We start from the raw sequence: 115,343 nt of genomic DNA, 5'->3' as shown, positions 1-115,343 counted from the left end.
CTGTCCTCGCCTGGGAAGTGGGGTGGGCGTTCATTCTCGCCGACCGGGTCAGCTGGTGAAGCCCGCCGCCTTGAGCCAGTCGCGGGCGACCGTCGCGGGCTTCTGCCCGTCCACGCTCACCTTCTTGTTCAGGTCCGTGAGCGTCGCGGTGTCGAGCTTCGCCGCGATCGGCGCGAACACCTGCTCCAGCTGCGGGTACTTCCGCGCCACCCCGCTCGCGATCGTGATGGCCGGGTTGTACGTCGGGAAGAAGTGCTGGTCGTCCTCGAGCACCACCAGGTGCTGCCCGGCCACGCGCCCGTCGGTGGCGGCGACCTCGCCGAAGCCGCACGTGTCGCCCTTGCCGACCGTCGGGTAGATGACCGCGTCGTTGAGCAGGTGCTCCTGCGGCGCGGGCAGGTCGAACCCGTAGGCCTTCTCCAGCCCCGGGAACCCGTCGTCGCGGCTCTTGAACTCCGGGCCGATGCACGTCGAGGCCGCGGCCGGGTCGCGTTTCGCCAGCGCCGCGTAGTCCGACAGCGTCTTGACGCCCGTCCGTGCCTGCGTCGCCGGGTTGACCGCGATCGCGTAGGTGTCGTTGGCGGGCGAACGAGCCCACCACGTGACGCCGTTGGCCGCATCGGCCTGCTTCACCGCGTCGTACTGCGCCTGCGGGTCCGCGATCGGCTTGGTCTGCTTGAGGTAGCTGATCCACGCGGTGCCGGTGTACTCCCAGTACAGGTCGACCGCGCCGCTGGTGAGGGCCTGCCGGACGTTGCTCGAGCCGGTGATGTTGGTCTTGTCCTGCGGGCTCGCCCCGGCCGCCTGCAACGCGACGAGCGCGATCTGCCCGAGCAGCAGCTGCTCGTCGAACTCCTTGGAGCTGACCCGGATCTGCGCGCCGCTCAGCGCGTCGATCTTCTTGATGGACCCCTCGCCCACCTGCGTGCCCGCGTCGTCTTTGCCGATCGTGCACCCGGCGGCCAGTGCCGCGACCATCGCGAGAACGGCGGCTGTCGTGCGTCGCATGAGTTTGTCCTCCTCGGTTTCACAGTCCCCGCGGGTGCAGGACTTCCTCGGCGAGCAGCCCCAGCCAGTCGGCGAAGAGCGCCAGTGCGGCGACGACGATGCCGAAGGTCAGGCTCAGGACCGGGCGGTACAGCCCGATCCCGGCGACGAGCCCGCCGCCCAGCCCACCGCCGTCGATGAACGTCGCCAGCGTCGCGCTCGCGACGGTGAGCACCAGCGCCGTCCGGATTCCGGCCAGGATCACCGGGACCGCCAGCGGCAGCTCGATCCGCCACAGGATCGCCGTCCCGGTCATGCCCATCCCCCGCGCGGCGTCGACGAGCGTCGGGTCGACGCCGTCGAGCCCGACGATCGTGTTGCGCAGCACCGGCAAGGTCGCGTAGACGACCAGCGCCGTCACCGCCGTCGCGGTGCCCGTGCCGGTCCAGAGGGCGAGCAGCACGACGAGCCCGATCGACGGGATCGCCTGGCCGAGGTTGCCCAGCCCCAGCCCGATCGGCCGGGCCCACCGCGCGCCGGGGCGGGTGAGCGTGATGCCGAGTGGGAGCGCGATGGCGATGGTGCACGCCGTCGAGATCAGCGTCAGCCGCAGGTGCGCGGCGAGTTCGGCGAAGATCTCGTCGGCGTTGAGGTAGCGCTGTTCGATCGAGTCGAGCGGCTGCGCCCGCACGAGCAGGAAGAGCGCCAGCAGGGCGAGGGCGAGCAGCACCGGGCGGACCAGCAGGCCGGGCCAGCGCCGTCGCGGGCGCTGCGGGGTCGACGTCGTCGGCCGCGGTCCGTCCGAAGCAACGGGCGCGGGCGCGAGGTCGTCGGTGCGGAGCGCGGCGACCAGACGCGGGACGTCGCAGACGCCCAGCGCGCGTCCGTCGCCGGTCACCGCGACCGCCGTGCTTCCGGTGCGCACCATCGTGTCCAGCGCGTCCCGCAGGCTGGCTTCGCGGGGAACCGACGGCAGCCCGTCGGCCGCCGGTCCGAGGTCGACGTCCGTCACCGGGATCAGCCCGAGCCGCTTGAGGTTGCGCTTCGAGCCGATGAAGGCGGCGACGTAGTCGTCGGCCGGGGCGGCGAGGATCGCCTGCGGCGTGTCGTACTGCGCGAGCACGGAACGCGGCCGCAGCACGGCGATCCGGTCGCCCAGCTTCAGCGCCTCGTCGAAGTCGTGCGTGACGAACACGATCGTCTTGCGCACTTTTTGTTGCAGGCGCAGGAATTCGTCCTGCAGGCGGGCCCGCGTGATCGGGTCGGTGGAGCCGAAGGGCTCGTCCATCAGCAGCACCGGCGGGTCGGCGGCCATCGCCCGTGCGACGCCGACGCGCTGCTGCTGGCCGCCGGACAGCTCGCGCGGGTACCGGTCGCCGTGCTCGCGGGTCAGGCCGACGACGTCGAGCAGCTCGCGCACGCGTCCGGCGACGCGCTGCCGGGACCAGCCGAGCACCCGCGGCACGACTCCGATGTTCGCGGCCACGCGCAAGTGCGGGAAGAGCCCGACCTGCTGGATGACGTAGCCCGTGTGGCGCCGGTGTTCGTCGAGGTCGAGCTCGGCCACGTCGGTGCCACCGAGCGTGACGACGCCCGAGGTGGGCTCGACGAGCCGGTTGATCATCCGCATGGTGGTCGTCTTGCCGCAGCCGGACGGCCCGGTGAGGACGACGATCTCGCCGGCGGGGATCCGCAGGGAGAGGCGATCGACGGCCGGGGCCGCCTGGCCGGGGTAGTGCTTGCTGACCTCGTGCAGCTCGATCGTCTCGCCGCCGGTGCCGGTCGGCTCCCCCGGCACGGCGGCGAGCCGCGACCGCGGGCGCCGCCACGTCGTCACCTTGCCGACGACCACGAAGGCGAGGTCGAACAGCAGGGCCAGCAGCATGATCCCGAACGTCCCGGTCAGCACCTGGTTGAGCGAGTTGACCGAGCCGAACCGCCCGAGCCCGTCGAAGATCTCGTTGCCCAGCCCGGGCCCCTTGACGTACGCGCCGATGGCCGCGATGCCGATGGTGATCTGCGTCGAGACCCGGATGCCGGACAGGATCACCGGCCACGCGAGCGGCAGCCGGACGCGCCACAGGACCCGCGCGCGCCCGAGCCCCATCCCCCGCGCCGCGTCCACGACGGCCGGGTCGACCCCGCGCAGCCCGACGATGGTGTTGCGCGTGATCGGCAGCAGGGCGTAGAGCACCAGCGCGAACAGGACGTTGGTCAGGCCGAGCCCGAACGGGCCGATGAGGATGCCCAGCAACGCGATCGACGGGATGGTCAGGAACGCCGCGGTCGTCGTGGTCGCGACCGAGCCGAGCCACCGGCGCCGGTAGGTGAGCAGCCCGAGCGTCATCCCGATCAGGACGGCGAGCGCGACCGCCGCGCACGTGAGATCCACGTGGAGGATCGCGTCGTTGACGACGTCGACCCAGTTCTCGCGGAGGTACTCCCACAGGCTCAGGGCCGCGCTCCTCGACGTCGTCGGGGCAGAAACCAACCGGGTTCAACCCCAACACGTCGAAGCCTTTCTGTCCAGAGCGCCGGTCCGGCGGTGTGGATCAGCCGTGCGGGTGGGGCCGGTAGGTGAGTTCCTGGATGTGACCGTCGAAGGTCCGGCTCTCCAGCAGCTCGAGGTCGAAGTCCGCCACCCCGGCGAAGATCGGCCCCTCCCCCGTCCGGCCGCACAGCACCGGGAAGACCGTCACCTGCACGCGGTCGACCAACCCCGCCGCCAGCAGCGCGCGGTTGAGCGACAGGCTGCCGTGCGAGCGCAACGGAACCGCGGACTCCTCCTTGAGCCGCGCGACGACTTCGGCCGCGTCGCCGCTCACCACCGTCGCGTCCGGCCAGTCGAGGGGTTCGCGCAGCGTGCTCGACACGATCGTCGCGGGCAGCTCCTTCATGCGCGTGACCCACGGGTCCAGGACCTGCCCCGTCCCGGCGGCCAGCAGCCGCTCGTTCAGCCGGTGCGTGGTCGCGCCGAAGACCATCCGCTGGTCCTCGGCGTAGACACCCAGCCGGTGTTCGAGCAGCTCGGGGCCCTGCTTGCCCCAGTAGCCGCCCCAGTCGCCGTGGTGGGAGCCGAAGCCGTCGAGGGTCATGAAGACGTCGAACGTGTACGTGGCGGTCATGGTGTGTCCTCCTCGGGAATGAGTGCTGTCACCCCGGCTACGAACCGCCGCGCCCGGAATCGACATCCACCCGGAGGACAATTTCCCGTTTTCTCGTATCGGCGGGCGGGACCTCCTACTCTCACTGGTGTGGACGGCATCGACAGTCTCCGGCACGCCATCGCGACCATCCCCATTCCCGGCGCCCCGCCCCGCCTGTCCCGGCAGGGCGCCGCCGTCGGGCTGGCGCTCCTGGACACCTCGCTGCGGCTCAACCACGTGCGACGGCTGACCGAACGCCTCACCGTCGTCGAACACGGCACCGCGCGGCGCAGCACCGAAGTCGACGTCAGCCTCAAGCTCCTCGACGAAGGCCAGCGCCACGCCACCGCGCAGCTGCAGGACCTCATCGGCCAGGAACACGGCGAGCGGGCCGCGTCCCGGCCGGCGCGGCAACGGTCCCTGTGGGTCCCGCTGGCCCGGCTGCCGCGCCGCGACGTCTCCCCCGTCGACGTCTTCGACAGCTCCGGCCAGAAACTGCCGCGGCTCACCCAGCACGAGGCGTCGCGGCTGGTCGCCGCCGGGCTCTACCGGCTGCTGCGGGGGATCCTCGCCAGTGACGAGAACGCGCAGACCGCCAAGCACGAGCTGAACACCTTCCTCTTCCAGGTGCACGAACCGCGCTGGCTCATCCAGCAGGCGCTGCTGACCCTGCTCACCGAGCGGAACCACCCGGAGGAGGACTTCGCGCTGGCCCCGGCCGACGGCACGGTCCCCGGATACGGCAGGCAGTGCCGGGAACTGGCGCTGGACATCCTCTCCGGTTGTTCGGACCTGCTCGTCGAATACGCGTACCTGCTCAACGTCGCCGTCCGCGACTACATGCTGGTGGTCGCGCTGGACGACTCCGTCGAGGAACACCGGCTCAGCTACGAGACCCCGCTGCACGTCGATGCGCGCCAACCCGTGGCGAAAGAGCAGTGGCGGCGGCTGGCCGCCAGCCGCCGCGGCTACGTCGTGAGCTACGAGACGATGATCCCGGCGACGCTGAAGTCCTACCACCTGGTGGCCCGGACCGCGCCGGAAGCCGAGATCTCGCGGATGTACCTGACCACCGACGCCGACCAGCACCAGGTGGAAGCCCTGGCCGAAGACCTCGGCTCGCTCGCCGAACGCCAGGACGCCGCGCCGCTGCAGGAAACCGACGGCGCCCGGCACAAGATCCTGGAGCTGCAGGCGCAGACCGTGCTGCGGCGGCTGGCGGACCTCGTGCGCCGCCGCAAGTGGGAGGCGGGCCAGTCCGGCGTCGAGCTGTCGCCGCGCAGCCTGCCCGCCTGCCACCGGCTCGCCGCCGCGGCCACCATGGGCGAGGCCGTCCGGATCGGCTCCGGCGAGCTCGACAACTCGCTGCGGCGCCACCCGGAGTTCACCGCGGCGAACCTCCGCGAGGCCGCCCGGGAGCTGACCGAACGAGAATTCGGGCAGGACTTGGTGCTTGTCAACGGCATCGCGGACAACGAGGCCCGGGCGTACTGGCGCCGCTCGGGCGGGCGAGACCCGCGCGGTGACCACATCCGGGTGCGCGCGACACTCGTGCTCAAGGACTCCACGAAGTCCGGCCCGCTCAACGTGACATTCTACGCGCTGGCCGTCGCGACGGTTTCGTTCGTGCTCGGCTGGCTGATCGTGGGCAGCCCGTGGCCGTACGGCCGGGCCGCGACCGAGGCGCTCGGCCACGTCGGCGACGGCCAGTCCGTCATCACGATGTTGCTGCTGCTGCCCGGTTTCCTCTACAGCAGGCTGTCCCTGCCGCCGCGCCGGACCGTGCTCGGCTACCTCGGCACCCTGCCGCAGGCGCTGGTGCAGCTGAGCATCGCGGCCATCGCCGCGTTCGCCGCGACCGTCGCGACGCAGAGCCGCGGCGAGGTGGTGCAGGTCGCGCTCACGGTCGCCGTCGCGCTGCCGGTGCTCGCCGCGCTCGTGCTGTTCGGCCAGGCGTCCTGGCGCGAGTCGGCGATCCCGTTGTCCCGCATCGGGGCACCGCGGTGGGCGGGCACCGGCGCCTGGGACCGCCGCCGCCCGCTCGAAGCCGACGTCCGGTTCGACTCCTCAGGAGGCTGGTGAACGTGCGCAGCCAGCGGGTTTCCGTGCGGAACGTGGCCGACCTGGCCAGGGCGGGCTTCGAGATCGCCCGGCAGCCGGTGACCAAAGTGGACTTCGAGGTGCACCACGCGCTGGCCCGCCACGGCTACCTGCGCGAGCTCGTGACCGCGGACGCCGACGGCGCGGTGTTCCTGGAGACGCTGTGCTCGGCCACCAACGGCGCCGGCGTGGTGATCGGCACCCGCACCCGCAAACCGCCGGACGGCACCGAAGTGGTGGACCACGACGACGGCAGGCAGCCGGCGGAACGTCCGCAGCAGCACGAAGACGCCTGGGTGTTCCACCAGACGACCTCGCCGAACCCGACGTTCATCTACGAGTCCGCGCAGACGTTCGAGGGCCTGATCGCGATCGACCCGGGCGCGCGCGAGGTGTGCGAGTGGCACGGCCTGGCGGTGCGCGACCTGGTGCGCGAGATCTCCGACGCGGCGTCCGCGCTCATCGACGCGCCGCTGCTTTCCCTGCAGTGCCCGGCGCAGCTGCCGCTGCTGGTGAAGACCCGCAACCACGATCTGCGCACCCGCAAGGAGATCGCGTCGCCGTGCGCGTCGCTGGCCGTCCGGTTCGCGATCGCGTTGCGGGACGTCTCCGCGGCCGCGCGGTTCGAGCTGGCCGACCGGTTCCGCGAGCTGTGCGAGAAGCACGGCTACAGCTTCTGGCTCGCCGACACGCGCCCCGGCCACCGGCAGGGCAACTGGTTCGAGGTCTCCCACGCCGACGGCGAGTTCTCCCCGCTGTACAAGGGCGATCTCCGGTCCCGCCAGCGGATCTCCACGGTCCTCCCGGTGACGTTCGTGGGTCCGGCACGGATCGGCTCGACGCACGCGATCGTGTCGTTCCTGCAACGGTATCCGCAGGTGGGCGTGGTCGGCTGCGCGGGGACGACGTTGTCGGACGTCGCGTTCGTCCACCTCCAGCTGGCGATCCACGGCGTGGCCGCCGACCGGCTGAACCGCATCCTCGGCAAGCTGCTCGGCGAGGCGTCGACCCCGGCCCGGCCGCACAAGCTGCTGCGCGAGCTGTTCAAGCGCCTCGGCCTGCCACCCGACCCGGACGGCCCCGGCCCCGCCGCGCAGGACCCGACCGGTGACTACCAGACCTTCGCCGGGCCCGCGTTCGCCTACCGCCCGTTCCAGATGCCCGACTGCATGGCCGTGTGGGTGTCGTGGGAGATCGCGCGCCAGCACCGCGGGCTCGCCGCCCCGCTGGACAGCCTGTACCGCGCGCTGGCCCAGGTGACGTCGGAGTCGGCGACCGTCGAGTACCTCATCTGCCGGGCCACCGAGCAGTCGGTGCTGCGGGGCAAGGCGAAGCTGGCCCTGCCCAAGTCGGTCCTGCGCCGGTTCGCCTCGGGCGGCGTCGAGCTGCCCGCGTCGAAGCTGTGCGCGTCACTGGAAGAGGCGTGGAAAGCGCACGTCGATCAGTCCGGTGTGGACGGTGTGAGCGAGCTGACCGTGGCGTGGCGGGAATCCTGGCTCGGCCACTGGACCTACACCTGAGCGCGGTCAGCGCATGATCGTGGTCAGCACGTCCACCCCGAGTTGCATGAGCCGCTGGAGGTTGAGGCGGTGCTGGATCATCCGGCCGTCGCGGTGGGAGACCAGCAGGCCCGCCTCGCGCAGGCGGCCGAGGTGACGGGACACCTGCGGCACCGTCATCCCGGTCCGGGCGGCCAGGTCGGACGTCGTGATCGGCTCGTTCACCAGGTGGCGGCACAGCGACAGCCGGGCCGGGTCGGCGAGGATCGCCAGGCGGAGGCGCACCTGGGCCAGCGTGTCGCGGGCGCCCTCGCCCTCGACCGGGAAGTGCACCACCACCGGGAACGCGCTGTCCACCTTCACGATCAGGTGCGGCCGCGCGTGCACCGACGGCACCAGCAGGCAGCGGCGGCCGCGCAGGTCGGCGTGCAGCGACTGCAGCTTGTCGAACACCACCGACGGCGGTTCGTGCCGCACCGCCGCGTTCGGGCTCAGTGACGCCAGCGCCTCGGCCACCGACAGCGCGCCGAGCCTCGCCCGCACGGCGACGCATTCGCGCTCCAGCCGGTGCGCGACGCGCGCCCACTCGTCGGCGAAGAACTCCTCGTCGCAGGCGCGCAGGACGTCCAGCAGGTCGGCGCGGAACGCCGCGGGGTCGCCGACGAGGTGGCGAGCCAGCTCACCGCGGCCGAACGACCGCCGCTCGCACGCGCCGACGTACGCGTCCCGGGCGGCCGGGTCGCCCATCAGGTCGCCGATCTCGACCAGGCCGCCGTGGATCGCCTCGGCCGCCGTCTCGGCGAACAGGGCCAGGGGCAGCGCCTCGATCCGGCGCAGCTCCTCCTCGAGCGTCTGCCCCAGCGGCAGCTCGAACGGCAGCAGCAGCCGGCACCGGCGGCGCGCCCACAGCGGCGCGTAGGTGTTCAGGCGGCCGTGCAGCGCCGCCGACGTGTCCGCGCGGACCCGGGTGAGCCACGGCCGGACCTCGAAGTGGTGTTCCGGCTCGGCGATCGAGTGCAGGCACGCGAGCAGCTCCGCCAGCGGCGACACCCCGGCGACGAGGTCGGCCGTGCGGGCTCCTTGGACGGTCAGCACCACGGACATGCGCCCAGCTTACGGGCGATGCTTACCGCGGTCGCGGTAAACATCGGCGGCACTCCGGCGAAACGGACCTAGCCTTCCGGGAACCCGGCCGCCACCGTGACCCGAGAGGCGAGGTCATGCACGACTTCCTCCGCACCTTCTTCGACCTCGGCGAGATCCTCGACGTCTTGCCCGCGCTGCTCACCGAAGGGCTGCGCAACACCCTGCTGATCGCCGCGCTGGCGATCGTCTTCGGCGTCGTCGCCGGCGTCCTGCTGGCCGTGCTCCTGCTGTCGCGGCGACGGCTGGTCCGGCTGCCCGCGCGGATCTACGTCGACGTCTTCCGCGGGCTGCCCGCCATCGTCACCGTCAGCCTGGTCGGCGTCGGCCTGCCCGCGGCGGGTCTGCGGCCGTTCGGCCGCGAACCGCTCGGGTACGCCGTGCTCGCCATCGCACTGATCTCCGCGGCCTACTCGGCCGAGATCTTCCGCTCCGGCATCCAGGCCGTCCCGGCCGGGCAGCTGCACGCCGCGCGCAGCCTCGGCATGCCCTACCTCACGGCCATGCGCGTGGTCGTCGTCCCGCAGGGCGTCCGCAACGTCCTGCCCGCGCTGGCCGGCCAGTTCATCATCGACGTCAAGGAGAGCGCCCTGGTGTACCTGCTCGGACTCGGCTTCGGCCAGCGGGAGCTGTACTTCATCGCCCAGGAACGGCAGGCGGCGACGTACAACTCGTCCGCGCTCGTCGCCGCGGGGCTGTGCTACCTGCTGCTGACCATCCCGCTCACGTACGCGGTGAACCGGCTCGACCGCCGGATGCGCGAGGGCCGCCGCTTCACCTCGGCGCCGGCCCCGGTCGCGTCCGTCCCGGCGAAGGCGGTGGTCTGATGTCCACGGTGACCGTGCGCGGCCTGCACAAGCGGTACGGGCCGATCGAAGTGCTCCGCGACGTCGACCTCGACGTGGCCGCCGGCGAAACCGTCTGCGTGATCGGCCGGTCCGGCTCCGGCAAGTCGACCCTGCTCAAGTGCCTCAACCTGCTCGAACCGCCGACGGCGGGCGAGATCCGGATCGGCGGCACGGCCGTCACCGGCCCCGGGGTGGACGTCGACGCCGTCCGCGCCCGCGTCGGCATGGTGTTCCAGCACTTCAACCTGTTCCCGCACCTGAGCGTGCTGAACAACGTCACCGCCGCGCTGCGCCACGTGCGCCGCCTCGGCAAGGAGGCCGCCGAGGCCGCGGCGATGACCCAGCTGGAGCGCCTCGGCCTCGCGCACCTGGCGCGGCAGCGGCCCGGCCGGCTCTCCGGCGGCCAGCAGCAGCGCGTCGCGATCGCCCGCGCGCTCGCGATGGAGCCCGAGGTGATGCTCTTCGACGAGGCGACCTCCGCGCTCGACCCCGAGCTGGTGAAGGACGTCCTCGACGTCATGCGCGCGCTGGCCGCGTCCGGCATGACCATGCTCGTCGTGACCCACGAGATCGGCTTCGCCCGCGAGGTGGCCGACCGCGTGGTGTTCATGGACGAGGGCCGCATCGCCGAGTCGGGCCCGGCCCGCGCGACCCTCGACGACCCGGAAACCCCGCGACTGCGCGACTTCCTCGCCCGCGTCCTCTGAACCCTCCTGAACCGTCCGGAAAGGACAGACCATGCGCAAGCTCCTGACCGTGGCCGTGTGCGGGCTGCTGCTCGCCGGGTGCGGCGGCGACCCGGCCGCCGACAACCCCTACGGCCTGATCGAGCCCGGCACGATCCGCGCCGCGACCCAGACCAGCCAGCCCCCGTTCGCCTACGGCGACCCGTCGGGCAAGCCGGTCGGGTTCGTCGTCGACCTCACCGACGAGGCCGCCAAGCGGCTCGGGCTGAAGGTCGACTACAAGGCGACGTCGGTGACGTCGTCGCTGGCCGGGCTCACCAGCCACCAGTACGACCTGGCCGCCGCCGGGCTGGGCGTCACCGACGAGCGCCAGAAGAGCGTTTCCTTCACCAAGCCGCTGTTCTGGAGCACCACCGCGGTGCTCACGGCTGCCAAGAACCCCGCGTCGAAGCTCACCGACTTCGGCGGGAAGAAGGTCGGCGCGGTGACCGGGTCGACGCAGGAACCCTTCGTGCCGGCGAAGATGCCGGGTGCCGTCCCGATCGGCTTCCCCAACGCCAACGCGGCGGTGAGCCAGCTGCTCAACGGCAGCCTCGACGCGTTCGTCGTCGGCGGTCCCGACGCCGAGCACTTCCTCAAGCAGTACCCCGCGCTGCGGCGCGCCGCCTCCGCGCCGGTGGAGCACCCGACGTCGATGGCCGTGCCGAAGGACCACGGCGCGCTGCTGACCGCGCTCGACCAGCAGCTCGGCGCGATGGTCGCGGACGGCACCTACGCCCGGCTGTACCGCAAGTACTTCACCACCGCCCCGCTCCCCCAGCTCGTCGCCGCCTGGCCCGCGCTGGGTGCGCAGTTCGCGGGCGGGCTCTGATGGGGAACTGGGAACGGCTGGCGCTGCCCGGCGGCCGCGTCTGCTGGCGGCTCGTGCTGGACGTGCCCGCCCGGGACGGCACGGTGCTGGTCGCCGACCTCTACGCCGCGCAGCCCGATCCGCCCGCCGGGCCGGTGCTGCTGGAGCGCACGCCCTATGGCCGCCGGTTGGCGCGGCCTTCGGACGGCGCACTCGGGCCGGACAACCCGCCGGCGCCCGAGGTGGCCGCCGAGCGGTTCGTCGCGGGCGGGTACCTGGTGGTGCGCCAGGACTGCCGCGGCCGCGGCGACTCGGGCGGCACGTTCACCAAGTACCTCAACGAAGCCGAAGACGGTTACGACACGGTCGAGTGGCTCGCCGCCCAGAAGTGGTGCGACGGCCGCGTCGCGACGATGGGCGTCTCGTATTCGGCGCACGCCCAGGCCGCGCTGGCGTCGCTGGGCGCGCCGCACCTGGCCGCGATGTTCCTCGACTCCGGCGGCTTCGCCAGCGCCTACGAAGCCGGGACCCGGATGGGCGGCGCGTTCGAGCTGAAGCAGGTGACGTGGGCGTTCCACCGGGCCCGCACCAGCGCGGAGGTGCTCGCCGACCCGGTGCTGCGGGCCACTTTGGACTCCGAGGACCTCGGCGCCTGGTTCACCCGGATGCCGTGGCGGCGCGGGGCCACGCCGCTGCGGTTCGTCCCCGACTACGAGGACTACCTGCTGCAGCAGTGGGAGCACGGCGTCTTCGACGACTACTGGCGCCAGCCGGGCATCTTCGCGCGCGGCTACTACGACCAGTTCCCGGACGTGCCCAGCCTGCACATCGCCAGCTGGTACGACCCGTACATCCGCACCGCGACGGAGAACTTCCGCGAGCTCGGCCGCAAGAAGCACAGTCCGGCCTACCTGGTGCTCGGGCCGTGGACGCACGGCGCCCGCAGCGCCCGGCACGCGGGCGACGTCGACTTCGGTCCCGAAGCCCCGCTGGAGGGCAACCTCGACGACGACTACGTGACGATGCGGCTGCGCTGGTTCGACGCCCACCTGGCCGGCTCCGGCGACGCCCCGCCGCCGGTGCGCTACTTCCTGATGGGCGGCGGATCCGGCCACCGGACCCCCGAGGGACGCCTCGACCACGGCGGCCGCTGGTGCACGGCGACGGCGTGGCCCCCGGAGAACGCTTCGGACCGGGTGTTCCACCTCTGCGCCGACGGTGGTCTTTCGCGAACCCCACCGGAGAGCGGGGTCCTGGAGTACGACTTCGACCCGGCCGACCCGGTCCCCACGCTGGGCGGCCAGGTGACGTCGGGCGAGCCGGTGATGAGCGGCGGCGCGTTCCACCAGTGCCCGGACGAGCGGTTCTTCGGGGCGACACCGCCGTTCCTGCCGCTGGAGAGCCGCCCCGACGTGCTGGTGTTCCAGACCCCACCGCTGGCCCACGACGTGGCGGTGGCGGGGCCGGTGACGGTCCGGCTGGCGGTCTCGTCGACGGCCGCGGACACGGACTTCACGGTCAAGCTGGTCGACGTCCACCCGCCGAGCGCGGACTACCCGCAGGGCTTCGCGATGAACCTGACCGACGGGATCCTGCGCTGCCGCTACCGGAACTCGTTCGCCGAGCCGGAGCCGCTGGTGCCGGGCGAGGTGTACGAGATCACGGTCGAGGCCCCCGACACGGCCAACCTGTTCCGGGCGGGGCACCGCATCCGGCTCGACGTGAGTTCCAGCAATTTCCCGCGCTTCGACGTGAACACCAACACGGGCGCCCGCGAGGTGGGCGACCGGCGCAAGGTGGTGGCGACGAACCGAGTCCACGTCGACGGGCGGTCGTGGTTGACGTTGTCGGTGCTGCCGGAGGGCGGGGTCCGCTCGGCGTGACCGGAGGGTGCCCGAAAGGCCGTTCCGCCGCCGCGCGTGCTGCCGTGTACTGCGGTCATGGCGGGGCGAGGGGTGCTGGAGGGCGCGTTCGCGCTGCTGGAGACCCTCGACGAGCTGGGCGGCCGAGCGGGATTCGCGGAGCTGGCCCGCGCGGGCGACCTGCCGAAGACGACCACGCACCGGCTGCTCGACCAGCTGATCGAGGTCGGCGCCGTGGAGCGGGTGTCCGGCGGGTACCGGATCGGGACGCGGCTGTTCCGGCTCGGCCGGAACTGGGAGCCGGAGCTGCGGGCGGCGGCCCGGGAGTGGCTGCCGGTGCTGTCGGCGCGGATCCGCGCGGGCACCCTGCTGGCGGTCCGCCGGGGCGATCGGGTCGTGGTCGTGGCAGCCGAAGGGGTCGACGCCCGGCCCGGGACGGCGCTGTCGCCGGACGCTGTCGCCGCTCGGGTTCTGGCCGCGCCCGGGCGGGGCTGCACCACCGCGGGGCCGGACGGTGCAGCCGCTGGCCCTGGCCTGCGGGGCTACGCCGCGGCCGCCGACGGGGTGGCCGTGCCCGTGCGTGGGCCGGGCGGTGCGGTCGTGGCCGCCCTGGCCGCGGCCGCACCGCCCGGCCGGAACCCGCTCGCCCTGGTGCCCGGCCTGGCGAGCACCGCCCGCGTGCTCGGCACGGCCCTCACCGGGTGATCAGAGCACGCCCCACCGCTGGTTCGCCTGCCCGGCACCGAGGTCGTCCCACAGCTGAACCGGCGTGCCGTTGTGCCCGAGCTGCTGCCACTGCGCGTCCAGCACGCGCGAGTTGTACACGTTCTGGATCGTGTAGTTGCGGTAACCGTCCTGGAACACCCACCACACCTGGTTCGTCTGGCCGCCGCCCAGGCAGTCCCACAACTGGATCGGCGTGCCGTTGCCGCCGATCTCCTGCCAGCGCGCGTCGAGGCAGCGGCCGCTCACCGAGTCGACCACCTGGTACCTGCTGTCGTACGACACGTAGCGGAGGTACCAGCGGTTGGTCACCTCCCAGCAGTCCCACAGCACGACCGGTGCGCCGTTGGCGGTGCCCTGCGGCTCGAGGCACCGGCCGCTGTAGTTGTTCGTGATCGGGTACGGCCCGTAGTCCGCCGCGCTCGCCGCCGGGGTCGCCACCCCGAGCGCGGCCACCGCACCGGCCACCACCGCGGCCCACTTCTTCCAGCTCATCGACGCTCCCCACGTTCGACACTCCGAGCCCCCGACCATGCCGGAGCGCGAACCCGCGCGGGGGGCCGGTTCCGGCCACCGGACCGGAACCGGCCCCCGAGGGCAGCCGTCAGTGCGTCACGGCAGCACCTTCATCGTCCCGTCGGCGAGCGTTGGCCCTGGCGAGGAAGGTCGGCCGGTAGCAGCCCGGCCGCCGGGTCCTGTGCGCCGGGCAGGCCGTCGGTGGGGTGACCACCCTGACCTTGCCCCGGCGACCGGGGCGCCGGCTAGCCGAGCCGGAGCACCACGCCGGTCACTCCACTGAGGACACTCGCCACCCCGGCCCGGACGGCCGCCGCCGCGCGGGACGGGGTGAACGACGCCGGGTCGAAGCCCGTCGACGTGCCCAGTCCCTCGCCGCGGAACGACGCGCCCGGCCAGTTCGCCGCCGTCACGTTCGCCGTCGGCTCGGCCAGCTCGGCGCCGAGCACCAGGAACTGCCGGTCCAGGTGGCTGGCCGTCACCAGGGCCAGCGCGTCGACCAGGTCCTTGCCCGCGCTGATGACCAGGTCCGGGGCCGCCTCCACACCCTCGTCGACCACGAGCGCGCCCGGTTCGCCGGTGCCCGCGTGCACGCCTTCGTGCCGATCCTGGTCGAACGCGCGGTGCGGGCGTCCCTGGCCGCTAGCTGACCGTCGCGGCCGCGGCCACCTCGACGAAGCCGCGGACCAGCCGGCCGCGGCGCCGCCGCGGCCACGCCACCACGATGTCGCTCGGGGGCGGCCGGTCAGCGGGACCACGACCAGGCCGGGCGGCAGGGGCTGGTCCACCGGGGCGAGCGCCGAGATCCCGTTCCACGCGACGGCCTGGAGGCACTCCTGGACCGTCCGCCGGACCGGTGCCGTGTCGTCGGGCGGGCCGCCGGTCCAGTAGTCCGCCCACACCGGGTCGGTGCCGTCCGGCAGCCGGACCCAGCGGCGGCCGGCCAGCTCCGCCGCCGACACCGACGCGTGGTCCGCGAGCGGGTCGTCGTCGCGCAGCACCACGCCGACCGGCACCGAGCGCAGCACCCGCGTGGCGAATCCCGTGCTGTCGAAGGGAGTCCTGGTCAACGCGACGTCGACGAGCCCGGCTCGCAACCCGGCTGTCGGGTCGCCGAGATCGGCCTCGTGGACGCTGACGGTCACGTGCGGGTGGCGTTCCCGGAACAGCGGGACCAGGCGGCCGCCGACGTGCTCGGCCGCGTCCGCCAGCGTCCCGACCCGCAGGCGCGCGACCGCGGTGACCCGGTCGCGGAGGCGATCGGCCTGCCCGAGCAACGCCCGCGCGTCTTCGTAGAGGATCGTGCCCGCCGAAGTGAGGACGACACCCTTCGGGGTGCGCTCGAACAGCGTCGCGCCGAGGTCGTCCTCCAGGCCGCGGATCGCCCGGCTGAGCGGCGGCTGGGTCATGTGCAGGCGACGGGCCGCCCGGCCGACGTGCCCCTCCTCGGCCACCGCGACGAAGTACCGCAGCGTGCGCAGCTCCACCGCCAGCACGATACCCGCACGGTATCGAGTCGGCCCGGCGGGACTTGGACTTCCCCCGCCCCGGCGGCGAACCATCGGAGGCGGAAGGAGTGATCACATGCCCCTGCGGATCGGGTGCTACCGCTACGACACGACGCAGGCGCTCTTCGACGGAACCGGGCCCGCCACGGTCGAAACCGCAGCCACCCTGCCCGAGATCTTCGACCGGCTGGTGCGCGGCGACGCTTTCGACGTCGGCGAGCTGGGCCTGACCTTCCACCTGCGGCTCCTGGAGGCCGGCCTGCCTTTCGTCGCGCTGCCGATCTTCCCCAACCGGGTGTTCCGGCACTCGTGCGTCTTCGTCAACACGCGCTCCGGGATCACCGGGCCCGCTGACCTGGTCGGCCGCACGATCGGCGAGTTCGGCACCTACGGCCAGGACTCCGGCGTGTGGGCCAAGGGCATCCTGAGCGACGAATACGGCTTCGAGCCCTCCCGCAACCGCTGGCTGATCGGCGGCCTCGACCACCCCGCGGCGCCCTTCGGCTTCACGCCGCACCCGCACCCGGCCGACGTCGAAGTGTCCGAAGTGCCCGACGGCAAGACGCTCGGCGACCTGCTCGACACGGGCGAGATCGACGCGCTCTTCTCCGCGAACGTCCCGCGGTGCGTCCTCGACGGGTCCCCGAACGTCGCCCGCCTGTTCCCGGACTACGAGACCGTGGAACGCGACTGGCACCGCCGCACGGGGATCTTCCCGATCATGCACACGATCGTCGTCCGGCGGCGGCTGCTGCGCGACCGCCCCGGCCTCGCCCGCGAGCTGTACGACCTGTTCGGCGCGGCCAAGGACGCGGCCGCCGAGCGGTACCGCCGCCACCGGCGGCTCTACCAAGTCCAGACGATGGTCCCGTGGACCAACGCGCTGGTGGAGCGCAACGCCGGAGAGTTCCCCGAAGACTGGTGGCCCTACGGCGTTTCGGCCAACCGCACCACGCTCGACACCTACCTGCGCTACCACCACGAGCAGGGATTGTCGACGCGGCGGTGGTCGATCGAGGAGGTCTTCGCCCCGGAGCTGCTGGACACGTGACGCGGCCGGGCCGCGCGGTGACCCCACCGCACGGCCCGACCTCTCAGCCGTCGTGGACGATGACGCCGCGGATGTTCTTGCCCTCCCGCAGGTCCTCGTACCCCTGGTTCACGTCCTCCAGGCGGTACCGGTTCGTCACCAGCTCGTCGAGCTTGAGCTGGCCCGCGTCGTAGAGCCGCAGCAGGCGGACGATGTCGTACTGCGGGTTCGACGAGCCGAACAGCGTGCCGCGGATCGTCTTCTCCATCAGGGTCAGCATCGCGCCCGACACCTGCACCGTCAGCTTCTCCGGGTTCGCCAGCCCGGTGACGACCACCGTGCCGCCCTTGCCGACGATGTCGAACGCCGCCGAGACGACCGCCGCGTCGACCGTGCCGACCGTGATGATCGCCTGGTCCGCGCCCTGGCCCCAGGACAGCTCGGTCACCTTCTCCGCCGCCTCGGCCGCCTCGGCGAACGCGTGCGTCGCGCCGAACTTCACCGCCGTTTCCCGCTTGAACCCCGGGGGATCCACCACCACGACGTACTTCGCGCCCGAGTGCACCGCGCCCTGGACCGCGTTGATGCCGAGGCCGCCGATGCCGTACACCACGGTGATGTCGCCGACGCGGACATCGCCCGCGTACGTCGCACTCCCCCAGCCGCTGGGGACGCCGCAGCCGACCAGCACCGCCGTCTCCAGCGGCAGCCAGTCGTCCACTTTGACCACCGAGTGCTGCGAAATCGTGGCGCGCTCGGAGAACGTGCCGAGCATGCACATCGCGCCGAAGTCCTGCCCGCCGCCGTGGAAGCGGAACGAACCGTCGGGCAGGTGGCCCTCGAGGATGGTCGCGCCCATGTCGCACAGGTTCTGGCGGCCCGTCGCGCAGTAGCGGCACACCCCGCAGTTCGGGATGAAGCTGCACACGACGTGGTCACCGGGCTTGACCTTCGTGACGCCGGGGCCGACCTCCTCGATGATCCCGGACCCCTCGTGCCCGCCGACGATCGGGAACCGCGGCGGCAGGTCGCCGTCGGTCAGGTGCAGGTCCGAGTGGCAGAGGCCGGCGGCGGTGTACTTGATCAGCACCTCGCCGGGGCCGGGGCCGTCGAGGTCCAGCTCCATGATCTCGAACGGCTTGCCCGCTTCCAGCAGGACGGCTGCTTTGGTCTTCATGCGGTTTCCTTCGTTCAGAGGGCGACGTTGACGGCCTTGGTCTGGGTGTAGAGGTCGAGGGCGGCGGCGCCGAGCTCGCGACCCCAGCCGGACTGCTTGTAGCCGCCGAAGGGCAGCGCGGTGTCGAAGCCGTTGTATTGGTTGATCCAGACCGAGCCCGCCTTGAGCTGCTTGGCCGCGCGGTGCGCCTTCGAGATGTCGCGGGTCCAGATCCCGGCGGCCAGTCCGTAGACGCTGTCGTTGGCCGCGGCGGAAAAGCCTTCCTCGGCGGTGAACGGCAGGGCCGCGACGACCGGGCCGAAGATCTCCTCGCGCACCACGCTGAACTGCGGCTGGACGTCGACGAGCACGGTCGGCTCGACGAAGTAGCCCTCGTCGCCCCAGCGCTTGCCGCCGGTCAGCGCGCGGGCGCCGTCGGCGAGCCCCTGGGCGAGGTAGCCGGTGACGCGGTCGAACTGCTCCTGCGAGACCAGCGGGCCGAGCTGGGTGGCCGGGTCGAGGCCGGGCCCGATCTTCACCTGGCTCGCCGCGTCGGCGACCGCTTGCGTGAAGTCGTCGAAGATGCGGTCCTCGACGTACAGCCGCGTGCCCGCGACGCAGCACTGGCCGTGGTTGAACAGCCAGGCGTTGAGCGAGCCCGGCACCGCGGTCTCGAAGTCGGCGTCGGCGAACACCACGTTCGGGCTCTTGCCGCCCAGCTCCAGCGAAACCTTCTTCAGGTTGCCCTTGGCCGCGTCGACGATCTTCTTGCCGACCTCGGTGGAGCCGGTGAACGCGACCTTGTCGACGCCGTCGTGGGCGGCGAGCGCCGCGCCCGCGTCGCCGAAGCCGGTGACGATGTTGACCACGCCGGGCGGGAAACCGGCCTCGCAGAACAGTTCCCCGAGCAGCAGCGCGGTCAGCGGCGTCTGCTCGGCGGGCTTGAGGATCACGGTGTTGCCCGCGGCGAGGGCGGGCGCGAGCTTCCACGCGGCCATCAGCAGCGGGAAGTTCCACGGGATGATCTGCGCGCACACGCCGACCGGCTCGCGCAGGGTGTAGGCGTGGAACTCGCTGCCGGGCGGGGCGAACGGCATCGACACGTTGATCGTGCTGCCCTCGATCTTCGTCGCCCAGCCCGCGTAGTAGCGGAAGACGTCGGCGGCCCAGGCGGTGTCGACGACCTGCGCGACGGTCGCGGACTTGCCGTTGTCGAGGGATTCCAGCTGCCCGAACAGCTCCGCGCGCTCGGTGAGCAGGTCGCCGACGCGCCACAGCAGCCGTTCGCGTTCATTGGGGCGCATGGTCGCCCACGGGCCTGCTTCGAACGCGCGCCGCGCCGCGGTCACCGCCCGGTCGACGTCGGCCGCCTCGCCCCACGCCACGTCGGTGATGCGCGCGCCGGTGGCCGGGTCGTGCGTGGCGAACGTGCGGCCGCTCGCGGCGGGCACGAACTTCCCGTCGATCAGCAGCTGCTTCGTGCCGGAGACGAACTCGCGGACCGGGGCCAGCAGCGGGGTTTCGGCGACTGCCGTCATCGTGGGGCCTCCTCACGTCGGTGTGACGTGAGGAATGGTCACCTCGATCGCGCGAGGTCCCCTGCTCAGTTTCTGGACAGTTTCCGGCTCAGCCGGGCACGCCGAGCGCGCGCATCCGGCTGTAGAGCGTGGTCCGGCTGACGCCGAGCCGGCGCGCCGCCTGCACCTTGTTGCCGTCCGTGTCCCGCAACGCTTCGACGATCGCGGCGCGTTCGGCGCGTTCGCGTCCGCCCAGGTTCGCCGTCTTCGGGACGGCCCGGTACTGCGGCGGCAGGTCGGACACCACGACGTCGCCGGTCGTGCGGTGCCCGACCACCTGCCGCAGCACGGTTTCCAGCTCGCGGAGGTTGCCCGGCCACGGCTGGGCGGCGAGCGCGGCGACCGCGCTGGAGGTGAACCGCACGCGTGAACCCGGGCGGATCTTTTCCACCATTTCCTTGACCAGCGAAGGAAGTTCGACGGCCCGGGCGCGCAACGGCGGGAGTTCCACGGCGGCCCGGCAGGTCGAAGCGAGCCCCGCCGTTTCCGGCGTCGAGCGCGCGTCCGCCGGTCCCGTTAGGACGGTCGGGCGGTCGCCGCGCGCGGTCAGGGTGCGGACGAGCCGCGCGCGCAGGACGTCGGGCAGCAGGTGGACCTCTTCGACGACGAGCACGTCGTCGCGCTCGGCGTGGTCGGCCAGCCGCCGCGCCCACGCGTGCTCACCGAGCACCGGCAGGTCGGTCGCGTCGAGCACGCGGCTGCCGCGCCCGCCGACGACCGCCTGCGCGGCCCGGGTCCGTCCCGAACCGGGTTCGCCGCCGACGAGGACCGCGCCGCCGGCGCCGCGGAGGGCGGCCAGCTGCCGCAGCGGGTCGAACTCGCCCGCCGACGGCCCGGGCGCCGCGGCGAGGGGCGCCAGCCGCAGCAGGGTGCCGTCGCCGGCGCCGGGGATCCGCTCGGCCAGCACCCGCACGTCCGCGCCCGAGCCGAGGGTGAGCGACCGGGTCCAGGCGTCGCGGTCCGGGCCGTCGAGGGCGAGGGCGCGCAGGACGCCGTGGTCGGCCGCGTCGAGCAGGTCGGTCGCGGCCTGGTTCATCAGGACGACGTCGCCACCGAACACCACCACCGGGCCCGAGCGCTCGCGCATGGCGGTCTGGAAGGCGTTGAGCAGCCGGCGTTCGGACTGCCGGGCGCCTTCGAGCAGCCGGCGTTCGATGTCGCGGACCGCGCGGACGAGGAACGGCGCCAGCAACGGGTTGGCGTCCTTGGTGATGCCGGTGATGTCGAGGACGCCGGCGATGCGGCGGGTCACCGGGTTGAAGATCGGGTGGCCGTAGCAGCTGAACGGCTTCAGGGCCTCGACGTAGTGCTCGCCCCCGTGGACGACCATGCCGCGGCCGACCTCCACCGGCGTGCCGAGCCCGTTGGTGCCCGCGGAGTCCTCGGCGAAGTGACGGCCGGTGACCGCGCCGATGCGGTCGAGCGCGTATTCCACGGTGGCCGAGTCGCATCGGCGGTCGACGATGGTGGCCGAGCTGTCGCCGAGGATCGTGCAGAACCGGGTGCCGCGCAGCTGCTCGGCCATCTCGTCGAGGACCGGCCGGGCGGCCACGACCAGCCGGCTGGCCGGGTCGACGTCGGCGAAGGCGGCGCGCTCGAGGGCGTTGTGCGGCGCGACGCCGCCCAGGCGCGCCCGGCGCCAGGACAGCTCGATCTCGGCGCGCAGCGACGAGGGTCCCTGGGTCGGGCATTCGTGCACGGTCGGTCGCCTCCTCGCGGTCACCGGTCGGAAGCGGCCGTCGCGCCGTCGCGACCTCGCAGCAGGCTAATGGCACTCAGTGGCGATAAGGAACCCCTGGGCCGAACGGCCGCCTCGCATCACCCGATCAGGTGAGTTGACCCCCCTGACACGGGCCGTGAAGACCCCTGAGGACCTTGAAGTCCCCCAGAGGGCCTTCACGGCTTGCGGGTCACCAGTCGTTGTTGCGGATCATGACTCACCAGTCCCAGTAGCGGTTCATGTGATCACCAGTCCCAAAATCGGTTCATCATCACCAGTCCCAAGCTCGTGACACGGCGTCACCAGTCCCAAATGCGGTTCATCGCTTCACCACTCCCAGGCTCGCGCCATCGTGGTCACCACTCCCATTGACGCTGCACGGCGTCACCAATCCCAGTGTCGGATCATCGGTTCACCAGTCCCAGCTGCGGGCCACGGCACACCAGTCCCAGTTGCGCATGGCGTCACCAGTCCCAGGTCCGGCGCCACTCGTTCCCGCGACCCCAGTCGTTGCCGCGGGACCACTCCCAGCTTCGGGTCACTGCTCGTCTCCCTTCGCGAGACATCACTTGCGAAGGTGTAACGCCCGACTCCCAGGACCGGTTTAGGGCTGTATCGAAGTCGGTCGGTGCCGCCGAGTGGGGGCCTGGTGTCTTGAATGGGTCATTCAGGTCTTCGGAGGTCCTGAATGACTCATTCAAGACTTCCCGGGGGAGACCGGCGACGGCCCGCGACGCCGACTTCGGTACAGACCTTAGGCGTGTTTCGCGGCGGCGGCCTTCTCCAGGCCGAGGAGGCTGATGGACTTCTCCCGCATCTCGACCTTGCGGACCTTCCCGGTCACGGTCATCGGGAACTCCTCGACCACGTGCACGTAGCGGGGGATCTTGTAGCGGGCCAGCTTGCCCTCGCAGAACTCCCGCAGCGCCTCCGCCGTCAACGGCGCCGCACCCTCACGCATCCGGACCCAGGCCATCAGCTCCTCGCCGTACTTCTCATCCGGCACCCCGATCACCTGCGCGTCCAGAATGTCCGGGTGGGTGTAGAGGAACTCCTCGATCTCCCGCGGATACAGATTCTCCCCACCCCGGATCACCATGTCCTTGATCCGCCCCGTGATGTTGAGGTACCCGTCGCCGTCCATGACGGCCAGATCCCCGGTGTGCATCCAGCGGGCGGCGTCGATCGCCTCCGCCGTCTTGTCCGGCTGCTCCCAATACCCCAGCATCACCGAATACCCCCGCGTGCACAGCTCCCCCGGCTCCCCACGCGGCACCGTCAACCCCGTCTCCGGATCGACGACCTTGACCTCCAGATGCGGCCCGACCCGCCCCACCGTCGACACCCGCCGCTCGATCGAATCATCCGCCCGCGTCTGCGTCGACACCGGCGACGTCTCCGTCATCCCGTAACAGATGGACACCTCGGCCATCCCCATCCGGTCGATGACCTGCTTCATCACCTCCACCGGACACGGCGACCCCGCCATGATCCCCGTCCGCAACGACGACAACTCAAAGCTGGCGAAGTCCGGGTGGTTCAGCTCCGCGATGAACATCGTCGGCACCCCATACAACGACGTGCACTGCTCCGCCGACACCGCCTCCAACGTCGCCCGCGGGTCGAACGCCGGAGCCGGGATCACCATGCACGACCCGTGACTCGTGCACGCCAGATTCCCCATCACCATCCCGAAACAGTGATAAAACGGCACCGGGATGCACACCTTGTCGTACTCGGTGTAGTTGCAGAGTTCCCCAACGAAGTAGCCGTTGTTCAGGATGTTGTGGTGCGAGAGGGTGGCGCCCTTGGGGAAGCCTGTGGTCCCGGAGGTGTATTGGATGTTGATCGGGTCATCGGCCGACAACCCGGCCTGCAGATGTGCCAGCCGGGCCGGGTCGCCCTGCCACCCGGCGTCCATCAACGACTGCCACTCCTCCCCGCCCAGAATCACGACGTGCTCCAGCGCGGCGCACTTGTCGCGGACTTCCTCGACCATCGCGGGATAGTCGGAGGTCTTGAACGCATCCGAAGCCACCAGCAACCGGATCCCCGCCTGATTCAGCACATACTCCAGCTCATGCGACCGATACGCCGGGTTGATGTTCACCAGGATCGCGCCGATCTTCGCCGTCGCGTACTGCAGGAACGTCCACTCCGCCCGGTTCGGCGACCAGATCCCCACCCGGTCACCCTTGCCGATCCCCCGCGCCACCAACCCCAACGCCAGCGCGTTCACCTCCGCCGCCAGCTCCCGATACGTCCACCGGCGGCCCGTGATGTGCTCGACGAGCGCGTCCCGTTCCGGGAAGGCGGCGACCGTGCGGTCGAAGTTGTCGCCGATCGTGTCCCCGAGCAGCGGAACCTCGGAAATCCCCGAGGCATAGCTCGGCAAGGCGGGCGCGTCAGGCATCATGCCTCCCCAAGTCGGTGTGGTCCCATGCTGGCGCGCCGGGCGCCCGCCGGGGTGTGCAGAAACTGGACACCGAGGACACTCCTCACGCGAGGTCGCGTTCGGAGTACTCGCCGGGCACCGGCCCGTCGCCCGCGTGCAGCCGCTCCTCGCGCTCCCGCAGCTCGACGCGGCGGATCTTGCCCGAGATGGTCTTCGGCAGCTCGGCGAACTCGAGCCGCCGGATCCGCTTGTACGGCGCCAGGTTCTCCCGCGCGTACCGCAGGATGTCCGCCGCGGTGCCGGTGTCCGGCTCGTGCCCGGCGGCGAGGACGACGTAGGCCTTGGGCACGGCCAGCCGCACCGGGTCGGGCGACGGGACGACCGCCGCCTCGGCCACGGCGTCGTGTTCGAGCAGCACGCTCTCCAGCTCGAACGGCGAGATCCGGTAGTCCGACGCCTTGAACACGTCGTCGGCCCGGCCGACGTAGGTGAGGTAGCCGTGTTCGTCGCGGCTGGCGACGTCGCCGGTGTGGTAGAAGCCGTCGCGCATGACCTCGGCGGTGCGCTCGGGGTCGTCGCGGTAGCCGGCCATCAGGCCGAGCGGGCGGTCGCGCAGGTCGAGGCAGATTTCGCCTTCGTCGCCGACCTGGCCGGTGCCGGCGTCGACGAGCACCACCGGGTAGCCCGGCATCGGGCGGCCCATCGATCCCGGCTTGACCGGCTGGCCGGGCGCGTTGGCGATCTGGACGGTGGTCTCGGTCTGCCCGAAGCCGTCGCGGATGGTGACGTCCCAGGCCTTCTCGACCTGCTCGATCACCTCGGGGTTGAGCGGCTCCCCGGCCCCGACGACCTTGCGCGGCGGCGTCTTCAGCGCGGTCAGGTCGGCCTGGATGAGCATCCGCCACACCGTCGGCGGCGCGCAGAAGCTCGTCACGCCGCAGCGGTCCATCTGGGCCATCAACGCGGTCGCGTCGAAGCGCTCGTAGTTGTAGATGAAGACGGTCGCGCCGGCGTTCCACGGCGCGAACACGTTGCTCCACGCGTGTTTCGCCCAGCCGGGCGAGGAGATGTTCAGGTGGACGTCCCCGGGTTCCAGGCCGATCCAGTACATCGTGGACAGGTGGCCGACCGGGTAGCTGGCGTGGGTGTGCTCGACCAGCTTCGGCAGCGCGGTCGTGCCGGAGGTGAAGTACAGCAGCAGCGGGTCCGACGCCCGCGTCGGTCCATCCGGGACGAACGGCGGCTCGCTCGAGTACGCGTCGGCGAAGTCCAGCCAGCCCTCGACGGGCGCGCCGACGGCGATCCGGGTGTAGTCGCCCTCCGGGAACTTCGCCGTGTCGCGGTCCCGGGCGACGACGTGCCGGACGCGGCCCCGCTCGACGCGGTCGGGCAGGTCGGCGGGCCCGAGCAGGGTGGAGGCGGGGATGACGACGGCGCCGAGCTTCATCGCGGCGAGCAGCACCTCCCACAGCTCGACCTGGTTGCCGAGCAAGAGCAGCAGCCGGTCGCCGCGGCGCACGCCCCGGGCACGCAGCCAGTTCGCGACCCGGTCCGAACGCTCGCGCAGCTCGGCGAAGGTGTACTTCGCCTCGCTGCCGTCCTCTTCGACCAGCCAGAGAGCGGGCCGCCGCGCCGACTCGGGGTCCTCGGCGAGCGCGTCGAACCAGTCCAGCGCCCAGTTGAACTCGGTCAGCTCGGGCCACCGGAACCCCGCCACGGCGCCGTCGTAGTCGTCGCGGTGTTCCAGCAGGAATCGGCGCGCGGAGCGGAACAGCTCGGCGGTCATGGGCTCTCCTCGTCGAGTGCGCGGGCGGAACGAGGCCGTATCATCTCCGAGCACGTGACCGTTCCCGCTACCCCCGCGCGGGGGTACCACCGCCCGGAGGTGTCCGTGCTGCTGCGCCCGGCCGACGAAGACCTCTACCGGCGCGCGCTGCGCGGGATCCGCCAGGGCACCGGGGTGCCGCTGGCGTTCGCGGGCCGCCTGCGCGAGAACCACCTGGTGCTGTCGGACTTCCTCGGCGCCCGCACGGGCGGGCTGCGCGGCTTGCGCGTCGAGCCGGGCAAGGGCGTCGGCGGCACGGTGGTCGACAGCCGCCGTCCGCACGGGGTGTCCGACTACCGAGCGGCCCGCACGATCACCCACGACTACGACGACCCGGTGCTGGGCGAGGGCATCCACGCGACGATCGCGGTCCCGGTGGCCACACGCGGCCGCGTCCGCGGAGTGCTGTACGCGGCGGTCCGCGCCGAGCAGCCCCTCGGCGACCGGGTGACGGACGTGCTGGTGCGCATCGCCGACGGAGTGGCCCGCGAGCTGTCGATCCGCGACGAGGTGGACCACCGCCTGGAGCTGCTCGGAGCGACGGAGGACCGCCTGCGCGAGCTGCGAGCCGAGCTGGCCGACATCGCGGCGGAGACCCCACCCGGTCCGCTGCGCGACCGGCTGCTGCGGGCGTGCGGGAAGTACCCGGCCGAAGCCCCGGCCGCGCCGATCGCGCCGCTGTCGCCGCGCGAGCTGGACGTGCTGGGGCAGGTGGCGTTGGGGTGCACGAACGCCGAGACGGCGGAGCGTTTGGCGCTGAAGCCGGAGACGGTCAAGGCGTACTTGCGGAGCGGGATGCGCAAGCTGGGGGTCCACGACCGCCACCAAGCGGTCACCACCGCCCGGCGGCTCGGTCTCCTGCCCTGAGCTTCAGTCCTCTTCGGTCTTCGCCGACAGGAACACCGCCAGGTCGTCAGTGAAGCGGAGCAGCAGGTCGAAGAACGTCCGCCGGTCCTCCGCCGACCACCCCGACAAGGCCTCGCCGAACCAGCCGAGCAGCGTGCTGACGTACCGGTCGGCCAGCTCGGCTCCGTCCGGGGTCAGCTCGACCAGGCGGGCCCGGCGGTCGTCCGGGTCGGGCACGCCGCTCACCAGCTTGCGGCGCTCGAGGATGTGCAAGTGCCTCGTCACGTGGGGGCCCGCGACCTGCATGCGGTCCGCGATCTCGCCGACGCGCATCGCCTTGCCCGTCATGTGCAACGCCATGATGATCGACAAGCCCGGCCGGTCGAGGTCGGCGCCGACGCTCTTCAGCGCGCGCTCGCCCAGGCCGCTGCGGTTCATCAGGTTGCCCAGCTGCATGAGCCGGGGCAGGACGGAACGCAGCTCCGAAGCGGCGTCGGGTTCTGTGGCGCCCATCACACCCCTTAGATAGCTAACTTAGGTATATAGTTGACCTCACCGCCGGTGCGGCACGCACATTCTCGCACCCGGCTAAAAGATACCTAACTTAGCTATCAGGGGGTACTCATGACCAAGGTCCTGATCTCCGGCGCGAGCATCGCCGGACCGGCACTCGCCCACTGGCTGCAGCGCGCCGGTTTCGACGTCACCATCGTGGAAAAGGCCCCGGCGCTGCGGGCCGGCGGCTACCCGATCGACGTCCGCGGCACCGCACTCGACGCCGTCCGGCGGATGGGGATCCTCCCCCGCCTCCGCGACCTGCACATCTCCACCGAGCGGCTGACCTTCCTCGCCGGTGACGGCGACGAAGTCGCGTCGCTCGACGCGAACACGGTCATCGGCGGCGTTGACGGCCAAGACCTCGAGATCCGCCGCGGCGATCTCATCCACACCCTCGACGACCTCATCCGCGACGACGTCGAAATCCGCTTCGGCGACAGCGTCGACACCCTCGCCCAGCGCGAAGCCGGCGTCGACGTCACCTTCCGCAGCGGCCGCCAGGCCACCTACGACCTGGTGATCGGCGCCGACGGCCTGCACTCCGCCACCCGCGAACTCCTCTTCGGCGACGAAAAGCAGTTCCACCACTACCTCGGCTACAGCTTCGCCGGGTTCACCCTGCCCAACGACTTCGGCTTGCACCGCGAAGGTCTCGTGTGGACGGTCCCGGGCAAGGGCGCGGCCCTCTACGCGGTCCTCGACAGCAAGGAGATCCACGGCTTCCTGTCCTTCTACCGCGAGGACCCGCCACTCGAGGCCTTCCGCGACCCCGAGGCGCAGCGGGACCTCGTCGCGGCCATCTTCGCCGATGAAGGCTGGGAAATCCCGCGTCTGGTCGAGGCGATGCGCGAGGCCGAGGACCTGTTCTTCGACGTGGTCAGCCAGATCCACCTGCCACAGTGGACGGACGGCCGGGTCGCCCTGGTCGGCGACGCCGCGTACGCGCCGTCCTTCCTGACCGGACAAGGCACCAGCCTCGCCCTCGTCGGCGCCTACGTGCTCGGCCACGCTCTCGCCACCATTCCCGACCACACCAAGGCTTTCGCCGCCTACGAAAGCCGTCTGCGGGACTTCGTCGAGCGCAACCAGGCCACCGTGAGCCACGGCCAGGCCACCCTGTTCCCCACCACGGTCGAAGCCCTCGAGGAGCGCAACGCCGCCCTCCGGCAGCTCACGGTGGCCCCGGCACCCACGCCGCGGCCCGAGCACTCGGCCCTCACCCTGCCGGACTTCCCCGGTGCCGCAGCCGGAAGCGCGCCGGAGACTCCCCGGTCCACCGGCGGAACGCGCGGGTGAACGCACTGGTCTCGGAGAACCCCAGCCGGGCCGCGATCGCCGCGATCGGTTCGTCGGTGGTCTTCAACGCGGTCTCCGCCGCTTTCACGAGGACGTCGTCCCGGATCCGGCGCAGCGAGCTGCCCTCCTCGCGCAGCCGCCGCCGCAACGTCGGCACGCTGGTCACCACCGCGGCGGCCAGCTCGTCGGCGGTGGTGACGTGCCGGCGGGCAAGGTCGTGCTCGATCAGCCGCCGCACCCGTTTGGCCAGCGGCGGCGGGGCCGGTTCGCCGGTCAGCCAGGCGCCGGGCGCGCGGGCCAGGTAGTCGACGACGGACTGCTCGTCGTGCGCGATCGGGCTCGCCAGCGCGCTCGCCGGGAGGACCAGTGCCGGGGCGCCCTCGACGTCGTAGCGGATGTCGTCGCCGAGCAGCAGCGAGACGTCCGCGCTGTTCGGTGGCTCCGGGAACGGGAAGCTCGACCCGCACCTTCGGTGTCGGGCACCCGATGCCCCAGCCGATGATCCGGTCGGCGACGGCCACGCCGACGACGGTCAGCAGCGCGTCGGGTGGCAGGTGGAGCCGGAGCGCGTAGTGCTCGCCGTGCGGCTCGAGCGCGAGGTCGGGGAACCCGGCGAGAGGCCGGACGAGCATGGCGAGCCGGTCGATGGCCTCGCGCAGCGTCGGCACCCCGGCCATCGCGTAGGACAGGATGTGCAGCGTCCCCCGCGGCACCGGCGCGGACCCGAGGCCCAGGAGCTCGTCCCCAGTCATCCGGCGCAGCGCGACGGCCAGCCGCACCGCCTGGTCCTCCGACAGCCGGAAGTCGTCCGGGCGCGTGCTGATCGGCGACAGCCCGGCCTCGACGAGCAGCCGGGGCAGGTCCACCCCGCGCTCGAGGGCCAGCCGGACCGCGGCCACGGCGAACGAGCCGGGGATGCGGTAGGCCATCGGGCACCTCGTGATCGGTTCGGTCAACTCAGTGTTCGCCAGGGTCAACTCGGGCGATCGTAACTTAGATACAGTCCTGAAGGTATGTATGAGCCGAGCGAAGGATGCCCATGAGCCGGAAGGTCTACGTCATCGGCGTCGGGATGACGAAATTCGAGAAACCCGGCCGTCGCGAGGGCTGGGACTACCCGCAGATGGCGAAGGAGTCCGGCACGAACGCGCTGCGGGACGCCGGAATCCCCTACGACCTCGTCGAGCAGGCCTACGTCGGCTACGTCTACGGCGAATCGACGTCCGGCCAGCGCGCGGTGTACGAGCTGGGCTTGACCGGCATCCCGGTCGTGAACGTCAACAACAACTGCTCCACCGGCTCGACGGCGTTGTACCTCGCGGCGCAGGCGATCCGCGGCGGGCTGGCCGGGTGCACCCTCGCGCTCGGCTTCGAGAAGATGCAGCCGGGTTCGCTCGGCTCCACCTACGACGACCGCGAGCAGCCCTTGGCCAACCACCTGCAAGCACTGGCGGAGATTTCGGAGGTGCTGTTCCCGCCCGCGCCGTGGATGTTCGGGGCCGCCGGCCGCGAACATATGCAGCGGTACGGCACCACCGCCGAGCACTTCGCGAAGATCGGGTACAAGAACCACAAGCACTCGGTGCACAACCCGTACTCGCAGTTCCGCGAGGAGTACTCCCTCGACGACATCCTCGGCTCGCGGATGATCTACGACCCGCTGACGAAGCTGCAGTGCTCCCCCACCTCGGACGGGTCCGGCGCGGCCATCCTGGCGAGCGAGGACTTCGTCGCCGAGCACGGCCTCGCGGGCCAGGCCGTCGAGATCGTCGGGCAGGCGATGACCACCGACTTCGCCTCGACCTTCGACGGCACCGCGAAGAACATCATCGGCTACGACATGAACGTCCGGGCCGCGCGGGCCGTCTACGACCAGTCCGGGCTCGGCCCCGAGGACTTCCAGGTCATCGAACTGCACGACTGCTTCTCCGCCAACGAGTTGCTGCTGTACGAGGCGCTCGGCCTGTGCGCCGAAGGCGAGGCCGCGAAGCTGGTCGACGACGAGCAGACCACCTACGGCGGCAAGTGGGTCGTCAACCCCTCCGGCGGCCTGATCTCCAAGGGGCACCCGCTCGGCGCGACCGGCCTGGCGCAGTGCGCCGAGCTGACCTGGCAGCTGCGCGGGACCGCGGACCGGCGGCAGGTCGACGGCGTCAGCGCGGCACTCCAGCACAACATCGGCCTCGGCGGCGCCGCCGTCGTCACCGCCTACCAGCGCGCCGAGCGCTGAACCCACCAGGAGGACCGCCATGGGCAAGATCAACGTTTCGGCCGAGCCCCCGCCGCGCCGGAGAAGGTGTGGGCCGCGTTCGCCGACCCGGGCCGGTTCGAGCAGTGGCTGACCATCCACACCAAGTGGAAGGGCGACGTGCCGACCGAGTTCCGCAAGGGCGCCCAGGTCAGCGAGGTCGTGACCATGCTGGGCATGGCCAACACGATCACCTGGACCGTCGAGGAGTACGACGCGCCCAGCAGGCTGGCGATCTCCGGCACCGGGATGGCCGGGGTCAAGGTGCGGTTCACGCTCTCGGTCGAGCCGTCGGGCACCGACGGGTCCACCGCCACCATCGACGCCGAGTTCAGCGGCGCGATGATCGTGGGCGCGCTCGGCAAGGCCGTGGAGAAGGACGCGGGCAAGAACCTCACCGAGTCGCTGGAGAAGCTCAAGGCGCTGGTGGACGCCTGATGCCGGAGCGCTTCGACCCGGCCGGGCTGGACGTCTGGACCGACGAGGTCCGCCACGACGTGACCCGCGCGGCACTGGTCGCCTACGCCGAGGCCACCAACGACCCGATCGAGGCCCACCGCGCCGGCGAGGTGGCGCCGCCGGTCTACGCGATCGTCCCGGTGTTCCAGTCGCTGCTGGAACCGGCGCTGGCGGTCGTCCCGCTCGGCCTGCTCGGCAAGGTCCTGCACGGTGAGCAGGACTTCGTGTTCCACCGCCCGATCCGGCCCGGCGACAAGCTGACCGCCCGGGCCAGGATGACCGGCTGGAAGGGCACGCGGACCGGCACGGCCGCCTGCGTCCACCTCGAAACCCGGGACGACGGCGGCGACCTCGTCAACGAACAGCGCGTGACGTTCTTCGTGCGCGGCTTCGACACGGGCGACACCCGGGGCGAGCTGGCCCCCGAGCACCGGTTCGACGAGGCACTCCGGCGGCGGGACCCGGTCGCCGTGGTCACCCAGCACGTCGACGCCGACCAGCCGTTGCGCTACGGCCCCGCCGCGGGCGACCCGATGCCCATCCACCTCGACGAAGACGTCGCCAAGGAGGCCGGGCTGCCGGGGATCATCGCGCACGGCCTGTGCACGATGGCGTTCACGTCGTGGGCCGTGCTCACCGAGGTGGCCGAGTCCGACGTGCGACGCCTGCGCCGCCTCGCCGTGCGGTTCGCGAAACCGCTGCTGCCTGGACAGGACATCACCACGACCGTGTGGCGGAAAGACGCCACGACCTACGCGTTCGAGACCACGGCCGGAGACGACGTCGTCGTCAAGGACGGGCTCGCGGAAATCGAGGAGTGACCATGGGAACGCTGGACGGGCGCGTCGCGGTGATCACCGGCGCGGGCCGGGGCATCGGCCGCGAGCACGCGCTGCTGTTCGCCGCCGAAGGCGCCGCCGTCGTGGTCAACGACCTCGGCGGCGCCAACGACGGCACCGGGTCCGACGCGGGACCCGCGCAGGACGTGGTGGACGAGATCCGCGCCCGCGGCGGCAAAGCCGTGGCGAACACCGACAACGTCGCGGAGTGGGCGGGCGCGGAGAACCTCGTCGCGCAGGCCGTCGACGAGTTCGGGAAGCTCGACGTGCTGGTCAACAACGCGGGCATCCTGCGCGACGCGTTCATCGCCGGGCTCGGCGAGGCGCAGTGGGACGCCGTGGTCAGCGTGCACCTCAAAGGGCACGCGGCGATGCTGCACCACGCCGCCGCCCACTGGAAGGAGCGGTCCAAGGCCGGGGACCAGCCGAAGGCCGCGGTGATCAACACGGCGTCGGCCTCCGGCGTAACGGTGCCCAACGCGGGCCAGGCCAACTACGGCGCGGCGAAAGCGGGCATCGCGGCACTCACCCTCGTCGCCGCGGCGGAGCTCGAGCGCTACGGCGTGCGGGCCAACGCGATCGCGCCGATCGCCCGGACGCGGCTGACGCTCGCGACCCCGGGCATGGGCGCGATCTTCGCCACCGAGGTCGAAGACGGCGAGGCGGACCTGTTGTCCCCGGCCAACATCGCGCCGCTGGTGGCCTACCTAGCGCAGGCCGGCTGCCCGTTCACCGGTCAGGTGTTCGCGGTGCAGGGCGGCTCCATCCAACGGCTCCAGGGCTGGACGGCGGCGCAGACCGCCGAGCACGACGACGTCTGGTCGATCGCGGCGGTGGCGGAGAAGATCGGGGGCTGGGCATGACCGGGTGGAGCGAGACCGAGCTGCTCATCCGGGACAGCGTGCGCGAGTGGGTGGCCAAGGAGGTCCGCCCGCACACCGACCGGCTCGAGACCGGCGAGCTGCCGCCGTACGCCGTGATCCGCAAGCTGTGGGCCGACTTCGGCATCGGCGAACTGGCTTCCGGCGCCCTCGAAAAACCTCTGTCCAAACCGGAACGGAAACCATCCGGGGGCGGCAGTCCGTTCGCCGGGCAGGAGGGCCTACCGCTGATCATCGCCAGCGAACTGGCGGGCGTCAGCCTGGGCCTGCTCGTCTCCATCGGCGTGAGCCTCGGGCTGACCGCCCAGACGATCCTGGCCAAGGGCACCCTCGACCAGAAACGGCGCTGGCTGCCCAAGCTCGTCACGTTCGAAGACGTCGGAGCGTGGGCGATCACCGAGCCCGACTCCGGGTCGGACGCGTTCGGCGGCATGAAGACCACCGCGCGCCGCGACGGCGACGGGTACGTCCTCAATGGACAGAAGACGTTCATCACCAACGGCCCGTTCGCGGACGTGCTCGTCGTCTTCGCCAAGCTCGACACCGGCGACGGCGTCCCGGTGCGCGACCGGCCGGTGCTGACCTTCGTGCTGGAGAAGGACGATCCCGGGCTCACCCGCGGCAAGCCGTTCAAGAAGATGGGCCTGATGTCCTCCCCCACCGGGGAGCTGTTCTTCGACAACGTGCGGCTCGGCCCGGACCGGCTGCTCGGCGGCAAGGAACCGGATGCGGGCGGCGCGGACGCCAAGGCCGAGGTCAGGTCCGGGTTCACGGCGGAACGCGTCGGCGTCGGCGCGCTCGCCCTAGGCATCATCAACGAATGCCATCGGCTGAGCGTCGAGTACGCCAGGACGCGGACCGCGTGGGGCCAGGAGATCGGGCGGTACCAGCTCATCCAGCTGAAGCTGGCGAAGATGGAGATCGCCCGGATCAACGTCGAGAACATGGTCCTCTCCGCGGTGGCGGGCCTGCGCGAAGGCAAGACGCCGTCACTGGCGGAAGCGTCGGCGATCAAGCTCTACGCCTCCGAGGCCGCGACCGAGGTGGCCATGGAAGCCGTCCAGCTCTTCGGCGGCAACGGCTACATGGCCGAGTACCGGGTCGAGCAGCTCGCCCGGGACGCGAAGTCCCTGATGATCTACGCCGGGAGCAACGAGATCCAGGTGATCCACATCGCGAAGGGGCTGCTCGACCCGGCCCGGTGAGCCGCTACGTCACCGGGTTCTCGACGAGGTAGACCTCCGGCGACGGCGCTCGCGCCGGGTCCGGCCGGAACGGGCCCGCGGACGACGTGCCGTTCGCGGGCAGCGGCAGCAGCACGATGTCCTGGTCGCGCACCAGCGGCGTCGGCGGGAACACCACGTTCGCCGCGACGTTCCGCACCGCCGGGGTGCCGCCGCGCACGACCAGGTTCGGTCGCCTTCGGAACCGTCAACGCGCCGGAGGCGTCGGTGAACGGCATCGAGCCGGAGCGCGACACAGTGAGCGGGATCCTGCCGCCGCCCGCGATGCCCGCGTGGTACGGCGCGTTGATGCCGTCGACGTATCGGGCGCGAAGCGCAACGGGGCTTGCCTCCGAACAAAACGGGGAAGAGGACCACCCGTGGGGGAAACCCGAAGGTAACGGCGGCCGCCGCGGTTGAGGAGGGCAAGCCCCGTTCGCGGCGCGGTACTCACCAACGGCCGCCCTGCGACCACCGTATCGCTGACCGGAACGATGCACCTCGGAAAAGAACCGGAAGTGCTACAATTTCGGCGAAACGTTCCCGCCAGCGAAACAGAATTCCGAGGACCACGAGGTTGGCCGTCAACAGTACCGCCGGGCGCAAGCCCGCCAGCGCGTCGGACAACGCCGGCACCGAGGCCGCCGCCCGGGTGGCCGATGTGCTGCTGCTCTTCACCGGTGGCCCCCGGTACCTGGGCGTCAGCACGATCAGCCGTGCAGCTCGACCTGTCGAAGGCGGTCGTCTACCGGATCCTGCAGTCGCTCGTCTCGCGCGAGATGCTGGCGACCGACCCCGGCGTCGCCGGTTACCGGCTCGGGCCCGCGGCCGTCGCGCTCGGGGCGAGCGCCCTGCGCCGGTTCGACGCCCGGGTCGCCGCCACGCCGGTCCTGCGGCGGCTGCGGGACGAAACCGGGGAAACCACCACGCTTTCCGGCCTGGTCGGCGACGAACGCGTGTACCTCGACCAGTTCGAGAGCCCGCGCGAGATCAAGATGACCGTCGAGCTCGGCCGCCGGTTCCCGCTGCACGCCGGGTCTTCCGGCAAGGTCATCCTGGCGTCGCTGTCCGAGGACCGCCGGGAAGCCGTGCTGCACCGGGAACTCCCCGCGCTGACCGAGCACACGATCACCACGCCCGAACAGTTGCGCGAGGCCCTCGCCGACGTGGCTCGCGACGGCGTCGCCGTCTCGCTCGGCGAACGCCAGCCCGGCGCGGGGTCCGTCGCCGCTCCGCTGTTCGGGCCGGACGGCGACGTCCACGGCTCCATCAGCATCTGCGGCCCGCAGTACCGCTTCACGCCCGAGGCCGTCGGCCGCTACCGCGATCTCGTGCGCGAGGCGGCGGCCGAGATCCGCCAGAGCTGGGCCTGGCTGCAGGAGCCGGGCGGCCGGTGAGGCACCGGCCGCCCGGGCATCAGCGGCCGCGCTTGAGGTACTTGCCCACCGGGTCGCCGGTGATCTTGCCGTCGGCGAACACGTGGTGGCCGCGCACGAACGTGTCGGTCACCTTCGCCGTCATGTCGAAGCCCTCGAACGGCGTGTACTCCTGAGTGGACTCCGACTCCGCCGCCCGCACGGTCCACCGGACGTCCGGGTCGACCAGCGCGAAGTCGGCGTCGAAGCCCTCGGCGATCGTGCCCTTCTTCAGCAGGCCGTAGCGACGCGCCGGGTTCTGCGACGTCAGCTGCGCGATCTTCTGCAGCGACAGGCCGCGCTTGGTGCCTTCGCCGACCAGCCCGGGCAGCAGGTACTCGGCGCCGCCGAAGCCGGACTTCGCCAGGAAGACGTCGTCGCGGTCCGCACCGAACTTCAGCTCGTCGCGGCAGCACGCGTGGTCGCTGACCACCCAGTCGACGTCGCCGGCGAGCACGTGCCGCCACAGCGCCTCGACGTCTTCGCGCTCGCGCAGCGGCGGGTTGACCTTGCCGCCGATACCCGACGCGGTGTCCACGTCGGCCAGCAGGTGCCCGATCGTCACCTCGCGCCGGAAGTCGATGTGCGGGAACGCCTTCGCCATCGTCAGCGCGGCCGACAGCGCCTTCTCCGACGACAGGTGCAGCAGGTTGATGTTCGGCAGCCCGGTCTCGTGGGCCAGGTAGGACGCGATCGTGACGGCCAGGCCCTCGGAGTGCGGCGGCCGCGACGCGCTGTAGGCCCTCAGGCCCGAGAGCGAGCCGTCCTGCTCGACCAGCTTCGTGTAGGCCGTCATGATCTCGGCCGTTTCGCAGTGCAGCGACAGCGAAAGGTGCGGCGCGTACTCGGTCAGCACCTCACGTGCGTGCTGGACCCCGCGCATGACGAACTCGAAGTGCGCGATGTCGTAGCGCTCGTCCGGCGGGATCATCAGGAAGTCGCTCTGGCTGGTCGAGCGCCCGTGCAGGCCGTGGCTGCCGTAGAACATGAAGATCTTGAACGACGTGACGCCGAACTCCTCGACGAGGTACGGGATCTCCGTGATGTGCTGCGCGCTCATCGGCGCGAGGTGGAAGGCGTAGTCGACGTAGGCGTTGCCGTCGGACGCGCTCAGCACCTCCGGGAAGAAGTCGCGGTAGCTGCCGCCCTTGTTGAGGTAGTACTGGCCGGTGCGCATGTACGTCAGCGACGTCGTGACGCCGCCCTGCGCGCTCGCGCGGCTCTCGGTGCGCGTGTCGGTGGCCAGCTCGTTGTAGATGCCCCAGTGCTGGTGCGCGTCGACCACGCCGGGGAAGGCCAGCAGCCCGCGGCCGTCGACGACCTGCGCGACGTCGTCCGTCGGCAGGTTCGGCGCCACGCGCGTGATCGTGCCGTCGTTGACAGCGATGTCCAGCAGTTCCGGCTCGGATCCGTCGGCGTCGTCGGGCCGCACGACCCGGACGTTCTTCACGAGCAGTTCCGTCGTTGCCATTTCTCTCCTCAGCTTGCGGTGTTCGAAGTCAGACGGCGGGCCACGTCGCCCGCGGCCAGGTAGGCCAGGCCGAAGGCGGGCAGCAGCCCGTTGCCGGGCAGGTACCCGGCGGCGCCGTGGCCGGAGATGCTCGCCGCGGCGCCACCCGCGGCGTAGAGCCCGGGGATGGGGCGGTCCTCGGCGTCGACGACGGCGGCGTGCTCGTCGACCAGCAGCCCGCCCTGGGTGTGGAAGAGCGCGGGCACCACGCGCACGGCGGCGTAGCGGCCGGACAGCGGACGTTCCCAGTGGGTGCGGCCGTGCTCGTCTCCGCGTTCGCCGCGGGCGATCGCGGCCGCCGCGGCGATTTCCGCTTCCAGGGCGTCCGGCGGCAGGCCGGTCGCCTCCGCGAGCCCACGAGCGTCGTCGGCCCAGACGAGCGCGCCCGCCGAGACGACGTCCCGGAAGTCCTGGAACGGCTGGCACTGCTCGAAGATCGTCTCGTCGAGCACGATCCAGCCGGTCGAGCCGGGCCGCGCGGCCAGCTCGGCGGCGTACTCGGAGTAGCCGCGGGTTTCGTTGCCGAAGCGGCGGCCGTCGAGGTCGACGAGGAACCCGCCGTGGATGATCGTCGCCCAGCCGACCAGGGTGCCCGCGGCGGCGGACACCGCGCCGTGGCCCTGGTAGGCGTCGAGGAAGCCGGTGGCGGCGCCCAGCTTCTCGCCGATGCGCAGGGCGTCGCCGAGCGACTGGTCACTCCCCTGGTACAGCGCGCCGGAAATCTCCGGCAGGTGCTGCTTGACGAGGTCCGCGTCGGCACCGAAGCCGTTGGTGGCCAGCAGGACCGCGCGAGTCGGGATCTCCTCCTCGGTCCCGTCGGGGTACCGGACCACGACCGCGCGCACCCCGTCCGCATCGGACAGGACGTCGACCAGCCGGGCGGGGGCGAGCAGCTCGATGTTCTCGTGCTCGGTCACGCGGCGGGCCAGGTGGTCGATGACGCCGGAGCCGTGCCGCCCCGGGATCGTGTGGCAGCGGGGCACGGAGTGGCCGGGGTAGTTGAAGTCCGTCACCAGCGACAACGGCAGCCCGGCGGAGTCGGCGAGCCATTCGACCAGCGGCGCGCTGACCTCGGCCAGGGTGCGGGCCAGGCGCGGGTCGGCCCGGCCGTGCGTCTTGGCCATGATGTCGGCGACGAACTTCTCGGGCGAGTCGTCGACGCCTTCCGACGCCTGCCAGCGGGAACCCGCGCCGGGGAACATCGCCGTGGACATCGACGTGTTGTTGCCGCGCCGGAAGTGCTCACTCGCCTCGACCACCAGGACGGACAGCCCCAGCTCGGCGGCCCGCAGCGCGCCCGCGAGGCCGCCGCCCGCTCCGGCGACGACGAGATCGGGTCCGTCGGTCATAGGTCCTCCACCGCCAGCAGCCGCAGCGCGAGCGCGGTCGGGTCGACGATGCGGGCGGGCAGGTCGGCGGGCTCGACGTCGACCGCCGAGCAGCCGTTGATCACCGCCGTCGCGCCCAGCGCGGCGAGTTCGCCCACCGCCGTGCCGAGCGCCGCGTTCCACGTCTCGGTTTCGGCGATCGCGGAGAACGGCAGGTCCAGCACGCGGACGCCGGCGAAGTATTCGGTCAGCCGGTAGGCGGCGATGCGCTTGGCGAACTCTTCGGCGATGGCCTCGTTGCGCACGACCGCGCCGAACCGCACGCCCTTCGCGGCGAGGTAGGTCGCCGACAGCTTGAGCAGGCCGTGCACCGGCAACGGCGGCTCGGCGACGGCGTCGGGGACGGCCGGGTCCAGCACGCAGTCCGGGAAGGCCAGGTCCCAGCCGTCGCCCGCCGCCGCGAGCACGGCCGCGACCTCGCGTTCGGACGCGCGCACGGACTCGCCGGTGTCCAAAGTGGCCGGTGCGGCGGGGCCGACGTCCCGCAGCTCGATCGCCAGGCCCGGCGGCGCGAGCCGGTCGTAGCGCTCCTGCCGCCGCCGGATCTCCTCGGGCGGCAGGTGGATGGGCGTCACCGCGAGGGCACGCATCAGTTCGGCTCCTTCTCTCCGGTTCCGGCCAGCTCGCGCAGCGCCGCGCCGACGCGGGGCAGGCCGGGCAGGTCGCGGCCCAGTGCGGCGGCCCGGTCGACGACGGCCGCGGGCAGCCACGTCTCGAGCATGCCGACCAGGTCGGGTTCGGTCAGGGGGTGGTGGTCGGCGTCGCCGACCGGGTTGGGGACTTCGCGGGTGAGCGACGTGCCGTCGTCGAACGAGACCGTCACACGGGCGGCCCGTTCGCCGGGGAGCCGGGCGGTGAGGTCGGCGGCCTCGACGAGCCGCACCCGGCTCGCCAGCCCCCGCACGTTCGCGTCGCAGAGTGGGCTTTCCGGGCCGACCTCGCCGGTCAGCGCGGCGGTCGCGACGACGTACGGTGTCGAGAACATCGCCGAGAGCCGGTTCGACCAGTCCACATCGGACAAGCCGGCGCCCAGGACGTGGGTCTCGACCAGGATGTGGGTGATGCCGTCGGCCCGGAACTCCGGTCGCGCCCGCAGGTCGAGCACGGCATCGGCGGCCGGGTGGGTGAAGGAGCACGACGCGTGGCGCTTGAAGTAGCCGCGCGTGATGTCCCAGCGGGTGCCCAGCTCCGCGGTCAGCTCCCCCGCGTCCAGCGAGCCGAGCAGCGTGCCGAGGGAGAGCGCGGCCGTGCCGGTGGTGCGGGCCATCCCGGCGACCGCCATCCGGGCGGCGGCGAGCCCGGACGTCGCCGACGCGCCCAGCCAGGCGTTGCGCACCGGGTTGCCCTGGGTCGCCGAGTCGAAATGCCCGGCGATGACCAGCCCCGCCGCGGTGTCGATCGCGGCCGACACCGCCCCGGGCGGGAGGCCGAGCAGCCGCGCGCACCCGGCCGCCGCGCCGGGCACGCCCCAGCTGCCGTGTGGGTGCGCGCCCGGGCGCAGGGTGGTCGCCCGGCCGAACCGCGCGGCCACCTCGTAGGCGGCCAGCAGCGCGGCCGCCGTGTCCGCGCCGGTGCTGTCCAGCTCGGCCGCCAGCGCCAGCACCGCGGGGAACCCGTGCGCGGCGGGATGGCCTTTGGCGTACTTGTTGCCCTCGTCCAGCTCCAGCGAGACGAGCGCGACGCCGTTGAGCCAGGCCGCCGCGTCGGTCGTCACGCACCGCCCGCCACCGATCAGCGGCGCCGGGCCCGCTGGGGCACGCCAGGCGTCGACCAGAGACCGCTGTTCCGGCAGCGAAGCACCCAATGCGGTGACGCCGACGACGTCGAGCAGGACGAGGGCCAGCCGGTCGAGCACCGCGTCCGGCACGCTCGCGACGTCCAGTTCGGACGCCCAAGCTCCCAGCGCCGCGGTCGCCGAAGCGGCTTGTTCGCGTTTCACAGTCCCAGGTACGCCTTCCTGACGCGCTGGTCGCCGGCCAGTTCCGCGCCGGTGCCCTGCAGCACCGTCGACCCGCTCTCCAGCACGTACGCCCGGTCGGCGATGGCCAGCGCCTGCTTCGCGTTCTGCTCGACCAGCAGCACGGCGACGCCGTTGTCCCGGATCCGCCGGACGGCTTCCAGCACCGTCCAGGTCAGTTTCGGGGACAACCCGGTCGACGGCTCGTCGAGCATCAGCAGCCGCGGCCCGGCCATCAGCGCGCGGCCGATGGCGAGCATCTGCTGCTGGCCGCCGCTGAACGTCTGGGCGATCTGCGTCCGGCGCTCGGCGAGCACCGGGAACAGGTCGTAGACCTCCTTCAGCGACTTCGCGGCCTGGGCGGGGCTGCGGGTCCACGCGCCCATCCGCAGGTTCTCCTCGACGGTGAGCGTGCCGAACAGCGCCCGGTCCTCCGGCACGTGCACCAGGCCGTCGCGCACCAGCTGGTCGGGACGGCGGCCCGCGGTCGGCGTCCCGTCGAGCGTGACGCGGCCCGACAGCGGCTTGAGCTGGCCGCAGATGCTGCGCAGCGTCGTCGTCTTGCCCGCGCCGTTGGCGCCGACGAGCGCGACGATCTCGCCCGCGCCGAGGTGCAGGTCGACGTCGTGCAGGATCCGCATCCGCCCGTACCCGGCGCACACCTTCTCAAGCGTCAGCATGGGTCGGCTCCTCACCGAGGTAGGCGTCGATGACGCGCGGGTCGCTGGTCACCTCTGAAGGCGAGCCGACGGCCAGCACCCGACCCTGGTCGAGCACGAGCACGCGGTCGGCCAGCCGCATCACCGCGGCCATGATGTGCTCGATGAACACCAGCGTGACGCCCTCCTGCTCGCGCAGGGTGGCGAGCAGGTCGAGCACCGGCTCGCGCTCGGCCGGGACGAGCCCGGCCAGCACCTCGTCGAGCAGCAGCACCTTCGGCCGGGTCGCCAGTGCCCGGGCCAGCTCGAGGCGCTTGAGCCCGGCGGTCGGCAGGTCGGTCGCGTTGCGGTGGGCCCACGGCCCGAGCCCGACCCGCTCGACGACGTCGAGGGCGTGTTCCCTTAAGGCTTTGGCGCTCAGCCGGTGGTGCTGGGCGGCGAGGCTGACGTTCTGCGCCACCGTCATGCTCGCGAACGGCCGCATCAGCTGGAACGTGCGGACCATCCCGGCCCGCGCGATCCGGTCGGGGGCGCGGCCGGTGACGTCGTCGCCCGCCAGCCGCACCCGGCCGGTGTCCGGGGTCAGAGCCCCGGAGATCACGTTGAACAGCGTGGTCTTGCCCGCGCCGTTCGGGCCGATGACGCCGAGGATTTCGCCCTCGGCGACGGTCAGGTCCACTTCGGACAGGGCGTGCACGCCGCGGAACGCCTTGCCGACGCCGGTCACCTCCACGATGCTCATCGACGCCACCTCGCAGCGAGAGTTCCGACGATCCCCTTGGGCAGCAGCCGGACGATCAGGATCACCAGCACCGCGTACAGCACGACGTCCAGCCCGCTGCGGCCCTGCAGGAAGCCCAGGAACTCCGGCGGGGTGCGCAGGAGCGTCGCCGTGACGTCGGTGAGCGAGCCGATGATGATCGCGCCGACCACCGGACCCCACACCGTGCCGATGCCGCCGATCACGACGGGCACGATGGCCTGGATCGAGATGGCCGAGCCGAACCCGAGGTCGGGGTTCACGAACAGGTAGTACTGGGTGTAGAACGCGCCCGCCACGGCGGTGATCGCCGCGGACAGCGCGACCGTGAGCAGCTTGTGCCGCAGCACCGGGGCGCCGAGTGACGCCGCGGCCAGCTCGTCGTCGCGGATCGCCGTCACGTAACGCCCGGCGCGGGAGTGCAGGAAGACGATGCTGATCGCGACCGCCGCCCCGGCCAGCACCAGGGCCACCCAGAAGTACGCGGGCGAGTCGGCCGGGAACTGGATCAGCCACAGCGACGAGTCCTGGATCAGCGGCACGCTGAACCCGACGGCCTTGTTGGCGAACGCGCTGCTGGTGACGATCAGCCGCAGCATCTCGGCGAACGCGAACGTCGCCAACGCGAAGTACGCGCCCTGGAGCTTGTAGCGGAAGGAGAAGTAGCCGATGACCACGGCGACCGCGGCGGCCACCGCCATCCCGGCCAGCATCCCGATCCACGGCGACACGTTGTGCTTCACCAGCAGGTACGCGCTCGTGTAGGCGCCGAGGCCGAAGTAGGCCGCGTGGCCGAAGCTGAACATCCCGCCGAAGCCGCTCATGATGTTCCAGCCGACGGCCATCAGCAGGAAGATCAGGATCCGGACGGCGACCGCGCCCTGGGCCGGGGGCAGGATCAGCGGCAGCGGGATCGCGACCAGCACGAGGACCGCGAGGATCGCGAGCTGCTTGTTCTGCGGCCGCAGCGGCGGCGCCTTGACGGCCTCCGCCGAGCCCGCGGGAGCTTCGATCGTGATGCTCACGCGCGCCTCCCGAACAGACCCTGCGGACGCAGGAACAGCACCAGCAGGAAGACCACGAACACGCCGAGCAGGGAGCTCTGGCCGCCGAGGTAGATGGTGGTGAGCTGCTCGACCAGGCCGATCAGCAAGCCGCCGACGAGCGCGCCGACGACGTTGCCCATCCCGCCGAGCACCACGACCACGAACGCCGTGATGTTGAACTGCTCCCCCAGCGTCGGGGTCACGGTGACGAGCGGACCGGCGAGCACCGCCGCCGCGCCCGCGCACGCCGTGCCGATGGCGAAGGTGAGCGTGTGCATCCGGCGGACGTTGATGCCGACGAGCGACGCGCCGGGCGCGTTCGCGGCGACCGCGCGGATCGCCGTGCCCAGCCGGGTGCGCCGCAGGAGCCAGTACAGCAGGCCGCCGAGCACGACGGCGCCGAGGAACGCGTACAGCCGCGAACCCGCGACGACCGCGCCCAGCAGCGGGAACTGGAAGTCGCCGGGCAGCGCGATGGTCTTGGGCTCGGCGCCGAAGAACAGCAGCAGCCCGTTCTCCAGCAGCAGCGACAGGCCGAGCGTGATGAGCAGCTGGTTCTCCAGCGAGCGGCCGCCCGCGCCCGACAGCAGCCCGCGGTGCACGGCCGCGCCGAGCAGGAACAGCGCGGGGACGGCGATGACGAGCGTCAGGTACGGGTGGAGCCCGGTCGCCTGGATCATCCCGAAGGACAGGAACATCGCCACCGCGAGGAACGCGCCGTGGGCGAAGTTGACGATGTCGAGCACGCCGAAGATCAGCGTCAGGCCCATCGCGATCAGGCCGTAGAGCCCGCCGGTCAGGACGCCGGTGACCACCGACTGCCAGACCACCAGGCCGCTGCCGGACTGCAGCAGCGCGACGACGATCGCGACGACGAGGACGGCGGCCACGATGCCGGCGCGGCCGAGGAAACCCTTGTCCGCCTTGGCTTTCCGGTCCGGGGGTGCGGTTTCGGGGACGACGGGCGCCCCGGTGTCGAGTTCGGTCATGGACGCCACGCCACCCTGTAGTCGGGCCGGGATTCGGCTTTTTCGGGGGGATAGACCTGCTGCACGCGCCCGTCCAGGACCTGCATCAGGACCGGGAAGGCGTTGCGGTTGTCGCCGTTGGACGCGAACTGGATCGACCCGCGGCCCACGGTCAGGGGTGCGACCTGCGAAGAGGCGATCGCGTCGCGCACCTTCTGCGGGTCCGTGCTCGCGGCCTGCTCCACGGCGTGCGCGATCACCTGGACCGCGTCGTAGGACAGGACCGCGCCGGTTCGCATCGGATCGCCGTAGAGCTTCTGGTACTTCTCGCGCAGCGCGACGGTTTCGGGGTTCGTCGCGTCGTAGTGGTAGTTGGTGCTGAAGTACAGGTTGCCGAGCGCGGCCGCGTCGGCGACGAACTTCGGCTGGTCGTAGGCGCCGTTCGAGACGCCCCAGACCGCGCTGAGGTCCGGCTTCACCGAGGCGATCGCCTTGGCCGCCAGCAGGCTGTCGCGGTAGTAGCCGGCGACGGCCAGCACGTCCGCGCCCGACGCCTTGACCTGCGTGACCTGCGCGGTGAGGTCGCTGACGGTCGCGGCGTCGTAGCTGATGTTCGGGCCGACCCCGATGCCGAGCTGCTTGGCCGCGGCGGTGAAGGCGTCGGCCGCGCCGCTGCCGAAGTCGCTCTGCTCGTGCAGGAACGCCACCTTGCGGACGGGCTTGCCCGCCTGCTCCGACACGGCCTTCAGGTACTGCGCGGCGGCCGTCGCGATCGCCTTGCTGCCCGGCTGCACCCGGAACGAGTACCGGTAGCCGTGCGAGAAGATCGCGTCGGAGGCGGTCACGTCCATCACGAACGGGACCCGGTTGCGTTCGGCCACGACGGCGACGTTGGTGCTCACCGCGCTCTGGTACGTGCCCACCAGGCTGACCGCGCCGGCCGAGATCAGCCGCTGGGCCTCGCTCTGCCCGATGTCGGCCTTGCCCTGCGTGTCGCCCGTGACCAGTTCGACCTTGCGGCCGCCGAGCGACTTGATGCCGCCGGCCGCGTTGACGGCGTCGACGGCCAGCTGCGCCCCCCGGCGCATCTGCAGGCCGTCGACCGCGTTCGACCCGCTGACCGGGTGCAAGGCCCCGATCTTGACCGGGCCTTCGTCCCGCCCCGCGGCGGCTCCTCCGGCCCCCATCGGGGCCGATCCCCCGCACCCGGTCACGAGCAGGGCCACGGCCCCAAGCCCCGCGACGAGCATTCGTGCGGACATGTCACCTCATTCCCCTTCGGCAGGGTTGTCGTTCCGCTTAGCGAAACGCCAGATTTGTTGCCGGTCATCGTGACACCCGCCCCAACGTCAGGTCAACATCTGCGCACAACTTGACGGATGAGCGTGATCAGTGCGAACTTGGAAAACACCGAACGACGTCGCTACGAAACTCGACGTTCACAAGTGTTCCTCCCGGCGAAACGACAGTCCAGATCGGCTCGCCGGACGAGAAAGGCAGGTAAGCCCCATGACGGGCGCTTTGTCCGGGATCCGGGTGCTCGACACCGCCACCCTGTTCGCCGGCCCCCTCGCCGCGACCCTGCTGGGCGACTACGGCGCCGAGGTCATCAAGATCGAGCACCCGAACGGCGACCCGGTCCGCAGCCACGGCGCGCAGCGCGACGGCGTCGGCCTCTGGTGGAAGATGCTCGGCCGCGGCAAGAAGGCGATCACCCTCTACCTCGGCTCCCCCGAGGGCCAAGAGATCTTCAAGAAGCTGGTGGCGGACGCCGACGTCGTCGTGGAGAACTTCCGCCCCGGCACCCTCGAACGCTGGGGCCTCGGCTACGACGAGCTGCGCGAGATCAACCCCGGCCTGGTGCTCACCCGGGTCACCGGGTTCGGGCAGATCGGCCCGTACGCCAAGCGGCCCGGCTTCGGCACGCTCGCCGAGGCGATGAGCGGGTTCGCCGCGATCACCGGCGAGCCCGACGGCCCGCCGACGCTGCCGCCGTTCGGCCTCGCCGACGGGATCGCCGCGCTGACCACCGCGTTCGCCGTCATGACCGCCCTGCGGGCCCGCGAGCAGACCGGGCGCGGGCAGGTCGTCGACCTCGCCATCATCGAGCCGATCCTGACCCTGCTCGGCCCGCAGATCATCGCCTACGACCAGCTCGGCACGCTGCAGCCGCGCACCGGCAACCGGTCCACGAACAACGCGCCGCGCAACACCTACCGCACCCGCGACGGCAGCTGGGTCGCGATCTCCACCAGCGCCCAGTCGATCGCCGAACGCGTCATGCGGCTGGTCGGGCGGCCCGAGCTGATCGACGAGCCGTGGTTCGCCAGCGGCGCCGAGCGCGCCCAGCACGCCGACCTGCTCGACGACGCCGTCGGGTCGTGGATCGCCGACCGCGACCGCGACGAGGTCGTCAAGGCGTTCGAGGAGGCCCAGGCCGCCGTCGCGCCGATCTACACCGCGGCCGACGTCATGACCGACCCGCAGTTCGCCGCCCTCGGCAGCATCACGACGGTCGACGACGCCGAACTCGGGCCGGTGAAGATGCAGAACGTGCTGTTCCGGCTGTCGGAGACCCCCGGCGGGATCACGTCCGCCGGCGCGCCGCTCGGCGCACACACCGCCGAAGTCCTCGGAGGCCTCGGCCTCGGCGAGCCGGAACTGGCCGCGCTGCGCGAAAAAGGCGTGATCAGGTGATTCCACGCAGCTGGCTCTACGTCCCGGGCGACCGGCCGGACCGGATCACGAAGGCGCTGAACGGCCCGGCGGACGCGGTCATCATCGACCTCGAGGACGCCGTCGCCGCGGCCGCGAAGAACGAAGCGCGGCGCAACGCTCTGTCCGCTTTGGACAGTGGCGCGACGGCGTACGTCCGGATCAACGCGCCGGGCACCCCCGCCGGGGAAGCCGACATCAAGGCACTGCGCGGGGCCGCAGGGGTTCGCGTACCGAAGTGCGAGGACCCGGCCGAGGTGCGCCGGGTCGCCGACGCGCTCGGCGTACCGGTGTACCCGGTGCTGGAATCCGCGCTGGGCGTGGAAAACGCCCTGGAAATCGCCACCGCGCACCCGCTCGTCGCCGGGATCTCCCTCGGTGAAGCCGACCTCGCCGCGGACCTGCGCGTCGCCGGCGGGGACGCGCTGACCTGGCCGCGGTCGCGGGTGGTCGTCGCCGCGCGGGCGGCCGGGCTGCCGAGCCCGGTGCAGAGCGTCTGGACCGCCGTGCGCGACCTCGACGGCCTGCGCGCGAGCACCGAAGCCGGGCGCGCGGCGGGGTTCTTCGGCCGGTCGGTGATCCACCCCGCCCAGATCCCCGTGGTGCACGACGTTTGCGCGCCCGACCCCGCGGAAACCGCCTGGGCGAGCGAGCTGCTCGACCACCTCGAAACAACCGGGTCGGCGGCCTGGATCGACCACCGCGGACAGTTCGTCGACGCCGCGATCGTGGCGCGCGCCCGCTGGGTGCTCGCGATCGCGGGCTCGGAAGCAAAGGAAGGCCAGCACTCATGACACGTCCCCAGGATCCGCTGCTGTCGGCGGTCGCCGGCGGGGTCCGGCTGATCGAGCTCGGGCAGCCGTTCTTCACCGGCATGCCCTGCTCGCCGAACCACCCCGGGTTCCGGATGACGCTGATCCGCCGCCACGGCGACATGCGCCGCCCGGACGGCGGCTCGGCCGCCAACGAGATCATCGTGACCGGCGGGCACGTCGGCACCCACATCGACGCGCTCTCGCACGTCAGCCACGACGGCAAGCTGCACGGCGACGTCGACGCCGCCGAGGCCCAGCAGGGCGGCGTGTTCCGCACGCACGGCGCGGAAAACCTGCCCGGCCTGCTGCGGCGCGCGGTGCTGCTGGACGTCGCTGCGGTGCACGGCGTCCCGACCCTCGAGCCCGGCTACGGCGTCACCGCCGAGGACCTCGACGCGGCGGCGAAGCGTGCCGGGACCGAACCGGGCGCCGGAGACGTCGCCCTGATCCGGACTGGCTGGGCGCGGAACTTCGGCGACACTGTTTCCTATATGGGCAAGGAGACCGGCGTTCCCGGCGCGACGACGTCGGCGGCGGAGTGGCTGGCCGCGCGCGGTGTCGTCGCGACCGGTGCGGACACCACGGCCTACGAGCAGATCCCGGCCGGGGCCGGGCACGCGGTGCTCCCGGTGCACCGGATCCTGCTGGTCGAGTCGGGCATCTTCATCATGGAGCACCTGAACCTGGAAGCCGTGGCCGAGGAAGGCGTGCACGAGTTCGTGTTCGTGCTGGCCCCGCTGCGGATCGTCGGCGGAACCGGGTCCCCGGTGCGTCCCCTCGCGGCGGTGAGCGCATGACCGCGACGATCGTGCAGCAGCTGGCGGCGTTCGCCACGTCGGTGCGGGCCAAGGGCCTGCCACCGGAGCTGCGGGACGACGCCGCCCGGCGCGTGCTGGACGTGCTGGGCAACAGCCTGGCGGCCACGGCCGAGCGTCCCGCCGCGGCGGTCGGTGCCCTGGTCCGGGAGTGGGGCGGCACGGGCCGCGCGACGGCCATCGGCACCGGCGACCGGCTGCCCGAGCCGAGCGCGGCGCTGCTCAACGGCACACTCGCGCACTCGCTCGACTTCGACGACACGCACCTGCCGTCGGTGCTGCACCCGTCGGCGTCCGTGGTCCCGGCGGCGCTCGCGGTCGCGGAGTCCCGCGGGGCGACGGGCGCCCAGCTGCTGGACGCGATCGGCGTCGGCGTGGAGATCACGGTCCGCCTCGGCATGGCGGGCTACGACGAGGAACTCGGCAACTCGGTGTTCTTCGAGCGCGGCCTGCACGCGACGGCTATCTGCGGCGCCCTCGGCGCGGCGGCGGCCGCGGCGATGCTGTCCGATGTGGACGAAGCGGGGATCGCGGACGCGCTGGGCATCGCGGCGAGCATGGGGTCGGGTCTCCTGGAGGCCAACCGCACGGGCGGCACGGTGAAGCGCATCCACTGCGGCTGGGCGGCCCACGCGGCGGTGACGGCGGCGGGCATGGCCCGGCACGGCATCACGGGACCGCCGACGGTGCTGGAGGGCCGATTCGGGCTGCTGCAGGCGTTCTGCGGCGACCAGTCCGATGTGGACGCGATCGTCGACGGCCTCGGCGAGCGCTGGGAACTGCCGGGGATCTTCTTCAAGCCGTACCCGTGCAACCACTTCACGCACGCGGGCATCGACGCGGCCCGGCGGCTGCGTTCCCGCGGCGTCGACCCGGCGGAGATCGTGGAGCTGGAACTGGGCGCGCCGACGGCGGTGCTGCGCACGATCGGCGAGCCGCGCGAAGCCAAGATCCGGCCGCAGTCGGGGTACCACGCGGCGTTCTCGGGCCCGTACACGGTGGCGACGGGCCTGCTGGGCGGCGGCGGTCTGGGCGTGTTCCACGACGACTTCACCGATTCGGCGGCAGCGGATCCGGAGCGGCTGGCGTTGGCGGCGAAGGTGCGGTGCGTCCCGGACGCCCGCTGCGACGAGATCTTCCCCCACCAGTTCCCGGCTGTCCTGCGGGTGCGGTTGCGCGATGGCAGTGAGCTGGAGGAGAGGGTCGACGCCAACCGGGGCGGGCCGCAGAACCCGCTGTCGGCGGACGAGTTGGCGACGAAGTTCCGGCTGAACGCGTCGCGGGTGCTGGCGGACGACGTGGCTGAGCGGATCACGGAGCTGACGTACGGGCTTGCCGGGCTGGAGGACGTCACCGAGCTGACGGCGTTGTTGCGGACCTGACCGGTGCGGAATTGACGTGAGCCCGCCCCGGGTTTCGTGGTGGGATACGGCCGTGATCAGGAACTGGGTTCGACGGCGCCGGGGAAAGCGGGCCGTCCGCGCGCGGCACCACGCGGCGCTCGTGGCGCCGCGCGCGGGTGACGTGCGGGTGTCGGCGTCGGTCGGCCCGTCGGGTGAGGTCGTGGCGTTGTGGTGCGCGCCGGAGGACGCGGCGGAGCTGACGCCGACCACGACCTCACCGGGCGGGCCCACGTTCCCGGGCACGCGGGCTTCCCGGCCGGTCCCGGCCCGCGTGACGGTGCACGCGCCGGACATGGCCGTCGCGACGCGGATCGCCGCCCTGGCAGTGGGGCACCCGTCGGTGCAGCCGCTGCCGGACAGCCGGGTCCTCGTCGTGGGTGGCCGGTGCCGGTGGCGACCCGAAGGCCCGGAACGCAACGCGATCGTGTACGACGCCGACGGTGCGGTGCTGCTCGAAGCGACGCTCGGCGACGGCATCGAACACGTGCGGGCGACCCGGCGAGGCGACGTTTGGGTGGGTTACTTCGACGAAGGCACGCTCGGCAACTTCGGCTGGGGCGAGCCGGACGGCGAGCCGCCCGTGGGAGCGAGGGGGCTCGTCCGGTTCTCCGCCGCGCTCACCCCCGAGTGGCACTACCCGTCGTACGACGAGGCCGCCTGGGGCGGGATCCTCGACTGCTACGCGCTCAACGTCGACGGCGACACGGCGTGGGCGTGCTACTACACGGGCTTCCCGGTGGTCCGGATCGACAAGGGCACGGTAACAGGCTGGCACAACGAGGTCAGCGGCGTGACGGCACTGGCCGTCGACGGCACGCGCGTCGCGCTGTACGGCGGCTACGGGCCCGACCACCACCCGCTGACCGTCGGCGTCCTCGGCGCCGACCGGCTGGAGGTGACCGGCGAGTACGTGCTCGTCCAGCCCGACGGCCGCCCGCTGCCGCCGACCGCACGGGTCATCGGCCGGGGCGCCGAGCTGCACGTCCTCACCGAGGACGCCTGGCTGCGGCTCGACATCCCCGCCGACGGGCACTAACGGGTGCGGGACCGCTGGTAGTGCCGCCGGGCCTTCATCCGGTTGCCGCAGACGGCCATCGAGCACCACCGGGCACTGTTGGGCTTGCTGTGGTCGATCAGGAACAACCGGCACTCCGGGTTGGCACAGGGCCGCAACCGCCCGGGACTCGACTTCGCCAGCGCGTCCCACGCGAGCACGGCCCGCGCCGCGGCGGACCGGCCCGGCGGCAGGTCGAGCGTCCACTCGACACCGTCGTCACCGAAGGACGCCCGGTAGCTCACGCCCTCGACGAACCGCGCGACAGCCGCGGGCGGCTCCTGCCCGCGCACGATCGCTTGCAGCGCCGATCGCGCCGCCACGACTGCGCGGTGCTCCTCCGCGCTCGCGGGCTGCCCGTGCTCGGCCAGCCACTCACGAGCGGCCCGCGCGTCGGCCAAGTCGTCTTCGGACAGTCCGTTGCGGACCGGGGTCGTGTTGAGCAGGTCGAGCAGCAGCGTCTCGTCCGCCGCCGTGGAACTAACCGCCAAACTCATACTTGACAGGTTACACTACGGTTCCCATGATGTGGTTTTGTCGGTGCCCCGCCGTAGGGTGGCATCGATCAGCATCGACCGAGGAGTGTGGCACGTGGGCTGGAACCGGACCCTTCGAACGGCCGTCGTGGTGGTGGCCGCCCTCGGCCTGGCCGCCTGTGGGGGCGGGGGCGGCGACAAACCCGCCGCGCAGAGCAAGGGCGGGGCGCCGATCGTCGTCGCGTCCTTCAACTTCACCGACAGCCAGATCCTCGCCGAAATCTACGCCCAGGCCCTGGAGGCCAAGGGCTATCCCGTGACGCGGAAGCTGAACCTCGGCTCGCGGGAGCTGATCTACCCGTCCCTGAAGTCCGGTGAGCTGCAGTTCATCCCGGAGTACCAGGGCTCGGCCATCACCACCGGCTTCGGCAAGGAGCCGGTCAAGGACGCCCAGGGCGAACACGAGCAGCTGGCGAAGCTGTTCGAGCCCAGCGGCATCTCGCTGCTGGACTTCGCCGCGGCGGAAGACAAGAACACCTACATCATCAAGGCCGACCTCGCGAAGTCCAAGGGCATCACGACGATCGGCGACCTGAAGAAGCTCGACAAGGTCGTCCTCGCCGGCGGCCCGGAGTGCGAGAAGCGCCTGACCTGCTTCAAGGGCTTCACCGACGTCTACAAGCTGACGAACGCGACCTTCCAGACCGTGCAGGAGATCGGGCCGCGAGTGCAGCAGCTCGAGTCCGGCGCGGTCACGGTGATCCCGGTCGACTCGGTCAGCCCGCCGGCCGGTGACCCGAAGTACGTCGCGCTCAAGGACGACCTGAACATGGTGCCGACCGAGAACGTCGTGCCCGCGGTGAACAAGAAGGTCCTCGACGAACGCGGGGCCGACTTCGCCAACGCCGTCAACGCCGTGAGCGCGAAGCTGACCACGGACATCATGCGCGAGCTCAACAAGCACGTCGACTCCGAGGGCGAGCAGGCCGCCGACGTCGCCAAGGACTGGCTGTCGCAGCAGGGCCTCGCCTGAGATGACCGCGGGACAGCTGCACTTCAACGCCTTCGTATGGCCGAACGGCTACCACGAGTCCGCCTGGCGCGTCGTCGACGACGACGTCCGCGGCGTGCTCGGGCTGCCGTACTACGCCGACATCGCGCGCATCGCCGAGCGCGGCCTGCTGGACACGATCTTCCTGGCCGACAACATCGCCATCGCCGAATACCGGGCCACGCACCTGCCGCAGACGCAGTTCGACCCGATCTCGGTGCTGTCCGCGCTGGCCGCGGTGACCAGCCACATCGGACTGATCGGCACCGGCTCCACGACGTACAACAAGCCGTGGGAGCTGGCCCGCCGGTGGGCGACCCTGGACCACCTCAGCGGCGGCCGCGCGGGCTGGAACATCGTCACCACCATCACACCGCTGGCCGCGGCGAACTTCGGCGAGCGCGCCCATCCCGACCACGCCGACCGCTACACCCGCGCGCACGAGTTCGTCGACGTCGTGACCAAGGCGTGGGACAGCTGGGCCGACGACGCCGTGGTCGGCGACCGCGAACGCGGCGTCTGGGCCGACCGCGGCAAGCTGCACCCGCCGCGGTTCCACGGGCAGTTCCACGACGTCGAGGGAATCCTGCCGTTCCCGCGGTCACCGCAGGGGTGGCCGGTGCTGGTCCAAGCCGGACAGTCCCCTGCGGGCGTCGCGCTCGCGGCCCGGTACGCCGAGCTGGTGTTCTCCGGACCGCCGTCACTGGAAGCGGCGGCGGCGTTCCGCGCCGATCTCCACGCGCAGGCGGCCGCCGCGGGCCGGGACCCCGCGCACGTCCTGGTCCTCCCCGCGCTGATGGTGACCCTGGGCGGCACCGAAGCCGAGGCCCAGGAGAAGGCCCGGCGGCTGGAGGAGCTGGCGAGCCCGGAGTTCCGCTGGCAGAACGTGCTGTACACGGCGGGCCTCGACCCCGACGGCTTCGACCCGGACGTCCCGCTGCCCGCCGAGCTGTGGACCGGCGACGCGAACGTGTCCAGCCGAGCCGAGCAGCTGTTCGCCGCCTCGCGTGCCCAGCCGGACAAGCCGTTGCGGGAGGTCGCGCAGCAGCTCAAGAGCGGCGCGGGGCAGTCGCACTTCGTCGGAACGCCCGAGCAGCTGGCAACGCACATCCTGGCCTGGCAGGACGCGGGCGCGGCCGACGGGTTCACGATCATGGGCTCGACCCTGCCGTACGAGCTGACGGCGTTCGTCGACCACGTGGTGCCGATCCTGCAGCGCAAGGGCCGGTTCCGGACGGAGTACACGGGGTCGACGTTGCGGGAGAACCTGGGGCTGCGACGGCCGGGCGTGGGCTGAGAACGCGGGGAGCGCGATGCCGGGCCGGGGGCGCCCGAACGGAACTCGCCCCCGAATGACGGCCGCCATCGCCGCGCGGGCGCGGCAGCCCTGCGAGCGATGAGCGGCCGAGCCGGGCCAGGCGCGACCGGCCCGAGCGAAACAGCCGCTGCCGGTTTTGTCGGGAAACCGTTGGGCGGACGTGTGAAACAGAACCCGCGCCCTTGCCTCCCGAAGCCCGGCCTGCCGAGAATCCTCCGAAAGCAGACCCAGCGGCAGGGAACGGGGAGACAGGTGACGGCAGGCGCACGCGCCCTCCCCGACGTGGGCACGCCCCGCCTCATCGGCCGCGACCACGAACTCGCCCGGCTCACCGCCGCCCTCACGGATCCCGGCGTCGTGCTCGTCTCCGGTGAGGCGGGCATCGGGAAGAGCCGTCTCGTACGGGAGCTGCCGCCCGGGCCCGGGGTGCTCGTCGCCCGGTGCCCGCCGCTGCGGGAGGCCCTCACCCTCGGGCCCGTCGTCGACGCCCTGCGCCAAGCCCGGCCCGGCGTCGCCGACCTCGCGCTGAGCCCGCTCGCCGGCACCCTGCGGCCGCTCTTCCCCGAGTGGGACCTGCCGCCCGCGCCGGACGCCCTCAGCGACGCCCGCGCGGCCCGGCACCGGCTCCTGCGCGCCCTCGCCGAGGTCCTCGACCGGCTCGACGTCGGCGTGCTCGTGGTCGAGGACGTGCACTGGGCCGACGAGACCACTCTCGAGTTCCTGCTCTTCCTCGCCGCGCGCCAGCAGCGGCGGCCGGGGCTCGTGCTCACCTACCGGCCCGACGAGGTCGGCGACGACAGCCTGCTGCTGCGCCTGTCCTCGCGCTACCCGCGTATCACCCTCGGCGCCCTCGACGTGGACCAGACCGCGGAGCTCGTGTCCTCGATGCTGGGCGACGAGCGCGTCTCCGAGCCGTTCGCGCGCTTCCTGCACCGGCACACCGACGGCATCCCGTTCGCCCTCGAAGAGTCCGTGCGGCTGCTGCGCGACCGCGCCGACCTGATCCGGCAAGGCGGCGAGTGGATCCGGCGCTCGCTCGACGAGATCGCCGTGCCGCCGACGATCCGCGACGCCGTCGCCGAGCGGCTCGTCCGGCTGGCGCCCGACGCGCAAGCCGTGCTCAAAGCGTGCGCCGTGCTCTCGACGGCGGCCACCGACAACGATGTCACCTCGGTCAGCGGGCTCCCGGCTGACCGGGCCGGGCGCGCGATCGACGAAGCCGCGCGCAGCGGCCTGCTCGTGGAGGACGACCGGGGCCGCCTCGGCTTCCGGCACCTGCTCGCGGCCAAGGCCGTGTACGACGGCATCGGCGGGCGCGAACGGCGTGAGCTGCACCGGCGGTCGGGCCGGGCACTCGCCGAGCGGGATCCCGCGCCGGTCGCCGTGCTGGCGCACCACTTCCGCGAAGCGGGCGAAACGGCGAAGTGGTGCGAATACGCCGAACGCGCGGCGGATCTCGCGCTCGCCTCCGGCGACCACCACACCGCCGTGTCCTTCCTGCACGGCCTGCTCGCCGAACCCGAGCTACCGCCGACGGCGGTGGCGCGGCTGGCGCGCAAGACGCCCCTGTTCGCCTTCACCGGGTACCTCGGCCGCGTCGACCTCGTGCGCACCGTGCGCGGGGTGCTCGACAGCGCGGTGCTCGACCGCCGCGAGCGCGCCGAGGTCCGCAGCCAGCTCGGCCGCCTGCTGATGCACGCCGGCGACTACACCACCGGCGCCGCCGAACTGGCCCGCGCGATCCCCGACCTCGCCGACAACCCCGTCGCGGCCGCGCAAGCGATGTCGGTGCTCGGCCGTCCTGCCGGCACGGCGTGGTCCGCGCAGGAGCACCGCGAATGGCTCGACCGCGCCGAAACCGTCATCACCTCGGCCGTCCCGGCGGCCGAGCGGTTGTCGTTCGTCGTCGACCGCGCCACGGCGTTGCTGGAGATGGGCGACGAAGCGGGCTGGGCCGTCGCCGCGACCGTGCCCGACGACGACTCCGCCGACCCGCTGCAGATCGCCCGCGGGCTGCTGAACTTCGGCGACGCGGCCGTGCACTGGGGCCGCTACGGCGAAGCCCGCGCCAAGCTGACCCGCGGGGTCGAGCTGGCCGAACGGCACGGGCTGGAACGCCTGCGCGACATGATCCTCGCGACGCTCATCCACCTCGACTGGCTCACCGGCGACTGGGCCGGGCTCGCCGACCGCGTCGCCGGGTTCGCCGACCTCGCGGAAGAACCGCTGATCCAGCTGGACACGACGATGGTGGGCGCCCTGCTCCAGGCGGCCACCGCGCCGGATCCCGACGTCGAGCGGAAGCTGACGCTCGTGCTCGACGACGCCCGGGCGCGCGGGATCGCCGACATGCCGCTGGAACCCGCCGCCGCGCTCGCCCGCGCGCACCTCGCGGCCGGGCGGGTCGCGGAAGCACTCGAAGTCACCGACGAGCCGATGGCCGTGGTGGCGCACAAGCAGATCTGGCTGTGGGCACGAGAACTCGCACCAGTGCGCGTGGAAGCGCTGCTGGCCGCCGGACGCGACGCGGAGGCCCGGCGGCTCGCGGAGGAGTTCGCGGCGAGCCGCAGCGGGGCCACGGTCGCCGCCGCGGCCCTGGTCTGCCGGGCGTTGCTGACGCGGGCGAGCGGGGACCACGCCCGGGCCGCGCGGGAGTGGGCCGACGCCGCCGCCGCGTGGGAAGCGTTGCCGCGGCCGTACGACGCGTTGCTGGCCCGTGAACGCGAAGCCGCGTGCCTGCTCGAGAGCGACGACACCCGCGAGGCGGGCCTGGCGCGGCTCGACGAGGTGCTGCTCGGGTTCGAAGCGCTCGGCGCGGGTGCGGGCGCCGAACGCGTCCGCGCCACGCAGCGCGAACACGGGGCCGCCACGGCCGTCTGGCGCGGCGGGCGGCGCGGGTACGGCGACCAGCTGTCCCCGCGCGAGCTGGAAGTCGTGCGGCTGCTGCTGACCGGGCTGACGAACCCGGAGATCGCGCGGGTGCTCTCGCGCTCGCCGAAGACGGTGGCCGCGCAGTTGAACTCGGCGATGCGCAAGCACCGCGTCACCTCGCGCACGGCGCTCGCGGTGAGCGCGACGCAGGCCGGGATCAAGCCCGCGACGCCGCGCGCGGCGGCAGATTAGGTCATCCGCCCAATCGCGAACACTCCGTGCGCGCCCGGATACTTCGCCGGTGAACGCGACGAGACCCGGCGATGACCGCCCGGTGGACGGCACCACGGACACCGGCGGCACCGTGCCTCCCCGGCCCGCCGCGGGCACCGATCCCCACCCCTCCACCCCGGACCACGCCGAGCCCGGCGAGGTGTCCGGCCGCGTGGCCGGAGCAGGCGGGCGCGACCTGCCGGCGGGGTACGAACCCCTCTAGCCTCCGGCCCGAACGGAAAGGATTCCCCCTTGAGAGTCCCCCGGGGGCGCCTGCTGGCGCTCGTAGTCCCGGTGCTCGCCGGCTGCCTGGGCTTGGCACTGGTCGCCGGCACCACCCAACCCGACGGCGCCACGGCGGGCACCGCCGTGGCGGCCGGTGCCGGGCACACCGCGCTCGACGCGGCCGCCACCTCCGGCGACGCGAAGCCCGCGGCGACCGCCAAGGCGACCGAGGCGAGCACCGGAAAACCCGCCGCGAAGCCACCGAAGGCGCTGTACGCGCCGACCGGCTGCAACCCGGCCAAGCCGAAGCCGTTCACCGTGACGTGCAACTCGCTGCTCAAGGCGGGCTCGGACCTGCGCCCGCTGACCAGCGCCGCCACCCCGCTGCCGGATTCGCTCGGCCCGGCCGACATCCGCGCCGCCTACGACCTGCCCGACGGCGGCGCGGGCAAGACCGTCGCCATCGTCGACGCGCTCGGCGACTCCCACGCCGAGTCCGACCTCGCCGTGTACCGCGCGCAGTTCGGGCTGCCCGCCTGCACCACGGACAACGGCTGCTTCCGCAAGGTCGACCAGCGCGGCGGCACCGCCTACCCGGCCGACGACGACGGCTGGGCGCAGGAGACCGCGCTCGACCTCGACGCCGTGTCGGCCGCCTGCCCGGCGTGCCACATCCTGCTCGTGGAGGCGGATTCGACGAGCCCGTACGACGTCGTCGTGGCCGTGGACAAGGCCGTGCAGCTCGGCGCGAAGTTCGTCTCGAACTCCTACGGCATCGACGGCGAGGACCCCGAGCAGGGCACCCTCGACTCGCACTACAGCGTGCCGGGTGTCGCGATGGTCGCCTCCACCGGTGACCACGGCTGGAACAAGCAGGACTGGCCCGCCTCGAACCCGGACGTCGTCGCGGCCGGTGGCACGAACCTCTACCGCGACCCGGCCAACCCGCGCGGCTGGAGCGAGCAGGCCTGGTCCGACGCCGGTTCGGGCTGCTCCCCCTACGAGGCGAAACCCGCCTACCAGCAGGACGTGACGACCGGGTGCGCGAACCGCGCGCTCGCCGACATCTCCGCCGTCGCCGACCCGGCGAGCGGCTTCGCGATCTACGACACCGGCACGACCGGCGGCTGGGGCCAGGTGGGCGGCACCAGCCTGTCCTCGCCGCTGATCGCCGCGATGTACGCGCTGGCCGGTGACCCGCGGCCGGGCACCAACCCCGCCACCTACCCGTACTTCAACCACGGCAACGACCTCTACGACGTCACCGGCGGCACCAACGGCTCGTGCGGCACCGTGCTGTGCACCGCGGGCCCCGGCTGGGACGGCCCGACCGGGCTCGGCTCGCCGCACGGCGTCGCCACCCTGGCCTACACTCCACAAGGGACGGTCGACGGGCACGTCCGCGACGCCGTGGGTGCGGCTGTCGCGGGGGTCACGGTGACCGCGACGGGGCAGGTGACCGGCAACGTCTACCACGCGACGACCGACGCGCAGGGCGGTTACCACCTCGCCGTCGCCGCCGACTCCTACCGGGTCGCGGTGACCCGCTTCGGTTACGAGAGCGGCAGCGGTGAACTGTCCATCGTGGACGGTCAGCGGGCGACCGCCGACTACGCGATCACGAAGATCGCCACGCAGACCGTGTCGGGCACCGTCACCGACGGCTCCGGCCACGGCTGGCCGCTGTACGCGAAGATCACCATCGACGGCTACCCCGACGGGGCCGTCTACACCGATCCGTTCTCCGGCCGCTACACCGTCGACCTGCCCCAGGGCGCGGACTACCGGCTGCACGTCAGCCCGGTCCTGCCCGGCTACCGGCAGGCCGACCCGAAGGTGACCGTCGGCGGCTCCGGCGTCCACCAGGACTTCACCGCCGCGATGGACCCGGACGCGTGCACCGCGCTCGGCTACGGCCACGCCGCGCTGACGCGGTTCGACGGCTGGGTCGGGGCCACGCCGAAGGACGGCTGGACCGTCACCAACGCCGATCCGGCGTCGACCGGGTGGACGTTCGACGACGGCAACGAGTTGTTCAACTTCATCGGCACCGGCAACTACGCGATCGCCAGCCCGATCACCCGCGACGGCAAGGCCGAGGACACCACGTTCCTCTCGCCGAACCTCGACCTGACCGGGGACAAGGCGCCGGTGCTGTCGTTCGGCGGGCTGTACGTGCCGGACGGCGACAGCGCGATGGACGTCGACCTGTCCCTCGACGGCGACACGACGTGGACGAACCTGTGGCACCACGCCACGGACCTGGTGCAGACGCCGGTGTCGATCCCGCTCCCGCAGGCCGCGGGGCAGGGTTCGGTGCGCGTGCGGTTCCACTTCCGGGGCAGCGGCAACTCGCTGGGCGAGCTCGACGACGTCGTCGTCGGGTCGTGCTCGGCCGGGGTCGGCGGCCTGGTGGCGGGTGTCGTCAGCGACGCGAACACCGGCCAGCCGCTGAACGACGTCACGGTGGCCGACGCGGGCCGCTCGGCGGTCAGCGCGGCGACGCCCGAGGACGCGGCGCTGCCGGACGGCTTCTACGAGCTGTTCGACACCACCGGCGCGCACCAGTACACGGCGACCTCGCCGCGGTACGCGTCCCCGGCGCTGGCGACCACGACGGCGCTGAACTCCGTGGCCCGCTTGGACGTCAAGATGCAGGCCGGGCGGCTGGCCGTCGGTTCGCCGAGCCTCGCCGTGAGCAAGACGATGGGCCAGGTGGCGACGCAGACGGTGCCGCTCACCAACTCCGGCACGGCGCCGCTGCACGTGTCGCTCGGCGAGCACGCCACCGGGTTCACCGCGGTCGACGCGTCGGCGGCGGCCGGGTGGCAGCCGATGGCGAACGTCCCGGAGTTCACCTACCAGAGCGCGCTCGGGGCGTACCAGGGCAAGGTCTACAGCGCGGGCGGCATGCCGATGCACATGCTCTCGCCGTCGGCCCGCAGCTACGTGTACGACCCGGTCAGCGCGGCGTGGTCGCCCATCGCGGACATGCCGGAGCCGGTGATGCGCGCCGCGGCGGCGTTCCTGAACGGCTCGCTGTACGTCGTCGGCGGGGCCGGGATGCCCGGGCTGCTGGCCACGACGTACGTCTACCACCCGGTGACGGACACGTGGTCGCGGGTGGCGGACCTGCCGGCGAAGCTCTACGGCGCCGCGGCGGCGACGTTGGGCGGCAAGCTGTACGTCGTCGGCGGCTGCGCGAGCGTGTGCGGCAAGGACCCGGTGAAGTCGGCGTTCGTTTACGACCCGGCTCGAAACGCCTGGTCGGCGCTGCCGGACTACCCGGAGGCCGAGAGCGACGCGGCCTGCGCGGGTGTCCACAGTGAACTCGTGTGCGCCGGCGGGTACGTCGGCGGCGTCACGAACATCAAGTCGACGTACGTGTTCAAGCCGGGCACCAGCGGCTGGACGAAGGTCGCCGACGCGCCGTACGAGGTCTCGCAGATGGCCTACAGCGGAGCGAACGGCAGGCTGCAGCTGGCCGGCGGCTCGACCGGCAGCGGCGCGGTGACGTCACCGGCGGGCGAGACGGCGCACACCATCGAGTACGACCCGGTGAGCGACAAGTGGTCGTCGCTGCCGGACCTGCCCCAGGAGTACTACGGCGGTGGCCGCGGGGCGTGCGCCCTGTACCAGGTCGGCTCGTTCGTCCCGGCCCTGCGCACGACGGCGATGCTGCCCGGCTACGACCAGTGCGGCGACGACGACGCGGGCTGGCTGTCCGAGGCGAGCACGGAGCTGGACCTGGCACCGGGCGCCACGGCGAAGGTCTCGGTGACGATCGACTCCGGCAAGGTCACCCAGCCGGGCAAGTACACGGCGACGATCGCGTTCGACACGGACACGCCGTACGCCGTGGCGACCCTGCCGGTCTCGCTGCAGGCCGCGCCGCCGAAGGCGTGGGGCGAGCTGGCCGGTGACGTGACCGACGCCGCGTCGGGCGCGCCGATCGCGAACGCGACGGTGCAGGTCTGCACGATGGTCCACAACGGAGTGTGCGGCGAGGTGTCGTACACGGTGAAGACCGACGCGCACGGCCACTACCGGCTGTGGCTGGACAAGGGGTACAACCCGCTGGTGGTCACGGTGGCCGCCAACGGCTACCAGCCGCAGTTCCGGCAGACGAAGGTGCAAGCCGGGCAGGCCACGGTGACGAACGTGGCGTTGCCGAAGATCTAGGCGAAAACGGGCCCGCCGGGACGATCCCGGCGGGCCCGCTCGCCGGGTGGCGCGGTGCCGGGAAGACTGGCCGACGTCGTGAGCCGCCGACGTCAGGAGGAAGCCGTGCCGCAGGGAGCCGACCGGACCGCGTTCGGGCCGATGGTCATCGTCGCCGCCGACCAGTACGAGCCCCGGCCGCTGATCGTCGACGACGTCGCCCGCCGGATCCTGCCCGGCCCCGCCCGGGCGGCGGTCGCGCTGAGCGCGTGGCGGCCCGCGCGGCGGGCGCTGGTTTCGGCGACGGAGAAGCGGATGCCCGGGCTGTGGGCGAGCATCCTGTGCCGCAAGCGGTTCATCGACGACCGGCTCCTCGCCGCCGTCGAGCGGGGTGTCGACGCGGTCGTGATCCTCGGGGCGGGCTTCGACACCCGCGCCTACCGCCTCCCCGCGCTCGGTGACCTCCCGGTCTTCGAGGTCGACCTGCCGTCGAACACGGCTCGCAAGGCAGCGGCGCTGCGCCGGGCGTTCGGCTCGGCGACGAAGCCGGTCACCCTGGTCCCGGTCGACTTCGAAACCCAGGACCTCGCCGAAGAACTCGCCGCCCACGGCTACCGGAGCGGCGCACAGACGTTCTTCGTCTGGGAGGCCGTGACGCAGTACCTGACCGAGGCCGCGGTGCGGCGGACGCTCGACGTCCTCGCGGCGGCCCCGCCCGGCAGCGGGCTGGCGTTCACCTACCTCCGCAAGGATTTCCTCGACGGCACCGAGACGTACGGCGCGCGGGCGGCTTACGACGAGTTCGTGGTCCGGGACGGTCTCTGGAAGTTCGGACTGCACCCGGACGAGGTCGGCGAGTTCCTCGCGGGCCACGGCTGGCACGAGGTCGAGCAGTGCGGCCCGGCCGAGTTCACCGACCGCTACCTGCGACCCGGCGGGCGGGCGCTCCCGGTGTCGGAGGTCGAGCGCTCGGTCCACGCCGAACGCCGCTGATTTCGCGCGGGTCGCGACTGCGTGACGCGCTCGGCGATGCAACCCGACGCCCTCCCTGTCCCGTCTCGGAACCAGACGGGACAGGGAGGGCGTTGTGCGAATACTGGCTACGGCTTGCGGGTTGGTACTTCTGGTGTCGTTCGCCGGAGCTTGCGGCGGCGGTGATCAGGCGTCCGGGACGGGCCTCTGCTCCCCTTCGTACGCACCGCGGGAGTCGTCGAGCGCGGGCCGCTGGCCAATCCGAAAGGCGGCCCGGGGCCGGAAACCCGCACCGCGGACGTGGCCGCGATCAAGAAGATCGCCGCCGCCGCGTGCTCCCTGCCGACCCCGCCGGACGACATCGCCTGCACCCTCGAACTGGGCCCGAGCTTCGAGCTGCGGTTCGTCGACACGCGCGGCCAGGCCACGACCCTGACGGCGGCCGCCTACGGCTGCCAGTTCGTCGAGGGACTGGACACCCGCCGCTTCGACGCCGGGCCCCTCTGGCAGGCAATGGCCGACGCCGGGCTCCCGGCCCCGAACCGCCGGTGACGATCAGCCGTTGGTCGTCCGCGCCGCCGCGAGCTGCCGCTCCTTGTGCTCCCGCTCGCGCGTCAGGTCGTCGGCGTGCTGCCGGATGAGGACGTCCTGCACCGCGCGCTCGACCCCGACCCACGTCCCCACCCACTCGGCCCGCTCCTTGCACCGGACGTCCTGCGTCGCGACGGCGATCTCGTGCGCCGACGCCCGGCCCGCGCGGAACGCCGGGTCGGTGATGGCGGCGTCGGGATCGGCGTAGGCGAACCCGGCCGCCGCCATGCACCGCGACCACTTCGCCGCGGCCGCGGTCACCGGCGGGGTCGTGCGGGCGACCTCCAGGCTGCGGCCGCTCAGCCCGAAGCTCACCGGCTCCTGCCCCGGCTTCGCGTCGGGCGCGAGCGTCCGGTCCGCCTCGCCCGCGCAGCCGCCGGACGGCCCGCCGCGGCCGGTGATCATCGCGACGACGTCGGACGGCGGCCGCTGCGTCGGCGCCGGGGAGCGCCGGGTGAACACCGCCGGGTCGCGGTAGCCGAACTCCGCGGCCTCGCGCGCGTCGACGAGCCCGTACCGCCGCGGCTTGGCGGCGTCGCGCACCGGATCGACCGCGGGGAACGTGAACGTCAGCCCGTGGGCCGCCAGGCACCGCTCCATCAACGTGTTGCGCGCCTTGATGACTTCCAGTTCCTCCACCGGTGTCAGCAGCGTCCGGTCGAGCGGGAGGTCGACGCCGTGCACCGTCGCCGCGGCGGGCACCTTGGCCAGCGCCTCGCCGAAATCGGGCTCGGGCGGCGTCGCGCAGGCGGCGGCGGTGAGCACCACCGCCGCCGACACGATCGCGCGGCTAATCCTGGTCGCGCTGGGCACAGTCGCTGAAGATCGACGGCGCGGCGGGCCACTTGAAGCTCGCGTTGTTGTTCTTCATCGTGGCGTTGAAGTTGCCGCCGCCGTACGCGCCGAACGACTGCGACGCCACGCTCCCGTTGCAGCCGCTGTTGTAGTAGACGGTCGCGGTCCACTCGGCGTTGTTGACGACCGAAGCCGCGTTGTTCTTCACCTGGACGCCCCGGCCGTTGGTGCCGCCCCACCGGAACAGCTCGTTGTCGAGGTTACCGTCCGAATAGGCGTAGTTGGCGAGCGCGCCGCCGAAGTTGCTGTTGAAGTAGAAGCAGAACTGGAAGTCCGGGCAGCCGTGCAACGTCGCCGCGGACGCGGCCGGTGCCGCCAAGGCGGTGCCCCCGACCGCGGCGACGAGGACCGCGAGCCCGCTCAATACCCGTTTCGCGCGCATGGGATCTCCCGATCGTCGAGGGCACCGGTGGTCGGCGCCGTGCGCACTCCACGTGCGACCACCCCGGGCGGTTGATCCCGGTCGACTGTGACGCGCGTCACCACTCAGGGCCGGTAGGTCCCGGACGACGTCGACGGCTCGTCAACCCGTCGTCCACTTCGGACCGGCAGGCTCGGCCCATGAGCATCGACGTTCCGGCCGACCCGGAAACCGCGGGCCTGGTGGTCGGCCTGCTGCCGCGGGACGAGGGGCCCGCCGACCCGCTCGGGTTCGGCCCGCCCGCCGACGTGGTCAGCGCGTGCGTGTTCGCCGACGACCCCCTCGAAGGCGAGAACCTCCTGACGCCGCTGCGGGCGTCGCCCGAGGTCCAGGTGCTGCCCGCGGACCGGCACGCCGGGGCCGACGTCGTCGTGGTGGCCGCCGGGGCCGTCACCGGCACCCTGCTCGACGCCGTCGAAGACCTGGCCGCGCGGGCGGAGAACCCTCGCCGGCGCCTGGTGCTCGTGTCCGGGCCGCTGCGCGGGTCCCAGCTGGCCAGGGCCGTGGGCTGTGGCGTTGTGGGCATCCTGCCGCGCGCGACCTGCACGCCGTCGGTGCTCGTCCGCGCCGTCGTGGCCGCCGCGAACGGGGGCGCGGTCGTGCCCGAGGCGGTCACGCGCTGGCTGCTCGACGAGGCGCGGACGTTCCAGCGGACGATCCTGACCGGCCAAGGCCTCACCACGGGCGGGCTGACCCGCCGCGAAACCGAGGTGCTCCGGCTGCTCGCCGAAGGCCTCGACACCGGGGCCGTCGCCGCCCGGCTCGGCTTCTCCGAGCGGATGATCAAGAAGATCCTCCAGGACGTCACCCGGCGCCTGCACCTGCGCAACCGGACCCACGCGGTCTCCTACGCCCTGCGCGCCGGCGCGATCTGAGCGTCGACGCGACGTATAGAACGCGCGTCAACCGTCCGTCAACAGCTCCGGGCTTGGCTGGTGGCACCGCCTACACCGGGAGCAGCGAAAGACCATGACGCCGACCGACACCGTCCGATGTGGAGTGTTCCGGCCCGGGGAGCCGGGCTACGCCGAGGAGTGCTTCAGCTTCAACCCCAACCACCCGCTCGAGCCCGCGGTCGTCGTCGCGGCCGAGACGGCTGACGACGTCGCGCAGGCGGTCCGGTTCGCCCGCGCGCGGTCCATGCCGGTCGCGGTCAACGCCACCTCCCACCACGTCGTGCACCCGGCGCGCGAGGCCGTGCTCGTCACCACGAGCAGGCTCGGTGAGGTGACCGTCGACGTCGAGCGTCGCACCGCGCGGGTCGGGGCCGGCGTGCGGTGGCAGCAGGTGCTGGACGAGGCCGGCAAGGCGGGCCTCGCCCCGATCGCCGGGTCGGCGCCGGCCGTCGGCGTGGTCGGCTACACCCTCGGCGGCGGGCTGAGCCCGGTGCTGGGCCGCTCTCTCGGCTACGCGGCCGACCACGTGCGGCGGATCGAGCTCGTCACGGCCGACGGCGAGCAGCGCGTCGCGACACCCGAGGACGAACCCGACCTGTTCTGGGCCCTGCGCGGCGGCCTCGGCAACTTCGGGGTGGTCACGGCGATGGAGTTCGACCTGTTCCCCCACGCCCGCTTCCACGGCGGCGGCCTGTACTTCCCCGGCGCGGACGCGGCGGCGGTGCTGCACGCGTGGCGCGAGTGGGCACCCACGCTGCCGGAGGACGCGACGACGTCGGTGATGCTCCAGCGGCTGCCGCCCCTGCCCGCCCTGCCCGAGCCGTTGCGCGGCGCGTTCGTCGTGCACCTGCGCTTCGCCTTCCTCGGCACGCCCGAGGAAGGCGAACGGCTGCTGGCGCCGATGCGCGCGGCCGCGCCGGTGGTCCTGGACCTCGTCGGCGACAAGCCGTTCCCCGCGATCGGCGAGATCCACCTGGACCCGACCGACCCGATCCCGCACCACTCGGGAGCGGTGTCACTGGCCGAGTTCGGCCCGGACGTCGTCGGCAAGCTGCTCGAGCTGGCGGGACCGGGCGTCGACTGCCCGCTGCTGGGCCTGGAAGTGCGCGCGCTGGGCGGCGCGCTGGACCGGGAGCCGTCCGTCCCGAACGCGGTGCCGTCCCGCGGCGTCCCGTTCCTGGTGTTCGGCCTCGCGGTCGGCGGCCCGGAAAGCCGGGACGAGCTGGCCGGGCACCTGGCGCACGTGTCCGCCGAGCTGCGGCCGTGGGCGCTCCCCCGGCGCCTGCCGACGTTCCTGCTCGGCGACGACGTGGCGGAAGACCGCGTCCGCGCGGCGTACGGCGCGCAGTACGAGCGGCTGGCAGCGGTCAAGAAGCGCTACGACCCGGAGAACGTCTTCCGCTTCACGCACAACATCCCGCCCGCCGCGTAGGTCACCCGCGGCCGCCCAGGTGGTACAGCAGATCGTGGGCCGCGGCCAGGGTGTCCGGGAGGTGGTGCGACCGCACGCGCGGGTGCGCGGCCGCGGCGAGCTGCGGGTCCGCGGAGAGCCGGTCGGCGATCCGGCGGCGGACCCGCCGGATGCGGTGGCCCAGGTCGGCGTCGCGCTCGGCGAGCACCACGGCGGTGGACTCGCCGAGCGCCGCGGTGGTCTCGCCGCCGTCGAAGACCTCGCGCAGGACGTCGGCGACCAGGGCCATGGCCATCGGCCGCGACCAGCCGGCCACCCGGGCCAGGTCGACCTCGATCGCGAGCAGCACCGGTGCCGCGGCGGCCCGGTAAACCTCACCGAGCCGGGTCCGCAGGTAGGCCTCGGTCGCGAGGCCGGTGTCCGGCTCGGTCGCCGTGCCGCCGGTGAGCGCGCTGGCGACATCGGCCCAGCCGACAGCGGCGGCGCGGAGCATGGCCAGGGGCGCGGCGTGCGGGTCGGCGGAGATCAGGCCGTCGGCGTCGGAGCCGCCGTCCAGCACGGCGTGCAGCGCGGCGACGTCGTACAGCGTCTCGTCCAGCCCCGCGCCCGTGCGGGCCCGCGACCCGCCCAGGCCGGTGAGGGCCGCGGTCAGGTCACCGCGGAACAGCGCCGAGCCGCACACGGTGTCCACTTCGGGGACCGCCCAGTCGCTGGGGAACCGCCAGCCGCTGGTGATGCTCGCGATCCGCCACCGGCTGCGCAGTCTCCGCACGGCGACGCCGGTCCCGCCGGCGTGGTCTCGGTCGCCCACTGGTCCGCCCTCCGCACCGCCCGTAGCCCGATGGTGTCGAAGGTGCAACCCGGTTGGTCGCCGTCCGTTACGCAGTATGGGAGTCAGACCCACCGGATGAGTTAACCCTCACGGGCTACCCGCCTCGGACAGTGCCGCTAGTCAAGCCGGATCGTGTCCGTCGCGCACCGGCGGCCGCATGGGCGTGAGTTCGCCGCTGGAGATATTTCGCGGCGGCGCCGCGGACCCTCTCGCGCCGACAAGTCGACACGGTCGTGCCGGACCCGCGGTCCCTATACTCGCCGCGTGCACGGCGAGCCGCAGGCGACTTGGTACCTCGATGTCCACGGCAACAAAGGCGTGCTCATCGGTGACCACAACACGGTCAACTTCGTGGAAACGCAGGCTCCGGTCCTCGCCGTCATGTCCGGTCCCGTGGCGGAGAACGAGGCCTGGCTGGCGATGTTCGAGGCGCTGGCCGGGGCCGAAGCGGACATCGGCTCGGCGAAGGCCCGCCTTCGACACGACGCGAGGTGACTTCCGGGCGCGCTTCTCCGCGGCCGTCGAGGCAGTGGTCAAACCGTTGGTGAAACCCGAGGTGTTCATCGACATTCCCCCGGACCCCGAACGCCTCACCAGGAGCGAGCTGGAGACGATTCTGCGTTCGGCGGAGGTGGTGTTTTCCCGTTCACGGCCGTCGAAAAGCGAGTTGCTGTCGCACCTGGACGCGGTCGAGCGACGGCAGGAAAACCGCCCGGAGTGGGTGCCTCGCCTGCGTCCGGACGGATCCGCCGCACCGGCGGCGACCGCGGGTGCGGCGGAGGACGACTGGGCGTTGCGCACCGCGGTGGTGGCGAGTTTCCCGGAGTTCGACGAGGTCACCGTCGAGGTGTTCGACTGCTACGAGGGGCGCCCGGAGTTCAAGATGACACCCGGCGGCGTGGGTGAGCTGGAGCTGGTTCTGCACTCCTTGCTGGGCGTGGGCGGCGGTGAAGCGCCGAGCGGTGACGTGCTGATCGACGACACGGCGATCGAAGCGTTGGTCCCGGAGGACGTCTGCTGGTGGCCGCGCGATCCTCAGCGGCGACCGCGCGCGTCGAAGGATCCCGGGGTGGCCGCCGAACTGCTCGCGACGGTGGCGACCATCGGCGGAGTCGCGATCGAAGACAACTCACCACACGGGATGGAACTCGCGGCACGGGCGCTGGCGGCGGCAGGTGATTGGCGGTACAGCAGGCGCTGGCGGCTCGACGGGTGGGGTCCCGGCGACCTCGGCCCATTCTTGGCGACCGCGCAGGCGGCCGTGACCGGATGGGCTTCAGCCGGGGAAAGCGGTCTGCTGGTGTACGTCTACGGCGGCGGGTTCACCGGCGAAGACGGCCTGAACGGCACGCTGTTGCCCCTGCACAGCCAGCTGCTCTGCATCACGCGCTCCTCGGCGTCCGACGACACGATCGGCGTCGTGCACCGGCTCGGCTTCGCGTGCCCCGGCGAGTACTGGTGCCGACGCGGGGGCTGCGGAACACCGGCGACGACGGAACTCGACGGGGACTTGCTCCCCGCCGTCACGGCCGGGCAGGCCGCCGACCTCGCGATCGGTGATTCCGGCCGGGTCTGGGACGGCTACCGGCGCCGTTACGGTCGCCGACGAAAGCGGGCAGGCGCCCGCTCCCGTGCCCGGCAAGACCAGCTGCACCTACGCCGACCGCTACATCAGCTATCCCAGCACCACCCACCTCAACCACGTGAAGTGGGCCGTGCGGGTCGATTGGTGCTACAACGGCAAAACGGTCAGCAACATCCGCCACTACGACTACATGAAGGACAACGGCGGCGGTCTCGCCGACTACCAGGGCCTGGTCCAGAACCAGCTGACCTACCCCGGCTCCGTCCACTACGAGGCCACCCTCGTGAAGCAGGCCAAGATCGTGCTCTGCGTCGTGAAGTACGGGTGCTACCACACCTACTACCCGCTCGAGCGGTTCACGCTCGGCAACAACGGCAGCTACCGCATCCAGCAGCAGAAGTGACGCACCCGGCCCGCCCGGGCGTCGGCTCGGGCGGGCCGGGCACCTCGGTCACCAGCCGACCGCGACCACCAGCCACTGCGGGTCTCCGTGGGAGACGAACGACGACTGGGCCGCCACGTCGTCGTACGGGAAGCCGTACGCCAGGCGGTTGATCGCGTGGTCGTGCCAGAACTTCGCGTAGTAGTTGGCCGGTGCGGCCAGGTAGTACTGCGCCGGGTCCTGCCACTGCGTGCGCGGCAGGTGCGCCGTGTGCCGGTTGAGCGCCGCGCACATGTCCGGGTTGCCCGCCAGCGAACCGGCACAGCCCGTGATGTTCGACGTCGGCTCGTTCACGCCCACCGACTGCGCGTACGCGGTGAAGTAGTTCGCGTACCGGCCTCCCTCGCGGAAGTCCGGAGCGCTGCCCGGTGCCGGGATCCGGTACGGCGCGTTCACCGTCGCCAGGCCCTTGAACTCCGTCGGCACCTCGGCCTGGAACTTGGCGAAGGTGGCCGAACGGTCTTCCTGGAACGTCGCGTAGTCCTCGCCCACCTGGACGTCGTAACCGTCGTGGGCGTGCAGCCGCATCGCCAGCTTCAGCGCGAACGCGTCGACCCGGGTCGTGTTGCCGTTGAAGACGTCCGGCCCGACCGTGAACTCGATGAAGTCGGCGTACTGGCTGTTCGGCGAACCCAGGTAGAAGTACATCCGCCCGGCCGAGTTGGCCGGCATGTCGAGGTAGGGCTGCTCGGCGATCGAATGCGTCTGGCCGCCGAAGCTCCAGTACACCTGGCTGTCGGGGTACTGGCCGTTGGTGCGGTTGAGCACCTTCACGGTGAGCACGTTCCGCGCGGCCGGGATGCTCGCGGTGTCCCCCCAGAACGAGTCCGGTGGCGCGCCGGGGTTCGTCGGGACGGTGCCGCCGCCCGTGCCGTACACCTCGAACTCCCAGAGCGAGACGCCGTAGGGCGTCGCGCGCGCCGTCGTGTCGAGACGCACGTACCGCCCGGAGCCGGTCACGTCCAGCGTCTGCGTGCCGCCGGTGCCGGTGGTCGTCTGGTACACAGTGGACCACGTGGATCCGTTGTCGGACACCCGGATCTGGTACGCCGTCGCGTAGGCGGCCTCCCAGCGCAACACGACCCGGCTCACGGTGGCGGGCCCGCCGAGGTCGATCCGGATCCACTGTGGATCGCTGAACTGCGACGACCAGCGGGTGCCGGTGTTGCCGTCCACGGCCGCGGACGCGGGGGTTCCGGCGTTCTCCACCGAAGACGCCGTCACCGGCTTGCCTTGGGAGATAAGCGGATCCGCCGCATTCGCGAGCGGCGCGGCGAGGCCGGCAGCGGCGACCGCGAGAGCCGCGGTCAAGATCGCCAAACGGGCACCGGGTCCGCGACGGCGAGGCCGCGGCGGGGCGTTCGTGGGCATGGTTCCTCCCTGGCCGGAACGGGCGCCGGGCGGATGCCCACGAGGGCCGGCGGGGACGATCGAGGAAAAGGTTCATACCACCACCCCCGGTCTGTCAAGCCCCGGCGTCGAAGGCGCTCACCAGCAGCGCGCCGACGGCCGCGCGGTGCTCCGGGCTGTCCCGCCACCGCAGGCGCCGTCCCGCCTCGACCACCACGCCGAAACCCGCGTGCACCAGCACCCGCGCCTGGTGCGCGTCGAGGTCCGGGCGGGCCTGCCGCAGGTGCTGCTCCCAGACGGCGATGTGCTCGCGCTGCGCGGCGACCAGCGGACGGCGCAGGGCATCGGGCAAGCCGACGATTTCGGCGTTGGCCACGTTGTTGAGGGCGTTGTGCTCGAAGCTGTACGCCACGTACGTCGCCGTCAACGCGTTCAGGGCCGTGCGCGGATCGCGCACCCCGCGCAGGTTGTGCTCGACCGCCTGGGCCAGCAGGTCCGCGGCCTGCAGGCACGCCGCCGCCAGGATGTCGGCCTTGCCGGGGAAGTACCGGTAGAGCCCGGACGGCACCAGCCCCACGGCTTCGGCGATCATGCCGTTGGTGACGGCGGCGAAGCCGTCCCGGTCGAACAGCGGGATGGCGGCCGCGAGGATCTCCGACCGCCGGGTGCGCGGCACGGGCGGGGCGGGCAGCTCGACGAGCCGCGCGTCCGCGGGCGCCGTCGCCGGATCGGTCGCGACGACGCGGAGGGCGGCCGCCAGCAGCAGGTCTTCCAGTCGCCGGCGGGCGAGGGAGGTGTGGTGCATCGTGATCGAGCCGATCGCCCCGAGGGCCGCGACGGCCCGCAGGTGCTCGTCGGGTTGCGGGTACTCGCGCCGCACGACGTCCGCCACCCGCTCGACGACCCGCTCGAACTTCCCCTTGAGCACCCTGCGGTCTTCGCGGTCGAGGTACCGGGCCTCCCACCGGTAGACGCCGCCGCCGGCGCGGTGGGCGACCGTGACCCGGGTGGCGGCGGCGAGAACGTCCGCCGTCGACGCGTCCGACGGCACCTCGCCGAGCGCGGCGACGAGCCGGTCCGCCATCACGTTCGCGCACTCGGCGAACAGCGCGTACTTGTTCGGGAAGTGCCGGTAGAGGGCGGCCGCGGTGATGCCGACCCCGGCGGCGATCTCCTCCATCGACGCCCCGTGGTAGCCGCGCTCGCCGAACACCTTGGCGCCCGCCTCGACGATGAGGTGCCTGCGGTTGCGCGGCCGGGCGGCCGCGGCCGGCTCGGCGGTCACCGCGGCCGCCGGGCGAACGCGCGCGGGTACGGGGCCATGGGCGCCAGTCAACCACGAAGTGAACCGGGAGACTCGCCGCATCCGGGCACCGGCCGCGTCGGCGTGGTGGCCCGAACCGGGCCGGGAAGGCTCTTGCCGACGGGTTACTCAGCTCGCTATGTTAATGGAGAATCTCCCCCGTGGAGCGCACCGCTCATGCCTGACTGCCCGCGTCGGTTCCGGATCGGCCCGGCAGATGCCTACCAAGGAAGCTAGGTAAGTAAATGAGCAATCTCAGCAGGAGGAACGTCCTGTCCCTCGGCGTCGCGCTGGGCTTGGCGAGCGCGGCGGGCGTCGTCCCCGCGTGGGCGTCGACCGGCACCACCGCCGCGGGGGCCGACCCGTGGTGGGTCTGGGACGACGAGGTCGACGGCCTGATGGCGGGCATCCTCGACGCCGGCCAGGTCCCCGCGCTCAACACCGCGCTGCGGCCGTGGGTCGACAACGACGACCCCCTGCCCACCGGGCTGCCCGCCGACCTCGCCGGCTACCTGCGGCGAGTCAACCGGCTGCCGTCCTGGGCCGACCCCGCCAAGCTGCGCCGCGCCGCCGACTTCAACCGGCGCAAGGACACCTACCTGTTCATGCTCTACGGCCTCGGCAGCGGCATCATGAGCACGGTCATCCCGCGCGAGGCCAAATCGGTCTACTGGTCCGCCGGCGGCGCGAACATGCAGGACCGCGCGGCCAAGACGTTCACCTTCGGCTACGACCTGAGCGACCTCAACGCGTTCGAGCCCTCGGGCCAGTTCGTGGTCACGGCCAACAAGACACGCCTGGTGCACGCCGCGGTGCGCCACCTGCTGCCGCAGTCGGCGCACTGGCGGGCGGTCGCCGACGAGCGGATCCCGATCAGCAACGGCGACATCCTGGTCACCTTCCACAGCCTCGGCACCTACGTGCACCGGAAGCTGCTCGAATGGCGCGTCCCGATGTCGGCCGCGGACGAGGAGGCCTTCCTGCACCAGTGGCAGGTCGCGATCCACCTGCTCGGCGTGCGGGACGAGTTCATCCCCAAGACGTGGGCGGAGGCGGACGCGCAGTCGACGCGGGTGCTCACCCCGCTCCTGGCCCCGACGACCGAGGGCAAGGAGCTGGCCGCGGAGCTGCTGGGCCTGACGGCACAGATCGACCTCGGCGTCACCCGCGGGTTCCTCAACGAGTTCGTGCGCTACGTGCTGAGCGATGCGGTCGGCGACTGGCTGGGCCTGCCCCGCGATTACGCGGCGGCCACACTGGTCCGCACGGGCTGGCCGGCCTACATCGCCTTCCGCGAAGGCCTGCTGCCGATCGCCCCGGCCGGGTTCTACCTGTTCGACCAGTTCCTGCGCGCGATCGCGATGCTGTTCCTCAACAAGGTCAGCTCCCCGACGAGCACGCCGATCACGATCCCCACCGGCAACCGGCCCGGTGCCTGACCCCGTGCCCTACGCGACGGAGTGGGCGCAGCCCATCGCCTCGCCGGCGGCGGCCTCGTCGTCGGTGTGCCGCAGGTGGGCCTCGCCCCACACGCGCACGCTTTCCACGACGGGCCGGACGGTGGTGCCGTAGGGCGTGAGGCGGTAGATGACGGGCGCCGGGACCGGCCCGGTCACCACGCGCTCGACGAGCCCGTCGGCCTCGAGGCTCGCGGAGCTGCTCGGCCAGCACCTTGGCCGTGATCGGCGCGGCCCGGCGACGCAGGCCCGCGAAGTGCGACTCCCCGTGGGCCAGCCAGTACACGAGGGTCAGCTTCCACTTCCCGCCGATCGCGGCGAACGCCGCGGCCATCGGGCAGCCGGGCAGCGGGTTGGGGCGCGCCGGGGAGGGGTTACCTGCAGGTGCGTTCTTGTCCACGGTGGTGCTCCGTCCCGATAGTCGAGCCATGAGAATCCGCACGCTCACCGTGCCACACGGACAATCCTGGTCGCCCTTTTCGCTCTCCTCGCGCTGGCGGTCCCGGCGTCGGCCGCGGCGGCGCCGTCCGCCGCCGAGGACGGCCAGCGGGACTTCGACTGGGAAATCGGCACCTGGCGCACGGAGGTCCGCGTGCTCGCCAACCCGCTGTCGGACACCGACGACCACTGGCTGAGCTTCGAGGGCACGTCCGTCGTGCGCCCGCTGCTGGACCGGCGGGCGAACGTCGTCGAGCTGAAGGTGGCCGGCCCGGACGGCCGCATCGAGGGGCTCAACCTGCGGCTGTACGAGCCGCAGGCGAACCGGTGGAGCCTGACGTTCATCAATATCCGCGACGGGCTGCCCACGCCCGCGGTGTACGGCGGCTTCCGCGACGGCGTCGGCGAGTTCACCGGCGACGACCACCTGGGCGACCGCCCGATCAAGGTGCGCTTCCGCATCACCCGGCAGGGCACGGACAAGGTCAAGTTCGAGCAGGCGTACTCCGCGGACGGCGGGCTGACCTGGGAGACGAACTGGATCGCCGTCGACCGCCGGATCGACTCCGCGGGCTGAGACCCACGCTCTCTCGGAAAAATCCGGCCGCGACTGCAACAGACCGCGGGGCAGGACCAGTTTAAGTGGTGTGCAGTTCGAAGAGTTCTCGCGCGAGCACCTGCCGGGCCTGGTGCGGTTCGCCGCCGTCCTGACCGGCGACCGCGACCTGGCCCAGGACGTCGTGCAGGACGCACTCGTGCGCGCACACCAGCGCTGGCGCCGGATCTCGGCGACCGACCGGCCCGACCTCTACCTGCGCAAGACCGTCGTCAACGGGTACTTCACCTGGCGCCGCCACTGGTACCAGCGGTCCGTGCACGCCGCCTCCGACGTCACCCGGTTCCGCGAGCCGTCCGCGCCCGATCCGGCGCGGCGGATCGCCGACGCCGACCAGCTCAGCGACCTGCTTGCGGGGCTGAGCCGCGCCCAGCGGGCGGCGATCGTCCTGCGCTTCTACGAGGACCGCGACGACGACGAGATCGCCGCGATCCTCGGTTGCGCGCCCGGGACGGTGCGCAGCCACGTCTCGCGCGGCTTGAGCTCGCTGCGGATCCGACTCCGAGAAGGCAAGGAGACCGTCTGAATGACCGACCTCGACGACTTGCGCAGCGCGTTGCGCGCCCGCGAGTCCCTGGCGCCCGACCCGGACGCCGTGCTCGCCGTCGCCACCCGGCGGATCCGGCGGCGCCGGACGACCGGCGTCGCCGCGGTGGCGCTCGCGGTGGCCGCCATCGGCGCGGGTGGCGTCGTGCTGCTGGACCGGGACACCGCGACGGCGCCCCCGGCGGTCACACTCGGGAGTGCCTCGGCGTCCCCCGAGCAGGTTCCCCCTGCCGCACCGGCGGTGAGCCTCGAGGACGGTTCCTGGACCTTGCTGTTCTGGGCCGTCCAGCCGCACTTCGCGAGCCTGCACTACGCGCAGGACCACCGGTACGGGTTCGAGATCGAGGTCCGCGACGGCACCGCACCCGGCAGTGCGCTGGCCGCCAAGCCCACGACCGCCGGTCAGCTCGCGGACCCCCGCTCGGTCACGTGGCAAGACGGACCCGGCAGGTGGATCCGGGTGCGGACCACGAAGCCGGTGACGGCCGCGGAAATGCTCGCCCTGCTGACGAAGCTCCGCGGCACGCCGCCGGTCATCGCGTCGCCGCTGAAGTCGGTGCGGGTCCCCCAGGGACAGAAGGTCACCACGTTCACCAGCGAGCCCGAGACCAACACCCTCGTCCTCTGCCCCGACCCCGAGAAAGCGGGCGCCCCGCTCGACAACCGGTGTCTCGCCTTGACCGTGTCCCTGACCAGCAGCAACGCCGCGAGCCCCCCTTCTCCGGAGGACCCGCTGCCCGCGTACCACCAGCGGGCGATCGGCGCCTACACGGTCGAAATCGCCAGCTCGCACGCCAACGAACCGGCCGCGCTGGCTTTGCTGGACTCCGTTCAGCTCGCCCGATGAGGGACCCGATCCCCGGCTTCTGAGACCGGGCGATCCGGTCGCCGGAAAGCGCATTCTGCATTCTTTGCCGTCCCGTCACGGAATGGGCATTTCTCTGTGCGCGCAAGGAGTTTCGATGCGTATCTTGGTGAATGTCGTCCTGGTGGGCGTCGTCGTCGGTTCGCTCGCCGCGGCGTTCTTCCTCCGTTCCCCGCGGGTGACGGCCGCGGCCGGAAATCCGGTCTCGCCGGCGCCACCACCAAGCACGTGGCGCCCGGCGGGGCCGGTGGACGCCAAGGTGGTCGTCGATGTCCGCGGTGAGTGGTCCTGGGCGTTGCGCGAGCTCGACACCGGCGTCGTGGTCGGCGACGGATCTTTGCGCAACACCACCGAATCCATGATCAAGACGTGGCTCGCCGTGGACTTCCTCGCCGCCCGGGAGTCGCGGATCTCGGCCGCCGACGAGACCCGGCTGACCAGGATGATCCGGGCCAGCGACGACCACGCCGCCCAGACGCTCTACCTCCGGCTCGGCGGGGACGCCTCGATCACGCGGATGATCCGGACCTGCGGGTTGCGCGACACGCGGGTCCACCCGGACTGGTGGTCCAAGACCACGATGCCGGCGACCGACGCGACCCTGCTCGGCCAGTGCGTGGTTCGCGGGCCGGGCCTGAGCGCGCAGTGGCGGTCGAAGCTGCTCGAGCTGATGCGGTCGGTCGAGCCGGGCGACGCGTTCGGCATCCCGGAGGCACCGGCGCTCGCCGGACGGCACCCGGCCGTCAAGAACGGCTGGACGCGGCACGGGAGCTGGTGGGCGGTCAACTGCCTGGCCATCTGGGACCACTGGGTGCTCGCGGTCATGGTGCACTACCCGGACCAGGGTGACGAGCACCGGTACGGCGCCGCGGTGTGCAAGACCGTCGCCCAGCAATTGTTCGGCCGCACTGCGTGAAACCGCCCCGGCTGCCGATGTGATGCGACCCACCCTGGCTGGCTTACTCCTTGGTAGCGAACAAGAGTCGGGAGGTTCCTTCCTGGATCGAGGTGCACGATGCGGACGAAACGCCTGCTTTCCCCCGGCGTTGACGACAGTCGAACCGCTCCGGCGCCCGAGACCGCGAAGCCGTGAACCCCGCCGCCGGCCGCATCGCCCAGCTGCGGGCGCACGGGTTCGTGATCCGGCCCTTGCCCAACCCCTTCGGGGTGGTCGACGGGCTGCACGCGACGCGGACGGGCCTCGGCTGGGTGGATTCGGTCGTGATCCGCGGTCCGGAGTACGCGGTCGCGGTGCGCGTGGTGGACACGTTCACGCTGGCGGACCCGTTCGCCGAGTCGGCGGTCGCGTGGTCGGAGAGCGGCGACGTCGTCGAAGTGGTCGACAAGCTGCTGGCGCTGTGCCTCTCGGGCACGGCCTACGAGGACATCCGGACACTTCCGGCAACGCCCGACGAAGCGGCCCTCGACCCGATACGGTGACCGCATGCACGTGACGCCGCCGACGCCGCCTGTCACCCGCCCGGTCGTGGGGCCCGCCCGGTGGCAGGTGTTCGGCCCCGGTCTCGCCGCGCTGATCGGGTTGTTCATGCTGACCGTGATCTACCAGTTCGACGGCATGTCGGCGCTCCAGCGCGACCTCGGCTTGTCCGACCTGGGCGCGCTTGTCGTCGGGTTGGTGTCGTTCGTGGTCGCGGCGGCGCTGACGGTGCCGGTCGGGCTCCTGCTGGGCACCCGCGCCCCCACGGCGGTGACGATCCCGGCGATCTGCTTCGTGTTCTTCGGCGTATTGCTGGTGGCCTTCACCAACGCGGGCGGCCTCCTCGCGGTCGGCCGGGCCCTGCAGGGCCTCGGCACGGGCGCGGCGACGGGGGCGACGGTCGCGCTGATCCTCAAGACCCGCGAACGACGCGGCGTGCTCGCGGGGGTGTTCGCCGCCCTCGCCGCGCTGGCTTTGCTGCTCGCGCCGGTGATCGGCCAGGTGATCTCCGAAGCGGTGGGATTCCGGGTGATCCAGCTGGCCGCGATCCCGTTCCTGCTGGTCGCGCTCGTCGTCAGCGCGGTCCTCGGCATCGTGAGCCTGTCCGCGGCCAAGCGCCAGGCGCCGCCGATCCCGAACGGGATGCCGTACCCGCCACCGGGCCCGACCGAGTTCACCGGCGGCGCCTGAGGTACACCCGCGACCGGAGGGTCGTCCGTCAGCGCTCGTTCACGGCCCGGCGGCGGGACCACGCGCCGGCGTCGGTGGTGTAGCGGACGAGGAGCCGCGCGAACTGGGCGCGTTCCTCCTTCGGCCACCCGGCGGTGATGTCTTCGAAGGCCGCGCGCTGCTCGGTGGCGAACCGGGTCCGCTCGGCCTCGCCCTGCTCGGTGAGCTCGAGCACCGTCCGGCGGCCGTCGGCCTGGGAAGCCGCTCGCCGCAGCAAGCCGTCGGCGATGCAGGCCGCGACGGTCCGGCTGGCCACCGGCTGCGCGACGCCCATCTCCGCGGCGAGCCCGCCGACCGTCATCTCGCCCGGGGCGTCGGCGACCACGTTCAGCACCAGGTTGCGGGACAGGTCGCGCCCCGACGCCGGGGTGCGCCGGCGCAGCCGGGACAGGGCCGGGCCGATCTGGTCCAGCAGTTCGTCGTCACTGCTCACCTCCGGGATCGTAGTACTCCCGGCATTTGCATACCAATCGTAAACTGCATAGCATCAGGTATGTAACTGCGAGCGAGAGAGCGAGACCACCATGGCCACCACCGCCATCACCGGCGCCCGGGTGTTCGACGGAGAGAAGACGCTGGGAGTGCGGACCGTCGTCCTCGACGGCCGCAAGATCCGCGCGGTCGGCGGCGAAGCGCCCGAAGGCGCCGAGGTCGTCGACGGCCGGGGCGCGACGCTGCTGCCCGGGCTGATCGACGCGCACGTCCACTCCGCCCCCGGCTCACTGGCACTGGCCCTGCGGTTCGGCGTCACCACCGAGCTGGAGATGCAGGGCATGAACACGCGCGAGAACCGGGCGCACATCACCGAGGACGACACGGTCGCCGACGTCCGGTCGGCGGGCTTCGGCATCACCCCGCCCGGCGGCCACCCGAGCGAGCTCATGCCCGAAGGCTTCCGCCCGGCGGGCGACCTGCCGCCGGTGCTGCCCCTGATGCCGTTTTCGACGACCCCGGAAGAGGCGGCCGCGTACGTCCCGCAGCTCCTGGCGCGCGGGTCCGACTACATCAAGTTCATGATCGACGACGGGAGCGTCGAGGGTCACCCCGGCCTGCCGATGCTCGACCAGGCCACGCTCGACGCCGGGGTGGCCGAGGCCAAGAAGTACGGTGCCCTCACCGTGGCGCACACGCTGACCCTCGAGGCCACCCGCATGGCCGTCGAAGCCGGGGTCGACGGGCTCGTCCACGTGTTCATGGATCGCCCGCACATCACGGAGATCGTGGACCTGATCGCCGAGGCGGGGATGTTCGTCGTGCCGTGCGTCTGCCTCGACGCGTCGATGATGGGCATCACCGGCGGCGACCTCGCCGACGACCCCCGGGTCGCCCGCCGCCTCGACGACAAGTGGGAGAAAACCCTGCGGTCCAGCTACAACCGCTACCCGCAGGGCAGGCTCGACGACGTCCTGGCGACGGTACGGGCACTGGCCGAGGCGGGCGTGGACCTGCTGGCCGGCACGGACGCGTCGATGGCCGAGACGTTCTTCGGCGGCTTGGCCCACGGAGCGAGCCTGCACCAAGAGCTGCAGTACCTGGTGGCGGCGGGCCTGACGCCGTCCCAGGCGTTGCGCGCCGCGACGGCGACCACCGCGCGCCGATTCGGCCTGACCGACCGGGGCCGGATCGCCGAGGGCCTCCGCGCCGACGTGCTCCTGGTGGACGGCGACCCGACGACGAACATCGGCGACACGCTCAGCACCCGGGCGATCTGGCGCCGCGGCGCCCGGCTCGAGTGACCGGCGGCGTCTTCCTCACGGCTCCAGGACGCCGAGGCGCGCGGCGGCCTCGATCACCTCGCCGAGCAGCTCCAGCCATCCGTCCACATCGGAGCCTCGCAGGCCCTCGCCGAGGCCGAGCCCCTGCCCACCGGCGAGGTACACCTGCGTGGCCCCGCCACGGCACCTGGTTGACGACCACGAGGTCGCGGGGGTCGCGGCCCGCTTCCCGGGCGGCGTCGTGGAACGTGGCGACGATGCCGCGCAGTTCCTCCGCCGAGGAGGTGATCGGGATGAGGCCGTCCGAAATCCGGGCGGCGCGCCGGACGGCCGCGGGCGAGTTCGCCGCCAGCAGGACCGGAATGCGCGCCTGCACCGGCTTGGGGTTCACCTCCGACGGCGCGATCCGGTAGAACTCCCCCTCGTGCCGCACCGGGTCCGGGCCCCACGCGGCGCGCATCGCGGTGATGAACTCTTCGGTGCGAGCGCCCTTGCGGGAAGCGGGCACGTTCGCCGTCTCGAACTCCTGGGTCTGCCAGCCCTGGCCCAGTCCGGCGACGACCCGGCCGCCGCTGAGCCGGTCCAGGGTGGCGAGGCGGCGGGCGAGCACCACGGGCACGTGCAGCGGCGCCACCAGGACCGCGGTGCCGAGCTTGATCCGCTCGGTCACGGCGGCGAGGTAGTCCAGCGTCGCCAGCGGCTCGTACGTCGAGGCGTAGAACTCCGGGACCAGCGCGGGTTCACCGCCGGTCCACAGCACGACCTTTCGAGCGGGCGCAGGACGCGTTCGAACGTCCAGAGTGCGGCGTAACCGAGCCGTTCGGCCTCCCGGGCGACCTTGACCAGGGTTTCCGGTGAGGTCTGCGGCCCGGCGGTGGGGAGTGCGATACCGAGTTCCATGGTTTCGATGCTGCGCGCCGGGCGACGGGTGGCACCGCCTTCGTCCGGCCGGGAACCCCTCGAATCCGGACGTCGCGCGGCCCGGCCTAGGGCGTGTATCGAAGTGGGTCAGAGCCATTCGTTGATCGCGGCGACGTGGACGGTGGCTTCGTAGCGGACGGCGAGTTTGTCGTAGCGGGTGGCCACCCCACGGTGGCGTTTGAGTCGGTTGATGCCGCACTCGACCGCGTGCCGCTGCTTGTAGATTTCGGGGTCGAAGGCCGGTGGCCGGCCGCCCTTCGACCCCTTGGCCTTGCGATGCGCATCCTGGTCGGTCTTGCTCGGAATGGTCGCCTTGATCCCGCGACCGCGCAGGTGAGCACGGTTGGCTTTCGAGGTGTAGGCCTTGTCCGCAAGGACCCGATCAGGACGTGTCCGCGGCCGCCCACCGGCCGGTCGGGGCACCCGGATCCCGGCCAGGACCGGAATGAACTGCGGGCTGTCGCCACGCTGGCCGGCGGTCAGCACGATCGACAACGGCTTCTGCCCCTGCTCACACCCCAGATGCACTTTCGTGGTCAAGCCGCCCCGCGACCGGCCCAACGCATGATCCTCCGGCTCGACGGTGACCCCGCCCGGTGGCTCGGCCTGCAGATCCCCCTTTTCCGCGCACCCGCCGCATGCTGATGCGCCCGCGCGATCGTGGAATCCACGCTGACATCCCACGTGATCCGCCCTGCCGCCTCGGCCAGAGCCTGCAACGCGGTCAGAATCTGCTGCCAGACACCAGCCCGTTGCCAGCGCCGAAACAGGCCATAAGCCGCTGCCCAGGACCCATATCCCTCGGGCATGTCCCGCCACGGCGCGCCGGTGCGCACCCGCCACCGGATCCCGTCGATCAACTGCCGTCTGCTCCACAACGACGGCCGACCCGGCCGTGACGGCACGGGCAGCAACGGCTCCAGCGCCGCCCACTGCTCGTCGGTCAGGTCGAACCGCCTCGTCACCGCTAGGGTGTCCACGAGGTCTCCGGTGTTCAGGTTCTTCTTGGTCGACGAACCACCTACCGGAGACCTCACCCATGTCGGCCACCGACACGCCCAACACCAGCTCAACCAGCCCGAGACGACTTCGATACAGTGGACCGCCCCGGTGATGTTGGAGGCCGGTTGAGTTGGTTCTAGACCACTGCGCCAGACTCAGTGGCCGTGGCGCGGAACGTCTCCTCGTACTCAGCCGGAGGGGTGTTCCCGCAGAAAGAATGTAGCCGTTCCCTGTTGTACCAGGCAACCCATTCCATGGTGGCCAGCGTCACGTCCGTGGTGTTCTCCCAGTCGCCTCGGTAGTCGATGAGCTCCTTCTTGTAGAGACTGTTGAGCGATTCGGCTGCGGCATTGTCATAGGAATCTCCTGTGCTGCCCACCGAACGCGCCGCGCCGATCTGATCAAGCCGCTCGGCGTAGCGAATGGAGGTATATTGAACGCCTCTATCGGAATGGTGAACAAGACCGTCAATACCGCCTCCGGAACTGCCTCCACGTGCCCAGATTGCCATCTCCAGAGCGTCGAGCGCGAGGTCGGCACCCAGGTGATCGGCGACCTGCCAGCCGAGGATCCGCCGGGAGTACAGGTCCTGGACGAACGCGGTGTACGCCCAGCCGGCCGCGGTGGCGACGTAGGTGATGTCGGCGACCCACCGCTGGTCCGGCGCGTCCGCGGTGAAGTCACGTTCAAGCAGGTCACCTGGCCTGTCCGCAGCCGGGATGGTGGTCCGTGGCCGCTTACGGGGCGCAGTCACCCCGCTGATACCCAGCTCGCGCATCAGCCGCTCGACCGTGCACCGCGCCACCTCGACACCGTCCCGACCGAGCTGGCGCCATACCTTCCGTGCCCCGTACAGGCCACGCCCCGGCCCATGCCACACCCGCAGAATCTCCTTCTTCAGCCATTCGTCCCGGACCGCGCGAGCAGACGGGGCCGACTCCCGTTTCTTCGCCGCCCAATACGTCGACGGCGACACCTCCAGCACGGCACAGATCGGCTCGACACCGAACTGATCCCGGTGGGTATCGATGAACTCGACTAGCGCGGCGGTTTCGGGTCGAGTTCCCGGGCGAAAAACGCCGACGCGGCCTTCAGGATCTCGTTCGCCCGTCGCAGTTCACGATTCTCCCGCTCCAGCTCAGCGATCCGCTGGATATCACTTGTCGACGTACCGGGCCGCTTCCCACCATCGACCTCGGCCTGCCGCACCCAGGTCCGCAACGCCTCCCGATGCACACCAAGCTGGTCAGCGACCCGAGCGATCACACCCGTCCGCTCGCCCTGCTCACGTAGCTCAAAGACCATCCGGACCGCACGTTCCCGCAGCTCAGACGAGTATTTCCTCGGTGGTGCCATAGCTCCTCACCTTTCCAGGTATCAGAGCCTCCAACCAACCCGGGGCGGTCCACAGGCCCTAGGACGGCAGGACGACGTCGATCAGTGACCGCGCGGTGGCTTTGAGCCGTTCCGGGTCCTGGTAGACGCGTTCCATCACCACGATGCCCCGGGTCATGGTGACCAGCACGCGCGCCGCCTCGGGCGCGGGGAGGGTGAGCCTGTTCTCCTCAGTGGACAGCCGGTCCCGGACGAGCTCTTCCAGCCGGTCGAGCAGATCGCGCAACGCCGCGCGGATCCGGTCGTCGTCCGCTCGGGAGTCGATCGCCGTCTTGGTCGTCAGGCAGCCGCGCGCGGGTTCACCCGCGGTCATGGACGCGATGGTGAAGTCGAAGAACTCCCGCAGGGCACGGCCGGCGTCCGGGTCGGCGAGCACGCGGGCGGCCTCGGCGAGGAAGTCGCGGGCATACCCCTCGAACACCTGCAGGAAGAGGGTTTCCTTGTCCTGGTAGGCGTTGTAGAGCGAGCCGCGCAGGACGCCCGAGGCGTTCGCGATGTCCTGAATGGACGTCGCGCCGTAGCCCTTCACCCAGAAGACGTCCCTGGCCAGCTCGAGCGTGCGCTGCTCGTCGAACTGCCGCTTACCCGCCACGTCGTCAGCCTACCCCATCTTTGACAGAGCTGCCAAAGACCGGCTAGATTGCCATTTATGACGACTGTGTCAAAGATGCTGGACCTGCGCGGACGCCGCACCCTGATCACCGGAGCGGGCAGCGGCATCGGGCGCGCCCTGGCCCTGGAACTGGCGTCCCGGCAGGGCGCGCTGGCGCTCGCCGGACGCCGCGCCGAGCCGCTGGCCGAAACGGCGGCACTGGTCGCCGAGCGCGGCGGAACGGCGCACGTGATCACGGCCGACCTGACCGCCGACGGCGAGCCGGACCGCGTCGTCGCGGAAGCGGCCGAGACACTCGGCGGCCTGGACGTCCTGATCAACAACGCGGGCAACGTCCGGGCGGCGGCGCTCGAAGACATCGACGTGGCAGACATCCGCGCCATGATCGAGCTCAACCTGCTGGCCCCGATCCTCACGACCCGCGCGGCGCTCCCCCACCTCCGGGCAGCGGGAGCCGAGCACGGAAACGCCGCGGTGATCGGCATTTCGTCGGCCTCGGCATTGGTGGGAACCCCGTTCTACGCGACGTACGCGGCGACGAAGGCCGGTCTGATGCGTTTCGGCGAAGCTCTGCGCCGCGAGCTGTACGGCAGCGGAATCCACGTGGCATCGGTCTACCCCGGCCCGGTCGACACGCCGATGATGACGACCACCCAGGCGGGCGCGGACCTGGGCTACGGGCTGCGCCCCGTCGGCGAGGTGGTGGCGCAGATCGTGGCCGGTCTCGAAGAAGGCCTGATCGACATCAACACCCAGCACCCGGAACGCCGGAGGATGCAGGAGCTCAACGCCCGCGACCCGCTGGCGCTCGACGCGGAGTTCGCCCCGAAACTGGCCGAACTCCGAGCCGCGGTCAGCACCCACCGGAGCATCTGACCGAAGGCCGCGCCGGGGGTGGTCACGCCATCAGCAGGGCGATCCCGGCCGGCAACGCCGCGCACAGCACGGCAGCGAACCGGCGGAGAACGATGGCGAGCGACGTTTCGGCCGTGGTCCCCCGGGCCGCGGCCGACGCCGTGCCGACAACGCGGGTGCCCACGCTGACCGCGAGCGCGAGCGGGCGGTCCCGGGCGCGAACAGCAGACGGCGGCGGCTCAAGACCCACCCGGCGAAGGCGGCTCACGCGAGCCCGACCGCGATCAGCACCGCGAAAGCGGCCTGCGATCAACGCCGCACCGGAGGCACCCGCGAGCCCCACGGCCACGTGCCGCATCCGGGAGCGCAGCGAAACCTCCGTTGCCAGTGCCCGCTCCCGTTCCCACGTCTTGCGCCATCGGGCGTCGCGGAAAGCGGTTTCGCCCACTAGGCTTGGAGATCTCCGGTCAGGGCCAACCCGAGGGAGCTGCCGACGTGGTCGAGACGTCCGACATCGTTCGCCCGCCCGCCGAACTCAGTGCGGCTCTCGCCGCCATCGGCAGTGCGACCGCCAGTGGTGAACTCAGCCGCATGGGCATTCGCAGCGCCTTCATCCGCGGCCCCGTCTCCGTGACCCCCGGCGTCCGCGTCGCCGGGCCCGCGCTGACGCTGCAGTTCCTGCCCAAGCGGGAAGACCTCTACCCCGTCGACGAGTACGAAGAACCGGAAAAGCAGCTGCACCGGCACGTCATGTACCACACCCAGCCCGGCGACATGATCGTCGTCGACGCGCGCGGCGACATGAACAGCGGCGTGTTCGGCGAAATGATGCTGACCTACTTCAAGGGCCGCGGCGGTCTCGGCGTCGTCGTCGACGGGTGCCTGCGCGACACCGCCGAGGCCAAGCGGCTCGGGCTGGGCCTGTGGATCCGGGGCGCCACCCCGAACTTCCACGCCCAGACCGACATCGTCCCCGCCGCCGTCAACGTGCCGGTCGCGTGCGGGGGCACGCTCGTCGAGCCCGGCGACATCGTCGTCGCCGATGACGACGGGGCCGTCGTCGTGCCCGTCAAGCTCGCCCCCGCTCTGGTGGCGCACGCCCAGGAACACGCGGAATGGGAGGAGTTCTCCCGGATCCGGCTCTCCGAAGGCGGCGACATGCGGCTGTACTACCCGCTGTCGGACGAGGCCCGGCCCGAATACGAACGGTGGCGCGCCGAGCAGGGCCGCGCCTAGCTCCACAGGCGGTCGTGGCTCGACTCCTTGTCCCAGTGCGTCGTTTCCGCGAAGAACACCGGATCGCGCGGATCGAGGTGGCGGCGCACCAGCTCTTCGTCGAGGTCGCCGAAACCCAGTCCCGGCGTGTCCGGCACCGTGATGTGGCCGTCCTGGATCAGCGGCCGAGGCAGGTCGGTGACGAGGTCGCTCCAGAAGTCCACGTCGGCCGCGTGGTGTTCGAGGGCGAGGAAGTTCTCCGTGGCCGCCGCCAGGTGCACGCACGCCATCGTCGCGATCGGTGACGCCGCCAGGTGCAACGCCATCGGGATCCCGCGCTCCTGCGCGTAGTCGCCGAGCCGCTTGGTCTCCGCGATCCCGCCCGCCGTCGCCGGGTCGGGGTGCACGACCCGGATCGCGCCCGTGTCCAGCAGCGGCCGGAAACCCTCGAGCAGGTAGATGTCCTCCCCCGTGCACGTCGGCACGGCGACGGCCTCGGTGAGCTGCCGCCACTGGCCGGTCAGCTGCCACGGGATCAGGTCCTCGATCCACGCCAACGTAAAGGGCTCCAGCGCGCGGCCGATCCGGATGCACGAATCGAGGGCGATGTGGCCGAAGTGGTCGGCCGCCAGCGCGACGTCGTAGCCGACGACCGAACGCACGACGTCCACATAGGACACCAGGTGCTCGACACCGCGCGCGGTGACCTGGATGCCGGTGAACGGGTGCATCGTCGTCCGGTTCTCGCGCGCACCGGGCGGCGCGATCAGCGCCCCCGGCACGTCCCACAGCAGGTCGATGCCCACGTCCATCTTCAGCATCGTGAACCCGCGCCGCTTGCGCTCCAGCAGCCGGGCCCCCATCGCCTCTGGGTCCGGCAGTGACGGCGTATCCGCGTAGCAACGGATTTCGTCCCGGAACCGGCCCCCGATCAGCGCGTACGCGGGGACGCCGTACGCCTTGCCCGCCAGGTCCATCAACGCCATCTCGACACCGGAGACCCCGCCGCCCTGACGGCCGTGGTGCCCGAACTGCTTGATCTTGCGGAAGATCTTGTCGACGTTGCAGGGGTTCTCGCCGACGAGCCTGCTCTTGAGGATGAGCGCGTAGGTGGCGCTGGCCTGGTCGCGCACCTCGCCGTAGCCGACGAGGCCCTGGTTGGTGTCGATCCGGATGATCGAGGAGCGGAACGGCACGCCGTCCACAGTGGCCACCCGCAGGTCGGTGATGCGCAGGTCGCTCGGCCGCGACGCCGTCGGGACATGTTCTTCGGTGATCATCCCTTCACCGCGCCCGCGGTGAGGCCCTCGGTCAGGAACCGCTGCCCGAACCCGTACATGAGCACGACCGGGATGCTGATCAGCAGCGACGCCGCGGCCAGCTGCCCCTGCGGCACGACGTCGCCGAAGATCATCGACTGCATGCCGACGGGCAGCGTCTTGTTCTCGTCCTTGGTGATGAACACGAAGGCGAACAGGAACTCGTTCCACGCGTTGGTGAGCGTGAACAGCGCGACCGCGAGCAGGCCCGGTTTGGCCAGCGGCAGCACGATCCGGACGAACGCGCCGAACCGCGTACAGCCGTCGACCAGCGCGGCCTCCTCGAGGTCGGCCGGGATCGACTTGAAGTAGCCGACGAGCAGCCACGTCGCGAACGGCAGCGTGAACGTCGGGTAGGCGAGCACGAGCGACCACAACGAGTCGTTGAGCCCGATCCCGCTCATCAGCTGGTACAGGGGGATGAACAGCAGCGCGCCCGGCATCACGTAGGTGAGCAGGATCGTCACCGTGAAGCTCTCCGAACCCCGGAACTTCAGCCGCGCCAACGCATAGCCGGCCAGCGCCGCGCAGATCAGGGCGATCACCGTGGACGCCAGCGACACCAGGATGGTGTTGACGTACCAGGTGCCGAACGCCCGGCCGGTGAACAGGTTGGTGAACTGCTCGGTGGTCCACGGCGTCGGCCAGAGGTCGTCGGTGCGCGCGACGATCTGGTCGTCGGACTTGAAGGCCGTGACCGTCATCCAGTAGAGCGGCGCGAGCACGAAGCCCAGCAGCCCCACGAGCGCGATGCCCGAGCCGGTGCCGCCGACCACGCGGGCGGCCAGCCGTTTGCTCCGCGCGGCGAGCGCGGAGACGAGCCGTCCGACGGCGGCCGCGAGCACGACGAACACGCCCAGCACGAGCGCGGCCTTCCACACGATGTGCGGTGACGCCCAGGCCAGCACGAGCACCGAGACCACGACGATGACCCAGGGCAGCGCGCGACGTTGCCCGGGAGTCAGCCGACGGCGCCCCAGGTCGGCCGCGCCCGGCAGATCGCTGCGGCGCATCATCCGCACGAGGATCACCACGAGGATGGCGATGACCGGCAGCATCACCAGCGTGACCGCGGCGCCCGCGCCCAGCTGCAGCTGCTGGATGGCCTTCGAATACGCCACCATCACGTACGGCGCGGTGGCGTCCCCGGGACCGCCCTGCGTCATCAGCCAGATCAGGTCGAAGTTGTTGAACGTCCAGATCGACGACAGCAGCACCGTCACGATCATGACCGGGCGCAGGCCCGGCAGCGTGATGTGCACGAAGCGCTGCCACGGCGACGCGCCGTCCACCATCGCCGCCTCGTGGAGGTTGCTGTCTATCGCCTTGAGCCCGGCGAGGAACGTCACCGTGAAGAACGGGATGCCCTTCCAGACGTTGACCAGGATGACCGACGGCAGCGCGAGCGCGGGATCGGACAGCCACTCCGCGGGCCACGAGTCGACGAGCCCGATCGCGGCGAGGCCGGGCCCGATGCCGGTATCGGTGAGCAGGACGTTTACGCTGCCGAAGATCGGGTCGAGCAGCGACCGCCAGGTGAAGGCCGTGACGACCGTCGGGATCACCCACGGCAGCAGGATCACCCCGGCGATGATCGCCCGGCCGCGGCGCATGTGGTGCAGCATCAACGCCGCGATGAGCCCGAAGGTCACCTTGAAGATCTCGGCGTACGCGGTGAAGACGAACGAGTTGAGCACGCCGTGGTGGAACAAGCCGTCGCCGACCAGGGCCGTGTAGTTGTCCAGCCCGACGAAGACCGTCTCCGCACCGTGGCGTTCGGTGGCACTGGTGAAGACCGAACTGATGATGGGGACCAGGATCAGGCCGGCGACCAGCACCAGCGTCGGCCCGATGAACACCGCGGCGAGGCGCCAGTCGCGCCCGAGCCGCCGCTGCGTCCGCGTGAGCGAGGAAGACGTGCCCGGCGCCGGGCGGGCCGGCGCCGGGCGTGGCCGCAGGACGGTCACTGCTTGTAGCCCTGCTGCTCGAAGATCTGCACGATCCGGCCGTGCGTCGCGGCGACGGCGTCGGCCGGCTTCGTGCCCTGGATGACCGACTGCATCATGTCGGTCAGCAGGTAGGCGGCGAGGGCGGCCTGCTCGCCGGGGCTCGGGGCCTGGGGGAACGCGTAGCCGGTCTTGGTGGTCACCGGCAGCGGCGTGCGGGTCTGCTCCCGCAGCGCGGGGAAGGCCGGGTCACCGCCGGTGTAGTACGGGTCGGAGTCCCACACCTTGCTCCACGAGGGGTTGACCAGGCACGGTGCTTCCTTCGCGACGCCGAGCAGCGCGCTCCCGCCGGCCATGAACTTCGCCACCAGCTTGGCGAGATCGGGGTTCTTCGCCCCCTTGAACACGACGAACGAGTTGGACTCGCCGTATGCCAGCGGCCGGTCGAGCGCCGGTCCGGTGGCCCCGTTGAACACGTGGGTGTTGGCGTAGACCGGGTTCTTCTTGGTCTTCGAGTCGGCGTAGACGCTGAACTGGTTGAGCGTGAGCCCCAGGATCCCGGCCAGCCAGTTCTCGTTGTTGCTCGAGTCGGTCCAGCTGCCGACCCCGGGTGGCAGCATCGGCTGGTACTTCGGGTTCGTGTAGATGTCGCCGATGAACGTGACGGCGGCGACGGTCTCCGGCGAGTTGAACACCACCTTCGTGCCGGTGTTGTCCGCGATCGCCCCGCCGTAGGTGTCGATGACGTTCTGGATGAAGCCGTTGGCGTCGCCGGAGCGGTTCACCGTGAGACCCCAGCCGAAGCGCCGCTTCGCCGGGTCGGAGACCGCCAAGGCGTTGTCGCGCAGCTCTTCCCACGAGTAATAGGGCTTGAGCGGCAGTCCTTTCTCCGCGTACCAGTCCTTGCGCAGGTACATCCCGGACGCGATGAAGTGGTACGGGATCGCGAACCAGCGCCCGTCGAACACGCAGAACTTGGTCGACGCCGTCGCGGGTTCCCCGTAAAGCGCTTTCATCTCGGTGACCACGTCGGTGACGTCGGTGAGGGCGCCGAGGTTGTGGAGCTGGCCGACGAACCGCCGGTCGCTCACGAAAGCCAGGTCGCGGCTGGTGCCCGCCTTCACCTCGGCGTCCATCTTCGCGACCATGTCCCCGGCGTCGCCGGAGACCAGGTCGTTGCGGATGGTGGTGCCGGTGGCCTGCGCGAACACCTGCAGCGACCGGTCCAGCGCCTTGTTGGCGGCCTCCGAGTACAGCTTCTGCGAGAGCATCCCCACCGACCCGCCGCGCAGCGGGGCCGCCTGATCGAGCAGCGCCTGGGGTACCTGGACGTCGACCTTCGGCGCGGGCGCGGGGCCGCTCCCGCACCCGGCGAGGCCGAGCACGCCCAGCGCGCTCGCCCCGAGGAAAGTGCGCCTCGACCACTCCGTTTTCTCTTCCATGACAACTCCTCATACCGACGGGGCGACGTTGCGACCGGCGGGACAGCGAGGCGAGCGCCCAGCTGTGGGTGGTTCAAGCGGCGAAGGACGCCGAACTGCTTATGCGCTGTCCTGGCAGCCCGTCGAACAGCCCGGCCGAGCCGCGGGGCCGCCACAGCGGAACCGGGCCCGCGCCGGGCACGGGGTCGAGCGCCAGTGCGGCCGCCCGTTCCGCGGAGTCGAACGCCCGCTGGACGACCAAAGCGTTGGCCACGCTCTGCGCGACGCTGCCGACTGGCCGCGCGCCGAACTGCACTGCATCGGCGAAGTCGACGAGCTCCGCGCGGTAGCCGTTGTCGATACCGCGGAAGACCGTCGTGTGGGTGGTGGCGTCCGGGCCGCAGCGCGTCACGCGGTATTCCGGCTCGGCTCCGGCGAGCACGAGCACGCCCTCGGTGCCGTACAGCCGCATGTCGTTGGGTTCGGGCGGGACGGGGATGTCCACGTAGGACGCGGTGTAGTTGCCGATGGCACCTCCGGTGAAGACGAGGTTGAGCGCGAGGTCCGACGGTGCGTCGATCGTGCTGTTCGCCGTCTGCACGGCCGCGTGCACCAGCGCGATTTCGCCGCACAGCAACCGGATCTGGGCGATGTGGTGCACGCCGGCGTCGAGGTGCACGCCCCCGCGGTACTGCGGCCGGTGCCGCCACGGCGTGCCGGTGAACCCGCCCGCGCGCGGCACCGACCGCACGGCGTGCCGCCACGCCACCAGGTGCACGCGGCCGATCGCGCCGTCGTCGAGCAACGCGCGGGCGTAGCGCAGGTCGTCGCGGTAGAAGTAGTTCTCGCCCACCACGAAGGTGCGGTCCGGGTGCGCGGCGGCGAGCGCGAGGAAGGCCGCGGCCTGCTCCGCGTCGACACCGGCCGGTTTCTCGCAGAACACGTGCTTGCCCGCTTCGAGCGCGTCGCGCGCCACCTCGTACAGGTGCGGGATCGGCACGGAGATCAGCACGGCGTCGACGTCGTCGCGGGCCAGCAACGCGGTGCGGTCGGCGGTGGCACTCGACGGGTCGGTCCCGCTGTAGCCGGTGAAGCGCCGGCGCTGCTCGTCGGAGGGGTCGGTGAACGCGGTGACGACGTACCGCTCGGCGAGCTGGCGCAACGCCGGCCAGTGCAGCTTCTCGACCGCGAGGCCGGTGCCGATCAGCCCCAGCCGGATCGGTGGGATCCCCGGTGCTCCCATGCCCATTCCGTTCTCGTCAACGGTTGGCGGAACTCGGTCGTGCAGTGTCTCAACGCCGCTTGGCGGCCCGCTTGCTTCGCTGCTCCTTCTCGGCGAGGAGCGTGGAGTAGTTGTTGCTCAGGTGCTTGCGCATCGCCGCGCGGGCCGCTTCCGGATCGCGCGCCACGAGCGCTTCGTAGATCTCCGTGTGCTGGGCGGTGGCGCGGCGCAGCCCCGCCGGTGCCTCGTTGGTGAGGCGGCGGCTGGCCGTGCCGAGCCAGCGGGCGGAGTACATGATCCGGTCGAGGATGCGGTTGTCGGCCGCCCGGCAGATCTCCATGTGGAACTCGTGGTCGACCTCGAGGTAGGCGTCGGGGTCCGCCTCGAGCGCCGCCATGCGGTCGATCTCGTCCTTGAGCCGCTCCAGCGTCTCATCGGTGATGCTGGCCGCGGCCATCGCGGCGAGCTCGGGCTCCAGCAGCGCACGCATCTGGTGCAGTTCCTGCAGCAGCTCGTCGACGGTCTCCGCGGGCAGCCACTCGATCAGCAACGGGCTCAGGTAGTCCCATTCCGCGCGGGGCCGCACGACGACGCGGCGGCCCTGCACGACGTCGACGATGTCGAGCGAGGCGAGGATCTTGAGCGTCTCCCGCGCCACGACGCGGGAAACCCCGAACTCCTGCGAGATCTCGAGCTTCCGACGGCGCCCGGCCGCCCTCGATTTCGCCGCGGACGATCCGCCGGGTCAGGTGGGCCGCCACCTGCACCGGAAGGGTCCGGACCTTGACAGCGTCCGGAGACTCTTGTCTCCTTGGCATGTCATCAGCTTATAGGACAAGTTCGACTTCGCGACAGTCCGTTTTTTCCGGCACTACCCGGCGGCGGGAGAGCAATGCGGATCGTGAACGTGACGACGGCGGTGGTGGCCTACCACGGTCAGGCCACCCTGGTGCGGATCGACACCGACGAGGGCCTCAGCGGGTTCGGCGAGGCCAATCCCGACGCCGGGGCGGGCGCCGTCGTCGGGATGATCAAGTCCCTGACCCCCCTGCTGCTCGGCGAGGACCCGCGCAACGTCGAGCGGTGCTGGGAAAAACTGCGCCGCAGCAAGGTTTTCGCGGGCGCGCAGAGCGGGGTGTTCGTGATCGCCCTGTCCGGGATCGAGCTTCGCGCTGTGGGACCTCGCGGGCAAGGCGGCGGGCCAGCCGGTGCACCGGATGCTCGGTGGGAAGTTCCGCGACCGCATCCGGCTCTACGCCGACTGCGGCGACGGCGACGACCCGGCGGGCTCGGTCGCCGGGTGCGTCGACCGGGCCCAGCGGATGGTCGCCGAAGGCTTCACGGCCCTCAAGTTCGACATCGACAACCTGCGCCACCCGGCGAAGTTCGACGCTTTCAACAACACGATCAACGCGGCCGAGCTGCGCTCGATGGTCGAGCGCGTGGCCGCCGTCCGGGAAGCGATCGGCCCGGACGTCGACCTGGCCATCGACCTGCACGCCCGCTACGACGTGCCGAGCGCGTGCCGGATCTCGTGGGCTTCGAGCCGTTCCGCCTGATGTGGCTGGAGGAGCCGCTGCCGGCGGAGAACGTCGACGCGCTGGTGCGGGTCCGCGCGCAGACGCGCACGCCCATCTGCGCGGGAGAAAACCTTTACCTGCGCTGGGGTTTCCGCGAGCTCCTCGAACGCGGTGCCGTGGACGTCATCGAGCCGGACGTGCCCAAGTGCGGCGGACTGGCCGAGGCCAAGAAGATCGCCAACCTCGCGGAACTGCACTACATCCCGTTCGCACCGCACCTGGTGTCAACGCCGCTGGGCACGATGGCGACGTCGCACCAGTGCGGCGCGATCCCGAACTTCCTCGTCCAGGAATGGCACGCCCTCGAGGAGCGCGCGGTGTGGGACAGCTACGTCCACGCCCCCGACGGGAGCGGCTCGATCGTCAAGGACGGCTACATCACGCTGCCCGACACCCCGGGCATCGGCGTGGAGCTCGACATGGACGGCGTCCGGGCCCACGCCGTCGCGGGCTACGGGGTGTTCGAATAACCCGGCGCGGGGGCCAGGAGGCTGCGGGCGGTGTCGGCCACGGTCTCCTCGACCGGGCGGGACCGCCAGCCGAGCACGCCGCGCGCCTTGTCCGTGCGGATCACGGGCACGCGCCCGAGGCGGGCGGCCGCTTCCCGCATGGCCGGGTCGGTCTCCGCGGCGGCCCGCACCTGCTCGGCGGTCAGCTCGGTGGTGGTCACGTCGAACCCGGCGGCGGCCAGGATCCGGGCCAGGTCGAGGAAGCTGACCGGGCACCCGGCCGCGGCGGGGAACCGCTCCCCCGCCGCCTCCGGGTGGGTCATCGCCCGCACGTGCAGGTCGGCGACGTCGCGGACGTCGACGACACCGAAGTACAGCGGCGGCACCACGGGCATCGCCCCGTCGAGGTAGCGCCGCAGGTCCTCGACCCGCAGCGCGGCCGAGCGCGGGCAGCCGAGCGAATCGAGGAGCGCCGGGTCGGCTCACTCAGCCCGCTGCGCCGCGACGCCCCGAGGATCGTCAGCCACGCCTGGCTCCGGTCGTCATGAGGACAGAATGCAGAACTTCAAGCACTTGAAGTCAACCCCCGAGGAGGTCCGGGATGAGCCACCTGGTGCGATTCGCCGACGGAACCGGCGAGGTCCGGGTCGGGCTGCTCACCGGCGAACAGGTGCGGCCGCTCGCGGTCGCGTCGATGAGTGACCTGCTGAGCCGCCCCGTGGCGGAGATCCGCGAGCTGGCCTCGGCCGCCGACGAGCCCGTGCCGACGGCCGGGACGCGCCTGCTCCCGCCCTTGGACGGGCGAATGGAGGTGTGGGCCGCCGGGGTGACGTACCTGCGGTCGGAGGAGGCCCGCCGCGAGGAGAGCGCCGACGAGGACGTGTACGCGCGGGTGTACCGGGCGCAGCGGCCGGAGCTGTTCTTCAAGTCACCCGCGTGGCGCGTGGTCACCGACGGCGAGCCGATCGCCATCCGCGCCGATTCCGCCAACAACGTCCCGGAGCCGGAACTCGGCCTGGTGCTGACGAGCGCCGGGGAGATCGCCGGGTACGTGGTGGTCGACGACGTCAGCTCCCGCAGCATCGAGGGCGAGAACCCGCTGTACCTCCCGCAGGCCAAGATCTACACCGGCTCGTGCGCGGTATCGGCCCTGGTGCGCCCGGCTTGGGAGGTGCCGGACCCGCTGTCGCTCGACCTCCGCATGCGCATCCTGCGCGACGGTCTCGAGGTGTTCGCGGGCGACGCCGGCACCAAGCAGCTGAACCGCACACCGGCGGAGCTGGTCGAGTACCTGTGGCGGGAGAACGACTTCCCCGACGGCGCGGTGCTCTCGACGGGCACGTCGATCGTGCCGGGGCTCGACCTCGGCCTGCGGCCGGGAGACGTGGTCGAGATCGAGATCGGCGACGTCGGGTCGCTGCGCTCCCCCGTGGTGCTGGGGGCGGACGAGGTGCGCCGGGTGCTCGCATCCCGCTGAGGTAGGTCGAACGCGGCAGTCGGCGGCCCAGATACCTGCATTCGGCGGTATCTGGGGGTCCGATCTGTCTGATTGGATCGACCCCCGAGCGTTTTACAACGTTGTAAAAATGAAGGGTCCTCGCCGATGAGAAGAGCCGCTTCCGTCTTCCTCGCCCTCTTGGTGGCGCTGGGCGTGGCGTCGGGAACGCCGCCCGCAGGTGCCGCCGAGCCCGTCCACGGCCTGAAGGCCGAGTACTTCACGCCGTCGGCACCCGACGCGCACGACTTCGCGAACCTGGCCGGGACCGCCCTCGACGGGGAGGTCGACCACCCCGACCTGACCTCGGTCTTCGGGCTGGTCGCCGGGCGCACCGAGCACACGACCGCCCGGTGGAGCGGGCAGCTCGCCGTGCCGGAGACCGGCGACTACACGTTCTACGCCATCGGTGACAACGGCTTCCGGCTGCTCATCGACGACGCGCCGGTGATCGACCACTGGGTCGGCGACTGGGACAAGGAGCAGACCAGCGCGCCGGTCACGCTGACCGCGGGCCGGCAGTACGACTTCAAGCTGGAGATGTTCCAGGACACCGGCGGCGCCAACATGTTCCTGCGCTGGTCGAGCGCGACCATCGCGAAGCAGATCGTGCCGCTCTCGGCGTTCACGCCGCCGGCCGACTACGCGATCGTGCCGCGCACGGCGGACGTGTCGCCGGACGGCCGCACGCTCACGGCCGACTTCGACGGCCGAGTCTCGGGCACGAACGACCTGAAGGACCACCTGCGCATCGAGGTCGACGCGACGCCGATGCCGATCGCGTTCATCGCGACGACCCGCACCCGGGCCACGATCCAGCTGGCCGAACGGGTGTTGAAGGGCCAGCGGGTCACGCTCTACTACGACGGCGCGGGCGCCCTCGCGGTGAACGGCACGAAGGTCGGCAAGGCCGGGCGCATCGTCGCGAACGCGTCGGCGGAACGCCTCCGGACGCCGTGGGGCGAGCACGTCGGCACCCGCCACCCGTTGCCGGAGTACCCGCGACCGCAGCTCGAGCGCGAGCAGTGGGTCAACCTCAACGGCCCGTGGGAGTTCGCGGCCGCCAAGGAGGGTCAGCAGCCGGTGTTCGGCAAGCGGCTGCCCGAGACGGTGGTCGTGCCCTACCCGATCGAGTCGCAGCTCTCCGGGCTCGAACGGCACGAGGACCACATGTTCTACCGCCGCACGGTCACCGTCCCGCGCGACTGGCGGATCGGCGGCGGACAGCGCCTCAAGCTCAACTTCGGCGCGGTCGACTACCAGGCCAAGGTGTGGGTGAACGGCAAGCTCGTCGCCGAGCACACCGGCGGGTACACGGCGTTCAGCGCGGACATCACCGACGCGCTCAAGCGCGGCGGCGAGCAGGAGATCGTCGTCGCCGTCACCGACACGACCGGCCCGTACCAGCCCAAGGGCAAGCAGTCCGCCAACCCCGGCGGGATCTTCTACACGCCGTCGTCGGGCATCTGGCAGACGGTGTGGCTGGAGCCGGTGGCGGACAAGGGTATCGACGAGATCAAGACGACGCCCGACCTCACCACGAACTCGCTGGCGCTGAACGTCAAGTCCGCGGGCACCGCCACCGTCACGGCGGTCGCCAAGGACGCGCGCGGCCGGTTCGTCGGCACGGTCACCGGACCGGCGAACGCGAACCTGACGCTGCCGGTGCCCAACCCGCACCTGTGGACACCGGACGACCCGTACCTGTACCAGCTGGAGATCAAGCTGGGCGGCGACAAGGTCAAGAGCTACTTCGGCATGCGGTCCACCGGTATCACGAACGTCAACGGCACGCCCAAGTTGACGCTCAACGGCAAGCCGTTCTTCTCCCTGATGCAGCTGGACCAGGGCTTCTACCCGGACGGCCTGAACACCGCGCCGAGCGACGAGGCCCTCGTCTTCGACCTGAAGGCGCAGAAGGACCTCGGCTTCAACTCCGTCCGCAAGCACATCAAGGTCGAGCCCGCCCGCTGGTACTACCACGCGGACCAGCTCGGACTGCTGGTGTGGCAGGACTTCGTGTCCGTCGAGGACGGCAACAACCCCGCGGCGCAGCAGGCGTGGCTCAGCCAGGGCCTGGAGGAGATGCACCAGCTGCAGAACTTCCCGTCCGTCTACGCGTGGATCGTGTTCAACGAGGGCTGGGGCGAGTGGGACAAGGCCGCGACCGGCCGGATCACCGACCAGGTCAAGGCCACCGACCCGAGCCGGATCGTCAGTGCCCACAGCGGGGTGAACTGCTGTGCGTCCAAGGGCGACTCGGGCGCGGGCGACGTCATCGACCACCACGACTACAACAACACCGACCCGGCGCGCTCGGACGGGCGGCGGGTCGCGATGGACGGCGAGCACGGCGGCTTCACGCTGCGCACGCCGGGTCACCAGTGGCCGGGTGCGCCGATCGCGATCTACAGCGGGGTGGCGGACAAGGCGGCGCTGACGGCGAAGTACGTCGACAACACCCGCACGTTCTACCTCGGTCAGGCGCGAGCCGAGCTGTCGGCGTCGGTCTACACGCAGGTGACCGACCTGGAAGGCGAGCTGAACGGGCTCTGGACGTACGACCGCAAGCGGATCAAGGTCGACCCGGGTCCGGTCCGCGAGATCAACCGGCGGGTGATCGAGGCCGGTGCCGACGCGGGCAAGCCCTACCCGTACGCGGGCAAGGGCCAGTGGAACCTCGACGAGCAAGGCGGAACGACCGCGAAGGACTCCAGCGGCGGCGACAACCCGCTGACGCTCACCCCGACGGGCGCGTCCTTCAAGGACGGTTCGCTGCAGTTCACGGGCGGCTCGGCCGACACCTACGGCCCGGTCGTCGACACGTCCGGCGACTACACCGTGTCCGCGAAGGTGCGGCTCGACGCGCTGCCCGGCAACTACGCGACCGCGGTGAGCCAGGACGGCCGGGAACGGGAGAGCCCGTTCTACCTGCAGTACGGGCAGGGCGCGTTCGCGTTCAGCACGCCCGGCGGCAACCGGGCCCGGTACGAGGTCGTGCCGGAGCTCGGGCGCTGGTACCAGCTCACGGGTGTGCGGTCCGGCAACGAGATCCGGCTCTACGTGGACGGCGTGAAGGTCGCGACGGCCCCGGCCGGACCGGCGCTCCTCAGCACGGGCGCGTTCACGGTCGGGCGGGCCAAGTACGACGGCCGCAACGTCGACTTCTGGAGCGGCGCGGTCGACGACGTCACCGTGGCCGGCAAGGCGTTGACGGACGCGGAGGTCGCCCAGCTCCCGTAACGCTTCCCGGCGAAGGTCCGCACAATTCGGCGCGGGTGCCCATCGGCACCCGCGCCGAATTCGCTTAACGCTCCTGAACGGCCTAAGCACCTTGACAGGACCCACCCCGGGATTCACACTCTTGAACGATTTTGGGAGCGCTCCCAGAAACGCCGTCCCGACCCGGCTTTCGAAGGAGAAAGTGCATGCGAAGCAGGACAATGGCAGCGAGTTCACTGGCCGCCTTGGTCGCGACCGGCGTTCTCACCACGGTCCTGTGGACCGACGCGCAGGCGGCGGAATCGGCGTACTACGTCGACCCGGGCACCAACGCGGCCAAGTGGGTCGCGGCGAACCCCGGCGACTCGCGCGCCGCGCTCATCCGCGACCGCATCGCCGCCGTGCCGCAGGCGCGGTGGTTCACCACCACGAACACCTCGACCGTGCGCGGCGAGGTCGACTCCTACGTCGGCGCGGCCGCCGCGGCCGGGAAGATCCCGATCATGGTGGTCTACGACATCCCGAACCGCGACTGCGGCGGGGCCAGCGGCGGCGGCGCGCCGTCCCACGACGCGTACCGGGCGTGGATCGACCAGGTGGCCGCCGGCCTGGCGGGCCGTCCCGCGGCCATCGTGCTCGAGCCCGACGTCCTCGCGCTCATGACGAACTGCCAGAGCGGCGACCAGCAAAGCCAGACGACCGCGTCGATCGCATACGCGGGCAAGAAACTGAAGGCCGGTTCGGCTCAGGCGAAGGTGTATTTCGACATCGGCCACTCCGCCTGGCTCTCCCCCGGTGACGCCGCGGCGAGGTTGCGCGCCGCCGACGTCTCGAACAGTGCCGACGGCATCTCCACCAACGTGTCCAACTACCGCGCGACCGCCGACGAAGTGTCCTACGACAAGGCGATCCTCGGCCAGCTCGGCGACTCGCGCCTGAAGGCGGTCGTGGACACGAGCCGCAACGGCAACGGGCCGGCGGGCAGCGAGTGGTGCGACCCCGCCGGGCGCGCGATCGGCACGCCCAGCACGAACCAGACCGGCGACGGCCAGATCGACGCGTTCCTCTGGGTCAAGCCCCCGGGCGAGGCGGACGGCTGCATCGCCACGGCAGGCCAGTTCGTCCCCCAGCGGGCGTACGACCTGGCCGCGGCGGCGGGTCCCATCCCGACGACCACGGCCACGACGCCCACCACCAGCACGACCCCCACGACCCCGACGACCACGACCCCGCAACCTTCGGGCGGCTGCAAGGTCACGCACCGGGTGGTCAGCGCCTGGTCGACCGGGTACACGGGCGAGATCGTCATCCAGAACCTCGGCGCACCGGCCGACCACTGGACGCTCACGTACTCGGCCCCCGGAGTGACGGTCACCCAGGGCTGGAACGGAACCTGGACCGACACGGGCGACGTCGTCAAGGTCGCCAACGCGTCCTGGAACGGCACCCTCGGCACCGGCGCGACCGCGACGATCGGCTACAACGCCGACTACACCGGCGGTACCCCGCCCTTCCAGGCAGCCGCGCTCAACGGCGTCTCCTGCTCCTGATCCAGCCGGAAACCGAGGAGGCGGCGTGCGCAGCTCGAAGACGATGATCCGGGTGGTCGTGGCTCTGCTCGTGCTGGGCACGGCCCTCGTGGTCCCGGTGGCGCCGGCGAGCGCCGCCGGGAAGTTCAACTACGGCGAGGCGTTGCAGAAAGCCGTCTGGTTCTACGACGCCCAGCGCTCCGGCGCGCTGCCCGCCGGCAACCGCGTGTCCTGGCGGGGCCCGTCGGCCCTCGGCGACGGCAAGGACGTCGGCCTGGACCTCACCGGCGGCTTCTACGACGCCGGTGACCACGTGAAGTTCGGGCTGCCGTTCGAGTTCAGCATGAGCATGCTCGCCTGGGGCGCGCTGGAAAACCGCGCCGCGTACCAGAACTCCGGCCAGTGGGCGCCCCTGCTGTCGAACCTGCGCTGGGGTGCCGACTGGCTGATCAAGGCGCACCCGCAGCCCGACGTGCTCTACGGCCAGGTCGGCAAGGGAGACGACGACCACAAGTGGTGGGGTCCCGCCGAGACGATGACCATGGCCCGGCCCGCCTACCGCATCGACGACTCCTGCCCCGGTTCGGACCTGGCGGGCGAGGCGGCCGCGCAGATGGCCGCGAGCTCGCTGGTGTTCAAGACCGACGACCCCACCTACGCGGCCACCTTGCTCACCCACGCCAAGCAGCTGTATTCCTTCGCGGACAACCACCGGGGCGCCTACTCGAACTGCATCACCGACGCGCAGAACTTCTACAAGTCCTGGAGCGGCTACCAGGACGAACTCGTGTGGGGCGCGATCTGGCTCTACAAGGCGACCGGCGACGCGAGCTACCTGACCAAGGCGCGCACCGAGTACGAGAAGCTGTCCACCGAACCGCAGACCACCACCCGTTCCTACCGCTGGACGCTCGCCTGGGACGACAAGTCCTACGGCGCCTACGTCCTGCTCGCCCAGCTCACCGGCGACGCCGAGTACATCACCGACGCCAACCGCTGGCTGGACTGGTGGACCACCGGCGTCAACGGCCAGCGCGTCCCGTACTCCCCCGGCGGCCAGGCCGTGCTCGACCAGTGGGGCTCACTGCGGTACGCGGCGAACACCGCGTTCGTGGCCCTCACCTACGCGGACTGGTTGCGCGCCACCGATCCCACCCGCGCCACGACGTACCACGACTTCGGCGTCCGGCAGATCAACTACGCGCTCGGTGACAACCCGCGCGGCGCGAGCTTCGAGGTCGGGTTCGGCGTCAACCCGCCCCGCAACCCGCACCACCGCACCGCGCACGGCTCCTGGGCCGACAACATCAACGAACCGGCGCAGAGCAGGCACATCCTGTACGGCGCGCTCGTCGGCGGCCCCACCACGGCCAACGACGCGTACGCCGACGACCGCACCAACTACACCATGAACGAGGTGGCCCTCGACTACAACGCCGGTTTCACCAGCGCTTTGGCTCGCCTCTACGGCGAGTACGGCGGCACCCCGCTGGCGGCCTTCCCCGCGCAGGAAACCCCGGACGGCCCGGAGATCCTGGCCCAGGGCGCGCTCAACCAGCCGGACGGCGGCACGTTCACCGAGGTCAAGGCGTACGTGATCAACAAGTCGGCGTGGCCGGCGCGCACGTTCACCGGATCGCTGCGCTACTACTTCACCCTCGACGGCGCCACCACGCCCGTCCAGATCTCGGTCACCTCGGCCTACAACCAGTGCGACGCGCCCACGGTGCACCAGTTCTCCGGCCAGGTGTACTACGCCGAGGTGAGCTGCTCCGGCGGCGTCGCCCCGGGCGGCCAATCCCGCTACCGCAAGGAAGTGCAGTTCCGGATCTCCAGCACGGGAACGTGGGATCCCGCCAACGACTGGTCACACACGGGCCTCGCCCCGAGCGGAACCGCACCGGCCGACAACCCGCACTTGGTGCTCACGCAGGGTTCCACGGTCGTGTGGGGCAGCGAGCCCGGACAGTCCACAGGGGACACGACGCCACCGTCCGCCCCCACGGGCGTCACGGCGACCGCGGGCAGCACCAGCGTCGACCTGACCTGGACCGCGGCCACCGACGACGTCGGAGTCGTGGGGTACGACGTCCTGAACTCGGCGGGCGCGGCGGTGGGCAGCACGACGAGCACGAGCTACCAGGTCACGGGCCTCACCCCCGGCACCGCGTACACGTTCTCGGTCCGCGCCCGCGACGCCGCGGGCAACCAGTCCCCGGCGAGCAGCCCGGTTTCGGTCACGACCACGACCGGCGGCGGCTCCGGCACCCTCGCCGTCCAGCAACGCTCCGGCAGCGGGGTGACCGACAACCAGATCCGCACGGGCCTCCAGATCGTCAACCGGGGAAGCACGTCGATCGGCTTGAACGGCGTCACGGCGCGCTATTGGTTCACGGGCGACGCGGCCAACCCGGGGTACCAGATCTGGTGCGACTACGCGGTTGTGGGATGCGGGAACGTGACGCTGCGCGTGGTGAAACTCGGTACACCGCGCCCGGGAGCGGACGCGTACGTCGAGGTCGCCTTCGCCGGCGGAACACTGGCGCCCGGCGCGACGACCGGCGAGGTCCAGATCCGCGTCGCCAAAGCGGACTGGTCACCGTTCAACCAGGCCGACGACTACAGCTACCGCACGGCGGCGTCGTTCACCGACCTGGCGACCGCGACGGCCTACCAGTCGGGCACCCTCGCCTGGGGCACCGAACCCTGACCTTCCCCGGAACCCGTGATGGAGAACGACGTGCCGAGCCAGGCGCCGGCTTCTTCCACCGACCCCAGGCTCCTCGCCAGTGGTGCCACCACTTCCGCGTGGTCCGCCGCCGTTCCGTCACGCAGGACGACGACGCGGAGCCGGTCCGACGTCGCGGACGTCATCCAGGATCCGGCGAACTCGGCGGCCAGCCGCGCCGGAGCCCGGCCGTCGCCCGCGACGAGGATCGGGATCTTCCCCGCGCGGTCCAGCACTTCTTCGATGACCCTTTCGGCGGCGGCCACGGCGCCGTAGGGACCGTCCTCGTCGGGGAGCGGGCCGAGGCCGAGGGTGAAGCGGTCCTCGCTGAGGTAGGCCAGGTTTTCGGCGGCGGCCGCCACCGCGGGCGCGTCCCGGGAGGTCGTCAAGCAGCAGACGCGGGCTCGGCGGGTCAGGGCCGCGGCGGCGGCGCACGAGGTGAAGCTCTGTTCGAGGTAGATCGTGTCGCAGCCCGCTTCGTCGAGCACCTCGCACGTCCGCCGCAACTCGGCCGCCGGCCGCTCGCGGAGCCGCAGCATCACCCCGCGGCGCGTCACGCGGGCTCCGGTCCGGTGGCCAGCTCGTTCGCCGCCGCCTCGACCGCGTTCACGATGCCGACGTAGCCCGTGCAGCGGCAGATGTTGCCCGACATCTCCTCGCGGATCCGCGCCCGGCACGGCCGCTCCTCGCGGGTGAGCAAGTCCAGCGCGGACATCAGCATGCCCGGGGTGCAGAAGCCGCACTGCAGTCCGTGGTGCGCCGAGAATGCTTCCTGCAGGGGGTGCAGGCCGCCGTCCGGCCCGGCCATGCCCTCCACCGTGGTGACCGACGATCCCTCCGCCTGCACGGCGAACATCAGGCACGCGCGCACCGGCTCACCGTCGACCAGCACGGTGCAGGCGCCGCAGACACCGTGCTCGCAGCCGACGTGGGTGCCGGTGAGGCCCAGGTCCTCGCGCAGCGCGTCGGCGAGGGTGCGCCGCGGTTCGACGTCGACGTCCCGGCGATCACCGTTGACCGTGAACTCCACCTTCATGCCGCGACACGCTCCTTCTCCTGGACGAGGGCACGGCGGACGAACTCCTCCGTCATCGCTCGCCGGTACTCGGCCGAGGCGTGGATGTCGGAACTCGGCGTGGTGGCGGCCGCGGCCGCCGCGGCGACTTCCTCCGGCGGCGCACCCGCGTCCAGCAGCTGCTCGGCCTCCCGGACGCGCAGGGGGACGCTGCCGACACCACCGATGGCGATTCGCCAGTGGCCGTCGACCTCGGCGGCGGCGACGGTGACCAGCCCGAAGTCACCGTGGCGACGGGAGAATTCCGCGAATCCCCACCGCTGGGGCACCGGCATGTCGACCGCCGTGACCATTTCGTCGTCGGCGAGCGTGGTCTCGAGAGCGCCGGTGCAGAACTCCCCCGCGGAACTCGTGCGCGTACCGCGGGGGCTCGCGATGTGGATGGTGGCTTCCAGGGCCGCGGCGACCACGGGGAGCTCGGCGGCCGGGTCCGCGTGGGAAATGCTGCCGCCGGTGGTGCCGCGGGAGCGGATCGCCGTGTGCCCGATCCACCGGGCGGCCTCGGCCAGCATCGGGTGCCCGGTCTGCTCCACCAGCCGCGCGTGGCGGACCAGCGCGCCGATCCGCAGGGCACCGTCGACGGGCACGATCGTGGCCAGCCCCGGGATCCGGTTGATGTCCACGAGCACCTCGGGCCGGGCCATGCGCAGCGCCAGCACGGGTGCCAGGCTCTGCCCGCCGGCGATGATCTTGCCGTCGCCGGCCGCGTCGGCCAGGGTCTGCACGGCTTCCCGGACGCTGGCGGCCCGGACGTAGTCGAACGGTGCGGATTTCATGACGGACCTTTCACCGCCCCTCGAATCGCGGGGCTCTTTTTTCGGCGTGAGCGCGACGGCTTTCGGCGAAGTCCGCACTGCTCCAGCAGGAATCGAAAAGCTGGTCGAGCCGGGTTTCCCAGGACGGCGGCTCGAACATCGACCGCAGCGCGGTCTTGGCGTACTGAAGCGAAAGTGGTGCGAACTCCGCGATCTCGTGGGCCCAGGCCCGGGCGTCGGTGACCGAACCGAGGCGGTCGGCCAGACCGCAGGCGTGGGCGCGTCGCGCGTCCAGCCGCTCGGCTCCGAGCAGCATCGCGCGGGCCGGCCCGCCGCCCGCGAGCAACGCGAGCCGCCGGACGGTCCAGGGATCCACCGCGAGGCCGTTGCGCGCCGTCGGGACGGCGAAGACGGCGGTGTCGGCGGCGACGCGCAAGTCGCAGGCGATCGCGAGCTGCGTGCCCGCCCCGATCGCGGGACCGTTGACCGCGGCGATCACCGGCACCGGTGCGTCGACGATGGCCCGCAGCGCGGCGTAGAGCGCGGTCCGGAACCCGTCGCCGTACACACCGCCGAGGTCGGCACCGGCGCAGAAGCTCGTCCCGGCCCCGGTCACGACGATCGCCCGGACCGCGCCGGCGAAGTTCTCGACCGCCGCGCGCAGCCCGTCGAGGTGTTCGACGTCGAGTGCGTTGCGCTTGCCGTGGCGGTCGAGCAGGATCAGCCCGACGCCGTCCTGCTCCTCGGTGGTGATCATCGCAGGGCCTCCCACACCACGGCGGGCGACAGCGGCAGTGTCGTGATCCGGACCCCGAGCGCGTCGGCCAGCGCTCCGGCCAGCACGGCGTTCGGGCCGAGGGTGCCGCCCTCCCCCACCCCGCGGACGCCCAGCGGGTTGTCCGCGGGGTGTGACACGTGCTCGATGACGAGGTCCGGGACCTCGGCGCTGGTGGGCATGAGGTAGTCCATCAGCGTGCCGGTGGACAGGTTCCCGGCCTCGTCGTAGATCAGGTGCTCGTACAGCGCGCCGCCGATTCCCTGGGCGATGGAACCGGCGATCTGGCCCTCGACGATCTGCGGGTTGATCACCGTCCCGGCGTCCTCGACGCACACCCACTTCAGGATCCGCAGCGCACCCGTCGCCCGGTCGACCTCGACGACCGCGGCCTGCGCGCCCGCCGCGAACGCGCCGCGGATCGGGTCGTAGAACTCCGTCGCCTCCAGCCCCGGCTCGATGCCCTCCGGCAGGCGGTGGGACTCGAGGTAGGCGACCCGGGCGACTTCGGCCAGCGTCCCGAGGGGTTTCGGGTCGCCGACGACCCGGATCTCCCCGGCGGCGACCTCCAGATCGGCGACGCCGACTTCGTAGAGCTCGCTCGCCAGCCGGAGGACCTTCTCGCGGACAGTCTCCCCCGCGCGGTGTGCGGCGCCGCCGCCGATGACCGCTTGCCGCGACGAGAACGCCCCGAAGCCCCACAAGGACTCGTTGGTGTCGCCGATGCGCACCTCGACGTCCTCGAACCGCACCCCGACGGCGTCCGCGACGATCTGCGCGACGGTCGTCTCCAAGCCCTGGCCCTGGGACGTCACGCCGGACAGGACGGTCACGCGGCCGTCGGGGTCGACCCGGACCGTGCACGCGTCGTGGCCGGTGCGGAACGGCATCCTGGGTCCCGCGGCGGCGGCCCGGCCCAAGCCGGTCAGCTCGTTGTAGCAGGCCATCCCGAGCCCGATCGGGTTCTCGCCCTCCTCGCGGCGCCGCCGTTGCTCGGCGAGGAAGTCCTCGTACCCGATCGTCGCGATCGCCTTCTCCAGGCATTCGCCGTACCAGCCGGAGTCGTCGACCAGCCGCGACGGCATCCGGTACGGGATCTCCGCGGCAGTGATGAGGTTCCGCCGTCGAATGTCCAAATTCGACAGTCCAAGGCGGACAGCGGCCTCGTCGAGCAGCGTCTCCATCGCGAAGACGCTCGCCGGGCGGGCGACCCCGCGGTACGGCCCCGACGGCGCTGTGTTCGTCGCGACGCCGCGCACGGTGCAGCGGTAGTGCTGCAGCCGGTACGGCCCGGACAGGAGCCCGCCGGCCATGAGCGGCTCGATCCCCGCCGTCCACGGGTAAACCGAGTACGCCCCGACGTTGCACGTGACGTCGGCGTCCAGGGCGACCAGGGTCCCTTCGGCGGTGAACCCGGCCCGGAGCCGGTACCGGTGGTCGCGGGCGTGGGTCGCGGCGAGCAGGTGCTCGGCCCGGTCTTCGACCCACTTCACGGGTGTCCCCGGCATCTGCCGCGCGACCAGGCAGACGGCGACGTCCTCCGGGTAGAGGACGGCCTTGACCCCGAAGCCACCGCCGACGTCGGGGGCGATGACCCGGATGGTGCCCTCCGGGACGCCGAGCAGTTCGGCGAGCATGTTACGGACGATGTGGGGCACCTGGGTGCCGGACCAGAACGTCAGGCGTTCCCCGTCCCACACCGCGGCCCCGGCCCGGCATTCCATCGGGTTGCCCGCGTGCCGGTTGGTGATCAGCTCCCGCTCGACCACGAAATGGGCCTGCGCCAGCGCATCCGGGACCTCGCCGGTGTCGAAGGTGCGTTCCAGCAGGACGTTGTCCGGCGCGTCGGCGTGCAGCGGCTCGGCCGGTTCGGCCCACGCGGTGACGGTGGCCGGCAGCGGCTCGTAGTCGACGTCGATCAGTTCGAGCGCATCCTCGGCCTGGTACCGGTCGTCGCCGACCACCACGGCGACCGGCTCCCCGGCGAAGCGCACCTTGTCCCGGGCCAGGACCGGCTGTTCGGTCTCCACATAGGACGGCAGTGCGGATCGGGCGCGCAGCCCGATCGCCGCGAACGCGGGGTGGTCGCCGCTGAAGACCGCTCGCGCCGCCCCTGAGGCGGCCGAGGTGTCGACGGACTTGATCCGGGCGTGGCCGTACGGGCTGCGCAGGAACGCGAGGTGCCGCATCCTCGGCAGCTGCAGGTCGGAGACGTACCGGCCGCGGCCGGTCAGCAGCCGGGCGTCCTCCTTGCGCCGGACGGTCCGTCCGACCGCGCGGCCGTCGCCGGGCTCCGCGTGGGTCTGCTCGGTCGCCGTCATGGCATCGTGTACCCGCCGTTGACCGACACGATCTGCCCCGTGGTCCAGGACGACAGCGGCGAAGCCAGCAGCAGGATGGTCGGCGTGATGTCCGCGGGCGTGCCGAGGCGGCGCAGCGGGTAGGCGGCGAGGATCTTCTTCATCTTGGCTTCGTCGGCGTTGCCGGTGTGCGCGTCCAGGCTCTGGGTCCGGACGAGGGCGATCGACACGGCGTTCGCGCGGATCTGGTGCCGCGCCAGCTCCTTGGCCAGCGACTTGGTCAGGCCGACGGTGGTGGCACGGGTGGTGGCGGTGACCAGGAGCCGCGATTCCCCGACGCGGCCGGAGTCGCCCATCAGGCTGACGATCGACCCGCCGCCGTTGCCGGCCATGTGCCGCACCACCGCCTGGGTGACCCGCAGCGTGCCGGCCACGGTGACGCCGATCTGCGGTGCCCAGTCCTCTTCGGTGGTTTCGAGGAACGGCTTGCTCTGGGTCGCGGCCGCGTTGTTGACCAGCACGTCGATCGAGCCCAGCTGGTCGGCGACCTCGGCCACCGCCCGCGTCACCGACTCGCCGTCCCGAAGGTTCGCGCCGACGGCGATCGCCTTGACACCCAGGGCCGCGGCTTCCTTGGCGCCCTCCTCGGCGCCGTCGGCGGAGGAGTTGTAGTGGAAGGCGACGTTGGCGCCTTCGCCGGCGAACGCGAGCCCGATCGCCCGGCCCAGTCCTTGTCCGGCGCCGGTGACGAGGACGTTCTTGCCGCGGAGCTGAAGATCCATGGTCATTCCTTTTCGAGTGGGGTGAACCGGCGCTCGCCGTCCACTGTGATCAGCCGGCCGGGAGGGAAGTGCGCGGCGGCCAGCAGATCGGGCCGGTCGATGGCGCTCCGGACGAGGTCCGCGCGCACCTTGCGGGCGGCCACCGGGTCGAGGTCGAACACGGCTTCCCACGTCGGGTCCGTGAGTTCGACGGGCGAGTGGGCGACGTCGCCGAGCAGCAGCGCCCGCTCTCCCCAGCTGGAGACGACGTAGACCGCGGTGCCCGGGGTGTGCCCGGGCAGGTGGCGGACGTCGAAGCCGGGCGCGAGGGTCGTGTCGTACTCGAACGTTTCCAGCCGCTCGGTGAGCGGGGACAGCTTGCGCACCGCGCCGGGGTCGGCCTCCGGACTCTCCACGAAGTGCGCCCAGTCCGCGCGGTGGACGCGGTAGGTCGCGTCCGGGAAGACGACCCGGCCCTTCTTCGTGGCCCACCCCACGTGGTCGAAGTGCAGGTGGGTGAACACGACGTCGGTGACGTCCCGGGGCTCGACGCCGAGCCCGCGCAAGCTCTCGAGGAACTGCCCGCCGTGGTACTTGTCGTTGTCGATCGTCCCGACACCGGCGTCGACCAGGATGACGCGGTCGCCGGTGCGGACGAGGAACCCGCCGAGTTCCAGGCGCAGCCGGCCCGCCTCGTCGAGCAGGTGCTCGTGGCACGCCCAAGCGTCGGAAACCCCAGGCCGGGTGAGCACTTCGCGGGCCGGTTCCCGGCCGTAGCCGTCGTAGACCGGTTCGACGTTCAGCGCACCGACCTTCATCGTGCGCCCCCGGGCACGACGAGGGTGCGGATTCCCCGCCCTTCGGCCATTTCCGCGAGTGCTTTCTCCACATCGGACAGCCGGCCGTGACCGGTCACCATGGCCGCGAGGTCGAGGTGACCTTCGCGGAGGTGCTCGAAGTAGCGCGGGAGGTCGCGGGCGGCGTCCAGCGACCCGGCGACGCACCCGACCAGGGTGCGGGCGAAGTGGAACAGCTCGAGGGCGCTGAAGCTGACCTGGTCGTCCTTGCCGCCGATGCCGACGACGCACGCCGTGCCGCCGCGGCGGGTCATCCCCCAGGCGTCGCGGATCGTGCGGGCCGAGCCGACGCAGTCGAAGGCGAAGTCGACGCCCTGCTTGCCGGTGAGCGCGCGGACGGTCTTCTTGGTGTCGTCGTCCGCCGGCACGAAGTGGTGCGCGCCGAGCCGCACGGCCAGGTCCGCCTTTTCGGGGTTGCGGTCCACCGCGATCACGTTCGCGGCACCGGCGAGCCGGGCACCCTGCACCGCCGCCAGGCCGACGCCGCCCAGGCCGACGACCAGCACCGAGGAACCGGGGGTGACCGCGGCGGTCTTCGTCACCGCGCCGACGCCGGTGGTGATGGCGCAGCCCAGCAGCGCCGCGTCGGCGGTGCTGATGTCGTCGGGGACCTTGACCGCGGCCGCGGCCGGGACGACGGTCTGCTCGGCGAACGAGCCCACGGTCAGTCCCGGGTAGACCGGTGCTCCCGAGGAGTCCAGCGCGTACGGCTCGGCTCCGCGCGCCGAGCCGGTGACGCACAGGTGCGGCTCGTCGCGCGCACAGCTGGCGCAGTGGCCGCACGGGGTGATCCACAGCAGGATGACGCGGTCGCCTTCGCGCAGACCGGTGACGTCCGAGCCGGTCTCCAAGACCGTTCCGCACGCCTCGTGCCCCAGCACGGCGGGCAGTTGCTGGGCCAGTACACCGCGGGCCAGCGAAAGGTCCGAGTGGCACACCCCGGTCGCGTCGATGCGGACCCGGACGTCACCCGGGCCCACGTCCCGCAGCCGGATCCGCTCGACCTCCATCGGTTTCTCCGCCGAACGCAGCACGAGCGCGTCGACCTCCACCTGGTAGCCGTCCGTCACAGCTGCACCGCCTTGATCTCGAGGACGTCGTCGATGCCGTAGTCACCGATCTCCCGGCCGACGCCCGATTGCTTGTACCCACCGAAGGGCGCCCGCGGGTTGAACGGGGCCGCGTTGACGTCGATCTGGCCGGTGCGGATCCGCGCCGCCCAGTCGAGGGCCCGCTCGCTGTCTTCGATCCACAGCGCGCCGCCGAGCCCGTAGATCGAATCGTTGGCCAGCTCGATCGCGTGGTCATCGGAGTCGGCGGCCAGGATCGACAGCACGGGGCCGAAGATCTCTTCCCGCGCGAGCCGCGAAGCCGGGTCGACGTCGCTGAACACCGCCGGGGTGACGAAGTAGCCCTTCTCCGGCACCGGGAAGGTCCCGCTGACGAGCTTCGCGCCCCGCGGCTCGAGGAAGCTCTGCACCTCCTTGCGCTGCCCGGCCGAAATCAGCGGGCCGAGCCGCTGGCCGGGCACGTACTTCGCCGCCGCGGCGGCGGCGAGCTCTTCGACCTGGGTGAGCCGGGAAGCCGGGACGATGAGGCGGGACAACGCCGTGCAGGTCTGGCCGCCGTTGAGGAAGCAGTTGGCGACGGTCACCTTCACCGCCTTGGCCAGCAGCTCGTCGGACACGTCCGACAGCACCACGCTCGCGGACTTGCCGCCGAGCTCCAGGGTGACGCCCTTGACGGTTTCCGCCGCGGCCGCGGCGACCTGCCGGCCCACGGGCGTGGAGCCGGTGAACGAGACGTGGTCGATGCCGGGGTGGCGCGCGAGCAGGTCCCCGACCACCCGCCCGCCGCCGGTGACCAGGTTGAGCACGCCGGGCGGGAACCCGGCGGCCTGGAAGGCGCGCGCCAGCTCGAAGGCGGTCAGCGGGGTCAGGGCCGCGGGCTTGAGCACGACCGTGCAGCCGGCCGCGATCGCCGGGACGATCTTGACGACCACCTGGTGCAGCGGGAGGTTCCACGGCGTGATCGCGGCGACCACCCCGACCGGTTCGCGCAGGATCACCGAGTTGTCCCGCTGCCGGCGGAAGGGGAACTCCTCGAGCGCGTCGGCGGTGCGGGCGATGACCGCGAGCGGCACGTCGACGTGCAGCTTCCGCGCGACCGGCGGCGCGGAACCCTGCTCACGGGTGACGAGGCCGGCGAAGACGTCGGCCCGCTCGGCGATGACGTCGTGCAGGCGGCGCAGCGCGGCGGCCCGATCCCGGACGGAAGTCGCCGCCCACTTCGGGAACGCGGCACGCGCGGCCTTGATCGCCTCCTCGACGTCGAAGTCCGTCCCCTGGGTCACCACGCCGGTGACCTCTTCGGTGGCGGGGTTGTCCACCTCGCTGTCGTCGCCGTGCCCGGCGACCCAGTCGCCGCCGATGCAGAGCGCGGGTTCGCGGATCAGCTCGTCGGTCATCGGACCGCCTCCTCGGGGTTCATCCGGCCAACGGGGACCGGGAACGACAGGTTGATCACGACGGGCGGTCCGCTGTTCCGGCCGCGGTTGCGGAACAGCAGGATCCCGGCCAGCAGGGCCACCAACCCGCCGACCACCGGCAGGGCACGCTTGGCGATGAGGCCGCCCATGCTGGAAAACACGTCGAGCGCTTCGGCTTCGGAGTCGTCGCTCGTGGCCGCGCGCGGGCCGTCGGTGGTGGCGGCGCCGGGCGCGAACTCAGCCTCCAGGCGCCGCACGAACTGCCCGATCAGCTTGCCGGTGACGTCGGCGATGACTCCGCGGCCGAACTGGGCCACCCGGCCGGAGAGGTCGAGTTCGGTGCGGACGTCGACTTTGGTGCCGGTGCCCTGCTCGGCCAGGCTCATCGTCACCGTCGCGGCGGCGTTGCCCTGACCGCCCGCGTCCTTGCCTTCGGCGCGGACCACCGCGCGGTGCGCCTGGTCGTCCTTCTCCGCGAACCGCGCGGTTCCGCGGTACTGCGCGGAGACCGGCCCGAGCTTGATCTTCACCGAGCCGCGGTAGACGTCGTCCTCGACGCTGTGCAGCGAGGCGCCCGGCAGGCACGGCGCGACGCGCGGCAGGTCGGTCAGCACCTTCCACGCGTCGTCGACGGGCAGGTTCACGGTGAAGGTGTTGGAGAGTTCCACGGACACCACCTTACTAATTAACGTTAGTTTGTAGCCTACGGGCAGCACGATTCCGGGTCAACCGGCACTCGCGGCTCACCCGGCGGGCGCCGTCAGCTGCTTCTGCAGCAGGAACCGCATGATCTTCCCGGAGGCGGTGCGGGGAATCGACTCGACCTCGACGACTTCGGCCGGCACCTTGAACTTCGAGAGCTCACGAGCACAGCCCGCCAGCAGGGCGTCGACGTCGAGTTTTCCCGGCTCCGCCAGGACGACGAACGCCACCGGCACCTCACCCAGGTCGGCGTGCTCGCGCGCCACCACGGCCGCGTCGCGGATCTGCCCGGACTTCAGCAGCACGGCCTCGACCTCCGCGGGGTAGATGTTCTCCCCGCCCCGGATGATCAGCTCCTTGGTCCGGCCGCTGATGGTCAGGAAGCCGTTGGGATCGCGCCGCCCGAGATCGCCGGTCCGGTACCAGCCGTGCCGCAGCACTTCCGCGGTGGCGTCGGCGCGGTTGTGGTAGCCGCGCATCACGTTGGGTCCGCTGACCCACAGCTCGCCTTCCTCGTCCACGCCGACGTCGTCCCCGGTCACCGGGTCCACCAGGCGGACCCCGACGCCGGGCATCGGCAGCCCGCACGAGCCCAGCACGCGCCCGCCTTCGGGGGCGTTCATGGTGACCATCGTGGAGGTTTCGGTGATGCCGTAGCCCTCGATCAGCTTGACGCCGAAGACCTGCTCGAACTCGGCGTTCAACGCGGCAGGGAGGATCGCACCGGCGGACACGCACAGCCGCAGCCCGCCGGTGTCGACCGTCCGCTCCCGCGCGAAGTGCACGAGGTACTGGAACATGGTCGGCACGCCGGGCAGCACGGTGAACTCCTCCGCGCCCAGCAGGCCGACCACCCGGCCCGGCGAAAACTTGGTCATGATGTGCTCCGAGGCGCCCGTCGCGAACACGCCGAGCACGCACAGGACCAGCGCGTAGCTGTGGAACAGCGGCAGCGGGCAGAGCAGCCGGTCCTGATCGGACAGACCCGCGATCGGCGACCAGCAGGCCGCGACCACCCACAGGCAGCCGCGCTGGGTCAGCAGCACGCCCTTGGGCCGCCCGGTGGTGCCGGAGGTGTAGAGCATCCACGCGACCTCGTCCAAGCCGAGGTCGTCCCGCGGCGGGCTCGCGGGTTCGGTGGTGGCCAGCTCCTCATAGGACAGTGCGTCGTCGACCCGCCCGGCCCCGACGACCAGGACCGTCGCCCGACGGTTGCGAGCGAGCTCGCGGGCGTGCGCCACGTGAGCCCGGTCCGTGATGATCACCGACGCGCCGGAGTCGAGGAACAGGTACTCGATCTCGGCGGGAGCCGCGTCGGCGTTCACGCAGACGCCGACCAGGGACGCCCGGGTGGTCATGAGGTACGCCTCGGCGATGTCGGCGCCGTTGTCCAGGTAGATCAGCACGCGGTCGCCCCGGGCCGCACCCGCGGCGACCAGGCGGCCGGCCACTCTTCGGGTGCGCTCGGCCAGCTCCCGGTAGCTCACCGACCGGCGGTCGTCGCTGAAGACGGTTTTGTCACCCCACCGCCCGGCCTGCTCGACGAGCAGCTGCGGCACGGGACGGATCAGCTCGACGCTGAGCATGAGCACTCCTGACGGGCTCGACGGGAGTTCGACGACGAACTGCTAACTAATGATAGTTAGCACGCGTAGGTTAGCCAGCGACCCGGGAATTGACAAGGGAGGAAACGCGACCGGTCAGGTCAAGCCGGCGATGCGCAGCGCGTAACGGCTGTAGGTCTCGGCGACGGCCTCAGCGGACTGCGGACCGTCTTCGCGGAACCAGCGGGCGATGCTCACGCACATTTCGAGGATGCCGAACGCGGCCAGCGTGGGGTCGTCTTCGGTGAACCGGCCCGCGGCGACGCCTTCCTCGATCAGGTCGCGGATGGCGTGTGCGTGCCGGCGCCGGAGTTCGAGGACTTCGGAACGCACCGGCTCCTCGAGGCTGGCGACGTCGCGGTTCACGATGAGCGCTTCCCGGCGGTGGGTGGCGTGCCGCAGGGCGTAGACGCGCGCGGACCGGCGCAGGCGCTCGACGACGTCGCCCACCCCGTGGACGGCCTGCTCGTGGTCCGCCCAGACCTGACGGCTGGTCTCCAGGATGACGTCGCGCAGGAGGTCCTGCTTGGCCTTCATGTGGTTGTACAGGCTGGGCGTGCGGATCCCCAGCGCGTCGGCGATCTGGCTGAGCGCGGTGCCGTGGTAGCCCCGCTCGGCGAACAGCGTCAACGCGGCGTCGCGGACCGCGCCCGGACTCACGGTCGTCTTGGCCTCGCTACGCCCCGTCGACGTCTTGGAACTCGCCACCCCCTGATGATAGGGAACCCCGGTCGATTGCGATCTCCCGGAGGCGCGCGAGGATCAGGTCGACGTCCCGGGCCGTCGTGCGGTGGTTGGTGACGCAGGCGCGGACACCGTGCCGGCCGTCGATCAGCACCGGCCCGAGCAGCGCGGTGTTCTCCGCCGCCAGTGTCTCCAGCAACTCGGTCTGCTCGTCCTGGGAAGCGCCGTCGACGACGAAGCACACCGCGGTCAGCGTGACCGGGGCGAGCAGGGTGAGGCCGTCGATCGCTTCGATGCCGCGGCCGAGCCGCCGCGCCAGCTCGAGCGTCCGGCGGGTCGCGGACCGGAACGCGTCCACGCCGAACGCCTGCAGGGCGCTCCACACCTTGAGCGCCTTGAAGTTCCGCGACAGCTGAGGTCCGTAGTCCATGTAGTCGGTCAGCAGCGGGTCTTCGGCCACCGTCAGGTACGACGAGTCGAACGCGTACGCGGCCCGCAGCTTGGCACCGTCGCGCACCAGCAGGCAGCCCGCCTCCAGCGGCGCGAACAGCAGCTTGTGCGGGTCCAGGGAGATCGAGTCGCCTCGGGCCGCTCCCCCCATCGGCTCCCGCATCTCCTCGCACAGCAAGAAGAGCCCGCCGTACGCGCCGTCCACGTGCAGCCACAGGTCCTGCTCGACGCACACGTCGGCGATCGCGTCCAGCGGGTCCACCGAACCCGTCGCCACCGTGCCGCACGTGGCCACGACGCACCACGGCCGCAGGCCCGCCGCGCGGTCCGCGTCGATCGCCGCGGTCAGCGCGGTGACGTCCATCCGGTGGTGCTCGTCCGTGGCGATGTGCCGCACGTGGTCGAGGCCGATGCCGAGGATCGCCGCGGCCTTGTCGACGCTGCGGTGCGCCTCGACCGAGGTGTAGACGACCAGCGGCGGCGCCGAGCGCTGCAGTCCCGTCTCGCGGAAGCCGGGCACGCGGTCGTCCAGGGCGGTCGCCATGGCTTGCAGCGTGGCCAGCGAGCCTCCGCCGGTGAGGATGCCCTTCGCGGTGGCCGGAAACCCGACGACCGAGGCCAGCCACTCCAGCACCGACCTCTCCACGACGCTCGCGGCCGGGGACAGCTGCCAGAAGTTGCAGTTCTGGTTGATCGTCGCGGCGACCGCCTCGGCGT

104 protein-coding genes and 4 pseudogenes (1 of these 108 cut by a window edge) are annotated in these 115,343 nt (G+C 71.7%); 51 read left to right on the top strand and 57 right to left on the bottom strand.

The window, feature by feature from the left end; genetic code table 11:
• Positions 1–48: 48 nt before the first annotated feature.
• From QP939_RS35595 to QP939_RS35575, 3 genes are all read right to left on the bottom strand, one after another.
• The gene (locus QP939_RS35595; RefSeq protein ID WP_285450735.1) at positions 49–1,008 is read right to left on the bottom strand and encodes a glycine betaine ABC transporter substrate-binding protein; all 960 of its coding nucleotides are present in this window, start codon (positions 1,006–1,008) and stop codon (positions 49–51) included.
• A gap of 19 nt (positions 1,009–1,027) precedes the next feature.
• Positions 1,028–3,478: an ABC transporter permease subunit gene (locus tag QP939_RS52275; RefSeq protein ID WP_434219593.1), complete on the bottom strand. Its 2,451-nt coding sequence runs from the start codon at positions 3,476–3,478 to the stop codon at positions 1,028–1,030.
• Positions 3,479–3,539: 61 nt separating this feature from the next.
• On the bottom strand, positions 3,540–4,112 hold the full coding sequence (locus QP939_RS35575; protein ID WP_285450734.1) for a dihydrofolate reductase family protein: 573 nt from the start codon (positions 4,110–4,112) through the stop codon (positions 3,540–3,542).
• A 129-nt stretch (positions 4,113–4,241) separates the two neighbouring features.
• Between QP939_RS35575 and QP939_RS35570 the strand changes: the two genes are divergently transcribed.
• Complete coding sequence (locus QP939_RS35570) at positions 4,242–6,215, top strand: hypothetical protein (RefSeq protein ID WP_285450733.1); 1,974 nt, start codon at positions 4,242–4,244, stop codon at positions 6,213–6,215.
• On the top strand, positions 6,212–7,753 hold the full coding sequence (locus QP939_RS35565; RefSeq protein ID WP_285450731.1) for a hypothetical protein: 1,542 nt from the start codon (positions 6,212–6,214) through the stop codon (positions 7,751–7,753). The genes QP939_RS35570 and QP939_RS35565 overlap by 4 nt, the downstream gene beginning before the upstream one ends.
• Positions 7,754–7,759: 6 nt before the next feature.
• Here QP939_RS35565 and QP939_RS35560 read toward each other — a convergent pair whose 3' ends face one another.
• Positions 7,760–8,836, bottom strand: coding sequence for an ArsR/SmtB family transcription factor (locus QP939_RS35560; protein WP_285450730.1), 1,077 nt, complete (start codon positions 8,834–8,836; stop codon positions 7,760–7,762).
• A gap of 116 nt (positions 8,837–8,952) precedes the next feature.
• Between QP939_RS35560 and QP939_RS35555 the strand changes: the two genes are divergently transcribed.
• The 5 genes from QP939_RS35555 to QP939_RS35535 are packed head-to-tail and all read left to right on the top strand — an operon-like array spanning position 8,953 to position 13,826.
• Complete coding sequence (locus QP939_RS35555; protein WP_285450729.1) at positions 8,953–9,702, top strand: amino acid ABC transporter permease; 750 nt, start codon at positions 8,953–8,955, stop codon at positions 9,700–9,702.
• On the top strand, positions 9,702–10,430 hold the full coding sequence (locus QP939_RS35550; protein ID WP_285450728.1) for an amino acid ABC transporter ATP-binding protein: 729 nt from the start codon (positions 9,702–9,704) through the stop codon (positions 10,428–10,430). Before QP939_RS35555 ends, QP939_RS35550 begins: the two co-directional genes overlap by 1 nt.
• 31 nt (positions 10,431–10,461) lie before the next feature.
• Positions 10,462–11,280, top strand: coding sequence for an ABC transporter substrate-binding protein (locus tag QP939_RS35545; RefSeq protein WP_285450727.1), 819 nt, complete (start codon positions 10,462–10,464; stop codon positions 11,278–11,280).
• Positions 11,280–13,142, top strand: coding sequence for a CocE/NonD family hydrolase (locus QP939_RS35540; RefSeq protein WP_285450725.1), 1,863 nt, complete (start codon positions 11,280–11,282; stop codon positions 13,140–13,142). Before QP939_RS35545 ends, QP939_RS35540 begins: the two co-directional genes overlap by 1 nt.
• A gap of 57 nt (positions 13,143–13,199) precedes the next feature.
• On the top strand, positions 13,200–13,826 hold the full coding sequence (locus QP939_RS35535) for a helix-turn-helix domain-containing protein (RefSeq protein ID WP_285450723.1): 627 nt from the start codon (positions 13,200–13,202) through the stop codon (positions 13,824–13,826).
• Here QP939_RS35535 and QP939_RS35530 read toward each other — a convergent pair whose 3' ends face one another.
• Entirely contained in the window at positions 13,827–14,339 is a 513-nt protein-coding gene (locus QP939_RS35530; protein ID WP_285450722.1) for an RICIN domain-containing protein, read from the bottom strand.
• Between the two features lie 227 nt (positions 14,340–14,566).
• On the opposite strand from QP939_RS35530, the gene QP939_RS52270 reads away from it, so the two are divergent.
• On the top strand, positions 14,567–15,010 hold the full coding sequence (locus QP939_RS52270) for a three-helix bundle dimerization domain-containing protein (protein ID WP_434219592.1): 444 nt from the start codon (positions 14,567–14,569) through the stop codon (positions 15,008–15,010).
• Here the strand turns inward: QP939_RS52270 and QP939_RS35520 are convergent.
• Positions 15,003–15,847 (bottom strand): annotated as a pseudogene (locus QP939_RS35520) (LysR family transcriptional regulator). The gene QP939_RS52270 and the pseudogene QP939_RS35520 sit on opposite strands and share 8 nt — an antisense overlap.
• A 97-nt stretch (positions 15,848–15,944) precedes the next feature.
• On the opposite strand from QP939_RS35520, the gene QP939_RS35515 reads away from it, so the two are divergent.
• Entirely contained in the window at positions 15,945–16,919 is a 975-nt protein-coding gene (locus tag QP939_RS35515; protein WP_285450720.1) for a periplasmic binding family protein, read from the top strand.
• A gap of 43 nt (positions 16,920–16,962) precedes the next feature.
• On the opposite strand, the gene QP939_RS35510 is transcribed toward QP939_RS35515, so the two are convergent.
• The 5 genes from QP939_RS35510 to QP939_RS35490 form a co-directional block, all read right to left on the bottom strand.
• Positions 16,963–18,075: an NDMA-dependent alcohol dehydrogenase gene (locus tag QP939_RS35510; protein ID WP_285450718.1), complete on the bottom strand. Its 1,113-nt coding sequence runs from the start codon at positions 18,073–18,075 to the stop codon at positions 16,963–16,965.
• Positions 18,076–18,089: 14 nt separating this feature from the next.
• Positions 18,090–19,592, bottom strand: a complete 1,503-nt coding sequence (locus QP939_RS35505; RefSeq protein ID WP_285450716.1) for an aldehyde dehydrogenase family protein — start codon at positions 19,590–19,592, stop codon at positions 18,090–18,092.
• Positions 19,593–19,680: 88 nt separating this feature from the next.
• Positions 19,681–21,330: a sigma-54-dependent Fis family transcriptional regulator gene (locus QP939_RS35500; protein WP_285450715.1), complete on the bottom strand. Its 1,650-nt coding sequence runs from the start codon at positions 21,328–21,330 to the stop codon at positions 19,681–19,683.
• A gap of 775 nt (positions 21,331–22,105) precedes the next feature.
• Positions 22,106–23,764, bottom strand: coding sequence for an AMP-binding protein (locus QP939_RS35495; protein WP_285450714.1), 1,659 nt, complete (start codon positions 23,762–23,764; stop codon positions 22,106–22,108).
• Positions 23,765–23,849: 85 nt separating this feature from the next.
• The gene (locus QP939_RS35490) at positions 23,850–25,532 is read right to left on the bottom strand and encodes an AMP-binding protein (protein WP_285450713.1); all 1,683 of its coding nucleotides are present in this window, start codon (positions 25,530–25,532) and stop codon (positions 23,850–23,852) included.
• A gap of 54 nt (positions 25,533–25,586) precedes the next feature.
• On the opposite strand from QP939_RS35490, the gene QP939_RS35485 reads away from it, so the two are divergent.
• Entirely contained in the window at positions 25,587–26,438 is an 852-nt protein-coding gene (locus QP939_RS35485; RefSeq protein ID WP_285450711.1) for a LuxR C-terminal-related transcriptional regulator, read from the top strand.
• Positions 26,439–26,441: 3 nt separating this feature from the next.
• Here QP939_RS35485 and QP939_RS35480 read toward each other — a convergent pair whose 3' ends face one another.
• On the bottom strand, positions 26,442–26,930 hold the full coding sequence (locus QP939_RS35480; RefSeq protein ID WP_285450710.1) for a MarR family winged helix-turn-helix transcriptional regulator: 489 nt from the start codon (positions 26,928–26,930) through the stop codon (positions 26,442–26,444).
• A 111-nt stretch (positions 26,931–27,041) separates the two neighbouring features.
• On the opposite strand from QP939_RS35480, the gene QP939_RS35475 reads away from it, so the two are divergent.
• A complete protein-coding gene (locus QP939_RS35475) occupies positions 27,042–28,271 on the top strand; it encodes an FAD-dependent monooxygenase (protein ID WP_285450709.1) in 1,230 nt (409 codons plus the stop codon).
• On the opposite strand, the gene QP939_RS35470 is transcribed toward QP939_RS35475, so the two are convergent.
• Positions 28,192–28,509 (bottom strand): helix-turn-helix transcriptional regulator, encoded by a 318-nt coding sequence (locus QP939_RS35470; RefSeq protein WP_285450708.1) that lies wholly within the window; start codon positions 28,507–28,509, stop codon positions 28,192–28,194. The two genes, QP939_RS35475 and QP939_RS35470, sit on opposite strands and share 80 nt — an antisense overlap.
• A 211-nt stretch (positions 28,510–28,720) precedes the next feature.
• Positions 28,721–29,200 (bottom strand): annotated as a pseudogene (locus QP939_RS51970) (AraC family transcriptional regulator ligand-binding domain-containing protein); the annotation flags it as partial.
• Positions 29,201–29,310: 110 nt separating this feature from the next.
• On the opposite strand from QP939_RS51970, the gene QP939_RS35465 reads away from it, so the two are divergent.
• From QP939_RS35465 to QP939_RS35445, 5 genes are all read left to right on the top strand, one after another.
• A complete protein-coding gene (locus QP939_RS35465) occupies positions 29,311–30,501 on the top strand; it encodes a lipid-transfer protein (RefSeq protein WP_285450707.1) in 1,191 nt (396 codons plus the stop codon).
• Positions 30,502–30,567: 66 nt separating this feature from the next.
• Positions 30,568–30,957, top strand: coding sequence for a type II toxin-antitoxin system Rv0910 family toxin (locus tag QP939_RS35460; RefSeq protein WP_285450706.1), 390 nt, complete (start codon positions 30,568–30,570; stop codon positions 30,955–30,957).
• Positions 30,957–31,799, top strand: a complete 843-nt coding sequence (locus QP939_RS35455; RefSeq protein WP_285450705.1) for a MaoC/PaaZ C-terminal domain-containing protein — start codon at positions 30,957–30,959, stop codon at positions 31,797–31,799. Before QP939_RS35460 ends, QP939_RS35455 begins: the two co-directional genes overlap by 1 nt.
• A gap of 2 nt (positions 31,800–31,801) precedes the next feature.
• Positions 31,802–32,680: an SDR family oxidoreductase gene (locus QP939_RS35450; protein WP_285450704.1), complete on the top strand. Its 879-nt coding sequence runs from the start codon at positions 31,802–31,804 to the stop codon at positions 32,678–32,680.
• Positions 32,677–33,903: an acyl-CoA dehydrogenase family protein gene (locus QP939_RS35445; protein ID WP_285450702.1), complete on the top strand. Its 1,227-nt coding sequence runs from the start codon at positions 32,677–32,679 to the stop codon at positions 33,901–33,903. The genes QP939_RS35450 and QP939_RS35445 overlap by 4 nt, the downstream gene beginning before the upstream one ends.
• Before the next feature lie 4 nt (positions 33,904–33,907).
• Here QP939_RS35445 and QP939_RS35440 read toward each other — a convergent pair whose 3' ends face one another.
• Complete coding sequence (locus tag QP939_RS35440; protein ID WP_285450701.1) at positions 33,908–34,102, bottom strand: hypothetical protein; 195 nt, start codon at positions 34,100–34,102, stop codon at positions 33,908–33,910.
• Between the two features lie 47 nt (positions 34,103–34,149).
• Here QP939_RS35440 and QP939_RS35435 point away from each other — a divergent pair, with 47 nt between their 5' ends.
• Both QP939_RS35435 and QP939_RS35430 read left to right on the top strand, forming a co-directional pair.
• Positions 34,150–34,341 (top strand): hypothetical protein, encoded by a 192-nt coding sequence (locus tag QP939_RS35435; RefSeq protein ID WP_285450699.1) that lies wholly within the window; start codon positions 34,150–34,152, stop codon positions 34,339–34,341.
• Between the two features lie 296 nt (positions 34,342–34,637).
• Positions 34,638–35,318 (top strand): IclR family transcriptional regulator, encoded by a 681-nt coding sequence (locus QP939_RS35430; protein WP_285450697.1) that lies wholly within the window; start codon positions 34,638–34,640, stop codon positions 35,316–35,318.
• 19 nt (positions 35,319–35,337) lie between these two features.
• Here the strand turns inward: QP939_RS35430 and QP939_RS35425 are convergent, their stop codons facing one another.
• Genes QP939_RS35425 through QP939_RS35385 form a run of 9 tightly spaced genes read right to left on the bottom strand, consistent with a single transcriptional unit; the run spans position 35,338 to position 44,886 of the window.
• Positions 35,338–36,807: a dihydroorotase gene (locus QP939_RS35425; RefSeq protein ID WP_285450696.1), complete on the bottom strand. Its 1,470-nt coding sequence runs from the start codon at positions 36,805–36,807 to the stop codon at positions 35,338–35,340.
• 8 nt (positions 36,808–36,815) lie between these two features.
• The gene (locus tag QP939_RS35420) at positions 36,816–38,195 is read right to left on the bottom strand and encodes an FAD-dependent oxidoreductase (protein WP_285450695.1); all 1,380 of its coding nucleotides are present in this window, start codon (positions 38,193–38,195) and stop codon (positions 36,816–36,818) included.
• Positions 38,192–38,824, bottom strand: a complete 633-nt coding sequence (locus tag QP939_RS35415) for an aspartate/glutamate racemase family protein (RefSeq protein ID WP_285450694.1) — start codon at positions 38,822–38,824, stop codon at positions 38,192–38,194. The genes QP939_RS35420 and QP939_RS35415 overlap by 4 nt, the downstream gene beginning before the upstream one ends.
• On the bottom strand, positions 38,824–40,173 hold the full coding sequence (locus QP939_RS35410; RefSeq protein WP_285450693.1) for an MmgE/PrpD family protein: 1,350 nt from the start codon (positions 40,171–40,173) through the stop codon (positions 38,824–38,826). Before QP939_RS35410 ends, QP939_RS35415 begins: the two co-directional genes overlap by 1 nt.
• The gene (locus QP939_RS35405) at positions 40,170–40,871 is read right to left on the bottom strand and encodes an ABC transporter ATP-binding protein (RefSeq protein WP_285450692.1); all 702 of its coding nucleotides are present in this window, start codon (positions 40,869–40,871) and stop codon (positions 40,170–40,172) included. Before QP939_RS35405 ends, QP939_RS35410 begins: the two co-directional genes overlap by 4 nt.
• Entirely contained in the window at positions 40,858–41,592 is a 735-nt protein-coding gene (locus tag QP939_RS35400) for an ABC transporter ATP-binding protein (protein ID WP_285450691.1), read from the bottom strand. Before QP939_RS35400 ends, QP939_RS35405 begins: the two co-directional genes overlap by 14 nt.
• Positions 41,589–42,635 (bottom strand): branched-chain amino acid ABC transporter permease, encoded by a 1,047-nt coding sequence (locus QP939_RS35395; RefSeq protein WP_285450690.1) that lies wholly within the window; start codon positions 42,633–42,635, stop codon positions 41,589–41,591. Before QP939_RS35395 ends, QP939_RS35400 begins: the two co-directional genes overlap by 4 nt.
• Positions 42,632–43,645, bottom strand: coding sequence for a branched-chain amino acid ABC transporter permease (locus QP939_RS35390; protein WP_285450688.1), 1,014 nt, complete (start codon positions 43,643–43,645; stop codon positions 42,632–42,634). Before QP939_RS35390 ends, QP939_RS35395 begins: the two co-directional genes overlap by 4 nt.
• The gene (locus tag QP939_RS35385) at positions 43,642–44,886 is read right to left on the bottom strand and encodes an ABC transporter substrate-binding protein (RefSeq protein ID WP_285450686.1); all 1,245 of its coding nucleotides are present in this window, start codon (positions 44,884–44,886) and stop codon (positions 43,642–43,644) included. The genes QP939_RS35390 and QP939_RS35385 overlap by 4 nt, the downstream gene beginning before the upstream one ends.
• Positions 44,887–45,133: 247 nt before the next feature.
• Here QP939_RS35385 and QP939_RS35380 point away from each other — a divergent pair, with 247 nt between their 5' ends.
• Genes QP939_RS35380 through QP939_RS35360 form a run of 5 tightly spaced genes read left to right on the top strand, consistent with a single transcriptional unit; the run spans position 45,134 to position 50,408 of the window.
• Positions 45,134–46,321, top strand: a complete 1,188-nt coding sequence (locus QP939_RS35380) for a CaiB/BaiF CoA transferase family protein (RefSeq protein WP_285450685.1) — start codon at positions 45,134–45,136, stop codon at positions 46,319–46,321.
• Positions 46,318–47,133, top strand: a complete 816-nt coding sequence (locus tag QP939_RS35375; protein WP_285450684.1) for an HpcH/HpaI aldolase/citrate lyase family protein — start codon at positions 46,318–46,320, stop codon at positions 47,131–47,133. The genes QP939_RS35380 and QP939_RS35375 overlap by 4 nt, the downstream gene beginning before the upstream one ends.
• A complete protein-coding gene (locus QP939_RS35370) occupies positions 47,130–47,951 on the top strand; it encodes a cyclase family protein (RefSeq protein ID WP_285450683.1) in 822 nt (273 codons plus the stop codon). Before QP939_RS35375 ends, QP939_RS35370 begins: the two co-directional genes overlap by 4 nt.
• Positions 47,948–49,351 (top strand): MmgE/PrpD family protein, encoded by a 1,404-nt coding sequence (locus QP939_RS35365; protein ID WP_285450682.1) that lies wholly within the window; start codon positions 47,948–47,950, stop codon positions 49,349–49,351. The genes QP939_RS35370 and QP939_RS35365 overlap by 4 nt, the downstream gene beginning before the upstream one ends.
• Positions 49,352–49,403: 52 nt before the next feature.
• A complete protein-coding gene (locus QP939_RS35360) occupies positions 49,404–50,408 on the top strand; it encodes a hypothetical protein (RefSeq protein ID WP_285450681.1) in 1,005 nt (334 codons plus the stop codon).
• On the opposite strand, the gene QP939_RS35355 is transcribed toward QP939_RS35360, so the two are convergent.
• Complete coding sequence (locus tag QP939_RS35355) at positions 50,405–50,923, bottom strand: CGNR zinc finger domain-containing protein (protein WP_285450680.1); 519 nt, start codon at positions 50,921–50,923, stop codon at positions 50,405–50,407. The two genes, QP939_RS35360 and QP939_RS35355, sit on opposite strands and share 4 nt — an antisense overlap.
• A gap of 94 nt (positions 50,924–51,017) precedes the next feature.
• On the opposite strand from QP939_RS35355, the gene QP939_RS35350 reads away from it, so the two are divergent.
• The 7 genes from QP939_RS35350 (at position 51,018) to QP939_RS35320 (ending at position 62,325) form a co-directional block, all read left to right on the top strand.
• Complete coding sequence (locus QP939_RS35350; protein WP_285450679.1) at positions 51,018–51,935, top strand: ABC transporter substrate-binding protein; 918 nt, start codon at positions 51,018–51,020, stop codon at positions 51,933–51,935.
• A gap of 1 nt (position 51,936) precedes the next feature.
• The gene (locus QP939_RS35345) at positions 51,937–53,250 is read left to right on the top strand and encodes an NtaA/DmoA family FMN-dependent monooxygenase (RefSeq protein ID WP_285450678.1); all 1,314 of its coding nucleotides are present in this window, start codon (positions 51,937–51,939) and stop codon (positions 53,248–53,250) included.
• A 273-nt stretch (positions 53,251–53,523) separates the two neighbouring features.
• Positions 53,524–56,394: an ATP-binding protein gene (locus QP939_RS35340; protein ID WP_285450677.1), complete on the top strand. Its 2,871-nt coding sequence runs from the start codon at positions 53,524–53,526 to the stop codon at positions 56,392–56,394.
• A gap of 49 nt (positions 56,395–56,443) precedes the next feature.
• Positions 56,444–56,638 (top strand): hypothetical protein, encoded by a 195-nt coding sequence (locus tag QP939_RS35335; protein WP_285450676.1) that lies wholly within the window; start codon positions 56,444–56,446, stop codon positions 56,636–56,638.
• Between the two features lie 29 nt (positions 56,639–56,667).
• Entirely contained in the window at positions 56,668–60,822 is a 4,155-nt protein-coding gene (locus QP939_RS35330) for a carboxypeptidase regulatory-like domain-containing protein (protein WP_285450675.1), read from the top strand.
• A gap of 54 nt (positions 60,823–60,876) precedes the next feature.
• Positions 60,877–61,794 carry an SAM-dependent methyltransferase gene (locus tag QP939_RS35325; RefSeq protein ID WP_285450674.1) on the top strand — a complete coding sequence of 306 codons (918 nt, stop codon included), beginning with the start codon at positions 60,877–60,879 and terminating at the stop codon, positions 61,792–61,794.
• Positions 61,795–62,073: 279 nt separating this feature from the next.
• Positions 62,074–62,325, top strand: a complete 252-nt coding sequence (locus QP939_RS35320) for a hypothetical protein (protein WP_285450673.1) — start codon at positions 62,074–62,076, stop codon at positions 62,323–62,325.
• A 3-nt stretch (positions 62,326–62,328) separates the two neighbouring features.
• On the opposite strand, the gene QP939_RS35315 is transcribed toward QP939_RS35320, so the two are convergent.
• Together QP939_RS35315 and QP939_RS35310 are read right to left on the bottom strand one after the other, a co-directional pair.
• Entirely contained in the window at positions 62,329–63,144 is an 816-nt protein-coding gene (locus tag QP939_RS35315; protein WP_285450672.1) for a hypothetical protein, read from the bottom strand.
• 10 nt (positions 63,145–63,154) lie between these two features.
• Positions 63,155–63,601: a peptidase inhibitor family I36 protein gene (locus tag QP939_RS35310; protein WP_285450671.1), complete on the bottom strand. Its 447-nt coding sequence runs from the start codon at positions 63,599–63,601 to the stop codon at positions 63,155–63,157.
• Between the two features lie 179 nt (positions 63,602–63,780).
• Between QP939_RS35310 and QP939_RS35305 the strand changes: the two genes are divergently transcribed.
• Together QP939_RS35305 and QP939_RS35300 are read left to right on the top strand one after the other, a co-directional pair.
• Positions 63,781–64,515, top strand: coding sequence for a helix-turn-helix transcriptional regulator (locus QP939_RS35305; protein ID WP_285450670.1), 735 nt, complete (start codon positions 63,781–63,783; stop codon positions 64,513–64,515).
• Between the two features lie 94 nt (positions 64,516–64,609).
• The gene (locus QP939_RS35300; RefSeq protein ID WP_285450669.1) at positions 64,610–65,968 is read left to right on the top strand and encodes an FAD-binding oxidoreductase; all 1,359 of its coding nucleotides are present in this window, start codon (positions 64,610–64,612) and stop codon (positions 65,966–65,968) included.
• Position 65,969: 1 nt separating this feature from the next.
• On the opposite strand, the gene QP939_RS35295 is transcribed toward QP939_RS35300, so the two are convergent.
• Positions 65,970–66,758: a GGDEF domain-containing protein gene (locus QP939_RS35295; protein WP_285450668.1), complete on the bottom strand. Its 789-nt coding sequence runs from the start codon at positions 66,756–66,758 to the stop codon at positions 65,970–65,972.
• A gap of 285 nt (positions 66,759–67,043) precedes the next feature.
• Here QP939_RS35295 and QP939_RS35290 point away from each other — a divergent pair, with 285 nt between their 5' ends.
• Both QP939_RS35290 and QP939_RS35285 read left to right on the top strand, forming a co-directional pair.
• Entirely contained in the window at positions 67,044–67,274 is a 231-nt protein-coding gene (locus tag QP939_RS35290) for a hypothetical protein (RefSeq protein ID WP_285450667.1), read from the top strand.
• A gap of 1,136 nt (positions 67,275–68,410) precedes the next feature.
• A complete protein-coding gene (locus tag QP939_RS35285; protein WP_285450665.1) occupies positions 68,411–68,767 on the top strand; it encodes a hypothetical protein in 357 nt (118 codons plus the stop codon).
• Positions 68,768–68,815: 48 nt separating this feature from the next.
• On the opposite strand, the gene QP939_RS35280 is transcribed toward QP939_RS35285, so the two are convergent.
• Together QP939_RS35280 and QP939_RS35275 are read right to left on the bottom strand one after the other, a co-directional pair.
• A complete protein-coding gene (locus QP939_RS35280) occupies positions 68,816–70,177 on the bottom strand; it encodes a beta-1,3-glucanase family protein (RefSeq protein WP_285450664.1) in 1,362 nt (453 codons plus the stop codon).
• A gap of 94 nt (positions 70,178–70,271) precedes the next feature.
• Positions 70,272–71,441, bottom strand: a complete 1,170-nt coding sequence (locus QP939_RS35275; RefSeq protein WP_285450663.1) for a TetR/AcrR family transcriptional regulator — start codon at positions 71,439–71,441, stop codon at positions 70,272–70,274.
• Positions 71,442–71,704: 263 nt separating this feature from the next.
• Between QP939_RS35275 and QP939_RS35270 the strand changes: the two genes are divergently transcribed.
• Positions 71,705–72,898, top strand: a complete 1,194-nt coding sequence (locus QP939_RS35270; RefSeq protein WP_285450662.1) for an oxygenase MpaB family protein — start codon at positions 71,705–71,707, stop codon at positions 72,896–72,898.
• A 9-nt stretch (positions 72,899–72,907) separates the two neighbouring features.
• On the opposite strand, the gene QP939_RS35265 is transcribed toward QP939_RS35270, so the two are convergent.
• Positions 72,908–73,075 (bottom strand): winged helix-turn-helix transcriptional regulator, encoded by a 168-nt coding sequence (locus QP939_RS35265; protein WP_285450661.1) that lies wholly within the window; start codon positions 73,073–73,075, stop codon positions 72,908–72,910.
• 91 nt (positions 73,076–73,166) lie between these two features.
• A pseudogene (locus QP939_RS35260) lies at positions 73,167–73,250 on the bottom strand (winged helix-turn-helix transcriptional regulator); the annotation flags it as partial.
• A gap of 258 nt (positions 73,251–73,508) precedes the next feature.
• Here QP939_RS35260 and QP939_RS35255 point away from each other — a divergent pair.
• From QP939_RS35255 to QP939_RS35230, 6 genes are all read left to right on the top strand, one after another.
• Positions 73,509–73,931 carry a hypothetical protein gene (locus tag QP939_RS35255; RefSeq protein ID WP_285450660.1) on the top strand — a complete coding sequence of 141 codons (423 nt, stop codon included), beginning with the start codon at positions 73,509–73,511 and terminating at the stop codon, positions 73,929–73,931.
• A 70-nt stretch (positions 73,932–74,001) separates the two neighbouring features.
• Positions 74,002–74,496 (top strand): SigE family RNA polymerase sigma factor, encoded by a 495-nt coding sequence (locus QP939_RS35250; protein ID WP_285450659.1) that lies wholly within the window; start codon positions 74,002–74,004, stop codon positions 74,494–74,496.
• A complete protein-coding gene (locus QP939_RS35245; protein ID WP_285450658.1) occupies positions 74,497–75,363 on the top strand; it encodes a hypothetical protein in 867 nt (288 codons plus the stop codon).
• A 115-nt stretch (positions 75,364–75,478) separates the two neighbouring features.
• Complete coding sequence (locus QP939_RS35240; protein ID WP_285450657.1) at positions 75,479–76,297, top strand: serine hydrolase; 819 nt, start codon at positions 75,479–75,481, stop codon at positions 76,295–76,297.
• Between the two features lie 173 nt (positions 76,298–76,470).
• Positions 76,471–76,821, top strand: coding sequence for a hypothetical protein (locus QP939_RS35235; protein WP_285450656.1), 351 nt, complete (start codon positions 76,471–76,473; stop codon positions 76,819–76,821).
• Between the two features lie 4 nt (positions 76,822–76,825).
• Complete coding sequence (locus QP939_RS35230) at positions 76,826–77,509, top strand: MFS transporter (RefSeq protein ID WP_285450655.1); 684 nt, start codon at positions 76,826–76,828, stop codon at positions 77,507–77,509.
• A 28-nt stretch (positions 77,510–77,537) separates the two neighbouring features.
• On the opposite strand, the gene QP939_RS35225 is transcribed toward QP939_RS35230, so the two are convergent.
• Positions 77,538–77,981 carry a MarR family winged helix-turn-helix transcriptional regulator gene (locus tag QP939_RS35225; protein ID WP_285450654.1) on the bottom strand — a complete coding sequence of 148 codons (444 nt, stop codon included), beginning with the start codon at positions 77,979–77,981 and terminating at the stop codon, positions 77,538–77,540.
• Positions 77,982–78,072: 91 nt separating this feature from the next.
• On the opposite strand from QP939_RS35225, the gene QP939_RS35220 reads away from it, so the two are divergent.
• Positions 78,073–79,284, top strand: a complete 1,212-nt coding sequence (locus QP939_RS35220) for an amidohydrolase family protein (protein WP_285450653.1) — start codon at positions 78,073–78,075, stop codon at positions 79,282–79,284.
• On the opposite strand, the gene QP939_RS35215 is transcribed toward QP939_RS35220, so the two are convergent.
• The 4 genes from QP939_RS35215 to QP939_RS35200 all read right to left on the bottom strand — a co-directional run bounded on the left by QP939_RS35215 (position 79,241) and on the right by QP939_RS35200 (position 83,173).
• Positions 79,241–80,023: a TIGR03619 family F420-dependent LLM class oxidoreductase gene (locus QP939_RS35215; protein ID WP_285450652.1), complete on the bottom strand. Its 783-nt coding sequence runs from the start codon at positions 80,021–80,023 to the stop codon at positions 79,241–79,243. The genes QP939_RS35220 and QP939_RS35215 overlap by 44 nt on opposite strands.
• Positions 80,024–80,271: 248 nt before the next feature.
• Positions 80,272–81,149, bottom strand: a protein-coding gene (locus QP939_RS35210) for an IS5 family transposase (protein WP_285459629.1) whose coding sequence is annotated in 2 segments (ribosomal slippage) — positions 80,272–80,756 and positions 80,756–81,149 — 879 coding nt in all. Because the reading frame shifts where the segments join, the coding sequence is not laid out codon by codon here.
• A gap of 173 nt (positions 81,150–81,322) precedes the next feature.
• A protein-coding gene (locus tag QP939_RS35205; protein ID WP_434219583.1) for an IS3 family transposase occupies positions 81,323–82,542 on the bottom strand; the annotation gives its coding sequence in 2 pieces (ribosomal slippage) (positions 81,323–82,260 and positions 82,260–82,542; 1,221 coding nt in all).
• Between the two features lie 58 nt (positions 82,543–82,600).
• A complete protein-coding gene (locus QP939_RS35200) occupies positions 82,601–83,173 on the bottom strand; it encodes a TetR/AcrR family transcriptional regulator (RefSeq protein ID WP_285450651.1) in 573 nt (190 codons plus the stop codon).
• 57 nt (positions 83,174–83,230) lie between these two features.
• Between QP939_RS35200 and QP939_RS35195 the strand changes: the two genes are divergently transcribed.
• Positions 83,231–84,070 carry an SDR family NAD(P)-dependent oxidoreductase gene (locus QP939_RS35195; protein WP_285450650.1) on the top strand — a complete coding sequence of 280 codons (840 nt, stop codon included), beginning with the start codon at positions 83,231–83,233 and terminating at the stop codon, positions 84,068–84,070.
• Positions 84,071–84,092: 22 nt separating this feature from the next.
• On the opposite strand, the gene QP939_RS35190 is transcribed toward QP939_RS35195, so the two are convergent.
• Positions 84,093–84,299: a hypothetical protein gene (locus QP939_RS35190; protein WP_285450649.1), complete on the bottom strand. Its 207-nt coding sequence runs from the start codon at positions 84,297–84,299 to the stop codon at positions 84,093–84,095.
• Positions 84,300–84,544: 245 nt separating this feature from the next.
• Here QP939_RS35190 and QP939_RS35185 point away from each other — a divergent pair, with 245 nt between their 5' ends.
• Entirely contained in the window at positions 84,545–85,285 is a 741-nt protein-coding gene (locus QP939_RS35185; RefSeq protein ID WP_285450648.1) for a ribonuclease activity regulator RraA, read from the top strand.
• Here QP939_RS35185 and QP939_RS35180 read toward each other — a convergent pair.
• From QP939_RS35180 to QP939_RS35160, 5 genes are all read right to left on the bottom strand, one after another.
• Complete coding sequence (locus QP939_RS35180; protein WP_285450647.1) at positions 85,282–86,544, bottom strand: mandelate racemase/muconate lactonizing enzyme family protein; 1,263 nt, start codon at positions 86,542–86,544, stop codon at positions 85,282–85,284. The genes QP939_RS35185 and QP939_RS35180 overlap by 4 nt on opposite strands.
• Entirely contained in the window at positions 86,541–88,550 is a 2,010-nt protein-coding gene (locus QP939_RS35175; protein WP_285450646.1) for an ABC transporter permease, read from the bottom strand. The genes QP939_RS35180 and QP939_RS35175 overlap by 4 nt, the downstream gene beginning before the upstream one ends.
• Positions 88,547–89,971, bottom strand: a complete 1,425-nt coding sequence (locus QP939_RS35170; protein WP_285450645.1) for an ABC transporter substrate-binding protein — start codon at positions 89,969–89,971, stop codon at positions 88,547–88,549. The genes QP939_RS35175 and QP939_RS35170 overlap by 4 nt, the downstream gene beginning before the upstream one ends.
• A gap of 73 nt (positions 89,972–90,044) precedes the next feature.
• Complete coding sequence (locus QP939_RS35165) at positions 90,045–91,193, bottom strand: Gfo/Idh/MocA family protein (protein ID WP_285450643.1); 1,149 nt, start codon at positions 91,191–91,193, stop codon at positions 90,045–90,047.
• 49 nt (positions 91,194–91,242) lie between these two features.
• Positions 91,243–91,830 (bottom strand): FadR/GntR family transcriptional regulator, encoded by a 588-nt coding sequence (locus tag QP939_RS35160; RefSeq protein WP_285450641.1) that lies wholly within the window; start codon positions 91,828–91,830, stop codon positions 91,243–91,245.
• Between the two features lie 234 nt (positions 91,831–92,064).
• On the opposite strand from QP939_RS35160, the pseudogene QP939_RS35155 reads away from it, so the two are divergent.
• The 3 genes and pseudogenes from QP939_RS35155 to QP939_RS35145 form a co-directional block, all read left to right on the top strand.
• A pseudogene (locus QP939_RS35155) lies at positions 92,065–92,301 on the top strand (mandelate racemase/muconate lactonizing enzyme family protein); the annotation flags it as partial.
• A gap of 88 nt (positions 92,302–92,389) precedes the next feature.
• Positions 92,390–92,731, top strand: coding sequence for an enolase C-terminal domain-like protein (locus QP939_RS35150; RefSeq protein WP_285459919.1), 342 nt, complete (start codon positions 92,390–92,392; stop codon positions 92,729–92,731).
• Positions 92,695–93,222: an enolase C-terminal domain-like protein gene (locus tag QP939_RS35145; protein WP_285459918.1), complete on the top strand. Its 528-nt coding sequence runs from the start codon at positions 92,695–92,697 to the stop codon at positions 93,220–93,222. Before QP939_RS35150 ends, QP939_RS35145 begins: the two co-directional genes overlap by 37 nt.
• Here QP939_RS35145 and QP939_RS35140 read toward each other — a convergent pair.
• Positions 93,204–93,596: an NAD-dependent epimerase/dehydratase family protein gene (locus tag QP939_RS35140; protein WP_285450640.1), complete on the bottom strand. Its 393-nt coding sequence runs from the start codon at positions 93,594–93,596 to the stop codon at positions 93,204–93,206. The two genes, QP939_RS35145 and QP939_RS35140, sit on opposite strands and share 19 nt — an antisense overlap.
• A gap of 206 nt (positions 93,597–93,802) precedes the next feature.
• Between QP939_RS35140 and QP939_RS35135 the strand changes: the two genes are divergently transcribed.
• The 4 genes from QP939_RS35135 to QP939_RS35120 all read left to right on the top strand — a co-directional run bounded on the left by QP939_RS35135 (position 93,803) and on the right by QP939_RS35120 (position 102,157).
• Positions 93,803–94,678 (top strand): fumarylacetoacetate hydrolase family protein, encoded by an 876-nt coding sequence (locus QP939_RS35135; protein ID WP_285450638.1) that lies wholly within the window; start codon positions 93,803–93,805, stop codon positions 94,676–94,678.
• Between the two features lie 126 nt (positions 94,679–94,804).
• Positions 94,805–97,939, top strand: a complete 3,135-nt coding sequence (locus QP939_RS35130) for a LamG-like jellyroll fold domain-containing protein (protein WP_285450637.1) — start codon at positions 94,805–94,807, stop codon at positions 97,937–97,939.
• Positions 97,940–98,139: 200 nt separating this feature from the next.
• Positions 98,140–99,468, top strand: a complete 1,329-nt coding sequence (locus tag QP939_RS35125) for a glycoside hydrolase family 6 protein (RefSeq protein ID WP_331661630.1) — start codon at positions 98,140–98,142, stop codon at positions 99,466–99,468.
• A 43-nt stretch (positions 99,469–99,511) separates the two neighbouring features.
• On the top strand, positions 99,512–102,157 hold the full coding sequence (locus QP939_RS35120; RefSeq protein ID WP_434219685.1) for a glycoside hydrolase family 9 protein: 2,646 nt from the start codon (positions 99,512–99,514) through the stop codon (positions 102,155–102,157).
• Here the strand turns inward: QP939_RS35120 and QP939_RS35115 are convergent.
• From QP939_RS35115 to QP939_RS35055, 13 genes are all read right to left on the bottom strand, one after another.
• Entirely contained in the window at positions 102,118–102,732 is a 615-nt protein-coding gene (locus tag QP939_RS35115; RefSeq protein WP_285450633.1) for a hypothetical protein, read from the bottom strand. The genes QP939_RS35120 and QP939_RS35115 overlap by 40 nt on opposite strands.
• On the bottom strand, positions 102,729–103,211 hold the full coding sequence (locus tag QP939_RS35110) for a (2Fe-2S)-binding protein (RefSeq protein WP_285450632.1): 483 nt from the start codon (positions 103,209–103,211) through the stop codon (positions 102,729–102,731). Before QP939_RS35110 ends, QP939_RS35115 begins: the two co-directional genes overlap by 4 nt.
• Complete coding sequence (locus QP939_RS35105) at positions 103,208–104,026, bottom strand: FAD binding domain-containing protein (RefSeq protein WP_285450630.1); 819 nt, start codon at positions 104,024–104,026, stop codon at positions 103,208–103,210. Before QP939_RS35105 ends, QP939_RS35110 begins: the two co-directional genes overlap by 4 nt.
• Before the next feature lie 10 nt (positions 104,027–104,036).
• Positions 104,037–104,762, bottom strand: coding sequence for an enoyl-CoA hydratase (locus QP939_RS35100; protein WP_285450628.1), 726 nt, complete (start codon positions 104,760–104,762; stop codon positions 104,037–104,039).
• Positions 104,759–107,101, bottom strand: coding sequence for a xanthine dehydrogenase family protein molybdopterin-binding subunit (locus QP939_RS35095; protein ID WP_285450627.1), 2,343 nt, complete (start codon positions 107,099–107,101; stop codon positions 104,759–104,761). Before QP939_RS35095 ends, QP939_RS35100 begins: the two co-directional genes overlap by 4 nt.
• Complete coding sequence (locus tag QP939_RS35090; RefSeq protein WP_285450626.1) at positions 107,098–107,862, bottom strand: SDR family NAD(P)-dependent oxidoreductase; 765 nt, start codon at positions 107,860–107,862, stop codon at positions 107,098–107,100. The genes QP939_RS35095 and QP939_RS35090 overlap by 4 nt, the downstream gene beginning before the upstream one ends.
• Before the next feature lie 2 nt (positions 107,863–107,864).
• A complete protein-coding gene (locus tag QP939_RS35085; protein WP_285450624.1) occupies positions 107,865–108,659 on the bottom strand; it encodes an MBL fold metallo-hydrolase in 795 nt (264 codons plus the stop codon).
• Entirely contained in the window at positions 108,656–109,768 is a 1,113-nt protein-coding gene (locus QP939_RS35080) for a zinc-binding dehydrogenase (RefSeq protein WP_285450623.1), read from the bottom strand. The genes QP939_RS35085 and QP939_RS35080 overlap by 4 nt, the downstream gene beginning before the upstream one ends.
• A complete protein-coding gene (locus QP939_RS35075) occupies positions 109,765–111,165 on the bottom strand; it encodes an aldehyde dehydrogenase family protein (protein WP_285450621.1) in 1,401 nt (466 codons plus the stop codon). The genes QP939_RS35080 and QP939_RS35075 overlap by 4 nt, the downstream gene beginning before the upstream one ends.
• A complete protein-coding gene (locus QP939_RS35070) occupies positions 111,162–111,854 on the bottom strand; it encodes an SRPBCC family protein (protein ID WP_285450619.1) in 693 nt (230 codons plus the stop codon). The genes QP939_RS35075 and QP939_RS35070 overlap by 4 nt, the downstream gene beginning before the upstream one ends.
• Positions 111,855–111,929: 75 nt before the next feature.
• The gene (locus tag QP939_RS35065) at positions 111,930–113,474 is read right to left on the bottom strand and encodes a class I adenylate-forming enzyme family protein (RefSeq protein WP_285450618.1); all 1,545 of its coding nucleotides are present in this window, start codon (positions 113,472–113,474) and stop codon (positions 111,930–111,932) included.
• A gap of 114 nt (positions 113,475–113,588) precedes the next feature.
• Positions 113,589–114,200 (bottom strand): TetR/AcrR family transcriptional regulator, encoded by a 612-nt coding sequence (locus QP939_RS35060; RefSeq protein WP_285450616.1) that lies wholly within the window; start codon positions 114,198–114,200, stop codon positions 113,589–113,591.
• Positions 114,169–115,343 carry the 3' portion of a pyridoxal phosphate-dependent decarboxylase family protein gene (locus QP939_RS35055; RefSeq protein WP_285450615.1) on the bottom strand. Its footprint extends 283 nt past the window's final position, so 1,175 of the gene's 1,458 nt are visible here — the last part of the coding sequence; its start codon lies off the right edge, out of view; it ends in the stop codon at positions 114,169–114,171. Before QP939_RS35055 ends, QP939_RS35060 begins: the two co-directional genes overlap by 32 nt.

This window comes from Amycolatopsis nalaikhensis (genome assembly GCF_030264295.1).
GTDB lineage: Bacteria > Actinomycetota > Actinomycetes > Mycobacteriales > Pseudonocardiaceae > Amycolatopsis > Amycolatopsis nalaikhensis.
The sequence above is the reverse complement of the archived record's forward strand: the minus strand, read 5'-3'. Positions and strand labels throughout refer to the sequence as shown.

Bases quoted from the DNA above. Each gene is read 5' to 3' on its own strand.
- QP939_RS35535 (WP_285450723.1), top strand. From the start codon at position 13,200: ATGGCGGGGCGAGGGGTGCTGGAGGGCGCGTTCGCGCTGCTGGAGACC.
- QP939_RS35405 (WP_285450692.1), bottom strand. From the start codon at position 40,871: ATGCTGACGCTTGAGAAGGTGTGCGCCGGGTACGGGCGGATGCGGATC.
- QP939_RS35495 (WP_285450714.1), bottom strand. From the start codon at position 23,764: ATGCCTGACGCGCCCGCCTTGCCGAGCTATGCCTCGGGGATTTCCGAG.
- QP939_RS35310 (WP_285450671.1), bottom strand. From the start codon at position 63,601: ATGCGCGCGAAACGGGTATTGAGCGGGCTCGCGGTCCTCGTCGCCGCG.
- QP939_RS35165 (WP_285450643.1), bottom strand. From the start codon at position 91,193: ATGGGAGCACCGGGGATCCCACCGATCCGGCTGGGGCTGATCGGCACC.
- QP939_RS35075 (WP_285450621.1), bottom strand. From the start codon at position 111,165: ATGACCGACGAGCTGATCCGCGAACCCGCGCTCTGCATCGGCGGCGAC.
- QP939_RS35305 (WP_285450670.1), top strand. From the start codon at position 63,781: ATGAGCATCGACGTTCCGGCCGACCCGGAAACCGCGGGCCTGGTGGTC.
- QP939_RS35545 (WP_285450727.1), top strand. From the start codon at position 10,462: ATGCGCAAGCTCCTGACCGTGGCCGTGTGCGGGCTGCTGCTCGCCGGG.
- QP939_RS35380 (WP_285450685.1), top strand. From the start codon at position 45,134: ATGACGGGCGCTTTGTCCGGGATCCGGGTGCTCGACACCGCCACCCTG.
- QP939_RS35510 (WP_285450718.1), bottom strand. From the start codon at position 18,075: ATGAAGACCAAAGCAGCCGTCCTGCTGGAAGCGGGCAAGCCGTTCGAG.
- QP939_RS35490 (WP_285450713.1), bottom strand. From the start codon at position 25,532: ATGACCGCCGAGCTGTTCCGCTCCGCGCGCCGATTCCTGCTGGAACAC.
- QP939_RS35090 (WP_285450626.1), bottom strand. From the start codon at position 107,862: ATGGATCTTCAGCTCCGCGGCAAGAACGTCCTCGTCACCGGCGCCGGA.
- QP939_RS35370 (WP_285450683.1), top strand. From the start codon at position 47,130: ATGACACGTCCCCAGGATCCGCTGCTGTCGGCGGTCGCCGGCGGGGTC.
- QP939_RS35480 (WP_285450710.1), bottom strand. From the start codon at position 26,930: ATGGGCGCCACAGAACCCGACGCCGCTTCGGAGCTGCGTTCCGTCCTG.
- QP939_RS35170 (WP_285450645.1), bottom strand. From the start codon at position 89,971: ATGGAAGAGAAAACGGAGTGGTCGAGGCGCACTTTCCTCGGGGCGAGC.
- QP939_RS35390 (WP_285450688.1), bottom strand. From the start codon at position 43,645: ATGACCGAACTCGACACCGGGGCGCCCGTCGTCCCCGAAACCGCACCC.
- QP939_RS35120 (WP_434219685.1), top strand. From the start codon at position 99,512: ATGATCCGGGTGGTCGTGGCTCTGCTCGTGCTGGGCACGGCCCTCGTG.
- QP939_RS35220 (WP_285450653.1), top strand. From the start codon at position 78,073: ATGGCCACCACCGCCATCACCGGCGCCCGGGTGTTCGACGGAGAGAAG.
- QP939_RS35515 (WP_285450720.1), top strand. From the start codon at position 15,945: ATGCCCCTGCGGATCGGGTGCTACCGCTACGACACGACGCAGGCGCTC.
- QP939_RS35530 (WP_285450722.1), bottom strand. From the start codon at position 14,339: ATGAGCTGGAAGAAGTGGGCCGCGGTGGTGGCCGGTGCGGTGGCCGCG.
- QP939_RS35445 (WP_285450702.1), top strand. From the start codon at position 32,677: ATGACCGGGTGGAGCGAGACCGAGCTGCTCATCCGGGACAGCGTGCGC.
- QP939_RS35505 (WP_285450716.1), bottom strand. From the start codon at position 19,592: ATGACGGCAGTCGCCGAAACCCCGCTGCTGGCCCCGGTCCGCGAGTTC.
- QP939_RS35240 (WP_285450657.1), top strand. From the start codon at position 75,479: ATGCGTATCTTGGTGAATGTCGTCCTGGTGGGCGTCGTCGTCGGTTCG.
- QP939_RS35100 (WP_285450628.1), bottom strand. From the start codon at position 104,762: ATGATCACCACCGAGGAGCAGGACGGCGTCGGGCTGATCCTGCTCGAC.
- QP939_RS35105 (WP_285450630.1), bottom strand. From the start codon at position 104,026: ATGAAATCCGCACCGTTCGACTACGTCCGGGCCGCCAGCGTCCGGGAA.
- QP939_RS35280 (WP_285450664.1), bottom strand. From the start codon at position 70,177: ATGCCCACGAACGCCCCGCCGCGGCCTCGCCGTCGCGGACCCGGTGCC.
- QP939_RS35420 (WP_285450695.1), bottom strand. From the start codon at position 38,195: ATGACCGACGGACCCGATCTCGTCGTCGCCGGAGCGGGCGGCGGCCTC.
- QP939_RS35180 (WP_285450647.1), bottom strand. From the start codon at position 86,544: ATGATCACCGAAGAACATGTCCCGACGGCGTCGCGGCCGAGCGACCTG.
- QP939_RS35140 (WP_285450640.1), bottom strand. From the start codon at position 93,596: ATGCCCGTGGTGCCGCCGCTGTACTTCGGTGTCGTCGACGTCCGCGAC.
- QP939_RS35455 (WP_285450705.1), top strand. From the start codon at position 30,957: ATGCCGGAGCGCTTCGACCCGGCCGGGCTGGACGTCTGGACCGACGAG.
- QP939_RS35065 (WP_285450618.1), bottom strand. From the start codon at position 113,474: ATGCTCAGCGTCGAGCTGATCCGTCCCGTGCCGCAGCTGCTCGTCGAG.
- QP939_RS35135 (WP_285450638.1), top strand. From the start codon at position 93,803: ATGAGCCACCTGGTGCGATTCGCCGACGGAACCGGCGAGGTCCGGGTC.
- QP939_RS35415 (WP_285450694.1), bottom strand. From the start codon at position 38,824: ATGCGTGCCCTCGCGGTGACGCCCATCCACCTGCCGCCCGAGGAGATC.
- QP939_RS35245 (WP_285450658.1), top strand. From the start codon at position 74,497: ATGACCGACCTCGACGACTTGCGCAGCGCGTTGCGCGCCCGCGAGTCC.
- QP939_RS35595 (WP_285450735.1), bottom strand. From the start codon at position 1,008: ATGCGACGCACGACAGCCGCCGTTCTCGCGATGGTCGCGGCACTGGCC.
- QP939_RS35300 (WP_285450669.1), top strand. From the start codon at position 64,610: ATGACGCCGACCGACACCGTCCGATGTGGAGTGTTCCGGCCCGGGGAG.
- QP939_RS35550 (WP_285450728.1), top strand. From the start codon at position 9,702: ATGTCCACGGTGACCGTGCGCGGCCTGCACAAGCGGTACGGGCCGATC.
- QP939_RS35130 (WP_285450637.1), top strand. From the start codon at position 94,805: ATGAGAAGAGCCGCTTCCGTCTTCCTCGCCCTCTTGGTGGCGCTGGGC.
- QP939_RS35230 (WP_285450655.1), top strand. From the start codon at position 76,826: ATGCACGTGACGCCGCCGACGCCGCCTGTCACCCGCCCGGTCGTGGGG.
- QP939_RS35400 (WP_285450691.1), bottom strand. From the start codon at position 41,592: ATGAGCATCGTGGAGGTGACCGGCGTCGGCAAGGCGTTCCGCGGCGTG.
- QP939_RS35125 (WP_331661630.1), top strand. From the start codon at position 98,140: ATGGCAGCGAGTTCACTGGCCGCCTTGGTCGCGACCGGCGTTCTCACC.
- QP939_RS35575 (WP_285450734.1), bottom strand. From the start codon at position 4,112: ATGACCGCCACGTACACGTTCGACGTCTTCATGACCCTCGACGGCTTC.
- QP939_RS35270 (WP_285450662.1), top strand. From the start codon at position 71,705: ATGAGCAATCTCAGCAGGAGGAACGTCCTGTCCCTCGGCGTCGCGCTG.
- QP939_RS35345 (WP_285450678.1), top strand. From the start codon at position 51,937: ATGACCGCGGGACAGCTGCACTTCAACGCCTTCGTATGGCCGAACGGC.
- QP939_RS35085 (WP_285450624.1), bottom strand. From the start codon at position 108,659: ATGAAGGTCGGTGCGCTGAACGTCGAACCGGTCTACGACGGCTACGGC.
- QP939_RS35450 (WP_285450704.1), top strand. From the start codon at position 31,802: ATGGGAACGCTGGACGGGCGCGTCGCGGTGATCACCGGCGCGGGCCGG.
- QP939_RS35555 (WP_285450729.1), top strand. From the start codon at position 8,953: ATGCACGACTTCCTCCGCACCTTCTTCGACCTCGGCGAGATCCTCGAC.
- QP939_RS35475 (WP_285450709.1), top strand. From the start codon at position 27,042: ATGACCAAGGTCCTGATCTCCGGCGCGAGCATCGCCGGACCGGCACTC.
- QP939_RS35150 (WP_285459919.1), top strand. From the start codon at position 92,390: ATGCTCGGTGGGAAGTTCCGCGACCGCATCCGGCTCTACGCCGACTGC.
- QP939_RS35425 (WP_285450696.1), bottom strand. From the start codon at position 36,807: ATGGCAACGACGGAACTGCTCGTGAAGAACGTCCGGGTCGTGCGGCCC.
- QP939_RS35540 (WP_285450725.1), top strand. From the start codon at position 11,280: ATGGGGAACTGGGAACGGCTGGCGCTGCCCGGCGGCCGCGTCTGCTGG.
- QP939_RS35355 (WP_285450680.1), bottom strand. From the start codon at position 50,923: ATGAGTTTGGCGGTTAGTTCCACGGCGGCGGACGAGACGCTGCTGCTC.
- QP939_RS35195 (WP_285450650.1), top strand. From the start codon at position 83,231: ATGACGACTGTGTCAAAGATGCTGGACCTGCGCGGACGCCGCACCCTG.
- QP939_RS35110 (WP_285450632.1), bottom strand. From the start codon at position 103,211: ATGAAGGTGGAGTTCACGGTCAACGGTGATCGCCGGGACGTCGACGTC.
- QP939_RS35385 (WP_285450686.1), bottom strand. From the start codon at position 44,886: ATGTCCGCACGAATGCTCGTCGCGGGGCTTGGGGCCGTGGCCCTGCTC.
- QP939_RS35365 (WP_285450682.1), top strand. From the start codon at position 47,948: ATGACCGCGACGATCGTGCAGCAGCTGGCGGCGTTCGCCACGTCGGTG.
- QP939_RS35095 (WP_285450627.1), bottom strand. From the start codon at position 107,101: ATGACGGCGACCGAGCAGACCCACGCGGAGCCCGGCGACGGCCGCGCG.
- QP939_RS35560 (WP_285450730.1), bottom strand. From the start codon at position 8,836: ATGTCCGTGGTGCTGACCGTCCAAGGAGCCCGCACGGCCGACCTCGTC.
- QP939_RS35465 (WP_285450707.1), top strand. From the start codon at position 29,311: ATGAGCCGGAAGGTCTACGTCATCGGCGTCGGGATGACGAAATTCGAG.